The sequence below is a fragment of the Flammeovirga sp. SubArs3 genome (assembly GCF_947387565.1).
Classification (GTDB): Bacteria; Bacteroidota; Bacteroidia; order Cytophagales; family Flammeovirgaceae; genus Flammeovirga; species Flammeovirga agarivorans.
In genome coordinates, this window is the sequence record NZ_CANDOA010000004.1 from 173,015 (window position 1) to 288,357 (window position 115,343).

The 115,343-nt window shown below is 34.6% G+C and carries 101 protein-coding genes and 6 tRNA genes (2 of these 107 running past the window's edge); 60 read left to right on the top strand and 47 right to left on the bottom strand.

Annotation, left to right across the window (positions count from 1 at the left end):
• Positions 1-2,401, bottom strand: partial view of a TonB-dependent receptor gene (locus QL232_RS12985; RefSeq protein WP_281614439.1) — the 5' portion only. Its footprint begins 767 nt before the window's first position; the window shows 2,401 of its 3,168 coding nt (coding positions 1-2,401); its start codon is at positions 2,399-2,401; its stop codon lies off the left edge, out of view.
• Between the two features lie 471 nt (positions 2,402-2,872).
• Between QL232_RS12985 and QL232_RS12990 the strand changes: the two genes are divergently transcribed.
• The 5 genes from QL232_RS12990 (at position 2,873) to QL232_RS13010 (ending at position 10,565) form a co-directional block, all read left to right on the top strand.
• Positions 2,873-5,251 carry a glycoside hydrolase family 3 N-terminal domain-containing protein gene (locus QL232_RS12990; RefSeq protein WP_281614440.1) on the top strand — a complete coding sequence of 793 codons (2,379 nt, stop codon included), beginning with the start codon at positions 2,873-2,875 and terminating at the stop codon, positions 5,249-5,251.
• A 103-nt stretch (positions 5,252-5,354) separates the two neighbouring features.
• Entirely contained in the window at positions 5,355-6,278 is a 924-nt protein-coding gene (locus QL232_RS12995; protein ID WP_281614441.1) for an alpha/beta hydrolase, read from the top strand.
• Between the two features lie 3 nt (positions 6,279-6,281).
• Positions 6,282-7,691: a sulfatase gene (locus QL232_RS13000; RefSeq protein WP_281614442.1), complete on the top strand. Its 1,410-nt coding sequence runs from the start codon at positions 6,282-6,284 to the stop codon at positions 7,689-7,691.
• A gap of 31 nt (positions 7,692-7,722) precedes the next feature.
• Complete coding sequence (locus QL232_RS13005) at positions 7,723-9,141, top strand: sulfatase (protein WP_281614443.1); 1,419 nt, start codon at positions 7,723-7,725, stop codon at positions 9,139-9,141.
• 2 nt (positions 9,142-9,143) lie between these two features.
• Positions 9,144-10,565 carry a sulfatase gene (locus QL232_RS13010; protein ID WP_281614444.1) on the top strand — a complete coding sequence of 474 codons (1,422 nt, stop codon included), beginning with the start codon at positions 9,144-9,146 and terminating at the stop codon, positions 10,563-10,565.
• A 59-nt stretch (positions 10,566-10,624) separates the two neighbouring features.
• Here the strand turns inward: QL232_RS13010 and lgt are convergent, their stop codons facing one another.
• The 3 genes from lgt to tsaD all read right to left on the bottom strand — a co-directional run bounded on the left by lgt (position 10,625) and on the right by tsaD (position 12,924).
• Positions 10,625-11,476 (bottom strand): prolipoprotein diacylglyceryl transferase, encoded by an 852-nt coding sequence (gene lgt / locus QL232_RS13015; protein WP_168881803.1) that lies wholly within the window; start codon positions 11,474-11,476, stop codon positions 10,625-10,627.
• A 95-nt stretch (positions 11,477-11,571) separates the two neighbouring features.
• Entirely contained in the window at positions 11,572-11,898 is a 327-nt protein-coding gene (locus QL232_RS13020) for a hypothetical protein (protein WP_168881802.1), read from the bottom strand.
• Positions 11,899-11,904: 6 nt separating this feature from the next.
• On the bottom strand, positions 11,905-12,924 hold the full coding sequence (tsaD, locus tag QL232_RS13025; RefSeq protein ID WP_281614445.1) for a tRNA (adenosine(37)-N6)-threonylcarbamoyltransferase complex transferase subunit TsaD: 1,020 nt from the start codon (positions 12,922-12,924) through the stop codon (positions 11,905-11,907).
• 104 nt (positions 12,925-13,028) lie between these two features.
• On the opposite strand from tsaD, the gene QL232_RS13030 reads away from it, so the two are divergent.
• Positions 13,029-13,478, top strand: coding sequence for a hypothetical protein (locus QL232_RS13030; RefSeq protein WP_168881800.1), 450 nt, complete (start codon positions 13,029-13,031; stop codon positions 13,476-13,478).
• A 60-nt stretch (positions 13,479-13,538) separates the two neighbouring features.
• Here QL232_RS13030 and QL232_RS13035 read toward each other — a convergent pair whose 3' ends face one another.
• From QL232_RS13035 to QL232_RS13065, 7 genes are all read right to left on the bottom strand, one after another.
• Positions 13,539-15,719 carry a S46 family peptidase gene (locus tag QL232_RS13035; protein ID WP_281614446.1) on the bottom strand — a complete coding sequence of 727 codons (2,181 nt, stop codon included), beginning with the start codon at positions 15,717-15,719 and terminating at the stop codon, positions 13,539-13,541.
• Positions 15,720-15,810: 91 nt separating this feature from the next.
• The gene (gene lepB, locus QL232_RS13040; RefSeq protein ID WP_281614447.1) at positions 15,811-17,085 is read right to left on the bottom strand and encodes a signal peptidase I; all 1,275 of its coding nucleotides are present in this window, start codon (positions 17,083-17,085) and stop codon (positions 15,811-15,813) included.
• A gap of 10 nt (positions 17,086-17,095) precedes the next feature.
• Positions 17,096-17,821 (bottom strand): 4-hydroxy-tetrahydrodipicolinate reductase, encoded by a 726-nt coding sequence (dapB, locus tag QL232_RS13045; protein ID WP_281614448.1) that lies wholly within the window; start codon positions 17,819-17,821, stop codon positions 17,096-17,098.
• Positions 17,822-17,829: 8 nt separating this feature from the next.
• Positions 17,830-18,543 (bottom strand): DUF5683 domain-containing protein, encoded by a 714-nt coding sequence (locus tag QL232_RS13050; protein WP_168881796.1) that lies wholly within the window; start codon positions 18,541-18,543, stop codon positions 17,830-17,832.
• Entirely contained in the window at positions 18,543-19,490 is a 948-nt protein-coding gene (locus tag QL232_RS13055) for a ParB/RepB/Spo0J family partition protein (RefSeq protein ID WP_281614449.1), read from the bottom strand. Before QL232_RS13055 ends, QL232_RS13050 begins: the two co-directional genes overlap by 1 nt.
• A 78-nt stretch (positions 19,491-19,568) precedes the next feature.
• On the bottom strand, positions 19,569-20,348 hold the full coding sequence (locus QL232_RS13060; protein WP_168881794.1) for an AAA family ATPase: 780 nt from the start codon (positions 20,346-20,348) through the stop codon (positions 19,569-19,571).
• A 79-nt stretch (positions 20,349-20,427) separates the two neighbouring features.
• Positions 20,428-21,069: a polysaccharide deacetylase family protein gene (locus tag QL232_RS13065; protein ID WP_281614450.1), complete on the bottom strand. Its 642-nt coding sequence runs from the start codon at positions 21,067-21,069 to the stop codon at positions 20,428-20,430.
• Positions 21,070-21,505: 436 nt separating this feature from the next.
• Here QL232_RS13065 and ilvE point away from each other — a divergent pair, with 436 nt between their 5' ends.
• The 12 genes from ilvE (at position 21,506) to QL232_RS13125 (ending at position 29,735) form a co-directional block, all read left to right on the top strand.
• A complete protein-coding gene (ilvE, locus tag QL232_RS13070; RefSeq protein WP_168881792.1) occupies positions 21,506-22,399 on the top strand; it encodes a branched-chain-amino-acid transaminase in 894 nt (297 codons plus the stop codon).
• 37 nt (positions 22,400-22,436) lie between these two features.
• Positions 22,437-24,119, top strand: a complete 1,683-nt coding sequence (gene ilvD, locus QL232_RS13075; protein ID WP_168881791.1) for a dihydroxy-acid dehydratase — start codon at positions 22,437-22,439, stop codon at positions 24,117-24,119.
• Positions 24,120-24,157: 38 nt separating this feature from the next.
• Positions 24,158-25,897 carry a biosynthetic-type acetolactate synthase large subunit gene (gene ilvB / locus QL232_RS13080; RefSeq protein WP_281614451.1) on the top strand — a complete coding sequence of 580 codons (1,740 nt, stop codon included), beginning with the start codon at positions 24,158-24,160 and terminating at the stop codon, positions 25,895-25,897.
• Between the two features lie 12 nt (positions 25,898-25,909).
• Entirely contained in the window at positions 25,910-26,452 is a 543-nt protein-coding gene (ilvN, locus tag QL232_RS13085) for an acetolactate synthase small subunit (protein ID WP_168881789.1), read from the top strand.
• A 58-nt stretch (positions 26,453-26,510) separates the two neighbouring features.
• Positions 26,511-27,575, top strand: a complete 1,065-nt coding sequence (ilvC, locus tag QL232_RS13090) for a ketol-acid reductoisomerase (protein ID WP_168881788.1) — start codon at positions 26,511-26,513, stop codon at positions 27,573-27,575.
• Positions 27,576-27,675: 100 nt separating this feature from the next.
• On the top strand, positions 27,676-28,944 hold the full coding sequence (ilvA, locus tag QL232_RS13095) for a threonine ammonia-lyase (RefSeq protein ID WP_168881787.1): 1,269 nt from the start codon (positions 27,676-27,678) through the stop codon (positions 28,942-28,944).
• Between the two features lie 148 nt (positions 28,945-29,092).
• Positions 29,093-29,169 (top strand) — tRNA-Asp (locus QL232_RS13100).
• A gap of 37 nt (positions 29,170-29,206) precedes the next feature.
• A tRNA-Asp gene (locus QL232_RS13105) sits at positions 29,207-29,283 on the top strand.
• Between the two features lie 36 nt (positions 29,284-29,319).
• Positions 29,320-29,396 (top strand) — tRNA-Asp (locus QL232_RS13110).
• A 36-nt stretch (positions 29,397-29,432) separates the two neighbouring features.
• Positions 29,433-29,509: transfer RNA gene (locus tag QL232_RS13115), tRNA-Asp, on the top strand.
• 36 nt (positions 29,510-29,545) lie between these two features.
• A tRNA-Asp gene (locus QL232_RS13120) sits at positions 29,546-29,622 on the top strand.
• A 36-nt stretch (positions 29,623-29,658) separates the two neighbouring features.
• A tRNA-Asp gene (locus tag QL232_RS13125) sits at positions 29,659-29,735 on the top strand.
• Positions 29,736-29,774: 39 nt separating this feature from the next.
• Here QL232_RS13125 and QL232_RS13130 read toward each other — a convergent pair.
• A complete protein-coding gene (locus tag QL232_RS13130; protein ID WP_168881786.1) occupies positions 29,775-30,713 on the bottom strand; it encodes an RluA family pseudouridine synthase in 939 nt (312 codons plus the stop codon).
• A gap of 50 nt (positions 30,714-30,763) precedes the next feature.
• On the opposite strand from QL232_RS13130, the gene QL232_RS13135 reads away from it, so the two are divergent.
• The gene (locus tag QL232_RS13135) at positions 30,764-31,957 is read left to right on the top strand and encodes a site-2 protease family protein (protein WP_281614452.1); all 1,194 of its coding nucleotides are present in this window, start codon (positions 30,764-30,766) and stop codon (positions 31,955-31,957) included.
• Here the strand turns inward: QL232_RS13135 and cas6 are convergent.
• The 4 genes from cas6 to QL232_RS13155 form a co-directional block, all read right to left on the bottom strand.
• Positions 31,954-32,670 carry a CRISPR-associated endoribonuclease Cas6 gene (gene cas6 / locus QL232_RS13140; protein WP_281614453.1) on the bottom strand — a complete coding sequence of 239 codons (717 nt, stop codon included), beginning with the start codon at positions 32,668-32,670 and terminating at the stop codon, positions 31,954-31,956. The two genes, QL232_RS13135 and cas6, sit on opposite strands and share 4 nt — an antisense overlap.
• A gap of 328 nt (positions 32,671-32,998) precedes the next feature.
• Entirely contained in the window at positions 32,999-34,888 is a 1,890-nt protein-coding gene (gene asnB / locus QL232_RS13145; protein WP_281614454.1) for an asparagine synthase (glutamine-hydrolyzing), read from the bottom strand.
• A 119-nt stretch (positions 34,889-35,007) separates the two neighbouring features.
• Positions 35,008-36,135, bottom strand: coding sequence for a chromate efflux transporter (gene chrA, locus QL232_RS13150; protein WP_281614455.1), 1,128 nt, complete (start codon positions 36,133-36,135; stop codon positions 35,008-35,010).
• Between the two features lie 315 nt (positions 36,136-36,450).
• Positions 36,451-36,957, bottom strand: a complete 507-nt coding sequence (locus QL232_RS13155; RefSeq protein ID WP_281614456.1) for a metallophosphoesterase family protein — start codon at positions 36,955-36,957, stop codon at positions 36,451-36,453.
• Positions 36,958-37,086: 129 nt separating this feature from the next.
• Here QL232_RS13155 and QL232_RS13160 point away from each other — a divergent pair, with 129 nt between their 5' ends.
• Positions 37,087-37,701, top strand: coding sequence for a DUF4251 domain-containing protein (locus QL232_RS13160; protein ID WP_281614457.1), 615 nt, complete (start codon positions 37,087-37,089; stop codon positions 37,699-37,701).
• 278 nt (positions 37,702-37,979) lie between these two features.
• Positions 37,980-38,486 carry a DUF892 family protein gene (locus QL232_RS13165; RefSeq protein ID WP_281614458.1) on the top strand — a complete coding sequence of 169 codons (507 nt, stop codon included), beginning with the start codon at positions 37,980-37,982 and terminating at the stop codon, positions 38,484-38,486.
• Here the strand turns inward: QL232_RS13165 and QL232_RS13170 are convergent.
• Positions 38,483-39,847, bottom strand: a complete 1,365-nt coding sequence (locus QL232_RS13170) for an N-acetylmuramoyl-L-alanine amidase (RefSeq protein WP_281614459.1) — start codon at positions 39,845-39,847, stop codon at positions 38,483-38,485. The two genes, QL232_RS13165 and QL232_RS13170, sit on opposite strands and share 4 nt — an antisense overlap.
• 217 nt (positions 39,848-40,064) lie before the next feature.
• On the opposite strand from QL232_RS13170, the gene tatC reads away from it, so the two are divergent.
• The gene (gene tatC, locus QL232_RS13175) at positions 40,065-40,898 is read left to right on the top strand and encodes a twin-arginine translocase subunit TatC (protein WP_168881779.1); all 834 of its coding nucleotides are present in this window, start codon (positions 40,065-40,067) and stop codon (positions 40,896-40,898) included.
• Positions 40,899-40,954: 56 nt separating this feature from the next.
• Here the strand turns inward: tatC and recR are convergent, their stop codons facing one another.
• Together recR and QL232_RS13185 are read right to left on the bottom strand one after the other, a co-directional pair.
• Positions 40,955-41,560, bottom strand: a complete 606-nt coding sequence (gene recR, locus QL232_RS13180; RefSeq protein WP_281614460.1) for a recombination mediator RecR — start codon at positions 41,558-41,560, stop codon at positions 40,955-40,957.
• Positions 41,561-41,585: 25 nt separating this feature from the next.
• A complete protein-coding gene (locus QL232_RS13185; protein WP_168881777.1) occupies positions 41,586-41,876 on the bottom strand; it encodes an ATP-dependent Clp protease adaptor ClpS in 291 nt (96 codons plus the stop codon).
• A 136-nt stretch (positions 41,877-42,012) separates the two neighbouring features.
• Here QL232_RS13185 and QL232_RS13190 point away from each other — a divergent pair, with 136 nt between their 5' ends.
• The 3 genes from QL232_RS13190 to QL232_RS13200 all read left to right on the top strand — a co-directional run bounded on the left by QL232_RS13190 (position 42,013) and on the right by QL232_RS13200 (position 44,701).
• Complete coding sequence (locus tag QL232_RS13190) at positions 42,013-42,921, top strand: SDR family oxidoreductase (RefSeq protein WP_281614461.1); 909 nt, start codon at positions 42,013-42,015, stop codon at positions 42,919-42,921.
• Positions 42,922-43,142: 221 nt separating this feature from the next.
• The gene (locus tag QL232_RS13195) at positions 43,143-43,913 is read left to right on the top strand and encodes a DUF6089 family protein (RefSeq protein ID WP_281614462.1); all 771 of its coding nucleotides are present in this window, start codon (positions 43,143-43,145) and stop codon (positions 43,911-43,913) included.
• A gap of 83 nt (positions 43,914-43,996) precedes the next feature.
• Complete coding sequence (locus QL232_RS13200; RefSeq protein ID WP_168881774.1) at positions 43,997-44,701, top strand: DUF6089 family protein; 705 nt, start codon at positions 43,997-43,999, stop codon at positions 44,699-44,701.
• Between the two features lie 62 nt (positions 44,702-44,763).
• On the opposite strand, the gene QL232_RS13205 is transcribed toward QL232_RS13200, so the two are convergent.
• Complete coding sequence (locus tag QL232_RS13205; protein WP_168881773.1) at positions 44,764-45,363, bottom strand: outer membrane beta-barrel protein; 600 nt, start codon at positions 45,361-45,363, stop codon at positions 44,764-44,766.
• A gap of 172 nt (positions 45,364-45,535) precedes the next feature.
• On the opposite strand from QL232_RS13205, the gene QL232_RS13210 reads away from it, so the two are divergent.
• The 3 genes from QL232_RS13210 to QL232_RS13220 all read left to right on the top strand — a co-directional run bounded on the left by QL232_RS13210 (position 45,536) and on the right by QL232_RS13220 (position 48,293).
• On the top strand, positions 45,536-46,324 hold the full coding sequence (locus QL232_RS13210) for a S1/P1 nuclease (RefSeq protein WP_281614463.1): 789 nt from the start codon (positions 45,536-45,538) through the stop codon (positions 46,322-46,324).
• A gap of 116 nt (positions 46,325-46,440) precedes the next feature.
• Positions 46,441-47,625, top strand: a complete 1,185-nt coding sequence (locus tag QL232_RS13215; protein ID WP_281614464.1) for an MFS transporter — start codon at positions 46,441-46,443, stop codon at positions 47,623-47,625.
• Positions 47,625-48,293: an HAD-IA family hydrolase gene (locus QL232_RS13220; protein WP_281614465.1), complete on the top strand. Its 669-nt coding sequence runs from the start codon at positions 47,625-47,627 to the stop codon at positions 48,291-48,293. Before QL232_RS13215 ends, QL232_RS13220 begins: the two co-directional genes overlap by 1 nt.
• Here the strand turns inward: QL232_RS13220 and QL232_RS13225 are convergent.
• Entirely contained in the window at positions 48,283-48,945 is a 663-nt protein-coding gene (locus QL232_RS13225) for a histidine phosphatase family protein (protein WP_281614466.1), read from the bottom strand. The two genes, QL232_RS13220 and QL232_RS13225, sit on opposite strands and share 11 nt — an antisense overlap.
• Before the next feature lie 179 nt (positions 48,946-49,124).
• On the opposite strand from QL232_RS13225, the gene QL232_RS13230 reads away from it, so the two are divergent.
• The 5 genes from QL232_RS13230 to QL232_RS13250 all read left to right on the top strand — a co-directional run bounded on the left by QL232_RS13230 (position 49,125) and on the right by QL232_RS13250 (position 53,272).
• Positions 49,125-49,508: a hotdog fold thioesterase gene (locus QL232_RS13230; RefSeq protein ID WP_235958273.1), complete on the top strand. Its 384-nt coding sequence runs from the start codon at positions 49,125-49,127 to the stop codon at positions 49,506-49,508.
• Positions 49,509-49,634: 126 nt separating this feature from the next.
• Positions 49,635-50,168, top strand: a complete 534-nt coding sequence (locus tag QL232_RS13235) for a hypothetical protein (protein ID WP_281614467.1) — start codon at positions 49,635-49,637, stop codon at positions 50,166-50,168.
• Positions 50,169-50,172: 4 nt separating this feature from the next.
• Positions 50,173-51,363 (top strand): HAMP domain-containing sensor histidine kinase, encoded by a 1,191-nt coding sequence (locus QL232_RS13240; protein WP_281614468.1) that lies wholly within the window; start codon positions 50,173-50,175, stop codon positions 51,361-51,363.
• 495 nt (positions 51,364-51,858) lie between these two features.
• Entirely contained in the window at positions 51,859-52,716 is an 858-nt protein-coding gene (nadC, locus tag QL232_RS13245; RefSeq protein WP_168881767.1) for a carboxylating nicotinate-nucleotide diphosphorylase, read from the top strand.
• 13 nt (positions 52,717-52,729) lie between these two features.
• Positions 52,730-53,272 (top strand): hypothetical protein, encoded by a 543-nt coding sequence (locus tag QL232_RS13250; RefSeq protein ID WP_168881766.1) that lies wholly within the window; start codon positions 52,730-52,732, stop codon positions 53,270-53,272.
• Positions 53,273-53,322: 50 nt separating this feature from the next.
• Here QL232_RS13250 and QL232_RS13255 read toward each other — a convergent pair whose 3' ends face one another.
• On the bottom strand, positions 53,323-54,126 hold the full coding sequence (locus QL232_RS13255; RefSeq protein ID WP_281614469.1) for an alpha/beta fold hydrolase: 804 nt from the start codon (positions 54,124-54,126) through the stop codon (positions 53,323-53,325).
• A 63-nt stretch (positions 54,127-54,189) separates the two neighbouring features.
• Here QL232_RS13255 and QL232_RS13260 point away from each other — a divergent pair, with 63 nt between their 5' ends.
• Positions 54,190-55,095 carry a MerR family transcriptional regulator gene (locus tag QL232_RS13260; protein ID WP_168881764.1) on the top strand — a complete coding sequence of 302 codons (906 nt, stop codon included), beginning with the start codon at positions 54,190-54,192 and terminating at the stop codon, positions 55,093-55,095.
• On the opposite strand, the gene folB is transcribed toward QL232_RS13260, so the two are convergent.
• From folB to QL232_RS13285, 5 genes are read right to left on the bottom strand one after another with little or no spacing between them, the layout of a single operon-like run.
• Complete coding sequence (gene folB / locus QL232_RS13265) at positions 55,082-55,438, bottom strand: dihydroneopterin aldolase (RefSeq protein WP_281614470.1); 357 nt, start codon at positions 55,436-55,438, stop codon at positions 55,082-55,084. The two genes, QL232_RS13260 and folB, sit on opposite strands and share 14 nt — an antisense overlap.
• Positions 55,439-56,092, bottom strand: coding sequence for a DivIVA domain-containing protein (locus QL232_RS13270; protein ID WP_168881762.1), 654 nt, complete (start codon positions 56,090-56,092; stop codon positions 55,439-55,441).
• A 38-nt stretch (positions 56,093-56,130) separates the two neighbouring features.
• Positions 56,131-56,352 carry a hypothetical protein gene (locus QL232_RS13275; RefSeq protein WP_168881761.1) on the bottom strand — a complete coding sequence of 74 codons (222 nt, stop codon included), beginning with the start codon at positions 56,350-56,352 and terminating at the stop codon, positions 56,131-56,133.
• Between the two features lie 2 nt (positions 56,353-56,354).
• Positions 56,355-56,852 (bottom strand): hypothetical protein, encoded by a 498-nt coding sequence (locus QL232_RS13280; protein ID WP_281614471.1) that lies wholly within the window; start codon positions 56,850-56,852, stop codon positions 56,355-56,357.
• Between the two features lie 5 nt (positions 56,853-56,857).
• A complete protein-coding gene (locus QL232_RS13285) occupies positions 56,858-58,324 on the bottom strand; it encodes a hypothetical protein (RefSeq protein ID WP_168881759.1) in 1,467 nt (488 codons plus the stop codon).
• A 177-nt stretch (positions 58,325-58,501) separates the two neighbouring features.
• Between QL232_RS13285 and QL232_RS13290 the strand changes: the two genes are divergently transcribed.
• The gene (locus QL232_RS13290; protein WP_281614472.1) at positions 58,502-59,377 is read left to right on the top strand and encodes a hypothetical protein; all 876 of its coding nucleotides are present in this window, start codon (positions 58,502-58,504) and stop codon (positions 59,375-59,377) included.
• Positions 59,378-59,381: 4 nt separating this feature from the next.
• Positions 59,382-60,482 (top strand): S41 family peptidase, encoded by a 1,101-nt coding sequence (locus QL232_RS13295; RefSeq protein WP_281614473.1) that lies wholly within the window; start codon positions 59,382-59,384, stop codon positions 60,480-60,482.
• A gap of 223 nt (positions 60,483-60,705) precedes the next feature.
• Here the strand turns inward: QL232_RS13295 and QL232_RS13300 are convergent, their stop codons facing one another.
• A complete protein-coding gene (locus tag QL232_RS13300) occupies positions 60,706-62,370 on the bottom strand; it encodes a 2-oxo acid dehydrogenase subunit E2 (protein ID WP_168881756.1) in 1,665 nt (554 codons plus the stop codon).
• A 321-nt stretch (positions 62,371-62,691) separates the two neighbouring features.
• Between QL232_RS13300 and QL232_RS13305 the strand changes: the two genes are divergently transcribed.
• The 3 genes from QL232_RS13305 to QL232_RS13315 all read left to right on the top strand — a co-directional run bounded on the left by QL232_RS13305 (position 62,692) and on the right by QL232_RS13315 (position 67,439).
• Complete coding sequence (locus tag QL232_RS13305; RefSeq protein ID WP_281614474.1) at positions 62,692-66,255, top strand: LpqB family beta-propeller domain-containing protein; 3,564 nt, start codon at positions 62,692-62,694, stop codon at positions 66,253-66,255.
• Positions 66,256-66,273: 18 nt separating this feature from the next.
• Complete coding sequence (locus QL232_RS13310) at positions 66,274-66,660, top strand: Ig-like domain-containing protein (RefSeq protein WP_281614475.1); 387 nt, start codon at positions 66,274-66,276, stop codon at positions 66,658-66,660.
• Positions 66,661-66,755: 95 nt separating this feature from the next.
• The gene (locus QL232_RS13315; RefSeq protein ID WP_281614476.1) at positions 66,756-67,439 is read left to right on the top strand and encodes a VOC family protein; all 684 of its coding nucleotides are present in this window, start codon (positions 66,756-66,758) and stop codon (positions 67,437-67,439) included.
• Between the two features lie 30 nt (positions 67,440-67,469).
• On the opposite strand, the gene QL232_RS13320 is transcribed toward QL232_RS13315, so the two are convergent.
• Positions 67,470-68,546, bottom strand: coding sequence for a M42 family metallopeptidase (locus tag QL232_RS13320; RefSeq protein ID WP_281614477.1), 1,077 nt, complete (start codon positions 68,544-68,546; stop codon positions 67,470-67,472).
• Between the two features lie 156 nt (positions 68,547-68,702).
• Between QL232_RS13320 and pncA the strand changes: the two genes are divergently transcribed.
• Positions 68,703-69,335: a bifunctional nicotinamidase/pyrazinamidase gene (pncA, locus tag QL232_RS13325; RefSeq protein WP_168881751.1), complete on the top strand. Its 633-nt coding sequence runs from the start codon at positions 68,703-68,705 to the stop codon at positions 69,333-69,335.
• 39 nt (positions 69,336-69,374) lie between these two features.
• Here pncA and QL232_RS13330 read toward each other — a convergent pair whose 3' ends face one another.
• Entirely contained in the window at positions 69,375-69,935 is a 561-nt protein-coding gene (locus QL232_RS13330) for a ferritin (protein WP_168881750.1), read from the bottom strand.
• A gap of 246 nt (positions 69,936-70,181) precedes the next feature.
• Here QL232_RS13330 and QL232_RS13335 point away from each other — a divergent pair, with 246 nt between their 5' ends.
• Positions 70,182-70,913 (top strand): electron transfer flavoprotein subunit beta/FixA family protein, encoded by a 732-nt coding sequence (locus QL232_RS13335; protein ID WP_281614478.1) that lies wholly within the window; start codon positions 70,182-70,184, stop codon positions 70,911-70,913.
• A 43-nt stretch (positions 70,914-70,956) separates the two neighbouring features.
• Positions 70,957-71,910 (top strand): electron transfer flavoprotein subunit alpha/FixB family protein, encoded by a 954-nt coding sequence (locus QL232_RS13340; RefSeq protein WP_281614479.1) that lies wholly within the window; start codon positions 70,957-70,959, stop codon positions 71,908-71,910.
• Between the two features lie 236 nt (positions 71,911-72,146).
• Here QL232_RS13340 and QL232_RS13345 read toward each other — a convergent pair whose 3' ends face one another.
• From QL232_RS13345 to QL232_RS13355, 3 genes are all read right to left on the bottom strand, one after another.
• Positions 72,147-72,551: a tetratricopeptide repeat protein gene (locus QL232_RS13345; protein WP_281614480.1), complete on the bottom strand. Its 405-nt coding sequence runs from the start codon at positions 72,549-72,551 to the stop codon at positions 72,147-72,149.
• Positions 72,552-72,734: 183 nt separating this feature from the next.
• Positions 72,735-76,313 carry a chromosome segregation protein SMC gene (smc, locus tag QL232_RS13350; RefSeq protein ID WP_281614481.1) on the bottom strand — a complete coding sequence of 1,193 codons (3,579 nt, stop codon included), beginning with the start codon at positions 76,311-76,313 and terminating at the stop codon, positions 72,735-72,737.
• A 134-nt stretch (positions 76,314-76,447) separates the two neighbouring features.
• Positions 76,448-77,770 (bottom strand): tetratricopeptide repeat protein, encoded by a 1,323-nt coding sequence (locus QL232_RS13355; RefSeq protein ID WP_168881745.1) that lies wholly within the window; start codon positions 77,768-77,770, stop codon positions 76,448-76,450.
• A gap of 205 nt (positions 77,771-77,975) precedes the next feature.
• Between QL232_RS13355 and QL232_RS13360 the strand changes: the two genes are divergently transcribed.
• The 4 genes from QL232_RS13360 to QL232_RS13375 all read left to right on the top strand — a co-directional run bounded on the left by QL232_RS13360 (position 77,976) and on the right by QL232_RS13375 (position 81,383).
• Positions 77,976-78,389, top strand: a complete 414-nt coding sequence (locus QL232_RS13360; RefSeq protein WP_281614482.1) for a hypothetical protein — start codon at positions 77,976-77,978, stop codon at positions 78,387-78,389.
• A 61-nt stretch (positions 78,390-78,450) separates the two neighbouring features.
• A complete protein-coding gene (locus QL232_RS13365) occupies positions 78,451-79,944 on the top strand; it encodes an acetyl-CoA carboxylase biotin carboxylase subunit (protein WP_281614483.1) in 1,494 nt (497 codons plus the stop codon).
• Between the two features lie 6 nt (positions 79,945-79,950).
• A complete protein-coding gene (gene bamE, locus QL232_RS13370) occupies positions 79,951-80,340 on the top strand; it encodes an outer membrane protein assembly factor BamE (protein ID WP_168881742.1) in 390 nt (129 codons plus the stop codon).
• Between the two features lie 377 nt (positions 80,341-80,717).
• Entirely contained in the window at positions 80,718-81,383 is a 666-nt protein-coding gene (locus tag QL232_RS13375) for an ATP-binding protein (protein ID WP_281614484.1), read from the top strand.
• 33 nt (positions 81,384-81,416) lie between these two features.
• Here QL232_RS13375 and QL232_RS13380 read toward each other — a convergent pair whose 3' ends face one another.
• The gene (locus QL232_RS13380; protein WP_168881740.1) at positions 81,417-82,967 is read right to left on the bottom strand and encodes a bifunctional response regulator/alkaline phosphatase family protein; all 1,551 of its coding nucleotides are present in this window, start codon (positions 82,965-82,967) and stop codon (positions 81,417-81,419) included.
• A 263-nt stretch (positions 82,968-83,230) separates the two neighbouring features.
• Here QL232_RS13380 and QL232_RS13385 point away from each other — a divergent pair, with 263 nt between their 5' ends.
• Both QL232_RS13385 and QL232_RS13390 read left to right on the top strand, forming a co-directional pair.
• The gene (locus QL232_RS13385; RefSeq protein WP_168881739.1) at positions 83,231-84,448 is read left to right on the top strand and encodes a hypothetical protein; all 1,218 of its coding nucleotides are present in this window, start codon (positions 83,231-83,233) and stop codon (positions 84,446-84,448) included.
• Positions 84,449-84,517: 69 nt separating this feature from the next.
• A complete protein-coding gene (locus QL232_RS13390) occupies positions 84,518-84,811 on the top strand; it encodes a Dabb family protein (protein ID WP_168881738.1) in 294 nt (97 codons plus the stop codon).
• Positions 84,812-84,890: 79 nt separating this feature from the next.
• Here QL232_RS13390 and QL232_RS13395 read toward each other — a convergent pair whose 3' ends face one another.
• The 3 genes from QL232_RS13395 to QL232_RS13405 all read right to left on the bottom strand — a co-directional run bounded on the left by QL232_RS13395 (position 84,891) and on the right by QL232_RS13405 (position 87,815).
• Positions 84,891-85,538: a hypothetical protein gene (locus QL232_RS13395; protein WP_281614485.1), complete on the bottom strand. Its 648-nt coding sequence runs from the start codon at positions 85,536-85,538 to the stop codon at positions 84,891-84,893.
• A gap of 220 nt (positions 85,539-85,758) precedes the next feature.
• Positions 85,759-86,472 (bottom strand): phosphoadenylyl-sulfate reductase, encoded by a 714-nt coding sequence (locus QL232_RS13400; protein WP_168881736.1) that lies wholly within the window; start codon positions 86,470-86,472, stop codon positions 85,759-85,761.
• A gap of 155 nt (positions 86,473-86,627) precedes the next feature.
• Complete coding sequence (locus tag QL232_RS13405) at positions 86,628-87,815, bottom strand: hypothetical protein (protein ID WP_168881735.1); 1,188 nt, start codon at positions 87,813-87,815, stop codon at positions 86,628-86,630.
• A 300-nt stretch (positions 87,816-88,115) separates the two neighbouring features.
• On the opposite strand from QL232_RS13405, the gene QL232_RS13410 reads away from it, so the two are divergent.
• The 3 genes from QL232_RS13410 (at position 88,116) to QL232_RS13420 (ending at position 91,834) form a co-directional block, all read left to right on the top strand.
• The gene (locus tag QL232_RS13410) at positions 88,116-89,252 is read left to right on the top strand and encodes a hypothetical protein (RefSeq protein ID WP_281614486.1); all 1,137 of its coding nucleotides are present in this window, start codon (positions 88,116-88,118) and stop codon (positions 89,250-89,252) included.
• A gap of 119 nt (positions 89,253-89,371) precedes the next feature.
• The gene (locus QL232_RS13415; protein WP_168881733.1) at positions 89,372-90,712 is read left to right on the top strand and encodes a tetratricopeptide repeat protein; all 1,341 of its coding nucleotides are present in this window, start codon (positions 89,372-89,374) and stop codon (positions 90,710-90,712) included.
• Positions 90,713-91,363: 651 nt separating this feature from the next.
• Positions 91,364-91,834, top strand: coding sequence for a hypothetical protein (locus QL232_RS13420; protein ID WP_168881731.1), 471 nt, complete (start codon positions 91,364-91,366; stop codon positions 91,832-91,834).
• Between the two features lie 46 nt (positions 91,835-91,880).
• Here the strand turns inward: QL232_RS13420 and QL232_RS13425 are convergent, their stop codons facing one another.
• Both QL232_RS13425 and QL232_RS13430 read right to left on the bottom strand, forming a co-directional pair.
• Complete coding sequence (locus QL232_RS13425; protein WP_281614487.1) at positions 91,881-95,237, bottom strand: methylmalonyl-CoA mutase family protein; 3,357 nt, start codon at positions 95,235-95,237, stop codon at positions 91,881-91,883.
• A 37-nt stretch (positions 95,238-95,274) separates the two neighbouring features.
• Positions 95,275-96,408 carry a histidine kinase gene (locus QL232_RS13430; protein WP_281614488.1) on the bottom strand — a complete coding sequence of 378 codons (1,134 nt, stop codon included), beginning with the start codon at positions 96,406-96,408 and terminating at the stop codon, positions 95,275-95,277.
• A 309-nt stretch (positions 96,409-96,717) separates the two neighbouring features.
• On the opposite strand from QL232_RS13430, the gene QL232_RS13435 reads away from it, so the two are divergent.
• The 5 genes from QL232_RS13435 to QL232_RS13455 all read left to right on the top strand — a co-directional run bounded on the left by QL232_RS13435 (position 96,718) and on the right by QL232_RS13455 (position 101,548).
• Positions 96,718-98,937, top strand: a complete 2,220-nt coding sequence (locus QL232_RS13435) for an NADP-dependent isocitrate dehydrogenase (protein ID WP_281614489.1) — start codon at positions 96,718-96,720, stop codon at positions 98,935-98,937.
• 262 nt (positions 98,938-99,199) lie between these two features.
• On the top strand, positions 99,200-99,844 hold the full coding sequence (locus tag QL232_RS13440) for a class I SAM-dependent methyltransferase (RefSeq protein ID WP_168881728.1): 645 nt from the start codon (positions 99,200-99,202) through the stop codon (positions 99,842-99,844).
• Positions 99,845-99,884: 40 nt separating this feature from the next.
• Positions 99,885-100,418 carry an OmpH family outer membrane protein gene (locus QL232_RS13445; protein WP_281614490.1) on the top strand — a complete coding sequence of 178 codons (534 nt, stop codon included), beginning with the start codon at positions 99,885-99,887 and terminating at the stop codon, positions 100,416-100,418.
• Positions 100,419-100,489: 71 nt separating this feature from the next.
• On the top strand, positions 100,490-101,005 hold the full coding sequence (locus QL232_RS13450) for an OmpH family outer membrane protein (RefSeq protein WP_281614491.1): 516 nt from the start codon (positions 100,490-100,492) through the stop codon (positions 101,003-101,005).
• Between the two features lie 36 nt (positions 101,006-101,041).
• A complete protein-coding gene (locus QL232_RS13455) occupies positions 101,042-101,548 on the top strand; it encodes an OmpH family outer membrane protein (RefSeq protein ID WP_281614492.1) in 507 nt (168 codons plus the stop codon).
• A gap of 58 nt (positions 101,549-101,606) precedes the next feature.
• Here QL232_RS13455 and QL232_RS13460 read toward each other — a convergent pair whose 3' ends face one another.
• The gene (locus tag QL232_RS13460; protein ID WP_281614493.1) at positions 101,607-102,473 is read right to left on the bottom strand and encodes an SDR family oxidoreductase; all 867 of its coding nucleotides are present in this window, start codon (positions 102,471-102,473) and stop codon (positions 101,607-101,609) included.
• Positions 102,474-102,718: 245 nt separating this feature from the next.
• On the opposite strand from QL232_RS13460, the gene QL232_RS13465 reads away from it, so the two are divergent.
• Positions 102,719-105,130, top strand: a complete 2,412-nt coding sequence (locus QL232_RS13465) for a TonB-dependent receptor (RefSeq protein WP_281614494.1) — start codon at positions 102,719-102,721, stop codon at positions 105,128-105,130.
• A 49-nt stretch (positions 105,131-105,179) separates the two neighbouring features.
• Here QL232_RS13465 and rsmH read toward each other — a convergent pair whose 3' ends face one another.
• Positions 105,180-106,115 carry a 16S rRNA (cytosine(1402)-N(4))-methyltransferase RsmH gene (gene rsmH / locus QL232_RS13470; RefSeq protein WP_168881722.1) on the bottom strand — a complete coding sequence of 312 codons (936 nt, stop codon included), beginning with the start codon at positions 106,113-106,115 and terminating at the stop codon, positions 105,180-105,182.
• 5 nt (positions 106,116-106,120) lie between these two features.
• Positions 106,121-108,436, bottom strand: a complete 2,316-nt coding sequence (locus QL232_RS13475) for a cache domain-containing protein (protein ID WP_168881721.1) — start codon at positions 108,434-108,436, stop codon at positions 106,121-106,123.
• A gap of 307 nt (positions 108,437-108,743) precedes the next feature.
• Here QL232_RS13475 and rimO point away from each other — a divergent pair, with 307 nt between their 5' ends.
• Complete coding sequence (rimO, locus tag QL232_RS13480) at positions 108,744-110,060, top strand: 30S ribosomal protein S12 methylthiotransferase RimO (RefSeq protein WP_281614495.1); 1,317 nt, start codon at positions 108,744-108,746, stop codon at positions 110,058-110,060.
• Positions 110,061-110,197: 137 nt separating this feature from the next.
• The gene (locus tag QL232_RS13485; RefSeq protein WP_168881719.1) at positions 110,198-111,064 is read left to right on the top strand and encodes a hypothetical protein; all 867 of its coding nucleotides are present in this window, start codon (positions 110,198-110,200) and stop codon (positions 111,062-111,064) included.
• A gap of 39 nt (positions 111,065-111,103) precedes the next feature.
• Here QL232_RS13485 and QL232_RS13490 read toward each other — a convergent pair whose 3' ends face one another.
• The 5 genes from QL232_RS13490 to QL232_RS13510 form a co-directional block, all read right to left on the bottom strand.
• Positions 111,104-111,922: a hypothetical protein gene (locus tag QL232_RS13490; protein WP_281614496.1), complete on the bottom strand. Its 819-nt coding sequence runs from the start codon at positions 111,920-111,922 to the stop codon at positions 111,104-111,106.
• Positions 111,922-112,968 (bottom strand): Rieske 2Fe-2S domain-containing protein, encoded by a 1,047-nt coding sequence (locus tag QL232_RS13495; protein ID WP_281614497.1) that lies wholly within the window; start codon positions 112,966-112,968, stop codon positions 111,922-111,924. Before QL232_RS13495 ends, QL232_RS13490 begins: the two co-directional genes overlap by 1 nt.
• Before the next feature lies 1 nt (position 112,969).
• Entirely contained in the window at positions 112,970-113,335 is a 366-nt protein-coding gene (locus QL232_RS13500; protein WP_281614498.1) for a hypothetical protein, read from the bottom strand.
• 1 nt (position 113,336) lies between these two features.
• On the bottom strand, positions 113,337-113,540 hold the full coding sequence (locus tag QL232_RS13505) for a hypothetical protein (RefSeq protein ID WP_281614499.1): 204 nt from the start codon (positions 113,538-113,540) through the stop codon (positions 113,337-113,339).
• A 100-nt stretch (positions 113,541-113,640) separates the two neighbouring features.
• Entirely contained in the window at positions 113,641-114,900 is a 1,260-nt protein-coding gene (locus QL232_RS13510; RefSeq protein ID WP_168881714.1) for an asparagine synthetase B, read from the bottom strand.
• 244 nt (positions 114,901-115,144) lie between these two features.
• Here QL232_RS13510 and QL232_RS13515 point away from each other — a divergent pair, with 244 nt between their 5' ends.
• Positions 115,145-115,343, top strand: partial view of an ABC transporter permease gene (locus tag QL232_RS13515; RefSeq protein ID WP_168881713.1) — the start only. Its footprint extends 1,034 nt past the window's final position; only the first 199 of its 1,233 coding nucleotides appear in the window; it begins with the start codon at positions 115,145-115,147; its stop codon lies beyond the right edge, outside the window.

Here is a 115,343-nt window from a genome sequence, read left to right on the forward strand (position 1 = left end):
ATACAGGAGCTTCTGGAATACCTAAATCAAGTACTTTTGATCTAACTACAGAGATGTTACCACCTACCGTAATTGTTAAGTCTTTCTTAGAATAAGCAACTGTCTCTAGCATAAAGTCGATACCTTTATTTTCAATACTACCTCTGTTGGTTAAGTAACTAGTAAAACCTGTTGAAGTAGGAATCATAATCTCTTGAAGAAGGTCATCTGTTGTTTTATAGAAAGCATCAAATGAACCATAAATCTTTCCTTCAAATAAACCGAAATCAATACCTACGTTAGATTGCTGCGTTGTTTCCCATTTCAGAGTTTCATTACCGATGTTATTAGGTCCTGCACCAATGATAGTGTTGTTGTTGTAATCTGTGTAGTAAACAACACCGTAGTTATCGTAAGTTTGGTAAGGAGTGATAGCTTGGTTACCTGTAAGACCCCAAGATGCTCTAAGCTTTAGGTTAGAAACAACGTCTGAAGTTTTTAAGAAATTCTCTTCAGAAATATGCCACGCTGCGGCCGCTGATGGGAAGTAACCAAATTGGTTTTGTGATTTGAATTTTGACGACCCGTCCGCTCTCATTGTAGCAGTTAAGGTATACTTATTATCATATGTGTATGAGAATCTACCTAAACCTGATAACAATAGTTCTGAACTCGTCATTTCAGTGTAAGGAGTTACAATAGTTTGTCCTAATTGTGGGGCTCTTGCTTTTAATGTATGTACCGGGAAGTTTTCCGATTCTGAATTGGATTGAGTACTCGTTACACCGTCTACTACAAAACCAACTACTGCATCAATTCTATGTTTCTTATTGAAGTTCTTATTAAACATAAATAAGTTATCAACCACATAAGAATATCTGCTTAATCCAGAAATACCTAATGCACCGTTTGTCTGACTACCTTTTTGAGTATTGCTACCGTACCAAATAGATCTTTCTTTCGATCTATAGTTAGTACCCGCTCTCATTTGGTATTTGAAATTCTTATTGAATGAATAAGTAGCATTCATTGAAGCGAATAATTTTAACTCTTGCGTTAAATCTTCGTAGTCTTCAATAAATGATAGTGGAGATGATAAACCAATGTCTGAGATTTCAGCATCATGCTCATAGAATGGTTGGAAGTTGACTACCGATTTTGTGAATGAACGGCTACTACCACCTTTCGAACCACTTTGAGCAAACTGACCTTGTGAGTAATACATCGACATACGGCCATCTACTTTCAATTTATCCGTTACTTTAGTTTGTAGGTTCATTCTTAAGTCTCCAGACTTCATATTAGAATTTTCTACAATACCATTCATGTCATTAAAACCACCAGAGATATAGTACTTTGTGTTATCAGTACCACCTGAAGCGGAAAGTTGAGCATTGGTACTTACACCTGGTTGGTAAATTTCATCTTGCCAATTTACTTGTGTCAATGGAACATTGCTAATTGAACCGTTCCCATCTACACCATAAATCTGACCATTATTGATGTGGTATTTAGGAAGCTGTCCCTTCATCATAGATACCTCGTTGGTCATTTGTGCAAATGCTTGGGGATCTAATACATCAATCTTTTTAGAGATCATTGCTACTTCTGTATTTACAAAAGCATTGATTTTAGCTTTTCCTTTATTACCTTTTTTTGTCGTGATTAAAACTACACCATTGGCACCTCTTGAACCATAAATAGCTGTAGCGGAAGCATCTTTAAGTACTTCGATCGATTCAATATCTCTTGGGTTAATACCTGCAAGACCATTTTGAACTCCTTGGTCTTCGTTTCCATCAGAAAAAGCAGAATTAGTATCTTCACCTGCTGAACTGATAACGATACCATCAACAATATATAATGGTTCGTTGTTACCTCTTAATGAGTTTGTACCTCGGATCTTTACACTAATACCAGAACCTGGCTGACCACTGTTACTTGTTACTTGAACACCGGCCATACGTCCTTGTAGTACTTCGTCAACACTATTGTATTGTCTCACTACATCGTCAGACTCTTTTAATTGTGATACAGAACCGGTAAGGTCACTGGCATTTTGACTACCATATCCTACTACGACGATTTCGTCTAGTAATTCCATGTCCTCTTTAAGCACAATATCTAAATTTCTATTGGTTAAATCGAAAGGATTTACTTCGACTCTTTTCGTCTTCATACCTATGTAAGAGAAAACCAAAGTAGCGGTCTCTTCTAGGTTGATTGAAAATTTTCCATTGAAGTCGGTTTTGACTCCGTTCCTTGTTTCTCTAACGTATACATTCACTCCTGGTAGAGTGATTCCACTTTCATCTTTTACAATACCTTCTACAGTGTAAGTTTCTTGGTTTTGTGCAAAAGTGAAGTTATTGGATAGCGTTAGTAAAAACAGAATAAAGAGTAGATTTATACACTTCATCATACTATGTGTTATTCAACTGAAAAAAATCTGTTGAAGTTGATATCAATATTAACGTACTTATTTAATTCATTAAATTTTTTCTCGATTAGTTAGTAGTCTCGAAACTACTTGATTTAGCGATTTAATGAACTTGGCTGATTCTACATTACTGATGTTTCATTCCTTAAGGTAATAATTTTCCATGTGATTTCTTATTAATATTTTATAATTCATTTTGTTGGCCTTGATGTAACAAATGTATAAAGTGTAGATATCACAATAGATGAGTAATAGTTCTTGTAGGTTTGAAAAACGTTCAATGTTTAAAAAAAGTAATAAAACCTTTATTTTGACTATATTAAGAGGGTTGTAAGTACTATGAATACTTTTTTATTGAACCATTTTTATAAGTGTAAGATTAATAATTAAACTACATTTTTTTAGATCTTTTCGAGATTTGTGATATCAATAATTTAATTTTTTGATACGACAATGAGAAACATAATCAAAGGTGCTGTTGCTCTGGCATTAGCTGTTGGCATCATCGGATGTGAAACAAAAGCAAGCAACGATCAACCTATCTACAAAAACACAAACGTAGCGATTCAAGATCGTGTGGCAGACCTGATGTCTCAAATGACATTAGAAGAAAAAGTTGCCCAAATGGCCCAATATGTAGGCCTAGAACATATGAAAAAAGCAGAAGAAGATTTGTCTCCAGATGACCTGCATAATAATGATGCATTAGGTTTTTATCCTGGACTTCATTCTTCGGATATTGCAAAAATGACTGAGGAAGGGAAAATCGGTTCATTTTTACATGTTATCTCTGCTGAGGAAGCAAACCACTTACAAAAACTAGCTCAAAAATCTAGATTACAAATCCCACTATTAATAGGTATTGATGCCATTCATGGTAATGGTTTAAACTATGGAGCAACTATTTATCCTACTCCAATTGGTTTAGCAAGTACTTGGGAAGAGCAATTATCTAATAGAATTGGTGTAGAAACTGCCAAAGAAATGAGAGCTACTGGTTCGCATTGGGCATTTACGCCAAATATCGATATCGCTAGAGATGCCCGTTGGGGTAGAGTTGGCGAAACTTTCGGTGAAGACCCATACCTTGTAGGTAACATGGGTGTTGAAATGATTAAAGGTTTCCAAGGTGAAAACTTTACAGGAAATGAGAAAGTAATTGCTTGTGCAAAACACTTAATCGGTGGTGGAGAGCCTATGAATGGTACCAACGCTTCTCCATTAGATATCTCAATGAGAACAATTAGAGAAGTACATTTACCTCCTTACAGAAGAGCTGTACAAGAAGCGAATGTATTTTCTATTATGACAGCACATAACGAAGTGAATGGTATTCCATGTCATAACAGTAAGCTTTTAATGACAGATATTGTTAGAGAAGAATACGGCTTCCAAGGTTTCTATGTATCAGATTGGATGGATATTGAAAGAATTCATACACTTCACCACCAAGCTGAAACGATGGATGATGCCTTCAGAACTTCTGTAAATAATGGTATGGATATGCACATGCATGGTCCTAAGTTTACAGAATCTATCGTAGAAGCGGTTAAGAAAGGTATAGTTCCAGAAGAAAGAGTAAATGACGCTTGTGCTAAGATATTAGAAGTAAAATTCCGTCTTGGTTTATTTGAAAATCCTTTTGTTGATGAGAAAAAAGCAGAAGAAATTGTTTTCAACCAAGAGCATCAAGCAACAGCATTAGAAGTAGCAAGAAAGTCAATCGTTTTATTAAAGAATGATGGTATCCTTCCTTTAGCAGGAGGTAAGTATAAAAAAGTATTCCTAACAGGGCCTAACGCTAACAATGAAACAATCTTAGGAGATTGGCACTGGTACCAACCTGAAGACAGAGTTGTTACTGTAAAAGAAGGTTTAGAAGCTGTTTCAAAGCAAAAAGGATTTAAATTAGATTACTATAATAGCGGTGAAATTATTGGTCAAACTTCTGATAAGTCAATCAGAGAGGCGGCAGTAAGAGCATCTAAGTCTGATTTGGCAATTGTAGTTGTAGGAGAAAATTCATTAAGATACGATTGGAAAAACAAGACTTGTGGCGAAAATACAGATAGAGCTTATATCGATCTACCAGGGCGTCAGTTAGAGTTAATCAAAGCGATTAAAAAAACAGGTACACCAGTAGTAGCAGTATTAGTAAACGGTAGACCAATTGGTGAAGAGTGGTTAGAAGACAATATGAATGGTATTCTTGAAGCATGGGAGCCAGGTAGCTTTGGTGGTCAGGCGATCACAGAAATCTTATTTGGTGATGTGAACCCAACAGCAAAATTACCGATCACAGTACCAAGAACAGCAGGTCAAATCAAGTTATATTATAACCATAAGCCTTCACACTACTTCCATAAGTATAAGTTTACGGATAAAAATCCATTGTACTCATTTGGTTTTGGTCTTTCATACACTGAGTTCAAAACTTCAAATGTTGCCATTGATAAATCAACAATTAAAGGAGATGAATCATTTACTGTCTCTTGTGATGTTCAAAACATTGGTAAAAGAGATGGAGATGAAATTGTTCAGGTTTATATCAGAGATAATTACTCTTCAGTAACAAGACCAATCAAAGAATTAAAGGCATACAAAAAAGTATCTTTAGCTGCAGGTGAGAAAAAATCAATCTCATTTGAGTTGAATACTCAAGACTTAGCCTTCTTTGATCAAGAAATGCAATGGATCGTTGAAAAAGGCGATTTCACAATTATGGTTGGTTCTTCATCAAGAGATAAAGATCTAACAAAGGTTAAATTGGAGGTTTCTGAAACAAAAAAATTAGACCTTAACAGTTACAAGCCGAATTATCCGGCCATGTAATCTGTAAGTATAATAAAGTATCAAAAATTAAAATGATTGAGGGTCCATAACTGTGTGACTATTTTAAATAATGGACCCTCACATTTTTTAACCTCTTTATGAAATGAAAGCAAAATTATTACTACTAGTTATCTCTGTATTTATCCAATTTTCTGTAGTTGGACAAGCCATTCAACCTACAGAAAAGGAGGTATATAAAACAGTAGATGACCTACAACTATCATTACATATTTTTAAGCCAGAAAAGCAGGCCTCTTCCAAAGGAGCAATAATTTTTATCCATGGTGGTGGTTGGAACTCTGGAAGTCCCAAAGCTTTCTATAATCAGGCAAAACATTTTGCAGATAGAGGTCTTGTTGTGTTCTGCCCAGAATATAGGGTAAGGAAGAGAAACAATACAACAATCTACGAAGCTGTCGAAGATGCACAAGAAGCAGTAGCTTTTGTAAGAAAAAATGCAAAGAAATACGGAATTAAGAAAAACATGATCGCTATTGGAGGCGGTTCAGCAGGGGGACATCTAGCAGCAAGTACTGCATTTATTGATCCATTGAGTACTTCCATTACGAAAAAAGATTACCAACCGAATTTACTATTACTTTTTAATCCAGTATTGGATGTAAGTGATAAAGGTTATGGATTCCGTTTAGTAGAAAAAGAACTATCCGCAAAAGGTATTAAATGGGAAACATTTAGTCCAAGACCAAATGTGAGTAATGCTTTTCCTTCCACTTTAGTACAGTTAGGGGACTTAGATAAGGTTATACCATTAGATATCGCAAGAGATTTTGAGAAGAGAGCACAAGAGGCAGGTGTAGATATAAAAATGATAGTTTACACTGGAGCAGAACACTCTTTTTTCAATAAAGGATACGGGAAAAAACAAGGATACCCAGCAGGTACAGTGAGCAGATGGTATTATGATACACTACAAGCAACAGATGATTTCTTAGTGGAGCAGAACTACTTAAAAGAGAATTTTAAAGTAGAGATTCCGTCTGATGCTATTTATCCAATAAGACAATAAGTGATGAGAACATTATTACTTTTTATATTCAGCTTTACTATTTTATCTTCTGTTCTTGCTCAGAAGAAAAATGTAGTTGTCTTTGTAGTAGACGATTTGGGATTTTATGATATTAGCCTTCATGGTTCCAAGTTTTATGAAACGCCAAATATTGATGCATTAGCCAAAGAAGGTGTAGATTTTTCTAATGCTTATGTTTCACATCCTAGATGTGTTCCTTCAAGATACGGATTACAGACGGGTAAATATCCTGCAAGAGTAGGTGTTCCGGGTTTCCAAGGAAAAGATGAATGTAATTTATCGGATAACGAAATAACAATTGGTCAAGCATTTAAAAACAATGGCTATACTACATTCTTTGCTGGAAAATGGCATCTGGGTAAACTACCAGAAACATGGCCTAACAATAGAGGGTACGATGTTAATATAGCAGGTTGTAGTGCAGGAGCACCAAAATCGTATTTTTATCCTTATAACACCCCAAAAGATCCAAAGAGATCAGGAAATCATAAGGTGATTGTAGGTTTGGAAGAAGGAAATGAAGGAGAGTATTTAACTGATCGCTTGACAAAAGAAACAGTTCAATACATTAATGGAGAACACAAAGATCCTTTTTTCTTGATGCTGTGCCATTATGGTGTACATACTCCATTAGAAGCGAAAGAACAGCTAGTTCAGAAGTATAAAAATAAACTTAAGGGAATGTCTTTCGAAGGACCTGAGTTTATTCATAAGGATGGAGAAACAAAGCTACATCAAAATGATCCAGTTTATGCTGCAATGATAGAATCTGTAGATGAAAGTTTAGGTGCTATTGTGAAAGCGTTGAAAGATAAAAACTTATATGATAACACAATTATTGTCTTTACTTCAGATCATGGAGGTTTATCGAACAGAGGTGTAGGTAACAAAAGGAAAATCGCTACTTCGAATTTACCTTTAAGAGCCGGAAAAGGACATAATTATGAAGGTGGAACTAAAGTACCTTTAATTATCGCAGGTAATGTTCCGAATGCATCACAAAAGTCGGAGCAATTGACAACAAATACAGATCTTTATCCTACACTTCTTGATCTTTGTGATTTGCCATTGATTCCTTCTCAACACAAAGATGGGATGAGCATCAAAAAAGCGATCACAAAAAATAAGAAGATAAAAAGAACAATTTATTGGCATTCTCCAATGGCTAGACCTAGGTCTACGGGAGATACTAATTGTACTGTAGTGAGAGAAGGTAACTACAAGTTGTTTTATTTCTATGATGAGGAAAGATTCGAAATGTATCAAGTAGATGAAGATCCTTATGAAGAGAATAATATCTACCAAGAAGATCACAAGGTAGCGAAACGATTGAAGGAAAAAATTCTAGCTTGGCAGAAAGACGTCAATGCAGTAAGAATACCTTCAAATTAAATTAAGATTAACAACATCAATTATATTAATCATGAGATATTTGAACTTATTATTTAGTTTATTTTTATTCTGTGCTAGTAGTGTAATAGCTCAGGACAAAAAAAATGTATTGATATTTTTAGTAGATGATTTGGGATACTTTGATATTTCACATCATGATGCTGATTTTTATGAGACTCCTAACATTGATGCTTTAGCAGAAGAAGGAGTAGACTTTACGAATGCTTATGTAGCTCACCCTAGATGTTTACCATCAAGATATGCTTTACAGACGGGGCGTTATCCGGCAAGAGCAGGTATTCCAGCAAAAAATGAGAATACCATTAAAGGGAAAAAGTTTTATGATAATGAAAAGACAATTGGTCAAGCATTCAAAGATCAAGGGTACCATACTTTCTTTGCTGGTAAATGGCATTTAGGTCATGAGGAAGATGAGTGGCCACATAATAAAGGATATGATATCAATATCGCAGGTTGTGCAGCTGGAGCTCCTAAATCTTACTTCTTTCCATATAACACTTCAAAGAACCCTAAAAAGATCAACAAGAAAGGTCATGGAACAATCATTGGGTTGGATGAAGGTGAAGAAGGAGAGTACTTAACTGACCGTCTTACAGATGAAACAATTGATTTTATTACTGCTAATCATGATAAAAAGCCATTCTTTGCAATTTTAAGTCACTATGGAGTGCACACTCCTTTCCAAGCAAAGAAGGAAATGATTAAGAAATACAAGACGAAATTGGAAGGTATGACATTTGAAGGTCCTGAGTACACTCAGAAAGATGGACAAATGAAAATGCACCAAAATAATCCTGTATATGCAGCAATGGTAGAGTCTGTGGATGAGAGCTTAGGAAGAATAGTTAAAACCTTAAAAGAACAAGGTATCTATGATAATACGATCATTGTATTTACTTCTGATCATGGTGGTTTATCCAATAGAGGTTTAACAAGCAATAGAGATTTAGCCACTTCTAATTTACCATTAAGAGCAGGTAAAGGCCACTCTTATGAAGGTGGAACAAAAGTTCCTTTGATCTTCTCAGGAGCAAAGATTTCTAGACATAAAGTGATTGATCAGGTGACTACAAATACAGATTTATACCCTACTTTATTAGACTTATGTGATTTGAACTTATACCCAAGCGAACACCTTGATGGTGTGAGTATTAAAACTAATATCGAAAAAGGTAGATCTAAAGATCGTGTATTGTTCTGGCACTCTTCGAGAGCAAGACCAAACTCTACAGGCGATATTCATGTAACTGTAGCAAGAGACGGTGACCTTAAAATGATGTACTTCTATAAAGAAGAGCGTTATGAGTTATACGACTTAAGCAAGGATCCATATGAGGCAAATAATATTTTTAATGCCAACGATCCTAAAAATGCTGAGTTAATGAAAATGATTAAGAATTGGACTGCTGAAGTTAAAGCTGCTAGTTAATTATGTATAAAAAAATTAAAAGTTTGGTAGTAGGAGCAATGTTGCTACCTACTATCAGCTTCTCTCAAGAGAAGCCGAATGTTTTATTAATCACAGTCGATGATCTTCGACCTGAGCTGGGGTGTTATGATAATAAAACAATTCAAACACCATCCATAGATGCATTAAGTAAGCATGCGACAACCTTTTATAATGCGTTTTGTCAAGTGCCAGTTTGTGGAGCATCAAGAGCTTCTATGCATACAGGCGTAAGACCTACTGTAACTCGATTTGTAGATGCAGGAGCTAAAATTGATAAGGATTATCCTAATGCCGTTACCATTGGTCAACACTTTAAAGAAAACGGTTATTACACTTTTTCAGCAGGTAAAGTAATTCATGGTAAGAAAGATGCTGTAGAACGTTCTTGGACTGAGTTTCATCCTGCAGAGGATATGTTTGAGTGGCATGATCCAGCTTTGGTAGCTGATAAGGAAAATCCACAGAAACCTTATAAGAAGTCATTACCTTACGAAATCGTAGAGAACAGTAAGGATACCGACTTTTTGGATGGTAGAACTGTTGATCTAGCAAAAAAGAAACTTAAAGAGTTCAAGAAAAAAGATCAGCCTTTCTTTATGGCAGTTGGTTTGGCTAGACCTCATTTGCCTTTCGTTGCTCCAAAACGTTTCTGGGATTTATATAATGAAGAGGAAATTGCCATGGCAGAAAACCCATTCTTGCCAGAAGGAATGCCTAACATCGCAAAAACGACATGGGGTGAACTTAGAGCGTACAGAACAGTTCCGCGTAAAGGAAACGTGAGTGATGAAATGGCTAGAAAGCTAAAACATGGATATTATGCTTCAGTAAGTTTCTCAGATTACCTTTTAGGTGAACTTATTCAAGAACTTAAGGAGCAAGGTTTGTACGACAATACAATCATTGTGCTTTGGGGTGACCATGGATGGCAATTGGGTGAACATACCTTCTGGGCAAAACACTCAACATTTGATATAGCGTTAAACGTTCCATTAATTATCAAGCCACAGTCTTCTAAAAAAACAAAGAAGGCAAAAGTAGAAGGCTTTGCAGAGATTGTTGATATCTTCCCTACGTTATGTGAATTGGCAGAGATTAGCCAACCTCAACAATTACAAGGGCAATCTTTATTACCAATTTTAAAGAATCCAAAGGCATCGGTTAAAGACTATACTTTGAGTAGATGGAAACAAGGTGATTCTATTAGAACTAAAGGTTTTAGATATACATTATTCAAAAACAAACAAGGAGAAGTGATTGCTGAAATGATGTATGATTTAATCAAAGATCCTCAAGAGAATAAAAATATTGTGAAGGACCCTGCTTATGCAGATGAAGTAAATAAGCATAGAGATTTACTAGCTTCAGCTTTACAAGAATATAAACTAGAAGAGTCTAGATAATTTAAGTATTGGATCAAATAAAAAACTCCACTGAATGTATTTTCAGTGGAGTTTTTTATTTATTTCTTTTTTCCTTCATTAGGATTAACCTCAGGATATGGAGGAGGAGCAGCGGCAGGAGTTGTCGATCTCCAGATAAAGAATAAACCAGCTAATACAGCAGGAATACTCAACCATTGTCCCATGTTTAATTCCATATTTGCTTCAAAAGCAACTTGGTTTTCTTTAAAGAATTCCCAAACAAATCGCATACCGAAGACAAGTACTAGGAATAAACCGAATAACCTTCCTTGCGGTAATTTTGGACCTTCTTTTTTATAGATTGCACCTAAAATAAAGAAGATACATAAGTAAGTTAAAGATTCATACAATTGTGCTGGATGACGTGGAGTCATAGGATCTTCAACATATGCTCTTTCAAAGATAAATGCCCAAGGTACATCCGTTGCTTTACCGATAATCTCAGAGTTCATCAGGTTACCAAAACGAATAAAACAACCCGCTAATGCTACTGGAATTACAATTCTATCCAGTATCCATAACCAAGGTTGATCAGGTCGGTTTTTAGCATAAAAATACAATGCGACGATAATACCAATCGCACCACCATGACTGGCTAAACCACCTTTCCAGATTTGAATAATTTCTATAGGGTGGGTTAAATAATAATCAGGTTGATAGAAAAATACATGGCCAAGTCTTGCTCCGATTATTGTAGCGGCTACCATGTAAATTAAAATTGCGTCTGCATCAGACTCAGGTCTATTTTCTCTAACAAAAATTTTGGCCATAATCCATGTGCCAATGAAAAATCCTAGTGAGAAAAGTAAACCATACCATCTCACAGGTAAAATACCTGGGAGGATCTCAGGATTGACATCCCAGTTTATGTATGCTAGTAGTGATTCCATACTACAAATATGTAAAAGCATTTATAAACAAAAAAGCCTTTTGATATGTAATCAAAAGGCAATTTTAAAATCAGTGAAGATGTATCGTATTACATTTACTTTTTATCAAGCAAAGAGGTATCACTGATCATGTATTTTTCAGTTCCATTTTCTCCAATAGACAAATGTAAAATGCCCTCAGATCTCAGTTCTTCCAATTTTTTCTTTGCTGCTTTTGCAGAAGATTTGGTTTTAAGACAGAGTGCCGCAACACTTATCCCATCCTCATATTGGCTTGCTAAACTAATAACGTTGGCGTCGTTTAGTTCAGGTGTAGAAGTGTGGTCTGGAGAATTTAATTTATTCTTTTTTGCATTAATACTTAAATAAGAGCCTAGACCAATCGCTATAGCAAATGAAAATAGGACAATAAAAATGCTCATTAGTTCTTACTTTTCTGATCCTGTAAATTTTAATCGAGGATTAGGAGATGTATTTAAAGCTTCGAAATCTTTTCCTTCGTATTGATAGTGGGCAGCCATAGCAATCATAGCAGCATTATCAGTACAATGTTCAAATTCAGGGATAAAAACATTCCACCCTCTCTTTTTTCCTTCCTCTAATATAGTATTTCTTAGTGATGAATTTGCAGAAACACCACCGGCAATACCAATTTCTTTAATATTTAAATCCTTAGAAGCTTTAATCAATTTCTTCATAAGAATTTTAATAAGAGTGTATTGAATACTAGCACAAAGATCTGCCATATTATCCTTCACAAAGTTTTCATCCTTCTGAGATTCCTTTCTAAGGAAGTTCAAGAATGCCGTTTTAATTCCACTGAAAGAGAAATTATACTCTGGAATATTTACATTAGGGAATTCATATTTTAGCGGGTCACCCTCTTTCGCATATTTATCAATCAATGGACCACCAGGATAATCTAACCCCATAATTTTGGCTGTTTTATCAAAAGCCTCACCAACAGCATCATCTATTGTTTCACCTACAATTTCCATATTTAGAGGAGAGTGAACAACAACCAATTGAGTATGGCCCCCACTCACTGTTAAACATAAAAATGGGAAGTTCGGTTTAGGATCATCAATAAAATGAGCAAGAATGTGTGCTTGCATATGGTTTACTCCAATCAATGGAATATCAAGTGCCATAGCCATACCTTTAGCAAATGAAGTACCTACCAGTAATGCTCCAAGAAGACCAGGTCCTTTAGTAAAAGCAACAGCATCAAGGTCCTTTTTCTCAATTCCTGCTTCATCTAAAGCAGCACTGACAACAGGAAGAATATTTTTTTGATGTGCTCTAGAAGCCAATTCAGGAACCACACCACCATATTTTTGGTGTACTTCTTGTGTAGATACTATATTACTAAGTACAGTACCATTTTTGACTACTGATGCTGATGTTTCATCACAAGATGATTCTATAGCTAGGATTGTTCCGCTCATTCTATTTAACTTTGCTTTGAAAGGCAAAATTACTATTATAGTTTTGAACACCCTAACAATTTTCTCACACATTAACTGACATTGAAAACTATTTTGAAATAACTATGAGTGCACACAAAAAAACAGAAGAGCTCTACGCACAATATATAGCTACTAATAATGTTGACATTTCAAGAGAACATTTTCAGACACTATTTACTTATTTCCCATGTTTATTGATTGTTGCCTCTGATGGGGTAGTCGATGAAGAAGAATGGGTCTTTGTAAAGTATTTGTCAAAATTTATGGCTGATGCTTACAAAAGCTCTTTAACAAAACCTGAGTTGGATAGTCTCCAAAAAACATATTTTCAGGAGCTTGAATACTTAGTGAAATCTCTAGATAAGTGGAAAGAACCATTTTTGGATACTTTACACAGTTATCTGGAGGAAAATGATGATGAAAAAGAAGATATCTTGGATATCCTTCATTTGTTTGCTGAAGCTTCTGATGGAGTTTGTGATGATGAAGAAGAAGCAATTGAAGAATTGACAGAAAGATTAAATTTAGAATAAAAGAAAAAAGCCTTGATCGTAACACTAACGATCAAGGCTTTTATATAAATGAAAATTAGATTACTGTTTCACTAAAGTCATTTCTTCAATTAAACGAGGACAGTTACCAAATTTATCCACAACAAATAAAACATAGCGGATATCAACAATAATGTTTCTACATTTCACAGGGTCAAACATTAAGTCTGACATTGTAGATTCCCAAGTTCTATCAAAGTTGATACCGATGAGTTGTCCTTCCGCATTAATTACTGGAGAACCAGAGTTACCGCCAGTAGTATGGTTCGAACCTGTAATACAAACGATCATTTTTCCACCTTCTCCATACTGCCCATAGTCTTTTGACTTGTAAAGATCCATAAGCTTTTGAGGAACATAGAACTCATGTGTCATCGGTACATCAGTTAATCTTTTTTCCATAACACCCTCTAGAGTAGTGTAGTATTTAAATTCTACACCATCACGAGGTTCAGAGCCTTCGATCTTGCCATATGTAACTCTAAGAGTAGAATTGGCATCTGACCAATATTTTTTGCTGGCTCCCTTGTTGTTAGCTACATATTCTCTATTAGGGAAAACTTCTCTTAGTGCTTTTACATATGTACGCATAGATAAGTCAATCTCTTCTGTCAATCTACGGTAATCAGGAACAATTTGAGTCGCATAGATGTCATAAATCTCTTTTGCTAAAACAAAGGCAGGGTCTTTTTTAATTTTAGCATAAATAGAAGCTTCAGAACCATCTAGTAGTGCCATTAATTTCTCTTGATTAGCGAAAATACTCTTCTTATAAATAGATCCAGCTAGTTTATCAAACGACCCTTTTTCTTTAGCTTTTAAGAATTCAGCTGGTAAGAAACTGACATCAATTGCTCCAGAGTAAAGTGTAGAAGCAGAAACAAATATTTCTTGATCCGTTGCTTTATCATAGTTTTTATAAAAACCTTTTGCTTTATTCTTTAATGCGGCAATTGTTTTTGTCATTTCAGGGCTACCTGCTTGTAAAGATTTCAGTTCACTAAAACCTAGAGCAAAGCGTAAAACTTCTGGGCCATAATACATTTCTTCAATGTATAGGTCTCTGGCAAGTTGGTATTTTTCAACCTCAGCAAATTCTTTCTTGAAGCTTTCTAATAAAGAAGCATATTCTGGCTTATTCTTAACTGCTTCTTCGAACATTTTTTCTTGTTCTTCTTTCTTATTGATGGCATCAAGACGTTTTAGTCCCTTACTTTCACCAATCCATTTTTTATAAGCATTAGCTACTCTTGCTTTTTTCGCAGAATACTTGATTCTTACTTCGTCACTAGCAGCCATGTTTTTATCTAAAATCTCGATAGTTTTTTCACGCATCGCGATTTTAATAGGATTAGAAGTATTCACCACATAGGAAACGCCTTCCGATGGTAAGTACTGTTGCGTTCTTCCAGGGAAACCATAAACCATAGTAAAGTCATCAGGTTTAACACCATTCAATGAAATTGGGAAATGGTATTTAGGTTTGTATGGTACGTTATCCTTTGAATATTCTGCAGGCTTACCATCTTTATCAGCATAGATTCTAAAGATAGAGAAGTCGCCTGTATGACGTGGCCATACCCAGTTGTCGGTATCACCACCAAATTTACCAATTGAAGATGGAGGAGCAAACACTAAACGGATATCTTTGAAAGTTTCCATTGTAAACATGTAGTACTCGTTGCCATAAAAGAATGGCTTGATGATGTAGTTGTAATGTGTACCTTTTACAGCTGCATCACCTACTTTTTTAATGTTTTCGTCTATAATTCCTTGACGTTTGTCTTCTGGCATTCCGTCTTTAACCCCTGCAAGAACTTTAGATGTTACGTCATCAATTCGAACTACAAAAGAAACCGTTAACCCAGAGTTAGGAAGCTCTTCTCCAAAAGATTGAGCAGCGAAACCATTTGTAAGTAAATCATCTTTTACAGTGGAATGCGATTGGATTTGTCCATAACCACAGTGATGGTTGGTTAAAATTAGGCCTTGATCTGAGACTACTTCGCCTGTACAACCTCTACCAAACCAAACCACAGCATCTTTCATACTGGACTTGTTTACAGAGTAGATATCTTCAGCAGACAATTTAAAGCCATTAGCTTTCATGTCTTCCTCGTTAAGTTGTTGTAGGAGTGACGGTAGCCACATCCCTTCATGTGCAAATACCGATGAAGGTACGATCACACATGCAAATAGGAGAATGTGAAAGTATTTTTTCATTTCAAATATTGTTGGTTATATATGGTGGTGGTTGTGTAAAAAAGCCGAAGCTATTCTTCTAATAGCTTCGGCGTAAGTATAAAGTATTACCTTATAGGTTGTTGTTTTTCTTTCTATTATCTCTGATTGAGAAGAAGATAATCATTCCGAAGAATAAAGCTCCGATAATAAACTTCACTGCTACAGGAAGTTGGAAGTCACTATCAATGATGTGTAATAATCTATTCCAACGGATGCTTCCAGTTTGAGGATTTGGATCGTTTGACATCCAAACCATCACAGCTTTACCAATAATATGATCTTCAGGAACAAAACCCCAGAATCTAGAATCCAGTGAGTTGTGTCTGTTATCACCCATCATAAAATAGTAATCTTGTTGGATGGTATAGCTTTCTTGAACCTGACCACCAATATAAAGTTTACCATCTTTAAATTGAGGGTTTTCATTTTCCTCATATTTTTGGATGATATCCTTGTAATAAGGCCAGTTACCTTCATTAATGCTCACCGTTTCTCCTTCTTTTGGAATATGTAATGGACCAAAGTTATCAGTTGTCCATTCGTTTACAGCATTACCAAAGATTCTGAAACGTGAATTGTCAATCATTTTTTCAACAGCTACAACAAGTTCAGAGGCCTTAAGAGCAGCTACTTGTTCATCTGTTAAGTTCAAGTGATGATATGTATAAATACCATCTTTAGATTTAGTCAAGTTACCATAGAAGTTGGTAGCACCTTGACGAATCATATATTCTCTTAATGCTGCCTCGTTCTGAAGAGTAGGGAACCTAGCTATATTGTCGATGTTGTAATAAAGGTTGTTGTCCTCTAAAAACTTAAGACCTAGCGGTTGTTTGGTTTTTACCGTATAATCAGTTTGTAGTTTGATGTACTCAGGGTAGTCTACAACCTGACCATTGATAGAAACCACTTGATCTTTGATTTGAATATCATCACCAGCAATACCAATACATCTTTTGATATAATTGGTTTTTAAGTCTGATGGATAATCATTTTCTTCAGCAGGATAGTTGAATACAACTACATCATTGTTTTGTACTGAACTAAATCCAGGTAATCTAAATTGAGGTAATTGAATTAAATCAGAAAATGAATTAATGTCAGTTCCCCAGATTTTTTGATGTGTTAAAGGTACTTGAAGAGGAGTTTTTGGCGTTCTTGGTCCATAATGTAACTTACTTACAAATAAGTAATCACCAATGTAAAGAGACTTCTCCATTGATGAAGTAGGGATCGTAAACGCTTCAAAAGCAACCCAACGAATAAATGTGGCAGCAACTACAGCAAAAAGTAGTGCATCTCCCCATTCTTTTAAAAATCCTTTCTTAGTTTCTTTTTTACTCATTATCCCTTTATTATAAGTCAAGCATATCTTCCATTCCGAAAATACCTTCTTTTTGGTGTAACCATTCTCCAGCTAATACAGCTCCTAAAGCAAAACCTTTTCTTGAATGAGCAGTATGCTTAATATCGATACGGTCGATCTCAGATTCGTAAGTTACTTCATGTGTACCTGGTACCTCTGGTTCACGAACCGCTTCAATCTCAATACCATTGTCAACAGCAGCGTCTTCACCTTTTAATGTCCACTTGTCTACTCCAGCAAAGTTTTCAATTACACCTTCAGCTAAAGTAATTGCTGTTCCAGAAGGAGCATCTAACTTTTGCGTATGGTGAATTTCTACCATTGAAGATTTATATTCTTTATTGAATGCAGACATCATTTTTGCTAATTTTTTATTTAAAGCAAAGAAGATATTTACGCCTAAACTATAATTTGAAGCATAGAAAAATGCTGTCTTATTATTTTTAGTTGCTAATTCAATTTCATCTTTTTTATCTAACCAGCCTGTAGTTCCAGAGACTACACGGATTCCTTTATCAAGACAAGTTTTAATATTGCCATATGCAGAGCTAGGTTGAGTAAATTCAATCGCTACATCTACAGTTGCAGGATCTAATGTCTCTAAATCAGCACGATTATCCATATCGATAACCTTTACTACATGATGACCTCTTTCTTGTAATATACCCTCAATGGTTTTACCCATTTTACCGTAGCCGATTAATAAAAAATTCATTTGTTTTATTATTTAGTGTTCAATTGTAATGTTAACCTTGCGCCCAATGCAGGAAGTCCACTGTAAGGATCTTGAATAGCAGAAGGAGCAATTTTAAGTGATAAATCTTCACTTACATCATAGTATCTCATGTGTTGATCTACAGCAGCATCTAATGCTCCAAGTAGGTACCAACCACATGCTACAATAATCATGAAGTCTCTATCCCTACGAAAACGATCCCTTCTTGAGCTTAAGTTGTCTTCCGAAAGACCTCTATATTCTTCTGGAATAAGATCGTCGTTTGTCGGATCAGCATCCGATTTGTATGCCAACCAATGACTACTCTGTATATAGTTGGTATGGTTGAACTTGATAAAGTATCCAAAGACAGCAAAACCACCATATAAAATAGGGATTTTCCAGGCTTTGTCGTTATAAATCTGACCGAGTCCAGGAATTACAATCGTATAAAACGATGCTTTCGTAGGCTCGGTCAGAGATTTGTACTGAGTCTTTTTCTTTCGCTTCCTCTCATTTGGATCAATATGATTCGGAACCTGTTTAATAGAGGTCAAGGAATCAATTGATTTTTGATTTAATTCTCTTTTTTCTTCCGCAGTTAACTCTTTCTCTTCTACTGTTGTTGAATCGGTAACAGTTTGAGAATAAGAGGAGTTAATAGTTAAAAAGAATAGACTAAATAATGATAGAATAATATAATAAGTGCGATTGCTCGACATCAGTGAGTTTTTAGAATGTCTAAAATACGGTTAAGGTCTTCAACAGATTGGTATGGAATTTTAATTTCTCCTTTACCTTCTGATGAGTTTTTGATTTTAATTTGTGTTCCAAAATGTGTAGATAAGTCTCTTTGTAATCGACTAAACTCAAAGTCCAAAGGTTGATTCTTCTGAGCTGTCTTACTATTTACAAGATCTTTACCTTGAATGACATCACGTACTAGGTTTTCAGTTTTTCTTACAGAAAGCTCATTTTTTACGATCATATCAAAAAGTGCCAATTGCACTTCTATACTATTTACATTTACTAATGCTCTAGCATGCCCCATACTAATAGTACCTTTTCTTAATCCAGACTGGATTTCTGGAGGCAATTTCAATAAACGTAAGTAGTTGGCTACTGTAGATCTTTTCTTGCCTACTCTGTCGCCAAGTTCTTCTTGCTTTAGATCACATTCAGCGATGAGTCGTTGGTAGGAAATCGCAACTTCAATAGGGTTTAAATCCTCTCGCTGAATATTTTCAATCAATGCCATTTCTAGCATTTGTGTATCATTGGCACCTCTTACATAAGCAGGGATCTTTTCGAGTCCTGCCATTTTAGAAGCTCTCCAACGTCTTTCACCGGAAATAATCTGATATTGATTCTCCGTTAATTTTCTTACTGTGATAGGTTGAATTATGCCTTGAACTCGAATAGAATCGGCAAGTTCTCTTAATGCCTCATCTTGAAATTCAAGCCTTGGCTGAAATGGGTTTCTATCTATATGCTCAACAGCAATTTCATCTAGTTTCTCAACTATATTTACAGATACAGCTTCTGTTTCCTTTTCTGAAGTTGAAGAGGAAGTAGATTCTGCTTTGTTTGAATCTCCAAGCAATGCACCAAGTCCTTTGCCCAATGCATTTCTTCTTTTTAATGTTTTCTTTTCTGGTTTATCAGGCATAATAATTCAGCCGAATCAATAAGTTAATCAAATTGTGTAAATAATCGCTGTACTATTTCAGGATCATTTTGGGGTTATTTAAGCTTTTACTTCGATCTTGTTTTTTGAAAGGATTTCCTGTGCCAAATTCAAATAGCAAACAGCTCCTTTACTAACAGCATCGTGTGCAATTACAGGAACACCAAAACTAGGTGCCTCACTTAATTTAATATTTCTAGGAATAATAACATCAAACACCAAGTCACCTAAGTGCTTTTTCACTTCTTCAATAACCTGATTGGATAATCTTAAACGAGTATCATACATGGTCATTAAAATTCCTTCTATTAATAAATTAGGATTCAAACGAGATTGAATCAGCTTAATAGTATTAAGTAATTTGTCTAAGCCTTCAAGTGCATAAAACTCACATTGTACAGGAACAATAACAGAGTCTGCAGCTGTAAGGGCATTTACTGTAATAAGGTTAAGAGATGGCGAACAGTCAATAATGATAAAGTCATATTTATCTTTAATTTGCTCTAAAGCTCTTAGCATTCTGTTCTCTCTGTCTTCAATATCAATCATTTCAATCTCCGCACCTACCAAGTCGATATGTGAAGGGATAATGTCTAAATAATCAAACTCAGAGTTAACAATTATATCTTCTACATTGATGTCTTCCACCATGCAGTTATAAATACTTTTTCTTTCTTCTTTAGGATCAAGGTTTAATCCCGAAGTAGAGTTTGCTTGTGGATCGGCGTCTACCAATAATGCATTAAATTCCATGGCAGCAAAACTTGCTGCTAGATTAACTGCTGTTGTGGTTTTACCAACACCGCCTTTTTGATTAGCTACTGCTATGATCTTACCCATTGCGTATCCTTCTTAAATTCTTAGTAAACACAAATATAGTTTTTTTCACCATCTACTTTAAAAAATATATTCTCTTTATTTAAAGTGAGGCAAAATGATAACCTTTTTTAGAAAAATGAGCTAAAAATCGAGGTAAAACATACTTGAGATTCTTTTCTGCTTTAATACTATCATGAAAAACTACAATCGAACCGTCTTCAGTTAGCTTGATTGCAGTAGACAAACATTTCTCTTTTTTGAAGTTCTTATTATAGTCTCGCGTTAACACATGCCACATGATCATCTCATAGTTGGGTAGGATTTCTCGAATCATCTTTTTTCCAACTTGGCCATGTGGAGGTCTAAAAAGATTCTTTTGTGATTGACCTTTAAATAAGGTGTCACTTTCCAGCCATTTTTGACACTCCTCAATATTTTCTAAATATTTAGTTAGACCATTTTTCCAATATTGTAAATGGTTGAAAGTATGATTGCCAACGGTATGGCCTTCACTTAATACTTTCTGATATACTTCAGGGTGTTTCCTAATATTATCACCTACACAGAAAAATGTAGCCTTAGCATTGTAATTAGAAAGTTGTTCAAGCACCCAAGGTGTGATCTCTGGAATCGGTCCATCATCAAATGTAAGATAGATTGTAGGCTGATCTGTTTGCTCTTTCTTCCAAGTTAGACTCGGGAATAGTTTATCTCTAACGATACTACCGACTTTTTGAATCATTTTTATAGTTTTTCTAATACACCTACAAATATAAGATCTTTAATATTAAGCTTAGGAATGATATTTATTTTTTGTTTAAAATGCTGTATATCAGTATTTGTAGTGTAAAAAATATGATAAAATACCCTTAGACTTCGTAATTATTTATAAAAACGGAGCGATTCCTAATTTGATTATTTGCAAATAAAAAAATAAGATCTTTATATTTGAATCAAACAATGATTGAAAATGTTGAATAAAACGCAAAATATCGTCCTAGTTATTATTAATATTACGATTGTCGTCCTGATTAAGGAGAGATAATGGTCCAGGATCGTATTTTGTTTTAGAAAATATATAGAGGCCATTGTCAAAGTAAAACTATCTTGACAGTGGTTTTTTTATTATCAGCATTTATAATAGTCGGAATTAGTAAAGTTTTAAACTCTTCATGCGAATGAAATATTATGATAAAGACACAGTAATTTTCCATAACGGAGAATTTATCAAGGCTGAAGAGGCAAAGGCAGATTTATTTTCTCAGTCTTTGCACTATGGGAATGGTGTTTTTGATGCCATGAGAGCTTATGATACAGCTCTTGGTCCACATATCTTCAAAGCAAAAGAACATATTACTCGTTTTATCGAAGCAGCAAAAACAATGCACCTCGATATTGACTATAATGTGGATGAGCTCGTTGGAGTGTCTTATCAACTACTTGAAGAAAATGGCTTTACTGATGCTTATATCCGTCCATTAGTTTATGCTGATGAGAATATGGATTTAACACCAACTAAAAAGCATAACTTATTCATTGCTGCTTTCCGTTGGGATAAATTCTTAGGAAAAGACTTGTTGGATATCACTATCTCAGCATATACTCGTCCTAGTCCATATTCATTTAATGTAGAAGCTAAAATTTCAGGTCACTACATTAATTCAATTGTTTCTATCGCAGAAGCAAAAGAAAGAGGTTTTGATGATGCTTTATTATTGGATGTAGATGGTTTCATCTCTGAAGGTACAGGTGCTAACTTCTTTTTTGAAAAAGGTGGAAAACTTTATACTTCTCAAAGAGGACACATTTATCCAGGTATTACAAGAAATGTAGTATTTGATATTGCAAAATCTTTAGGAGTTGAAGTAGTAGAAGGACAATACAAACCAGAAGATCTTAATGATATTGATGGGGCCTTCTTCACCGGAACTGCTGCACAAATCACAGGAATTAATAGTATTGATAAAAAACCAATGAATAAAGATTGGGAAAATACTATCGGTTGTGAAGTGTTTGAAAAGTACAGACAGTTCGTTACACAGAGTGAGTATGACAATTACTCAATTATCTAATTACGGAATTATAACAGACAAACAATAATCAGGAATTATGGCAGAGATGTTAAATAAGCACAGCCGCACTATTACTCAAGATGATACACAGCCTGCAGCACAGGCCATGTTATACGGTATTGGTTTAACTGAAGAGGATATGGATAAGCCTCAAATCGGTATTGCCAGTACTGGTTATGAGGGAAATACATGTAATATGCACTTGAACGGTTTAGCTGCAGAAGTTAAAGTTGGTGTTCAAAAAGCAAATATGGTGGGGTTAGTATTTAATACAATTGGCGTAAGTGATGGTATTACTAACGGTACAATTGGAATGCGTTACTCTCTTCCTTCAAGAGATATTATTGCTGACTCTGTTGAAACAGTTACAAACGGACAATTCTACGATGGATTAATTACTGTTGTAGGTTGTGATAAAAATATGCCAGGTGCTATGATGGCAATGTGTCGTATTAACCGTCCAACTATCATGTTGTATGGTGGTACTATTGCATCAGGTTGCTGGAAAAAGAAAAAATTAAACATTGTATCTGCTTTTGAAGCACTAGGTGAAAAAATCGCTGGTACAATTTCAGATGAAGATTATAAAGGTGTAATTAAAAATGCTATTCCAGGCGCTGGTGCTTGTGGTGGTATGTACACAGCAAATACAATGGCTTCAGCTATTGAAGCAATGGGTATGAGTTTACCATATTCTTCATCGAACCCTGCAGTAAGTACTAATAAGAAAGATGAATGCCAGAAGTTAGGACCTGCTATTCGCAACTTATTAGAACTAGACTTAAAACCTTCTGACATCTTAACTAAAGCATCTTTCGAAAATGCATTAGCAGTAATTATGGCATTAGGTGGTTCTACAAATGCGACATTACACATGTTGGCAATTGCTAAAGCTGCAGACATCGAATTAACTTTAGATGATATTCAAAGAGTTTCAGATAAGGTGCCATTCTTTGCAGATCTTAAGCCTTCAGGTAAATACCTAATGGAAGATGTGTTTGCAGTGGGCGGTATCCCAGCAGTAATGAAAACTCTTCTTAACTGGGGATTATTAGATGGTTCTTGTATGACTGTAACAGGTAAAACAATTGCTGAAAACTTAGCAGATGTTGATCCTCTAGGTTCAGAACAAGACTTAATGAGACCTCAAGATAATCCTATTAAGAAAACAGGTCACTTACAAATTTTATATGGTAACCTTGCAACTGAAGGTTCTGTAGCAAAAATCACTGGTAAAGAAGGTGAGAAGTTTGTTGGCCCTGCGAAGGTATTTGATAACGAGTTTGCAGTTATCGATGGTATCTCAAACGGAGAAGTAGAGAAAGGTGATGTAGTTGTAATCCGTTATGAAGGACCAAAAGGCGGTCCTGGTATGCCAGAGATGCTGAAACCTACATCAGCAATTATGGGTGCAGGTCTTGGTAAAGAAGTAGCCCTAATTACAGATGGTAGATTCTCAGGTGGTACACACGGTTTTGTTGTAGGACACATTACTCCAGAAGCTGCAGTAGGTGGTAATATTGCACTTCTTAAAGATGGTGATATGATTACTATCGATGCGGTAACAAACAAAATCGAAGTAGATTTATCTGACGAGGAATTGGCAGAAAGAAGAGCAAAATGGGTTGCTCCAGAGCCAAAATTCAAGAAAGGAATCCTTTATAAGTATATAAAAACAGTTTCTTCTGCATCTGAAGGATGTGTAACTGATGAATTTTAATCAGTGATTAAGAAGTAGTACGAAAAATTGTTTCAATAATGAGTACAGCGACAAAAGAGTTCACACAAGAACAAGGCGCCAAGCAGAAAACACCAAAAGTAACTGGAGCTGAAGCTTTATTAATGGCTTTAGTAGAAGAAGGGGTAGATACTATTTTTGGTTACCCGGGTGGAGCAATCATGCCTGTGTATGATAAGCTTTATCACTATGATGACAAGTTAAAGCACATTCTAGTGCGTCACGAGCAAGGAGCTACACACGCAGCTCAAGGATATGCTCGAGTCAATCATAGAGTAGGGGTTTGTATGGCAACTTCTGGTCCTGGTGCAACAAACTTAATCACAGGTTTAGCGGATGCAATGATCGATTCTACTCCAATGGTAGCAATCACTGGTCAAGTAGCATCTCACTTATTAGGTACAGATGCATTCCAAGAAACTGATGTTGTAGGTATTTCAACTCCTGTAACAAAGTGGAATTATCAAGTAACAAAAGCATCTGAAATTCCTGAAGCGATTGCAAAAGCATTTTACATCGCAAAAAGTGGAAGACCAGGTCCTGTGTTAATTGATATCACTAAGGATGCTCAGTTTGAAGAGTGTGATTTTAATTACAAACCTTGTACTAAAATCAGAAGCTATCAACCTGTTCAAACAGCAAAAGAAGAAGCTATTGATGCTGCAGCTGCTTTGATCAATCAATCCAAAAAGCCATACATTTTAGTAGGTCACGGAGTGATGTTATCAAAAGCAGAAAAGGAATTGATTGCATTTGCAGAAAAAGCAGGCATTCCGATGGCATCAACTTTATTAGGTTTATCAGCTGTACCAACCGACCATCCTCTTTATGTAGGATATTTAGGTATGCATGGTAACTATGGTACAAATGTAAAAACCAACGAATGTGATGTTCTGATCGCTGTAGGTATGCGTTTTGATGACCGTGTAACTGGCGATTTGAGTAGATATGCAAAGCAGGCAAAAGTGATTCATATTGAAATCGATCCTTCTGAGATTGATAAAAATGTGAAAGCGGATGTAGCTTTAATTTCTGATGCAAAAGAAGCATTAGAACGATTGATTCCAAAAGTGAAAGAAGCAAAACACGACGAGTGGTTAGCAGAATTCCATGCTTGTGATGATATCGAAAAGAAAGAAGTATTAGACTATGCTTTGGGCGACAGTACTGAGAAAGTAAAAATGTCAGAAGTAATCAAAATGCTTTCAGATAAAACAAAAGGTGAGGCGATCATTGTAACAGATGTAGGACAACACCAAATGGAAGCATCTAGATATTATGAATTTAAAATTACTGACAGCATTGTAAGTTCTGGAGGTTTAGGAACAATGGGTTTTGCCCTTCCTGCAGCCATGGGTGCAGCAGTTGGAGCTCCCGATCGTTTGGTAGTATCTATCTCAGGTGATGGTGGTTACCAAATGACTGTTCAAGAATTGGGGACAATATTCCAATATAAAATTCCTGTGAAGATTCTTGTTTTAAATAACAGTTTCTTAGGAATGGTAAGACAATGGCAAGAGTTATTCTTCGATAGAAGATACTCATTTACAGAAATGGTAAACCCTGATTTTGTAAAAATGGCAGAGTCTTATTACATCAAAGCTGATAAGTCTGAATCAAGAGAAGACTTAAGTGCTAAGATGGATCAATGGTTAGCTACTGAAGGGCCTTGTTTCCTTGAAGTAGTTGTTGAAAAAGAATCAAATGTATTCCCAATGATCCCTACGGGAGAATCGGTTTCAAATGTTCGTTTGAAGTAAAATCATAAGATCATGGAGGAGAAACAAAGATTTACCTTATCAATATTTACAGAAAACGTAGTAGGTCTAACGAACCGTATTTCAATCATCTTCACTAGAAGAAAATTAAATATTGAAAGTTTAACTACATCAGCATCAGAAGTGGACCATGTCCATAGATTCACTATTGTGTTTAACACCGGTAAGGATCAGGCTGAAAAGGTAGCAAAACAAATAGAAAAACAAATAGATGTACTTCGTTGCTATCTGTATGAAGATAGTGATACCATCTATCAAGAAATAGCTTTATATAAAGTGGCTGTGGATAGCCTTACAAACTCTGATGCAGTAGAGGAAATTGTAAGAAAAAACCACGCAAGAATTTTAGCCGCTAAAGCTGACTTCATAGTGATCGAAAAGACAGGTCATGAAGAAGATACTCACGCTTTATATGAGGCGCTTAAACCTTTTGGGTTGATGCAGTTTGGACGTTCAGGAAGAATTGCATTGTCAAAGGAACGTCAAGAAATCAGTGCATTATTGGCAGAATTTGAACAAGAGGATGCGATTGTATAGATCCATAGGGTCTTAAAATAACTTTCAAACTAATAAAGAATCACAACTTTTAATTATTATGGCAGAGATCAATTTCGGAGGAGTAGTAGAGAACGTAGTAATGCGTGAGGAGTTTCCATTAGAGAAAGCTCAAGATGTACTTAAAAATGAAACTATTGCAGTTATCGGTTACGGTGTACAAGGACCAGGTCAAGCGCAAAACATGCGTGACAATGGTTTAAACGTTATCGTTGGTCAACGTAAAGGTGGTGCTTCATGGGACAAAGCTGTTGCTGACGGTTGGGTACCAGGTGAAACACTTTTTGAAATCGGTGAAGCTGCTGAGAAAGGTACAATTATTTGTTACTTACTTTCAGATGCTGCTCAAATTGCAGTATGGCCACAATTGAAAGAGAAATTAACTCCAGGTAAGGCACTTTATTTCTCTCATGGTTTTGGTGTTACTTACCATGAGCGTACAGGTATCGTACCTCCAAAAGATATTGACGTAATCTTAGTTGCTCCAAAAGGTTCAGGTACTTCATTAAGAACAATGTTCTTAGAAGGTCGTGGTTTGAACTCTTCGTATGCAATCTACCAAGATGCTTCAGGTAACGCTTACAACAGAACTATCGCTTTAGGTATTGGTGTTGGTGCTGGTTACTTATTCCCAACTGACTTCAAAAAAGAGGTTTACTCTGATTTGACTGGTGAGCGTGGTTCATTAATGGGTGCTATCCAAGGTTTATTCGAAGCACAATATGACGTACTTCGTGAGAACGGTCACTCTCCATCAGAGGCGTTCAACGAAACTGTTGAGGAGTTAACTCAATCATTAATGCCATTAGTTGCTAAGAACGGTATGGACTGGATGTATGCTAACTGTTCTACAACTGCTCAAAGAGGTGCATTAGATTGGAAAGATAAATTCCGTGATGCAGTTCGTCCAGTAGTTGAAGATTTATATGAGTCTGTAGCAACTGGTGAAGAAGCTCAACGTTCAATCGATACTAACTCTCAACCAGATTACCGTGAGAAGTTAGACGAAGAATTACGTGTATTACGTGAGTCTGAAATGTGGAGAGCAGGTGCAGCAGTAAGATCATTGCGTCCTGAAAACCAAGAAGTAGAACAAGAAGCTTAGGCTTTAATCATATTCATTGAAAAGGGGGATTGCTTCGGCTTTCCCCTTTTTCAATCTTTAAGTATTAGTCTTAACTAATGCTTTGTAAAATATAATCCTTATGTCAGAAGTAAAAGAAGCAGTGGCTTTACCCAGTGTAGAGTCAGTTGTAAAAGCACATAGAAAGCTCAAAGATGTAGTGACAAGAACTCCTTTGATGCGAAACATGAATTTATCCGAAAGATATCAAGCAGACATCTGGTTGAAGCGTGAGGACCTTCAAATTGTACGTTCTTACAAGCTTAGAGGTGCTTACAACAAAATCTCCTCATTATCTAAAGAAGAGAAAGAGAGAGGTATTGTATGTGCCAGTGCAGGTAACCATGCACAAGGTGTTGCTTATTCTTGTAAACAATTGGGTATTCATGGTGTGATTTACATGCCTGCTCCTACACCAAACCAAAAGGTAAATCAGGTAAGGATGTGGGGTAAGGACAAAGTAGAAGTTGTTCTTATAGGAGATACTTTTGATGATGCTTATGCAGCTGCAATGGAACGCTGTGAAAGCGAAGGACGTGTATTTATTCACCCTTTTGATGATCCAAAAGTAATCGAAGGTCAAGGTACTGTTGGCTTAGAGATATTGGAGGATGCTAAAGAAGAAATAGATTACTTAGTAATGCCTATTGGAGGTGGAGGCCTTTCTTCTGGTGTAGGTAGCTATTTTAAACAGATTAGTCCTAATACCAAGTTAATTGGAGTAGAACCTGAAGGAGCTCCAGCGATGAAAGCATCTATTGATAAGGGTGAGGTAGTAACGTTAGATAAAATAGAAAAGTTTGTTGATGGTGCTGCCGTTCAGAGAGTAGGAGATAACACTTTCCAAATCGCAAAGCAATTCTTAAAAGATGTAGTACTTGTTCCTGAAGGAAAGGTCTGCTCTACTATCTTAAGATTATACAACGAGGACGCTATTGTAGTGGAACCTGCGGGTGCTTTGTCAATCTCAGCATTAGATGCTATAAAAGACGAAATAAAGGGCAAAAAAGTAGTATGTGTAGTATCTGGTTCCAATAATGATATTGGACGTATGGAAGAGATTAAAGAACGCTCTTTATTATACGAAGGATATAAACATTATTTTATGGTAAGATTCCCTCAAAGAGCAGGAGCTCTAAGAGAATTCTTAGCAGAAGTACTTGGTCCAAATGATGACATTGTGCACTTCGAATACACAAAAAAGGTAAATAGAGAGAAAGCTCCTGCCATTGTTGGTATAGAAGTGAAGTACCCATCTGACTTTGATAGCTTAACTCAAAGGATGAAAAAAGGTGGTTACAAGTACGAATTACTAAATGAGAATCAAGATATGTTTAACTTTTTGATTTGATAAGTTACTGATTTAATATTGATCATCAGTATTTTATAATTTCATTAAGAATAGATTACATTTTTAATCTCTTTAATCCTTGTTTTATAAAAATCAAGGGTGCATATTTGCATCGCTTTTTAGGAAACCTCTCCTGTAAAAGCGAACTGGAGCAGTAGTTCAGTTGGTTAGAATACCTGCCTGTCACGCAGGGGGTCGCGGGTTCGAGTCCCGTCTGTTCCGCCAACAAGTCTTCATCAAGACTTTCAAAAACTAGATGACTGGAGCAGTAGTTCAGTTGGTTAGAATACCTGCCTGTCACGCAGGGGGTCGCGGGTTCGAGTCCCGTCTGTTCCGCCAACAAGTCTTCATCAAGACTTTCAAAACTAGATGACTGGAGCAGTAGTTCAGTTGGTTAGAATACCTGCCTGTCACGCAGGGGGTCGCGGGTTCGAGTCCCGTCTGTTCCGCCAACAAGTCTTCATCAAGACTTTCAAAAACAGATGACTGGAGCAGTAGTTCAGTTGGTTAGAATACCTGCCTGTCACGCAGGGGGTCGCGGGTTCGAGTCCCGTCTGTTCCGCCAACAAGTCTTCATCAAGACTTTCAAAAACAGATGACTGGAGCAGTAGTTCAGTTGGTTAGAATACCTGCCTGTCACGCAGGGGGTCGCGGGTTCGAGTCCCGTCTGTTCCGCCAACAAGTCTTCATCAAGACTTTCAAAAACAGATGACTGGAGCAGTAGTTCAGTTGGTTAGAATACCTGCCTGTCACGCAGGGGGTCGCGGGTTCGAGTCCCGTCTGTTCCGCCAACCAATTCAGAAAGGCAAGTTCATTTGAGCTTGCCTTTTTTATTTTATTAGATCTAACATTTCTTCAGGTAGGTCATTTTCAAATTTCAATAATTCTTTATTTGAGGGAGAAGTGAAATGTAATGTTTTAGCATGCAATAAATGTCTGCCTACCTTGTTTTGTAATGCATTGTCATACGTCAGCATGGGTACTTCATATCTTTTATCACCAACAAGAGGATGACCAATAAATTGCATATGTACTCTAATTTGATGTGTGCGTCCGGTTTCTAAACGACATTCCACCAATGAAAACTTCTTATGTTCCTTAATCACTCGATAATGTGTGATAGCTTCTTTTCCAAAAGATTTATCCTTTGATACTTCAATACTTCTCTCATTTGATGGATTGCGTCCAATGAATTCCTGTATCACCCCTTCTTTCTGCTTCAGTTGCCCCCAAACTATAGCTTGGTATATTCTGTAGGGTTTGAGTGATTTAAATTGCTCTGAGAGGAATTCTCTTGCTTCAATTGTTTTAGGAATAACAACTATACCGCTAGTATCTTTATCTAATCGTTGCACCAAGCAATCTTTAACCAGTGAATCTTTCTGATTAGATATTTGGTAATGGTGTAAAAGAGCGTTTTGTAACGTATGATCATAATGCCCCAATCCAGGGTGCATTGGCATTTGAGCAGGTTTATTGACTACGATAAAATCTTTTTCTTCATATATAATATCTAGAGGAAAGTCATAGGGTTCTAGTTCAACTCTTTTTCGGAAATATTCAAACCATTCAATTTTATCGCTAGGTTTTAATTGATAGCTTGATTTAGATTTTTTGCCATTAACTAAAACAAGTACATCTTTTATGTGTTTCTGAATTACATTTCTACTTTTGTTAGGAAGTTGTAAAGAGAGGAAGTGATCTAAACGCGTAGACTTTCCTCCGTCGGGAATAATAAACGATTCATGTAAATGTTTTACAGTAGGCATAACTTTATTTTAAAATGCTAACTTGCAAAGCTAATTTTTAGAATTGAAATATGGAGGAAAATAATAGATCTATTATCGATCAGAATAATAATATCAATAAGTCAAAAGCACCACAAAAGAAAAATGCAGTTGGAATGGTCTGGTGGAAACACCTATTGTTATTGATCTTAACAGTGATGGCAACTACTTTTGCAGGAGCTGAATGGATCTACGGTAAATCGGTGTTATTTTCTGAGTTAACACCCGAAGAATGGAAAGGGTCTTTAATGTACTCGATTCCATTTGTAGGTATACTCACGATCCATGAATTTGGACATTACTTTACAGCAAAGTATTACAAATTAAAAGTGACACTTCCTTATTTTCTTCCAGTATGGTTTTTTAGTTTAGGTCCTTCTTTAGGTACATTTGGTGCATTTATTAGTATCAAGAGTCGATTAAAATCAAGAAAGGAGTTTTTTGACGTTGGAGTATCTGGCCCTATTGCGGGCTTTCTTGCAGCTTTAGTCGTCTTATTTTATGGTTTTACTCATCTTCCTCCTCCAGAATATATCTTTCAGATTCATCCTGAGTATCAACAATGGGGATTAGACTATGCAAAATATGCCTACGAGAATTTAAATGAAGGAGAAAATTTAACTATTGGAACGAACCTGTTATTTCAGTTTTTCACTTATTATGTTGCTCCTGACCCAAGTTTGGTACCTAATGGACATGAATTAATGCATTACCCTTTTTTATTTTCAGGGTTACTTGCTTGTTTCTTTACTGCATTAAATCTAATGCCATTTGGTCAGTTAGATGGTGGGCATGCTTTATATAGTATCATAGGAAGAAAATGGTTCAATAAGATCTTGCCTTATACTTTTGCGGCATTGCTGTTTTGGGGAGGTTTAGGTTTATTTTCTGCGATAGATAGCAATGAAATATTAATTACCTATGCTCCTTTTTATGTGATTTATTTGTATTTGGTTTCGATGAAACTATTCAAAGATAAAGTAACAATAGCTCTGTATGCGATGTCAATATTTACATTGCAATTTGTAATCACTACGATTTATCCTGATGTAGTAGGCTATGAGGGATGGTTATTTTGGGTATTTATTCTTTCTAGATTCCTAGGCTTACATCATCCACCTGCGATAAATGAAAAAGGTGTTGATACCAAACGTAAATTTGTCGGCATCATCACCTTGATCATATTTATATTATGTTTTACTCCAACCCCTTTTATTATTAATTAGGGTTGTTGTGTTTCTTCATCAAAAATGTATGGTTGTTTACCTGGGTTGAAGTTAGGAATGTCTAACATACCAAAACCGTGGGTAGTTAATTCACCAAAACCATTGTTATAAATAAATTCTTGTACTTCTGGAGCAGCTAATACTTCAAAAGGAAGTGTGTAGCCTCTTGCTTCAAAGATTTCACCACCTTTAATAACAGAGTAAATACGGGCAAACTTCTTGTCCATACGATTAATTCTAGCCAAATATTGTTCATCAGGAATTACCTGAAAACGGAAAAATGAAGAAATCTGTTCTGCAGTATATTTTCCAGATTTTTCCATTCTAAACATTGTAGAATCGTAAAGCATATCAGAGAAATCATCACTCATTGGATTGACGAACATTTTATTGTTCAAGCCTTCTATTTGGTGAAAAGGTACAATGGGTGAAATACATAAATACTTCATAGATTCTTTGAATGTAGGGGCATCTTCAATTTCTACAGAATCTGCTTGGAGCATTAAATTGCCTAACAAAATATGTGATTCTTGAAAAAGACCTTGAACTACTCTATCTATGAAAGTTTTACTAGGACTCGTTAAAACGATGGTTGCTTTTTTTGAAAAATAATGTAATCCTTCACGACCTACTTTAGTCTGACCTTTAAGACCAGAAAAAGTGAAATTCGAGGACTCAAATAACTCATTGTCAGCACATACTATTCTGAGCATGTTTTGAACAAGTTTTTGGTGATGAAAGGGTAATATTGCACCCTTATTTCTGAGATTGAAGATTATTCTTATGCGCACCTTCTAAAAAATTTGTAGTTGGTAACAAAAAGGATAAATCCTAATTAGATTAAAAAATTAAACATTTAGAGCTAAAAGCGATCAAAATATTAGGCTCTAACTAGATACTTTGCATGTGCTTTTGATTAAGTGTACACTTGTTTAACGGGTAATTGTTAGAATAACAAAGTACGCTTGACCATTAATATCATTATATTAATCAAAAAAAAGTAATTTTTTCGATAAAAAGATAAAATAATTGCATTGAATGCTATGGATTATATTTTTTCCACCAATGTTGCAATACTAAAATACTCCAAACTTGGTTTTGGTCATAATTACTTGAATTGAAAATCATATTCTTTAATTGTTGAACGTAAATTGGATTAAAAATGTTCTGCTCCCTAACAAAATCATCATCCAACATTTCGTTCACCCAAGATCTCAAGGCAGTTTTATAACCTTTCATTAATGGTACTTCAAAGCCATGTTTAGGCCTTTTATAAAGTTCTTCAGGTAATAAATCCCTGAAGGAGTCTTGTAATATTCGCTTTTTCATTTGTCCGTTGATTTTGTATTCAGCTGGTAACTTCATTGCAAATTCAACGACATTGTGATCTAAGAAAGGAACTCTTACTTCAAGGCTATGATACATAGACATAGAGTCTACTTTATGTAACATATCGTTGACGAGTAGTCCTTGGATATCGGCTAATAAAACATCATTAATTCCATCTCCTGTGATTGATTGTGTAATAGCATTTTTTCTAGATAAAAAGGCTTCTTGATCTACAGAATTTAGAAAAGTATCAGAAAGAATTGAGTTTGTAGTAGGAGTATCTCTCCAGCAGCATTGAAACCAATACCTTTCTTGGGGTGATAACTTAAGTCCTTCACCAAATTTTATAGCTTGTCTTATTTTATTTCCTAAAACTGAATTCCTACTATTGGGAAGTTGTTTTAGAATAGGTAAAAGTGAAGATATTACAGTCGCTAGTGTTCCTCCTTGTCGAGATTTCCATTCTCCTAAATGTTTATTGTACCCGGCAAACATCTCGTCGGCACCATCACCAGACAATGCAACTGTAACGTTTTTCTTCGTTTCTCTACAAAGTATATTTACGGCTAATGCGGAGGCATCAGCAAAAGGTTCACCATAATGATCCAACATTCCAAACAAGTGATTATAGAAATCATCTTGAGTTAATTTGAAGGCAGTATGTTGAGTTTTGTATTTTTTTGCAACTATTTCTGCGTAATATGTCTCATCAAAAAGAGGTTCATCTTTATAGCCTATCGAAAAAGTTTGAAGCTGATCAGTATATTTTGATGCTAAAGCAACAACTGCAGAGGAGTCTATACCACCACTTAAAAATGCACCTAATGGAACATCTGACACCATTCGTTCTTGTATTGATTGATCCATAAGACGAAGCAACTCTTTTTGTGCAGCATCATATGAAATATTTAATGGTGTCGTTATTTTTTCCTCTATCGAATAGTATTGTTTTATTTCAACATTCTTATTCTTGATAAAGATATAATGCCCCTGTGGTAGCTTTTTAATCCCTTTGTAAATAGAATCGGGAGTAGGAATATAGGTCAATTGTAATAATTGATAGATAGATGTAGGATCGATCTCTTTTTCTATTCCAAATTGACGTAAGGCATTCATTTCACTGCCAAATACTACTTTATCTTCATCAACAGCATATAAAAGTGGTTTTATACCTAATCGGTCTCTAGCAATTAGTAAACTGTCGTTTTCATTATCGTAAATGGCGAATGCAAAAAATCCATGAAGCATATCCAAACATTTTACACCAAAATGAATGTATGCTTCTAATAGAACTTCTGTATCTGATGTAGTAGTGAACTGAACACCCTTTAATTCTAATTTTTGACGAATGCTTTTGTAATTATAGATTTCTCCATTGAATACAATAGAATACCTTTTTGAGGTACTGTGCATTGGCTGATTTGCTCCTTCAGATAAATCGATAATGGATAATCTTCTATGACCTAAATGTGCAAAATGACTATTGTATATCCCTGATGCATTTGGTCCTCGATGTGCAATGCTTTCATTGGCTTTGTGAAGGTGAATCGCTTGCATTCGACCTATTTCATTAAACGCATACAGTCCGGTAATTCCACACATAAACGATGAAAATCTATTGAGTATTTAGTTGAAAAAATTAGTTAGTTCGAAATTACAATAATTTATATTTAGATAATAAAAAAAGCACTTCTTTTGGAAAAGTGCTTCTCTATATCTTTTTATATAAGCTGAAGTAAATATCCTAAAACAGCCCCACCAAGTATCACATGCATTGCGTTTGCTTTTTTAACTTTGAAAGTGACAAATAAACTGAGACATGCTATAATTATACTTTGCCAATCTACCAATGAAGCTTTACACATGGAAAGTAATACACTGATCATTAAAGCAACAGCAGCAACATTTACGCTGTCCAAGAAATATCCTACCTTTTTATTATTTCTTAATTTAGGTATTAACGGATTTAAGGCAATCACTAAAATAAATGAAGGAGTAAAGATGCCTAAGGTTGCTAAAATAGCTCCCTGAAAACCTCCAAGTTGATACCCAATAAAAGTAGCAGTAGATAAAACAGGACCTGGAGTAAATTGTCCCATTGCAATAGCATCCATTAATTCTTGTTGACTTAAGAAGCCTTCTTGTACTAATTCGGCATCTAAATAAGCAAAAAGAACATACCCACTTCCGTAGAGAACTGTTCCTACTTTTAAAAACTTGAAGAAAATAGTTGAACTTGAAATAGTTTGTATTGTAGGAAGTGAAATTGATGAAAGTAATAAAGGGTGAAATGATTGTTTTATCGTCTTCTTTTCTTTTAATGAGAAATAGATGATGCCTAATAACCCTGTTCCCAACAAAGAAATAATTTCATCCACACCGAGTAAACTTAATATTAATGTGATTGCTCCAATGAACCCTAATTCTTTTGTCTTGATTGCTTTCTTTCCTAGTTTGAATATGGCAGCAATAATTACAGAAAGCACAGCAGGTTTAATGCCTAGTATAAATGGAGCGATATTAGGAGTTTGTCCATATTCGACATACAAAAACCCAAGAAAACCAGTAATTACTACTGCAGGGAATATAAAACATAAGCCAGCAACAATTAGCCCTAAGATACCAGCTCTTTCATGGCCAGCATGCATTACCATTTCAGTAGAATTAGGACCAGGAATAAGATTGGTTGCACCTATTAAATCTAAAAAATGTTTTTGGGTAATCCACTTTCTTTTTTCAACAATTTCTTCTTCTAACATGGCAATGTGAGCAGCAGGACCTCCAAATGCAAAACAGCCAAGTTTGAACATAACAGCAGCAACTTCACTGAGTTTATTTAATTGATTCATGATCGTTAATGAATTATCGTTAATTAGTTTGTAATGCAAAATTAGGATAAAGAGAATAAAGGAGTGTTGGACATTTGAAAAAAATCACTGAAGAAATATACGATATAAAAAAACAGGCATAGAACACTTTTCCCGTTCTATGCCTGTCTGTGTCACGCTTTTAGAAACTGATAATTTTATTTCAAAATTCGTTCAGTTTGCTAGCATTATCTCATCTCATAACTTTCAAGTACAAATTAAGCGTAAAATGCACACATGACTTGATGATGTAGATTTAGTTTTTGTTGATTATTGTCATTGCTTTATTAAATAACATTAATCAATTGAAGCTCTTTTACCTAGCTCAACAACTTTTAGGTCTTTGGGTTTTCCATCATCCAATACCATTTTAATAATTGTTCTTTGATGATGGAACCCATGCCTACCTGCAGCTCCAGGGTTAATATGCAGTAAATTTCTTTTTTGATCTGGTATAACCTTAAGAATGTGTGAATGCCCACAGATAAAAATATTAGGATTAACTTCGTCTAATCTCTTTTTTAACTTTGTAGTATATCGAGGTGGGTAACCTCCAATATGTATCATATAGATTTTTAAACCTTCTAGTGTGAATATTTGTTCCTCAGGATACTCCATTCGAAGTTTTCCGTTGTCAATATTCCCATATACAGCTCTTACTGGTGCAATTGCTTTTAATGCACTCATCACTTCTTCAGTACCTATATCACCTGCATGCCATATCTCATCACAATCTTTTAGATGTTCAATAATGCGGTCATCAATATAACTATGTGTATCAGATATTATTCCTACTTGTATCATTCAATCGATTAATAATAAATGTAAATATTGTCAACTTCGAAAGCTATTCGAACGTTCAGTTAATTATATTCGAAATAAAGTAATAACCTAGAGTTTGTTTTTTAGCAAGCTCGCAAAAATTGAATTACTATGAAAAATATAATCAAAATCTTCGTGGCAGTTTTTACTTTATTCTTTTCATTAGCAGTAACTGCACAAGATACTCTCGATATAAATAAAACGCTCACAAAGAAAGAAATTAGAGTTCAAAAAAAATTAGCAAGACAGAAAGCTAAAGAAGAAAAGAAAAGACAGGCTGAAATCTATGAAAGAATCTTACATGAACAAGCCGTATCAGGAATAGATAGCCAAGCTTTTGTATTAGAAGCTACTCAAGTGTATGATAGATATGGTCATACAGAAAATGTTTCTAGTAATATCAACTTTGTAAAAGTATCAGGTGATGTTGCCGTTTTCCAATTAGGCTTCGATGGCGTTGTAGGGTTGAATGGAGTAGGAGGTATTACCATGGAAGGTAAAATTTCAGATTATCAAGTCATTGAAGAAAAAAACGGTAGAAAGACAGTAAAATTCAACGTTATGGGACCACTTATGTTAGCAAATATGCAATTCAGTGTCGATGGAGCTGGTAATTATGCTAATGTTAAAGTCAGAGCTCAAACAGAAAATATTGAGTTAAACTTTAGAGGTGTTGTTAAGCCAACAAACCATTCTACAGTTTACGAAGGCATGAAATTGTTTTAAGTTTAAATTATGTGTAGTAGATGATGTAAAATAAAAGAGCGACTTCTTTGAGGTCGCTCTTTATATATAGTTACTTTTCTCTTTTCATATTTCTACAGCAAATTTCTTCATTCTGACCTTGAGAAAGTATGATAACTAGAGTTTTTTTACATGATTGTCGTCATTGATAGTGTTCTAGATATTGATGAATTTGACTTGTATAAAATACACTTGTATATTTATAATGAATTGTAAATAGGCGAGTTATGTAAATTTTTATACCCTTAAATGAAAATGTTATGAGACCATTAGAAGACTTAAGAGGTCTTTTCATACATCAAATGAAAGATCGCTATGATGCAGAAACTCAACAACTAGAAGTGTACCACCAGCTCAAGGATAAAGTACATTCGATTACTTTAAGAAGAGTGATTGAAACATGTGAAAACAGTGCCCAAAAACATTTAGAATTTTTAGACCAGCTTTTTGCTCAAATCGGAGAAAACCAAGTAGGAGATATTTGTGAGTGTAGCCTAGGATTGATCAAAGAAATGAATAAGGTGATTGATAGAGCAACCAACGAAAATGTTTCAGATATGGCCATTCTATCAACAATCAAACAATTACATTCCAACGACGTTGTAGGTTATCAAATTATATCCTCTTACGCACATCAAGTTCATGATGATGCTATTATGGATATTTTAGATGTTATGCTAAGAAATGAACAAGACTTAGATCTTTTGTTAGATGAAACAATAACATCATTAATCGATAAAGAAATTGAAGAATTATCTGTTGTTTAGTTATTCTTCGGAATATATTGATCTAAGGATTCTCTTGCCTCACTTTCTGGAACAGTAACGATAAAGGCATCAGGGAATCCTTTTTTTCTTACCTTCTCTTTTACTTTCTCTGCCTGAGACTTAACATAATACTTACCCACTAAAACTTGATATTTATATGGATTTTTAGAAGTGTCGTCATCATCATAGAATAGATAGACTGCTTCTTCTAATTGAGTGAATTCCCTTTTGTTAAGGTCCAATTTTCTATCGGAAGACATAATCTGAATTCTATAAAATACCAACGAGTCGTTGACTACTCTCAATGAATCTGTTTTTTTAGCGAGTATAGTTGCTGTAGAATCGCTGGCAGCAACAACAACTGGGGTAGCTTGCTCAACTACTTCTACTTTTTTGGGAGGAGTAGTTTTTGTTTTAGGCTTTGAAGTTGGAGCATTAAATGTTCTCACATAAGCATCTTTAAAACCTTTCTTTTTTACTTCATCAAGTAGTTTGGTTGTATACCTTTTTTCATATTCTCTACCTACCAATAAACTATATTTCCCATTTTCTTTTAATGGGTCAATTTTCATATTTAGACGTTTATACTTTTTATAGGTAATCTCTTTTTTATTCGTTGTGGTGCCTATTTGAACTCTGTAATAAGGATATCTCTTATCTGGAGCTGGTTTGTGTGGTGAGTTTTCAAAGTCTCTAATTGCTCTATATAAAGCTGATGCAATGTATGTTTGTCCTTTTCCAGAGTTAAGGAATAATTCTTCCTTAGGGTTGCTCATAAAACCACATTCAATTAAGACGCCAGGCATTTCTGTATACTGAATAACCTGTAAATTATGGCCTCTATCGTTTTGATCTTTTATACCTCTACTCGTTCTCCCTGCTCTTTTAAATTGATAATCAAAAGATTTAGCTAATCCATAGGAGGTAGGGAATTTCTTGCTTTGAATATGCACTTGAGTACCATGATAGCTTTTATTGTGGAGTGAGTTACAATGGATACTGATAAAGTAATCTGCATTAACACTATTAGCATAGTCAACTCTTTCATCTAAAGTTACTGTGCGGTCCGTTTTTCTAGTGTATAGGACTTCAACATTTTTGACCCTTTCTTCTAAATATCCTCCAAGTCGGAATGCGATATCTAAGTTTAGGTCAGCTTCGTTTTTTAGGTGTGTACTCTGACGGCTTTTGGGTTTTCCAACATCCTCACCACCATGTCCGGGGTCAAGTACAATCACTACTTTTCTTTTAAAAGAATGTTCTTTGTATTTCTCACTTTGTGCAAAAGAAGTGATTGTTGTCAGGATGATGACAAATGGTAATATAAAGTATGAGTTGATAAACGGTCTCAAAAAAATCATAATTTAAATGATGTGCTCTACATTCATTTCTATTTTCAGTGAGAAATAAGAATGTATTAATATCTTATGTTGAGTCTCTCAATATTGAAATTACGAAATTAGAAAGAATACTCTCTTATTTACAAGTATTCTAATATAGATATTTAGTAAAATTATGCGAATTGCCTCAAATTAACGACCTTTGCATCGTTTCACAAAAGTTGAAATAAACAAACAAATGGCAGAAAATAAAGAAGAACAAGAAATGTCGTTCTTAGATCATTTAGAAGAACTAAGATGGCATATTATGAGAGGGGTAGGGTCAATTTTCATCTTTTCAGTAATTGCCTTTCTTTCAAAATCATTTGTATTTAATGTAATTATATTAGGACCGTCTCGATTAGATTTTCCTACTTATCAATGGTTATGTGAATTGTCGCATTATATGAACACTGATGCTTTATGTATTCAGAGTTTGCCATTTACGATTCAGAGTAGAACAATGACCGGGCAGTTTGCTATGCATATAATGTCTTCGGTAGTGATTGGATTAATTTTCGCTTTCCCTTATACTTTCTGGGAGGTTTGGCGATTTGTAAAGCCAGCATTATATGATAATGAACAGAGTGCTACTACAGGAGCGACTTTCTTTGTAAGCTTCCTGTTTATTGTAGGGATCTTGTTTGGATATTATATCGTTTCGCCATTAGCTATTAACTTCCTTTCGAATTATCAAATTGATGAAACGGTCTTAAATGAATTTGATATATCCTCTTACATTTCCACATTATCTATGATCGTTCTATCAAGTGGAGTAATGTTTCAATTACCAATGGTCGTTTTTGTATTATCAAAATCAGATTTGGTAACACCAGAAAGTATGAAGGATTATAGGAGACATGCAATTGTGATCATTCTTATTATTTCAGCTATCATCACTCCTCCGGATCCTATCACACAGATATTAATTGCAGGTCCAATAATGTTATTGTATGAAATTAGTATTCATATTAGTGCAAGAGTGCTGAAAAGAAAAGAGAAGGCAGCAAAGAAAGCTTTAAGAAAAATCTAGAAATTAGAAATAAATAAAAAGCCGAACACGATATTAAAAGTGTTCGGCTTTTTACTTTATAGGTTTGTTCTTTCGGAGATCGACCTACCTAAGGTAAGCTCATCAGCAAATTCTAATGCTCCACCTACTGGAATACCTCTTGCGATGTTACTCATCTTCAAGATAGTAATAGGTTCTAATTGCTGACGAATAAAAAAGGCGGTGGTATCTCCATCTAAACTTGCGTTTAATGCAAAAATAACTTCATTAATGTCTTCATTATGTACTCGTTCAATGAGGTGTTCAATAGTTAAGTCAGCGGGTGTGATTCCTTGTAATGGAGATATTACACCATTTAATACATGGTATAAACCTTTGTAAGCACCGGTTGATTCTATTGCGAGGACATCAGACATATTTTCAACAACACACAAGGTATGGATATCCCTAGAGGGATTGCTACAAATTCCACAAATTTCATGATCAGAGATGTTGTGACATTTCTTACAGAACTTTACATTAAGCTTTAAGCCTGCAATTGATGTAGCTAAATCTTTAGCATATAATTCATCCTCTTTTAAAATGTGTAATGCCAATCTTAGAGCAGTTTTTTTACCTATACCCGGAAGTTTAGACAAATTTTCTACCGCTTGTTCTAACGATTTAGAAGGAAGGTTTAACACAATGGATGCAATTTATATGAAATAATTAAAGAATTTCGGCAGATATGCCACGATCAGACATAGATCTACGCATAGGAGCAAGTTCGTCGAAAGTACCGTTTTTAACAGCACATTTCCCATTATAGTGAATAATCCACGTACATTGTTCTGCTTGGTGTGTAGTGTGTTTACAAATTTGAATCAATGCATCAATAACATGATCAAAAGTATTCACATCATCATTAAAGACCACAAGTTCGCGGTTAAATTCTGAGTCAGTTTCTACCTCTTCTAACTCTTGAACTTCAGTATCACTTTGAGTTGCAAATTTTACCATAAGAAAGTAATAAGATTTGAAGTTGCAAATTTACAAATCATCATCATAAATTTCTAATTACACATACTATAACAATTATAATAATTGTATAGTTTGCGTTAATAGTACAAAATGATAAAAATTTAATCTACAATATATGGAAAATAGAGTACTTATCACAGGATCAAATGGTTTACTTGGTCAATCCTTACTGAAATTACTAAAATTAAGAGGAAATATAGAGGTATTTGCAACCGGAAGAGGAAAAGATAGATTTAATGAAAAAGGTTATAAATATCACAATGTAGACTTGGTTGATAAAGTACAGATTGATAATCTTATTTGTGAAGTGAAACCCGATGTGATAATTCATGGAGCTGCTATGTCTAGAGTTGAAGATTGTGAAGACAACCCAGAGTTAGCAATACAAGTAAATACAAAGGCAACCGAATTATTATTAAATGCTTCCCGCGATAACAATGTAAAACAATTTATTTTCCTTTCTACAGATTTTGTTTTTGAAGGAGATAAAGGCCCTTACAGTGAAGAGGATGATTGTAATCCACCCAATTTTTATGGTGAAACTAAATTAAAAGCCGAACAATTAATATTAGAGGATACCTCTTCGATCATTAAAACAATCATTCGGACATGTTTAGTTTATGGTCAAGTAAAAGATATGAGTCGTTCTAATATCATGCTATGGATTAAGGGGAAATTAGAAGCTAAAGAACCGATAAAAGTAGTGGAAGATCAATTGAGAACACCTACATTTGTAGATGATTTAGCAGAAGGCTGCATACTTTCTTATGAAAAAAAAGTAGGGGGAATTTTTCATATTTCAGGGAAAGATAAATTAACTCCCTTTGATATTTCTTTAAAAGTGGCAAGTTTCTTAAATTTAGACGATAATTTAATTGAACCTGTTAATGCAAGTGTGTTTAAAGAGCATGGACGACGTCCTCTGAAAACCGGTTTTGACATTAGTAAAGCAATTGAAGTATTAGGCTATGAACCAATAGGCTTTGACGAAGGGATGTCGAAAGTATTAGAAAATAAAGTGTGACATTTAAGAAAAAAATAACTACTGAAATAATATATTTGCACTATTATGTGCATTCATTTGGCTTTTATTTTCTTCATCATCAATAGTTTTTTTGGGTAAAAGAGAATTTTTTTGGCACAAAACGTGTGTTATAATATAAACGGTGAATAATATAATTACTGTTTAGTCTGATTAAGCGTCCTTGAAATAAGGATTTAGAATAAAAGTTTATCTGTTCTAAAATGAATATCAAGAACTGTTATAAAGTTGTATTGTTCTTCGCAATTTTATTTTTCGCCATGTCTGAAGTTTCAGCACAAGGTGTAAAAGGTAGAGCGAGATTTACAGCTAAGAAAAGGTATTGGAGTTATGGTGGTATGATTACGACAACCAGTTTTATGGGAGATCTATCACCAACACCAAGTAAAGGTAGTATCGATTGGAGTAACACTAGAGCCAATTTTGGCGGTTTTGTTCAAAAGAGATACGCACCGAGAATTACAGCAAGAGCATCACTAGGTAATAACTTTTTTGCCGGTAGTGATAAAGATGCTGGAAGAAATGAAAATAGAGGTTTAGAGTTTAACTCTTATGCCGCTCAGTTAAACCTACAAGGACTTATTGATTTGTTTCCCAATGCAGGTGTATACTATAGAAGACCAAAAGTTCCGATTCCATATATTGGTTTAGGTGTTGGTGCTCTGTTCGGTACGTCTACAGTGAAACAAAACCCTGACCCTAATTATCAAGGAGAGATACTTTCTGGAACACAAAAAGAATCTTTTGTTACTTATGTAATTCCAGTATCTCTTGGTATAAGATATAAATTATCAACACACATGGATATTGGTGTTGAGGCAGCGTTTAACTATTCTGGAAGTGATAAATTAGACGGAATTGATAACAGTATTAACGGTAGTACTTTTGAGGAACTTAATGACGTTTTTATGACATTAGGTGTGAATCTAAGTTACATCATGGGAGGTACGATTAAGATGCCTAAATTCCGTTAAACCTGAAAAATTTCAACACAAAAGTCCGTTCAGATGTTATCTGTACGGGCTTTTTTGTACATTTAAACTTTAAATGATTAAGTATGAAAAGAAGCTTTTTTAAATTATTACTATCAACTTTTTTACTTCTTCTTGGTTTTAATAATGTATCAAATGCTCAATATTGGGTTGTTGGAGGTGCGGTTGGTGCAACAGGATACTCTGGAGACGTTTCTCCGGTACCTCATCCCGCAGATTATAGAGTAGGAGTAAAAGCATTTGGAAAGTATAATATGAATAACTTTCTGCAGTGGAGAACAGACTTGAATGTTTCTTGGAATGCAGGAAGTGATATACATTTCGATAAACCTATACATCAAGGTAGACAAGCATCATTTCAGAATGTGATGATTAATGTTGCTACAGGTTTTGAATACAACTTTTTAGATTTCAGACAGGATAAAAGAAAGAAAGATAATTTTACTCCTTATTTCTTTATGGAATTAGGAGGTGGGGTATTCCCAGTTATTGAAACAACCTACAGTGGAGCTGAGTTGCCTTGGGCTATTACACTACCTCTAGGTATTGGTTTTAAAAAGAGAATATCAACTTATTGGGACTTCGGAATGGAGTTTAGTATCACAAAACCGTTATGGACAGATAATACTGATACAATCTATCGAGGAGGGCCAGATGCTCCAGTCGGAGAACAAACTGTCTACCCATCCTGGAGAGATAATTATTACTTCCTTGGCTTTACACTCAGTTATAACATACTCAATGTAAATTGTCCAGATACACCAAGATAAAAAAAGACCTTCTTGAAATAGATCTCAAGAAGGTCTTTTTTATTGTAATACTTTGTGGGTTTTTAGTCGTCTCCACCACCAAAGAACCAACCTAATGAAACAATCCATTGTGTTGACTTGATAGAAGGAGCACCAGTTTGTTCAGTAATTAAATCTGAACCTGCTTCATACTTAACGTCTACAGTTAATTTTCTGATATCTGCACCGATACCTGCTTGCCATCCCCAAACGAAGCTTTCAGTTTTGATGTCGCTTGAGATGTCACTAAAGTTGTCCGATAAGTTAGCTTGAGCTACTGCACCACCGAAAACTCTACCGCTAATTCCTAATAAACCAAATTTTAAACCTGCTACGATTGGCACATCAAATCTATTGATGTAAGTGTCTTGCTCAACACCACCAGCGATAGAGATTTTACCACCAACTCTTGAGTATAGTGCTTCTACCTGAGCATAAATTGGTAATACAGGAATGTTTGTTCTGAACATACCACCAACATGCCATGATGCTGTTCCTTCTGTAGAAACACCAGCAGCGTTGCTTAAGTCGTAGTTAGATGCACCAATACCACCTTTAACACCAAGGCTAATAAGACCTGATTGTGCATTGGCTGTCGCGCCGATTAAGAGTAATCCGCAAATAATTGCTAGAATTTTTTTCATGATTTTTAATAATAAATTGATAGAGTAATAATCTATACTAAGACAAATAGTTGTAACTATATGTCAATTTTACAAAGATTAATTGAATAATTCTAGGTTTTTTTTGATGGCCTATTACTACCCTTTATCTTGTGTTCGTTTTAAGAACAAAAATTTAACCAATCAATTTAAAATGTTCCGTATTAAATCTACATTAACCCTATTCTTTGCTTTTTTAATGATGTTAACAACAGATATGAAAGTATTTGCTTGGGGACAAAATGGGCATAGAGCAGTGGCTGAAATTGCAAATAATCACTTAAATAAAAAGGCAAAAAAAGCTTTACAAGAGATTTTAGGCGACTCAGCATATTTACCAATGGTAAGTACTTGGATGGACGATATTAAGTCCGATAAAAAATATGCATTTATGTCTCCATGGCATTATATCAATTTAGATGAAGGTGAAAAGTTTGAAGATATTGAGCGTAGTCCTAAAGGTGATATCATTAAAGCAATAGATGATATGGTGGCTATTTTAGAAAATGAAAATTCAACTAAAACACAAAAAGCTAGAGCAATAAAAGTACTTACTCATTTAGTTGGAGACCTTCACCAACCCTTTCATGTAGGTCATAAAAGTGACTTAGGAGGAAATAGAGTAAAGGTAACTTGGTTTGGTAAGCCTTCTAATATTCATAGAGTATGGGATTCAGAAATGATTACATCAAAAGAATTGAGTTTTACAGAGATTGCAAGATTTGCAGATCATGCTACTCCAGAACAAGTTGAAGAGCTACAAAAAGCAACAACAATTGATATGATGAATGAGTCCCATGCATTATGTACAAAGTTTTATGCTGAAGTAGGTGATGGAAAATTAGGATACAGATATATGTACGATCACTATAAAACTGTAGAAGAGAGAATAATGAAAGGAGGAATTCGATTAGCAGGTATACTTAATAAAGTACTTGGCTAAATAAGAAATACATCCTTTATTGGAAGAGGTAAGCAGCAATGTTTACCTCTTTTTTTATTAGTGTTTAAAATTATTTGTGCTAATATCTCAATTAATTTGTAGAGATTTGTGCCACTATGGAAAAACAAACAGTTCAGAATATCTACACATTACAATTCTGGTTACTTTGCACTAGTTCCCTATTATTTTTTACAAGCTTCAATATGATAATCCCTGAACTTCCGGATTATCTAACCTCATTGGGAGGAGAAGAATACAAGGGATTAATCATTTCATTATTTACAGTAACGGCAGGGCTATCAAGACCTTTTAGTGGTAAACTGACAGATAGAGTTGGTAGAGTGCCTGTAATGGTTTTTGGTGTATTAGTTAGTTGTGTCTGTACATTGTTTTATCCATTTGTAGGATCAGCGTTTGCATTTTTATTAATCCGTTTTTTACATGGATTCTCTACAGGGTTTAAACCAACGGGGACATCGGCATATTTAGCAGATATAGTACCTTTTGATAGAAGAGGAGAAGCCTTAGGAATTCTAGGTTTTTGTTCGTCAACAGGTATTGGGTTAGGGCCTATTATTGGTAGTTGGCTGGCAATGGAAACAAGCTTGGATATGATGTTTTATGCTTCCTCAGTAATATCATTAGTTTCTATTCTAATTTTATTTGGGATGAAAGAAACCTTGGAGAATCCAGAGCGATTAAAATTGGATCATTTTATTATTCGAAGAAATGAGGTGATCGATAAAAATGCCTTGCCACCTGCCATTGTAATGCTATTATGTACCACTTCTTATGGAGTGATTCTAACATTGATTCCAGACCTTTCAAAACAATTAGGTATAGAAAATAAAGGGACCTTTTTTATGTTTTTTACTGGAGCATCTATGTTAGTGAGAGTTTTCGCAGGAAGGCTATCCGATAAATATGGAAGGGTACCCGTACTTAAGTTTTCTACAATCTTACTAGTATTTGCATTAAGTTGGATTGGAGTAGCTTCTTCTGCAACAGAATTATTTGCAGCAGCCATACTACTTGGATTAGGTATCGGAACGAACTCACCGACGGTTTATGCGTGGACCATTGATCGTAGTGACCCTTTACATAGAGGTAGAGCTATTGCAACCATGTATATCGCTTTAGAAATAGGTATTGGTGTAGGTGCATTCCTTTCAGCTGAAATTTATAATAATATAGAAGAACAAATAGGTTGGTCATTTATAGCTTCTGCTGTAGCCTGTATGTTCGCCTTTTTATATGTTGTAATGGCACCATTAAATGAAAAATCAATAAAAGATAAATAATGAAGTTTAGCTATTTTTTCTCCGATTGTGATGGAGTAATTATCGATAGTGAGATTATTGCGGCCAATGTAATGGTTAAATATATCAATGACTTTGGCGTTGAGATTGACCTTGATACCTATCTGAGAACTTGCTCGGGCAAGACCTTTAGTGGTATTATGACAAACTTATCTAAAGAACATGGACTAGTATTAAGTGATAATTACTTAGATGAAATTACGTCACTTTATATGGAGGCTGCAAAAACTCAAGAAAAAGCAATTGAAGGAGCGAAAAAAGCTTTTGAAGAAATAGAGCTTCCTAAAGCAATTATTTCAAATGGCTTCAAAGCACAGATTAATCATGCAGTTGATTTAGTGGGCTTAAGAAACGAGTTTGAAGATCGAGTTTTTTCAGGAGTTGAAGATGTTGAAAACCCAAAGCCAGCACCAGATATATATCTTTTTGCGGCAAAAAAAATAGGGATAGACCCTAAAGAAATAATTGTAATCGAAGATAGTAAAAGTGGAGCAAAGGCTGCTGTGGATGCAGGCATGTATGTAATTGGTTTTACTGGAGCATCTCATATTTTGGAGGGTCACGAACAAGTTTTGAATGATGTTGGCGTAAAACATGTTATTCAAAACATGTCCGAGTTACCTCCTCTGATCAAAAAGATCAATGGTTAATGATATTACTTTTAAGTGCATGCTCTTTTTTAGTGATATGTGCTAAATGTCTAGTATCGTTACCTTGAATTATTCTGAACTTACCATTATTGTATGCTAAATGATACAATGCCAAGTTAGAGTGTTCATATTGATCCATATTTTTTAATGGCTCTTTCATTAGTAATGATACTAATATTTTCATGGCTCTACCATGAGTGACAATCAATACATTCTTTTCATCAGTATTGGAAAGAATGTGTTGCATTGTTTTATTTTGGCGATCTGCAACTTCGTTTGGTGATTCTGCATCATCCAATTTATAATCATAATTACCATTATTCCATTCAGAAAGTAATTTTGCATGATTTAAATTGTCTTGATCTGTTAGCGGTCTTCCTTCTTTTTCTCCCCAGCTAATTTCATTCAAACCTGCGTGGCTTTCAAATGGTATACCGGTATTGATAAATGGAAGAGCACTTTGATGTGTTCTTTTTAATGAAGAAGTATATATCTTATCAAACGAGATATGTTTATATTTTTCGAAAAATGCATTCGCCTGCTCTTTACCTAAATCATTTAAGTTAGAGTCGATACTGTTTCCTTGAACGTATCCTTTTTTGTTGAAATCAGTCTCGCCATGCCTGATTATGTAAATGTGTTTTGTAGCCATAACTTTTCTTTTTAATCTTTAATAAAATCATCCTTTTGTAATGATTTAAAGGTGAAACAATTGTAAAATTGCAGACAAGAAGTCCACACTATAATTTTACGTAAAAACTTCTTGTTTAGTATATAAATTTAATTGAAGCATGTATGTTTAATCACAAATTTACAATAAAATCCCTTAATATGCTCAGAAACAATATGCTTGGACATGTTGGAATAGAATTTTTAGAAGTAAAAGATGGATTTATTAGTGCCAAAATGCCTGTTGATAATAGAACGAAACAACCTATGGGTTTGTTGCATGGAGGAGCGTCTGTAGTGTTAGCTGAAACCCTTGGAAGTGTAGGAGCTTTAGCTCATATTGATTCGGAAACACAAGTTCCAGTAGGACAGGAAATCAATGCCAATCATATAAAAAGTGCAAAAGAAGGAGAGGTTGTTGGAGAGGCGACACCTATTCATATGGGAAAAAAATCTCATGTATGGGAGATTAAAATATATGATGAACAAAGAGATTTAGTTTGTATTTCTCGAATGACAGTGGCTATAATTACTAAGAAAAAGTGAAATTAGGTAGCATTTTTTTGTGATCATGTGATTTTTTTTATCACATTAAAGAAAGAATTTGGAACCATATAGAGAAATTATAATCTCCATTAAATAATTCAATTAAATTTTTAACTAATCAATAGTATGTCTACAGGGTTTGGAAACCAAAAATGGTTATTTATTCTTTTAGGATTTATCAGTTTTGGTATTGTTGCAATCTTATCAGGAGTATTTGCAGATGTAGTTGTAAAAGAACAGAAGTCGGAGGGATGGACAATCATCGGAATTGAATATAACGGGGACTTAAACTCTAAAAATTTTATTCATTTATACGATTCAATCATTCAAGAAAAAGAAGAAGGGAAGCTAAAGGGTGAATTAGCAGTTTTGTTTTTTAGTCACCCAAAAGATGAAAAAAAGGGAAAAGCTTTGGTTGGTGTAATTGATAAAGGAACTGATAAAGAGATTAAAAAGTCTTTTGTAAATTACCAACAAGGTCCATATAAAGAAGTGTACTCTGAAATTAATTTAGGAGAGCTATTTACTCCTAACCCTAATAATGTAATTGAAGAAATTGATTCATATATTTTAAAAAACTATGAAACAACTTCGGAAAAATACCTTGAATATTATCCTAAAAATGGAGTAGTTATACAATCTGCTATTCTTCAAAATTAACACATTGAAAGCTAGAATATATTCCAACCGAACAACATTAAAAGTTTTAGTAGTCGTAACAGGACTTGTTATTGGTGTCATCTCAATAATTTATACTGAATTATTGGTCGGAGAACTAAGACAAAGAGAGTACGATCAAATAGATTTCTTTGCCAAAGTACAAGCTAAAATGGCTACGATGTCAGGTCAAGACAATGCTGATGTTACTTTCCTACTAATGGAAGTGATAAAAGGCAATGACCTGATTCCTGTGATTCTCGCAGACGAGCATCAAAATCCTATTAGCTCGAAAAATATTGAGATACCCAAGCGGTTTTCGCAAGAAGAGCAGTTGGCCTTTCTTCGAAAACAAATCATTGAGATGGAAAAAAATTACAAACCCATCAAGATAGATTTTTCAAATGGTGAAGAACAATACATTTATTATGCAGATTCTCATTTGGTGAAAAACCTTAGGTATGCTCCATTGGTTCAGATATCACTTTTCGGAATTCTAGCCATTGCTGCTTACTTGGTCTTCTCAACCTCTCGTAGAGCAGAACAAAACCAAGTATGGGCAGGGTTGGCTAAAGAAACAGCTCACCAATTAGGCACACCGATTTCTTCTTTAGTAGCTTGGATAGAATACTTCAAAACTGATGATGATTTTGACCATAGTATTATTGAAGAACTCGAAAAGGATGTTCATAGATTAGAAATGATTACGGCGAGGTTCTCTAATATTGGATCTGAACCCGTATTGAAACCTAAAAATCTTGAGCCTTCTGTAAGAGGTGCAGTCGACTATATGTCGAAAAGGATTTCGAATAAGGTGAAAATGTCTGTCGAATACGATATTGATAGCCAAGTGCAAATAAATATCAGTAGACCATTATTTGAATGGGTAATAGAGAATTTATGTAGAAATGCTGTAGATGCCATGAACGGGGTAGGAAGTATTGATATTAAAATGTCACTTACTCAGCATAAGAATACAGCTGTTATCGATGTAAAAGATTCGGGTAAAGGAATCCCTAAAAATAAAATTAAGAAAGTATTCTCCCCTGGGTTTACAACCAAAAAACGTGGTTGGGGCTTAGGATTGACACTGGTAAAAAGGATTGTAGAAGAATATCATGGAGGAAAAATATTTATTTTAGAGTCAATACCTGGAGAAGGAACAACTTTCCGAATTATGATGCCTATAGTTGTCTAGTAGAGACTTGAATTGTTTCAAGTTAAGGCAGAGAAATACGACTAATGCAATACGGTAATTATATATAACGAATTACTTATTTTAATAGAGTAGACGTGTTTTTTTAACACATTTAGTGTGAATATTTCTTGAATCAATAATTGTAATTCATCAACAATTTTATGACATTTGTGATGGGTCGGTCACATATTGGATTTTTCAACGTGAACTAATATAAGGTGTACCGAGTTTTGAAGAGCAGGCCTCAACTTTACTTTGTAAAGTCATTCTTTTGAATGTTAACAGTGGAAGGTCGACATAATGAGGGAAGCCTAAACCTGTTATAAAAGGAGAAATTCCAACCGGCCCTTTTTACTTTGAAAGCGATGCATTGCATGGCTTTTTTTATTGTTCGACAATTTTGTCGGTATTAACAAACATGAATTGAAGATATTTTTTGTTTTAACTCACCTGATAGTTACTGAACAATTAATTCAATTCATTACTTTTGTGTCCGTGAAACCAAAATACTTAACAGAACAGGCAATCGACGCCTTCATTCAGAGTGGATTGAAGGAAGATATCGGAGATGGAGATCATTCAACATTATCTGCAGTACCAAAAGATGCTGTAGAATCTGCTCAAATGATTTTCAAAGATGAAGGAGTGATCGCAGGAATCGAGGTCGCTAAACGTATTTTTTTATCGATCGATCCCAACATGGAGATCGAGACTTTTGTAGAAGAAGGCGATACCTTGAAATATGGAGATATCGTGATGAAAATTAAAGGTAATGCTCAAGCCATATTAATGGGAGAACGCCTTGCTTTAAACTGTGCTCAAAGAATGAGTGGTATCGCAACTCATACCAATAGAGTCGTTAATTTAATCAAAGAAACGAATACTAAGATTTTAGATACACGTAAAACTACACCAAACTTCCGTCTAATGGAGAAGTGGGCAGTTCATATCGGTGGAGGACAAAATCATAGGTTTGGATTATATGATATGGTCATGCTAAAAGATAATCATATTGATTATGCAGGTAGCATTGAAAAAGCCGTTAGTGGTACAAAAGAATATTTAGCAGAAAAAAATAAAGATTTGAGAATTGAAGTAGAAACAAGAAATCTACAAGAAGTTCAAGAAGCAATTTCTGCAAATGTTGATGTTATCATGTTAGACAACATGGACTTGGAAACTATGTCGAAAGCAGTAAATATGGTTAACGGTCAGTGTCAAACAGAAGCATCTGGAGGTATTACTGAAGATGTTGTGCTCGATGTCGCAAAAACGGGAGTAGATTTTATCTCTCTTGGAGCATTAACACACTCAAGTTTAAGTAAAGATATCAGCTTAAAAGCTGTGAAATAAGAATTACAAAAAAATGACAATCAAAACAAAGAAGTATCAACTGGAAGCCAACACATATGTTAAACTAGGTTTAATGGGTGTAATGAAAGAATTATGGTGGTTCTGGTTAATTCCTGGTGCTATTGCAATTGCAGGTGCAGCATGGGAGCCAGGTCGTTGGTGGTTAATTGGAGGAGCAATTTTTCTATCTGTATTATATGTTTTATTCTGGTGGGCTCAATTTATGGGAGCTACACAAATGGAACAATCTAAAGTGTTTTTCGAGAAATTATCATATGAAATCGATAGTAGATTTATCATGATGAAGAAAAATGCAAAAGAAGGAATGCCATTAAAATGGGAAATGGTAAAAAGCGTAAAAGTTGAAAAAGATGCTTTTGTATTGATTTTAGGTAACGACAATATTGAGGCTTCAAAGATTCAAAAATTCTTTGCTTCAAAGTTAGGAATGCCATTATACCTTCCGTTCTCTATCTTTAATAATGGACAAGAGAAGTTTATGATGAAATTATTAGAGCGTAAAGGATTTGTAGCAGCTACAAGTACTGAGGCTTAATAAATAAGAATATATAAGAGAACCGTCCTTTGTAAGAAGTGACGGTTTTTTTAATCTTCATTTTTTAGGCGTTTTTCTTTAAACCACTGAAAGAATGAAGTGAGGACAGATACATGATTAGCAGGTAAGGCTATCACCCTATATACAGGTACTTTTTTTGTGAATCTTCTTAGCTTTTTTGCTGTTATGATTTTATCAAATTTCCCTCTTACTAGAAAGTAGGGGGTATTGTATTCTTCGAGGTAGTACAATAATTTTGAATTAGAAATTTTAGCTTTTCTAAGAGCAATCCATGTATTTGCTACTTTCTGTGATTGTTCTTTTGATCCTATATTTTGTTGGGCAAACGAAGACAAGGATGCTGAAATTACTCTAGTTTTACGGATGAGTTGAATACTTTTAATTAATAAGTCGCTTCGTTTCATCACTTTCTTAAATAAAGGATTAAACAAACGATGTGTTACAGTAGAGAAAAAGTAATTTTGACCTACTCCATCTGGAGCTACTAAATATAAGGCATCACACTTTTTGGGATTTTGTGTGTAACAAAATTGTGCTAATCTAGCTCCAATTGAATAGCCACAAATCTCCCAGCTGTTGAATTGATGTTTCTTAGCGAAATATAAAATGAAATGATAAATCCCTAACGGGTAATTGACACTAAGCTTTCTATCCAAAGCATAATTATCACTATGATAGGGTAGAGCAATAGATAACAGAGTGTACTTATCTTGCATCTTAGAAAGAGGGGAAAAAACATCTACTGTTTGACCATACCCATGAAAACAAATTAATAGTCTTGGACCTGTGCCCATTACACGGAATCCTTGAAAATTTGTTTGAATATTTTTCAATAAATAAAACAATTGATCGATTCTAGTTGTTTAGAGGTTATCAATTTTTAGTAATATAATAATATGAGTAACTATTCAATAAAAGACTTAGAACATTTAACAGGAGTGAAAGCTCATACTATCAGAATATGGGAACAAAGATACAAAATTATAACCCCGAAACGATCAGAAACAAACATTAGATATTACAATGATGACGATTTAAAATTGATGTTGAATGTGTCATTACTTAATAATAACGGATTCAAAATTTCAAAGATCGCTAAACTCACCGAAGCAGAAATTCATGAGGAAGTGTTGAAGGTTGTTGATGTTAATGACAACTATTTTGATCAGATCAGTGCTTTAACAATGGCTATGCTTGAGTTCAATGAATCTCATTTCGAAAAGATTATTGCGAGCAATATTCTTAAAAGAGGATTTGAAGAAAGTATGATACACATTATCATGCCTTTTATGCATAGAGTTGGTGTATTATGGTTAACAGGTTCAGTGTCCCCCGCTCAAGAACATTTCATATCACACCTGATACGTCAAAAAATAATAGTCGCAATTGATGCTCAAGTAGTCGATCCTGATCCTCAAAAATCGGAATTTATGCTTTTTCTACCTGATGGAGAATTGCATGAAATATCACTTTTATTTGCTGCCTATATGATTAGGGCAAGAGGCTTTAAGGTAATTTATCTTGGTCAGTCTCTTCCAATGGTAGAGTTGAAACAAGTGTACGACAGTAAAAAGGCTGATTTCTTGTTAACTGTATCTACTTCAATTGCACAAATCGGTGATATGCAAAAGTATATTGATGACTTAGGTGATACATTCCCAGAATCGAAAATACTTCTTACAGGTAGACAAATTGTAGGCAATGACTACAAAATGAAAGATAATATGGAAGTCCTTCCTTCACTACAATACTTTAGAGAATTACTTGAAAGTATCAGTGAAGTAGGAGTTACTGTTCGATAGTAATCACAGACGCAGTGCACACACCTCCGATAGGAGGGTTGAATTTTTTAATTTTTACTACTACTTTAAATACGTTGCTACTCCACTTTTCATACACATCATCTACAACATTCTGAGCAATGTTTTCTAATAGTTTTGTAGAAACACTCATATGCTTTTTAATAATCTCATATAGATCCATATAGTTAATAGTTCCATCAAGATCATCCTCTTGGGCTGCTTTTTTAAAGTCAGTATCTACGAAGATATCAACTCCATATTTGTTGCCTATTTTCCTTTCTTCTTTAAAGAAGCCATGATATGCAAAAAACTCTAATCCTTCTAGAGCAATAGTATGTTTCATCTATGATTGTTTTGCTAAATTCAAATCTTCGAAAAAGCTTGTTTCAGTAGACTCATCTACTATCACTTTTTCTAACATTGTTTTTGTACGCTCTTTCTGAATTTTCACTGCAGCTTGGTTGTTGTGAGCCATATCTTTAATAGCTTGTAATCTACGAGCTTCAGATAAAGTCTTTTCAGCCATGTCGCTAAGTGCATTTAATAGTTTATCAGAATAATTATCGATAGCCTGATAATCTCTTTTCATTATAGTTGTGTCTTTACGGAGTTTATCCATTTCACTTCTATAACGTTTTTGGACTTCATTCATCGCATGATCTGCTCTTTCTTCAGCCTCTTTAAGTATAAAATCAGCTCTTTGTTGTGCAGTTTTAATGATAGTATCTGCATGTTTTTCAACATCTCTTAAAGCTTTTTTCTTAGCTACTTCTGCAGAGTTGATAGAGTCTATCATTTTCTCCTCAAGTTTTTCAAACTGCCCTAGACGTTTTTTGTGATCATCTAGGTCCATCAATAGTCTATCGTTTTGTTCTCTTAAACCTTCGATTTCTTTTGCAACAGTATGTAACATGCGTGTTACATCTTTAGCGTCGTAGCCACCGAAAATTTTCTTTTTGAAGCTTTGATTTATTAGATCATTTGGTTCAATACTCATGGTTTTATTGTCTAGTAGTAATAGAAAGTACCTGTAATTTAACTGTCTTCATTACATTTCTCCAAATTTTTCTCCAGATCTTCCCAATAAGAAGTATCTGATTCTGGAACTGCAATTGCTTCGTTTCCTGTTTGGATTCTCCAGTAATTAGAATTGTACAGACACTTTTTCTGGTAGTCAGAAAGTTTATTGTATTGGGCAAAGTTTTTAGAATTACCTTTTTCAGATAAAAGCTTTAAATATATTTCTTTTGGTTTCATGATTAAATCAATCTATTTTTCAAGGTTAAGCGTTCAAATCCGACTTCAAATATACCTTCTTCAATCCAAAAACCTTCTAAAGTTTCATCATCAATACTTTTGTAGATCACTACTCCTTTGTAAGTCTGTTGGTTGTCTTTGTAGTCAAAATTCACAACAAAGAAATTTTTAATCCATTGGCCAGTACCTTTTTGATAATAGTCACTAAAACCTACAGTCCAATCAATATGAAACTTATTTTTATCCAATTCCTGAATAGAAACATTGCCCGTATACTCACTTGTACTATCCCAAGGATTATGCCCAAAAACAGCATAGTTTCCAATGATGTTTGTTGGTTTACTGTTTCGTTTTAGAAACTCCTTTTTGTCGTGAAGTAAATTATAAGAGGTTTGAAGTTCTTCAAAACGATGTCGAACATTATTTTCATCAAATTTTCCGTCCCAATAATTTACATCTTCTTTTTTGAAGAAACGAATAAACCTTTCCCAGATTTTCATACTATTTATTTCTCCTGACCAATATTATAAGTAAATCCAAGAAACAAGCTGAGTGTATTTTCTCTCATATTCATGCTATTATTTCTATGACCTTGCAAAACTATTCGATCGGAAGGAGAAAATTCAACAGGTTCACTAAAATTAGCAACCTGTCTTAGGTTTTTACCTTGGGCAAATGACCATTGAATCCCTGTAATGATATCAGTTTTTAGAATTGTAAACTGTCCACCAATTGTAGTGTGATATTGGTCAACAGAGAATGTTGTAATTTTCGAGGGGTATTGATTGTCATATCCACCATCATATTTATCGTATGAAAAATCGGTTCGAAAACCAGCCATAAGCTCTATTTTATCTGTTAGAATATTCCTGTACCCAAAAGCAAAGTTGGTGACCTGATTATTTTGAGCATAATAATCCAACCAGTTGTCAGTCCTAATACTTAACTGATTGTTAGAAACGAAAGGACCAGGAGCCATATCTTTGATATTTAAGTAGCTATCTAATTTTCCGAAATATTCTCCAGTGAAATAATAAGACGAAGTTTTATGTGAGAAAGTAGCTCCAAATGAGATACTGAATGGATCTTTAAAGTTAGTGACTAAATCTTCTTGATATTCACTGACTAACATATTTGGAATTAGTTCATTGTTTTGGTTGTGGACATTCTGTAGTGAAACTTCTCTGTAAACGTTAGACTCACCGGCGTATTTAATAGAAGGAGACTGTATCGCTAGACCAAAGTTCCATTTGTTCCATTCATACTTCAAACCCAGTTTAAACAAGAGTCTTGAGGTATATCCTGTGATACTTTGTGAGTTTTTGAATTGAGCTACGTAAAATTCATCAGTATTTTGGTTATCTAAATTGTAGGCATTGGCTTCGATGATATAATCATATTTAATGGAGATATAAGAGTGATAACCACTTAGTCCAATACTGAAATTATTGGAAAACTTTTTTGCAATACCAATACTTAACCAATAATCTTCGTAATCCATTCGATAATAATAATCTCCCAAATATTCTTCAGGCCCTGGGGTAATATCTATAAAATCTAATTGTTTGTTGGTTCTGCTTCGTAGTTCAGTATTTACATTGTCTCTGGTAAAACTAGCTAATTCAATACTAGTGTTTGTCCAGTTTTTAGGACGTAATAAGAAAGCTACAAATCTTGGTTGTACCTGAAAATTCCAATCCCCATAATGGTTGCCTCCTCCCAATCCATTTTCATATCGGAAAATGTACATACTGAAGATATTGGCAGAAATAGAGAACTTTTGATAATCAATATCTGCGATTTGAGCAGGATTATAAAAAATGGCTGCAATACCACTACCACCACCAACAACAGCCCCCGACAAAAGACTTGCATCAGTATTAAAGCTATTGGACCAATAACGTCCTGTTTGTGATTTTGATGTGAATGCTATTGATAATAGTAAGATGAATAAGATTTGTTTTTTAGGCATTAGATAGAGAGCTGTTAAGTAAAAGTCTTTCAAGAAAATTATTAAAAGAGATCAGAACATTCTTTTCATTTATCAAAACGTTCGTTATTTTAAATATATATTCTCTCAATTACAATAGAAAAAATCAGCTGAACTTTTCCAGTGATTTATTTTATTCAAACTATTATCAATACACTGATGAATAAATTATCAGGCTTTTGGCCTATAATATTACTACTCTTTTTGACCTGTTCCTCAAATCTATTCGCTCAAGAAGAGAGTACTACAAGACCTAAAAAGACACATTATATTCTTCTAGGGGTAAATACAAATCCTAGCACTACTTCAAAGGATCAAGCTTTTTCACCATTAACCTACAAAGGTTTTGGTATAGGAGGTACGACCGGGTATTTAGCGACTTCAGATGATTTTGAATTTTTAATGGATGGAGGTTTTGATTTGGGACGTATGTTCACAGACCTTTCAGGAACCACAGATACAGGCGGTAACATATTTTATTATGTCCCTGTTCATATTCATGCATTATGGAAAGTGAACCCAGTATTTAAGAATACAGATAATGCATTTTTAAAAGTTGGTGGAGCAATAGACTTCTCTGGTAATTACAGAGGGAATTTCTCATATACAAACTCAGCTTTAAACTTTGAATATGTAAGTGGTTATGGTATATCAGGTCAGTTAGGATGGGATGTTTCTTTGAAACAGAATGGAAAGTTCTTTAGGAAGCGCGATAGAGATATGACGTTTCAATGGACAATATCGCTTCCGCTATTTGGTACATATATGCGCCCTAGTTACAATACGATTAGTGATTTTACTACAGGAGCTAATTTTATCTCTGGAGGAGGAAAACATGAATTCGCTTTTATTGGTGAACTAGTGCAATTTGATTCCCGATTAGACTTCTATTATCATTTACATAATAAAAATGCCTTCCGTTTACAGTATGAGTGGAAATATTGGGCGGTTAATGAAGGCAGTAGTGGTAATACTCAAGGAGCTTATCATAGACTCGGATTAGCATTTATGTTTAATGTAACAGGAAAGAAATAGAAACATGAAAAAGTTTAAAATATTAAGTATTTCATTATTTGCTCTCCTTATTACAAGTAGCTGTGAGAGTTTATTTATTGAAAAAGATCCATCCTCGGGTCATAGAGCATCTTTTGAGTATTTATGGCAAAAGACAAAAGACCAATATTCATATTTTGATTTAAAGAACATTGACTGGGATAGTGTGTATACAGTTTATAATCGTAGAGTTTCTGACGATATGTATGCAGAAGAATTTTTCCATGAAATGTTTAACATGATGAAAACATTGGAGGATGGTCATGTTAATTTATATTCTCCGTTCAGTGTATCAAGATATCCTGAATTAGCTGTTCCTGATTCTAATTATGATACAAGAACAATCAGAGCCAATTATTTAAGTGATCAATACTATCAGACAGGCCCTTTGACTAATGATCTTATCCATGTTATAGATACAGCAGATAATGAAAAGAAAATCTTAGTTAAAGAGATAAATGGTGAAAATAAAGGTATAGCATATGTGAGATATAGTAGTTTTTCTTCTATGATTTCTAGTTATGATATAGACTACGTTATCTCAAGGTATGGTTCTGTGACAGAAGGGATGATATTTGATGTGAGAAGTAATGGAGGAGGATCTCCTTTGAATATTTTTAAATTATGTAGCAGGTTTATTCCTAAAGATGCCGGTACTACTACTTTATACTATAGTAGAAATAAGGTGGGTCCAGGACCTAATGATTTTGATGATTGGATTCCTGCTGATATTGATCCTGAAGGCTTATATTACCCTGGTAAAATTGTGGTATTGACTGATCGTGGGTGTTATAGTGCAACATCGTACTTTGCGACTGCATTACAAGCTGTAAAGAAATTAAGACCAGTAAAAATCATTGGAGTTCCTACTGGAGGTGGTTTGGGAGCTCCAAGAGGAGGACAGTTACCAAACGGATGGTATTACCGAATGTCTGTGACACAAACCCGTTCAGTAGATGGAGATTTAGATTTTGAATTGGGAGTTCCTCCAGATATTTATGTTACACAGCAACCTTCTGATACTGAGAGAGGTAAAGATACTTTGGTGGAAGCGGCAATTCTAGAGATTTTCGAAGGGCAGTGGTAAATGTAATTTTTATCATTTTTTTCGTAACTTTTTCTTTGTAATACACGTTACTATAAATGCGAATAATACTATAAATTCTTACCGTCTAACGGACAGAACGATAATCCATTTCTAATAAGAGGCGCAACGTATGAAAATACGTTGCGTTTTTTCTTTGTCCATAAAAAAAACCGATCCCTTTTCAGGAATCGGTTTATATGTAGAAGTCTAAAGACTAATTTTCTTATACTAAGATTCTTACAGGATCTTCAAGTAACCCTTTTAATGTATGTAAGAACGCAGCACCGATAGCACCATCAACTGATCTATGGTCACAAGTTAAAGTAATCTTCATTACATTACCTGGAACAAGTTCACCATTCTTCACTACTGGCACTTGTTTGATACCACCAACAGCTAAGATACATGATGCAGGAGCATTGATGATTGATGTGAACTGCTCGATACCAAACATACCCAAGTTAGAGATAGTGAATGTAGCACCTTGCATTTCATCTAAACCAAGCTTCTTGTTTTTTGCTTTACCAGCCATATCCTTCACTGCTGAAGAAATTTGTGATAATGACATCATATCAGTGTGCTTGATTACAGGAACAACCAAGCCGTCAGGAATTGCAACTGCAACACCAACGTTTACATGGTTTGCTACTCTGATTACATCACCTTCTACAGTTGAGTTCACCATAGGATGTTGCTTTAATGAAGCTGCAACAGCCTTAACAACGATATCGTTGAATGAAATTTTAACGTCAGGAAGTTCGTTCATAGATTTTCTTGCTTTCATAGCATTCTCCATGTCGATATCCATCGTTAAGTAGAAGTGAGGAGCACCAAATTGAGATGCGTTAAGGTTTCTAGTGATAGCCTTACGCATGTTGTTCATTGGTTGATCATCGAAGCTTTCAACACCTGCAGGAGCAGCAGCAACTGGAGCAGCGGCAGCAGTTTGCGTAGGAGCTGGAACATAAGCTTCAACGTCTCTCTTAATTACTCTACCATGCTCACCAGAACCAGGAATCATAGCGATGTTAAATCCTTTGTCTTCAGCCATTTTCTTAGCTAAAGGCGAAGCAAATACACGCTTACCGTCATGTTCAGGAGCAGGAGCCGCATCTCTAGATTGAGCTACAGCTGGAGCAGCAGGAGCTGCCTTTGGAGCTGGTGCAGCAGCTTTAGGAGCAGGAGCCGCAGCTTTTGGAGCTTCAGCAGCTGGAGCAGGAGCCGCAGCTGGTGCTTCAGATTTTTGAGCCTCAGCTTTTAATAAAGTTTCGAAGTCAGCACCTGATTCACCGATGATAGCAATTACACCGTCTACAGGAACAGAACCTCCATCCTCAACAGCAACATAAAGAAGAGTACCTTCGTCATATGATTCAAGTTCCATTGTTGCTTTGTCCGTTTGAACTTCAGCAAGGATGTCACCTGCATTAACTTCGTCACCAACTTTCATTAACCATTGTGAGATAGTACCATCAGTCATTGTATCTGACATTTTTGGCATTTTTACTACAGTTGCATTGATACCTGAAACATCAATTGCTTCTGCAGCAGGAGCTGGAGCAGCAGCAGGGGCCTCAGCTTCAGCAGCTGGAGCCGCTTCTGCAGGTGCAGCAGCATTATTTCCATCAAGAAGAGATTGATAATCTTCTCCCTCTTCTCCAACAATTGCAATAATTCCGTCAATTGGAACAGCTTGTTTTTCTTCTACGGCGATGTACAATAAAGTACCATCCTCGTAGTTTTCTAATTCCATTGTTGCTTTGTCTGTTTCAACTTCAGCAATGACGTCACCAGATGAGATCTGGTCGCCTACTTTAACTAACCAAGATGCGATGACACCTTCTGTCATAGTGTCGGACATCTTAGGCATTCTGATTACTTCTGCCATAATCTTATTAAGACTTCTTTTTTATTTGTCTCTACATTTTTCGTTTTCGTGCCAAAAATAAACAGAATAATTTAATAATAAGTAATTAAAATGGATTTAGTCTCCAATAAATAATGATGTTAATCTGTTTCTGTGCGAACTTTTTAAAAAAACTATACCTTAGCATCGTTTTTTTTATTAATTTGAAATAGGCTTCAATGAAATTTTTTTGTAAATTTTTATTGATCACCTTATAGACTATGACTTATTAACTCTTGTGATCGTCAAGTACAGAACTATTGTACTTTTTTGATTAGCTATTTAATCTGACATCCTCTTTAGATGAGGCTTAATAATATGCACCAACAATACAAATTATTACTCTCTATTCTGTTCTTCTTTACGTTTATAGAAGCTCAGGCACAACATTTCTTTCATTTAGACAAATTTGGAAAGAACCGTGTTCAGTATGAAGTCTTCGATTGGAGCTATATTGAAACCGAACATTTCGAATTGTACTATTATGGTTATGGAATCACCATTGCAAAAATGGCAGGGGAGATTGCTGAGCGTGAATACCAAAGTATTACAGAGACTATTGGATACGCTCCTTTCTATAAAACCAAAGTACTTGTGTATAATTCTGTTCAGGATTTAAGACAAAGTAATATTGGCCTATTTCAGCAGGGTTATAAAATCACTGGACAGACCAGTTTTATTCGTTCTGAGGTAGAAGTAGCATTTAGTGGTTCAAAACATCTTTATGAAGAGGACGTAAAAAGAGCAATTTCTGATGCATTAATTTTTGAAATGATGTATGGTGGGTCATTAAAAGATATGATCAAATCATCTTACTTAATGAATCTGCCCAATTGGTTTGTTGTAGGTGCTTCAGATTATATAGCAAGAGGCTGGTCTAGAGAAATGGACGATAAAGTAAGAGATTTCTTTTCAAGACACCCTAAAAAATTTCCCAATATCAGATATATAGAAGGAGAGAATGCAAAGATTGTTGGTCAGTCGATATGGAATTACCTTGTAGAGAAATATGGTAGAAGTAATATGGCCAGTATTCTTAATCTTACAAGGATTGTTAGAGATGAAAAGGTGGCGATCCAAAATACTTTAGGGATTTCTTATGAAGAGTTTATCCAAGGTTGGAAAGATTTCTATCTAAATGAGCAAGAAACACTAAATGCAAGCTATAAAGAGATTGATCGTAAAGAGGCCATCAAGAAAAATAGAAAATCTAGAGTTTACAATAAAATTAATGTAAGTCCTGACGGTACCCGATTGGCGTATACTGAAAATGAGAAAGGAAAATATAAAATCAATATTTATAACCTAGAAAAGAAAAAAGTACAAACAGTTTTTAAGAGTGGTTATAAAGTAGTCAATCAACAAATTGATTATGATGTGCCATTAGTTGATTGGATTAGCCAAGATGAATTAGTCGTGTTCTCTCAGAGTAAAGGACAGAATCATATGTGGATTTATAACTTATCCAGAGGTGGTTTTAATACGTTCTTTAGGTACTTAAAGCGTAAAATTGAATTCAAATTTGATCATATCAATGATATAGCGGTGTCTCCTGACGGAAAAAGGATCGTGATGAGTGCAGAACGAAGAGGACAAACAGATATCTATGAGCATAACATTGCAAGAAGACGTACAAGACAAATCACAAAAGACTATTTCGATGATTTAAGTCCGTCATATATGAACAATAGTACTGATATCATCTTTAGTTCTAACCGAACAGTAGATTCTACTAAAACTAGAAAGGGAGACATTGAGGATATTACTGCTACTTTCAACCTTTTCCAATACAGTAAAAGTAAGCCTGCAGAACTTAAAAGACTAACTAATAATCTTGGTCAGGATTTTAAGCCAAGAATGTTGAATGATTCTACAATACTATTTTTAAGTGATAGAAAAGGTATTACGAATTTCTTTGTTTATGATCTTGCAGATTCTTTAACAAGACAAGTATCTAACTTTAAATATTCAATTAAAGATTTTACCACCTATAAGAATCAAGTGGCATATGTTGCTTATAGTGATGAAAAGGAACATATATATACAGGAAGGATCAATGCAACCAAAAACGTTTTTACACCGAAAACAAAAAGACAACAAATCATGGACCTTAGGGAACTAAGGGAAATCAAACGTAAGAAAGAACTTCAAGAAAAACGTAGAAAAGAAGAAGAGGCAAGAATGGCTCTATTTAGAGAGCAACAAAAGCAAAAAGAACTGAAGAGAATTCAAGATTCTATCTATCAAGCCAAATTGGACGAAGAACAAGAGCGTTTATTATCTATGAGTGATAGTGTTCAAGAGGTTGATGGTTCTGATATTATGTGGGATGATTCTGAGGCGTCAGCTGTGCAAGATACAACTGTAATTCAAGTAGAAGAAAAAGTAGATCCATCAATTATTCAAGAAGAAGAGTTGGCTAAACTTGACGACAATAAAGATCCAATGGATGAAGAAATCGACATTGATAACTTTACTTTCGCAAGTGTGGAGGCAAAAAGTAATTCAGGAGCACCAGATTCTGGCTTATTACCTCAGAAACCTACTTATTCCGAAAGCGAAAATGGAGAAACAGCGAATACAGATAATTATAAGTTTTTCTCTTACAGTAAAACCAAACGAGATGCCTTTTGGGATAAATACAATAACAGGTTAAAAGCGAAAGAAGAAGCATCTTCTTCTAAATCAATGTTCTCCAAATCAAAAGATTATGAAACAAGGTTCTCTGTTGATGGTTTTAATACGAATATGAGATTTGATCCATTATACGGTTCAGGCCTTCAGTTTGAAGTGATGTTGACGGATCAAATGGAAAACCATAAAATCAATGCAGGTCTATTTGGTACATTCTCTTTAAACAATGGTAACTTCTTTGCTGAATATTTGTATTTACAAAGACGATTGGATTTTAGTTTAAGATTTGAAAGAAACACACTAGAAGTAGAACAACTTTTACACAAATACAGCAAAACATACTACGAAGGTGGTGTGTCATTACCAGTAAGTATCAGAAGTAGAATTGAGGTACAACCTTTCTTAGCCTTCACAAGGTTTACAGATACATCAATCAACCCTGGTTTAAGTACACCGGATGTTAAAAGAGCATGGACAGGTTTCAATTTGGAATATGTATTTGATAATAGTCTGGAGCGAGGAAAAAACATGTTGATCGGTACTAGAGCAAAGGTGCGCTATGAAAATTATGTGGGTCTTTCTAGTATTTCAGAAAGCTTCCAAAATATATCTTTTGATATAAGACATTACCAAAAAGTACTTCGCTCGATGACCTTAGCATTAAGAGGTTCGGCTGGTAAATTCTGGGGACAAAATCCTCAGACATATAGAATGGGTGGTATGGATAACTGGGCATTCGGCCAGATGGATAATGACCCAAGAGGCGTACCAGTGGAAAATGTAAATGATATTCCAGACCTAACAGATTTAATGTTTACTCAATTTGTAATGCCAGTTAGAGGTTTCAACTGGAACAAATGGGAAGGTGAAAACTATATGGTAGCTAATGCAGAATTAAGAATGCCGGTGATGAAGTTCTTAACGAAGAAGCCTGTGAAATCTAAATTACTAAGAGATTTACAGTTTACAGTTTTCTTTGATATCGGATCAGCATGGACAGGAGTAAATCCATTCGAGGAAGATAATGCATTAAATACTGAAGAGATTGGACCGGTCGGTTCATTTGATGCAACAGTGAAAAACTTTAGATATCCATTCTTAATGGGACATGGTGTAGGTGCTCGAACTACTTTATTGGGCTACTATTTAAAATTGGATGTTGCATGGGGAATCGAAGATGGATTTAGACAATCAAAACCAAAGTATTATGTATCTTTAGGTCATGATTTCTAATCGAAAAAAAGTATTTTAATGAAAACAACTAACAAAACCACCTTATTCTTACTATTCGCAATAGTAATGATAGGATCATCATTTTCGATGATAGACAACAACACAGTGACTAAGCTTCTAGTAAATCCAATGCTTCAAGTAACCGTTCTTGATGCTAAAGGAAATGTTGTACAAGGAGCAGAAGTAACCCTTTATGCAAATGAAGATGATGCTTGGGATGAAGAGAATGGTATTCCAGGAAAAAGTAAAAGTAACCAGAATGGTAGAGTGAAATTTACTAAAGGTTTAAAAGAGCAAACTTATTATATCATCGCAAAAAAAGGAAATTTGGTTTCAGAAGATGGATTGAAGTCTTCTAAGCTACAGAAAAATAAATTGAACAAGGTCAATGTAATAATTAAATAGTACGCGAAATACTAGATGATTTTATCATTGATTTATCATACAAAGGATGTTTTTGCTTAATGTAGAAACATCCTTTTTTATTAAATGAACTTACTATGGAAATAAAGAGATTGGAATTGTTTTCAAGAGACATTAATGCTCAGAAAGAGTTTTATACCAAAATTCTTGAGTTACCATTAATTGAAGAATACTCTAAAAGCTTTACTGTGAAAATAGGTCACTCTGAATTACAGCTTTCAATGAATAAAAATGCTACTCCTTATCATTTTGCTATTAATATTCCGACCAATAAAGTTTTAGAAGCAGTAGCATGGTTAGAGGAAAGAGTAGTTTTATTAAAAGATGGTGATGATAAAATTATTGACTTTAGGGCATGGAATGCAGAAGCTTTATATTTCTTTGATAAGGATGAAAATATTGTGGAATTTATTAGTCGACATCGTTTGGAAAATCAGATAGAAAGCCATTTTTCATCAAAAGCATTATTAGAAATATCAGAGATAGGGATGCCTTTGAAAGATATTGAAAGTGGGTATAAGCAATTAAATGAAAAAGTAGCACTTCCAATATTTGATGGTAGTTTTGATCGTTTTTGTGCTATTGGAGATGAAAATGGTTTATTTATATCGATTAATCCTGAAAAGAAAAAAGATTGGTATCCTACCAATAAAACTCCAGAACAATCAAGTTTTAATATCACCTTTAAGCAGGGGACAGATTTGTATGCTATGTCTTTTAATGAAGGGGAAATTGAAATAAAAAAAAGTAGTAACATTTAAGCTACTACTTTTTTCTTATCAAAAATGACTCTATTTGATATATCTAAAGTCGTGGTTATTTTCTAATTGCTTGATAAACTCATGCATTAATTTAATTGTATTCTCAATATCATCAGCATGTGCAGTTTCTACAGTAGTATGCATATACTTTAAAGGTAATGAGATTAATGCTGATGGTACACCTCCATTAGAGTAAGCAAAAGCATCTGTGTCTGTTCCAGTTACTCTAGATGAGGCTGCTCTTTGGAAAGGAATTTCTTTCTCATTGGCAGTGTTGATCAACATCTTTAATAAATTGTTTTGAACTGCAGGAGCAAATGTTAAAACAGGACCTCTTCCTCCTTTAGTATCACCTTCCAGTTGCTTATTATACATTGGTGCAGAGGAATCATGACATACGTCTGTAACGATGGCCACGTTAGGCTTAATAGTCTGAGTAATCATCTCAGCACCTCTTAGGCCTACTTCTTCTTGAACAGCATTGACGATATATAGACCAAATGGAGGAGTGTAATCTTTTTCCTCTTTGATTCTTCTTGCCACTTCAGCAATCATAAATCCACCAATACGGTTATCTAAAGCTCTACCAGAGTAGTAACGACCGTTGAAGAGTTCATGTAATTGATCTTCATAAGTAATTACTGTCCCAACATGGATTCCAAGTTCTTCAACCTCTTCTTTACTTTCTGCTCCAACATCAATAAAGATATTTTCTAAAGTAGGGTTTGCTTCTTTACCAGGTTTACGAGTATGGATTGCAGGCCAGCCAAAGATACCTTCTACAATACCTTTTTCACCATGTAAAAGCACTCTTTTAGAAGGAGCGATCTGATGGTCAGAGCCACCATTTCTGATCACATAAATATAGCCTTCAGGAGAGATGTAATTGACGAACCAAGAAATTTCATCAGCATGAGCTTCGATGACCACTTTATATGGAGCATCTGGGTTGACTACACCTACTGCGGTGCCATAGTTATCAACAAAAAATTCGTCTACATAGGGTTTGATATAATCCAACCAGATTTTCTGCCCTTCCGCTTCGTAACCTGTTGGTGAGTGATTATTAAGGTATTTATATAAAAAGTCTTTACTGTGTTGATCCATATTAATTCTATTAAAAATCTAAAAAAATAAAACTTTGAACTTATTCTTTTACGTTAAGTTACATAGATCAATTTATTCTTATATCATCTTTATGAATTTTTTTGATGATATATTAAATTGAGCAACTGTGGAAATACATTAGACTAATATAAAGATATGCGTGCGTTATTGATTGTTGATGTCCAAAATGATTTTATACCAGGAGGTGCATTGGAAGTTCCAGAGGGAGATCAGATCATTCCGGTCATTAATAGTATAATTCCAAAGTTCGATCTCGTAGTAGCTAGTCAGGATTGGCATCCTGCAGACCATAAAAGTTTTGCTATAAGTCATTCAGATCGAGATATTGGAGAAATTGTAGATTTAAACGGACTTCCTCAGATTCTATGGCCTGTTCATTGTGTAGAAGGATCTAACGGAGCAGAATTTGTCGATGCCTTAGATCAATCTTCAATTAAAAAGGTATTTAAGAAAGGGACAGATAAAGAGGTAGATAGTTATAGTAGTTTTTATGATAATGATAAAAGACATGATACAGGTCTAAATCAATATTTAAAAGACAACAACGTTGAAGAAGTATTTATTGTAGGTTTAGCAACAGATTATTGTGTTAAGTATACCGCTTTAGACGCTAAGTCTTCTGATTTTAAGACATATGTAATCGAAGATGCCACAAGAGGGGTTAACTTAAGAGAAAACGATGTAGAAAATGCCTTTACTGATTTAAGGGTATCCGGAATCAAAGTAATTCAAAGCACAGCATTAGAAAGTGTTTTTGAAGGAGAATAAAAAAAAGCATTGAGATTACTTTCTCAATGCTTTTTTTATTTATTGGTTAATGTCTCCCATATCAGAATCAACACCTTCGGCACCAATTCTACCAATTTCTTGGTCGATTAACCATAACCCTTGAGGTGAATCTTCACCAATTAAATCAAAGGCATCTAATATAGTACGAGCTGTTTCTTCTTCTTCTCTTTGCTCTGCAACAAACCACTGTAAGAATTGGAATGTACTGAAGTCTTTAGATTGGAAGCAGCAATCTACGATTTCATTAATCGCTTTAGTTACTTTCACTTCATGCTCTAACACCAATTCAAAAACTTGACGTAATGAATCAAATTCATGTGGAACAGCTGTGATTTCAGCAGCCAATGCATGTCCACCTACAGCATTAATATATTTGAAGAATTTCAACATATGCTGACGTTCTTCTTCAGCATGTTCATATAAAAATTCCGCAGCTTTTACATATCCTTCTCTCTCACACCATGAAGCAAAAGATAAGTAATACTGTGATGACTGATCTTCTAATTGTACTTGTTGGTTTAACATTCTTTCGACTTCAGAGTTCAGCGAAGTCTGTAAACGTTTTCTTTCGTTTCCCATGTTATAAATTTTAAGTATCGGGTGTTTTTATCTTACCTCTTGTAAAATAAAGGTTTTTAGACCGATTTTGTTTTATTGATGTTCAGAAATATCTTTTCTAGAAGTTTTTTAATATTAATCTAAATAAAGTTTGGAATTTATTATGCTTGCATACTATTTTAGCTAAACCAATAAAACAGAAAGATTAAATATTACTTGTTTCTATACTTAAATTAGGCAAGTGATCACCAATTAACAACATAACACATGAAAATTTTAGTTTGCATTAGTCACGTACCTGACACAACTACTAAAATCAAGTTTGCAGATAATAAACTTGATACAAACGGAGTTCAATTTATCATCGGACCTTATGATGATTTCGCATTGGCTCGTGCCGTAGAAATCAAAGAAAAAGAAGGTGGTACTGTTACGGTTCTAAATGTAGGACTTGCAGACACAGAACCATCTATCAGAAAAGCATTGGCAATTGGAGCAGATGATGCAGTACGTATCAATGCTGAGCCAGTAGACTCATTATTTGTTGCTAAACAAATTGTAGAGTATGCTAAATCACAAGATTATGATATGATCTTAATGGGTCGTGAATCTTCAGATTATAACTCTGGATTGGTACACGGTTTAGTAGGAGAACTAATGGATTGGCCATCGATTGCACCAACAATGCGTCTTGATATCGATGGATCAACAGCAAAACTGCACAGAGAGATTGAAGGTGGTCATGAAGAAGTTGAAGTGGCTATGCCATTTGTTGCAGGTTGTCAAGAACCTATTGCAGAGTGGAAAATTCCAAATATGAGAGGAATTATGATGGCTCGTAAGAAACCACTTCAAGTTATTGAGCCAGTAGCGGTAGAAGGTGTCACTACATACCAATCATTTGAGTTACCAGAAGAGAAAGGTGACTGTAAAATGGTAGATGCAGGACAGATGGATGAGCTTGTTGGTTTATTGAAAAACGAAGCACGCGTACTATAATCCTTCTTATCTAAACTTAAACACACATAAAATTAAATTAGACATGTCAGTATTAGTATTTATAGAAGCAGATAATGGAGTGATTAAAAAGTCTTCATTAGAAGCAGTTACATATGGTTCAAAAGTAGGAGATGTTGTTGCTGTGGCAATGGGAAGTATAGATGCTTCTGAATTGGCTTCAGTGGGAAAATATGGAGCATCTAAAGTGCTACATTGCTCTGATGAACGCTTAAATGATGGAGTAATTTCTGCAACAGCAAAACTTATTGCAGAGGCAGTAAACCAATCTAGAGCAGATTTAGTCGTGATGTCAAGATCATCTCTTGTTGATGCAGTTGCAGCTAGAGTAGCAATAAAAGTAGGAGCTTCTGTTGTTGCCAACGTTCAAGATTTACCAGACACTTCAAATGGTTTTGTTGTAAAAAGAGGTGTATTTACAGGTAAAGCTTTTGCTAACGTATCTATTCCAGAAGGTAAGAAAGTACTAACGGTTTCAAAAAATGTTGTTCCATTAGAAGAAACAGGAATTGATGCTGCAGTTGAGGAATTATCAGTTGCATTTGCAGACAGCGACTTTGGAGTGAAAAGAATATCTGTACATAAGCAAGATGGAGATATTTTACTTCCAGAAGCTGATCGTGTAGTTTCTGCTGGTAGAGGTATGAAAGGACCAGAAAATTGGCAGATGATCGAAGATTTAGCTTCTACACTAGGAGCAGCTACAGCTTGCTCTAAACCAGTTTCTGATATGGATTGGAGACCACACCACGAGCATGTTGGACAAACAGGTATTAAGGTAGCTCCGCAACTTTATATTGCAGTAGGTATCTCAGGTGCTATTCAGCATTTGGCAGGGGTAAACTCCTCTAAAGTAATCGTTGCGATTAATAAAGACCCTGAGGCTCCTTTCTTCAAAGCTGCTGATTATGGGGTCGTAGGGGATGCTTTTGAAGTTGTTCCTAAATTGATAGAGGCTATAAAAAACAATCAGAATTAACTATTCTGTGAATAGATGTAAATAAATTTTAAAGTTTATTTGTTAATATTTAACGAATTTATTGATATTTATTAATAGTTCCCTATATTTGTAATACTTCGGAGATATTATTGTCTTATTCGAAGATTTTTTAAACTTAGTCGGATACTTTTTCCTTTTCTGGCGAACTACTGATGAAAATCGTATAAAGAACCTCAACATGAAAGTGTTGAGGTTCAGTTTTTTATAAAGTTTTTTTATTTCAAGCGATTTCTAATCCTCGTTAATTTCTTTTGGACTCTTTTCTTGTCTTTCTCCTCATCGTATTCTTCTTTATCAAATAATATCGCTTTTTGATAATGAATTATAGCTTCTTGAAGATCTCCAATTTTAACATAATAATCGCCTTTGATTTCTAAATTCAGATGGTTGATTTCTATATCCAAGCTGTGGTCTATCCACTCTAATGCTTCTTGTATCTTATTTTTATCATCAAGGCATTCTTTAGCATTATTCGCAAAAAAGTACCACTTACCATGATGAATAAGCTTAGATTTTCTTTCTCGTTTACTATTGTCCTTCAATGTATCATCTTGAAAATCAAAGGAACATAACAAAGGAAGCACACTTATTAATAGTAAGTAAAGGGACCGATAGTTCATCGCGTTAAATTTTGAGAGTAATTGTATAACATGAGTTTTAATACAATATCTAACTCAAAATCTATATGAAAATAATTTAATATACTGATAATCAGTGTTTTGTTTATTATCAATGATTGGTGTTAATGTACGTAAATGGACGTTGTTGTCAATTTAGTACACTTACTGTACGCTAACTTTCAGTTATTTAGAAGTGAATGCATCCAATTGAGGTGTATTTCTGATGTCTACAGGAACTACAGTAGTAACTCCTTGTTCGATCATAGTAACACCATAGATAACATCGGTAGAAGCCATAGTTCTCTTATTATGAGTAACCATAATAAATTGGGAATTTGATGAGAACTTATTAATAATTCTACAGAACTTATCAACATTGGCATCATCTAAAGGAGCATCTACCTCATCAAAAATACAGAATGGAGCAGGCTTTAATAGGTAAATAGAGAACAATAATGCCGTAGCTGTTAGTGTTTTCTCACCACCTGATAATTGATTGATTGTTAAAGGACGTTTACCTTTTGGTTGTGCAAGGATCTCAATTTTTGAGTTAAGTGGATCATTGTCATCTGCCAATCTTAAATCACAGTTATCTTCTTCTGTAAATAGAGATCGGAATACCTCCATAAAGTTGTCTCTAATTTGGGTAAAAGCAGTCATGAACTTTTCTTGAGCGATATTATCTATATCTTCAATTGTTTTCATGAGTTGTTCCTTCGCTTTATTGAGGTCTTCTCTTTGTCCTAATATAAATGCATTTCTTTCTTTGATCTCATTAAATGCATCAATAGCAGTATGGTTAATTGCACCTAATGAATTTAGCTTTCTTTTTGACTCCTCACTGATATGTTCTAATTCATGTATTGGAATGTCTTTATATTCATTTTCCTCTTCCTGTTCTTCTTCAGAAGGTTTGATCAATAGTAATTGCTCAAGATCTACCTCAAACTCAACCGCAATTTTTTCTTTTACAGACGTCAATGAAAGTCTTAAAGCATTGATGCGTTCATTTGCTCCCATCAATTCCTGGTCAATACTTTCTTTTCTAGTCTGTTGCTGCTTAATCTCGATTTCTGTGTCTTCGATTAAAGCTTTGGTGCCTTTGTAGTTTTCTTCTGCTTCTAATACGCCTTGTTCAATATTCTGGCGTTCAACCTCCATCTTTTCAAGAGCTTCAGCACCTTCTTCATCAATAGAATCAGATTGAAGTAAATCTCTATCGACATTTTCAATTTCTTCTATATTCTGATCAATTCTATTCTGTGCCTTGACTAGCTCTTCATCTTTGAAGTCAATTTCTTTCCTAAGTGAATTGTATTGATTCTCTTGCTGTAAAAAATTGATATGAAGTTGATTGTACTTACTAGATAATTCGACTTTCTTCTCCTTTTCAATGGTCAAATTATCTTTCATTTCATCCAGTTGTTCCTCCATATACTCTAAAGAATAAGTTTCATCTTCGAGTAGAGGTTTACTTTCTGAAATAGTAATTTCGGCTTCTCCAATTCGCTCAAGTATTTCTTCTTTCTTGTTACTGCTTTGTTCCAAGAATTTCGCAAATTCCTCTTTTTGAGTTTTAATTTTGATTAACTCCTGAGTAACAACTTGAGCATTATGTTGAGCACTTTCAAGTTCATGCTGTAGGTTGATTTGTAATAGCGATTTATGTTCCGCCTGTTTCTCAACCTTTGTGATATGTATGTCTTCTGCTTCCTTTTCTAAAGCATTAATTTCTTCAGTCAGCTGTTCTAAGTGTCGGATTCTACCTAAAGATTTTCCTTCAAAAGATCCTGTAGAGCCACCTGTAATTGCCGATTTCCTTCGGATAGCTCTACCATTTTTAGTGACTAGAATAACACTATCATTCTTTGGAAGGTTATTTTGATTCCTATGCACAATATAGACCCCATCTAATAAATACATGATAAGGTGTGCATACTTGTCATCATAGTCTACTAATTCAAGTGCAGGAACAGCATCATCCACAGACTTTCTTGGAGAAGGTGAGTATCCTTCGAATTTATCTAAAAGAAGGAAATTGGCCTTTCCTTTTTTCATCTCTTCTAATAGGTTGACTGCTCTCCAAGCTTCCTCTTCATTTTCTAATACGAAATAATTAAGATAGGGAGATAAATACCCTTCAATTGCTGCTCTATATTCATCTTCGCAATGAAGAGTATCTGAAAGCATCGGAGCTTCTTTAGCCCATTCAGTATTTTGTTTTAAATACTTAATCGCTTCAGGATAGCCTTCTAAATTGTCGACTAATGACTTTGTGAGTTTATGTTCGTTTTTCTTGGCATCAAGAATTCTATAGATCTCAGATGAGCGATCTTTTATATTCTCAAGGTCTTCTCTACAAAGTTTAAGTTTTTCCTGATGTGCATTATATTTTTCTTTTACCTCTTCATATTCCGTAGTGGCACTTAAACGCTCACTTTCTAAAGAGGCAAACTGAGTATCAAATTCAGCAAGGCTTGAGGCTTTGTCAGATGATTCTTCATGTGCTCTTTCTAACTCTTGCTTCAGAGCTGAAAGTTGTACCTCGTTGATTTCAATTTTCTGTTTTAATTGGAAAATTGTAGCCTGTTTGCTTTTTACCTGTTGTTCAAACTCATTCGTCTGAACTTCTAGTTCATCGGACTTTTGTGTTTGACTATCTCTTTGATGTTGGGTAGTAGTTAATTCATTTTCTACTTCCATCACCATTTTCTCAATAGAGTTGAGTTGAATTTGCAAACCTTCAATCCCTTGTTGAGCTAATGCAATAGCTTCTCTATCAATAGTGGATTGATTTTGTAGGGTTGCTTTCTTTTCTTCCAAAAACTTGCGACGTTCTCCTTTAATACGCTTTTCAGATTCTATCTGACGCATTTTAAGGATATGTTCATTTAATGTCTTTTGCCTTGAGGCTAGAAGTTGCTCTTTATCAATAGACTCCTTTTTTTCTTTTGATATTGAAGCTTCTAATTCTTCAATTCTTTTAAGAGTGCTGTTTCTTTCTTCATTACCATTCGTCATAGTATCAGCGAGCTTGTGCATTTCGTCAGCTTGTGTTGATACTTTTTTTATGGCTAATTGAATACTGGATTCTCTATATGTTTTCTTTAGTTTAAGATATCTCTGGGCTTGCTTGGCTTGTCGTTCGAGTGAACGCATATTTTTTTCAACCTCAAACAATAAGTCATCAACACGTTCTAAATCAGCATCGGTATCTTTTAGTTTTTTTAGCGTCTCTTTCTTACTCTTTTTAAACTTTGAAATACCTGCAGCCTCTTCAAAGAGTGTTCTACGGGCATTTTGAGTGTCATTAAGTAACTCATCAATCATTTTTAACTCAATGATTGCATAACTATCAGAACCAATACCTGTATCTAGAAATAAGCTATGAATATCTTTCAGACGACAAGGAACACCGTTGAGAGAATATTCACCTTCACCAGAACGATAGAATCTACGACCAATTGTTACTTCTGTGTATTCTGTCGGTAAAAGGTTTTTGTTGTTTATAAAAGTAAGGTAAACTTCTGCCATTTGTAATGGACGTCTAGACTTAGTACCATTAAAAATGATATTGTCCATTTTTTCAGATCGAAGAGCTTTAGTACTTTGCTCTCCCAATACCCATCGTATAGCATCAACAACATTGGATTTACCACTACCGTTAGGTCCAACTACAGCAGTAATACCTTTGTCAAAGTTTAGCGTAACTTTATCGCCAAAACTTTTAAAGCCTTTTATTTCTAGTTTCTTTAGTAACATTTGGTCTATTTAGTAACTACCAAATGTAACTAATCTTAGTTTTTATTGCACAACAAAGCCTCCCAAAATTGAGAGGCTTTTCTATAATATTTAACTTAAGTAAGTATTATTAGGGATGTCTATGTGAATAGAATTTACTTCTTAGTAGTAGTGGCTCCACTATTTTCATATTTTGTGATAAATTTTATTTGCTCTCTTGCGGCAACATTAAATTCACCAGGATAATTCTGAGAGAAAGTCATTTTAGCTTCTTTCCATTGTCCTTCTTTGATCTGAACTAAGCCTAGTAAGAAATTAGCTTTATAGCTCGTTTTCGATACTTTGTTGTTTCTCAAGTCAGTTAAGATCTCTGTAGACTTTTCATACTCATGGGCTTTCATGGCTGCAACGCCTTCCATTAAGCGTACATCTGGTAATGGAATCCCACATTGTTCAAATTCCTTAATGTGTTTATTGGCTCCATTGAGATCACCAAACTTTAATTCAAGATCAATAAGGTCAGCTAAGATTTTTACCTTTTGAGTGTTTTCAGGTTGAATGGAAACTTTGTGCTCTAATAGAACAACTATATCATGTCTATTTAAACTGTTTTCTTTAATCTCAATTAGTAAATCATAAGCGGGTTCAAAGTTAGGATCCATCTTAATGACATTGGTTAAGATCTCTTCTGACTTTTGAATATCATACAATTGGTAATGAGCCCATGCGATCTGATATTGATATTCGGGAGTCATCGTATTCACCTTACTTTTTAACTTACCATCTGTTACTTCTTTAAAAGCAATATTCGCATTTTTATAATCTTCTAAAGAATGGTGTGCTACACCTAATTCATAGTAATAATGATCATGTGCCTTACCTTTTTCCTTCTCCATTTGAGCAATAGCTTGTTGCATACTGGCTTTTGCTAGTTCATGGTTTTTAGTGATGTAATTATTGTACTTTGCATCCATGTATAGGATGTAATCATCTTGTGGATTAATGTTTTTGGCGTCGGCGATGTGTGGTCCAGCTTTTTCAAATTGTTTAGTTTTATCAAGGATATTGATAATTCTTGTTTTGTACTTTAACTTTTTGTCTGAATCAGTGACAATAGAATATGCAGCATCTAAGTGCTCTACAGTTTTGTTATAATCTTTTTTCTCTTTGTAGAGTAATGCAAGTTTAAGATGTGCATCTAAATAGTTGGGGTCTACCTTCGTTGCTTTTTCAAAAGCCTTTAATGCATCTTTTGTCTTTTTCGTTTTTAGGTAGACGATACCAAGTTGATATTGGTATTTCGGGTTATCAACATCTTTAGCAATAGCGACCTCATAAGCCATAATTGCTTCGTTGAATTTTCCCATCTCCGCATAAACTTCTCCTTTGACAAAATAATCTTCAGCACTGGTATCTTGAGCATAAGAGAAATTAATTAGAATTAAAGATGCAAAAAGAAAAGAGTAAAGTTTTTTCATTTCGTGCTATTTTAGTGGATAGTATTGGATTATTTAAATATTAAAGTCTTTATAATTATAACGTTTTTGGGTGTTATATCTTTCAGAATTTAATAAGAATTTTAGACTAAAGTATGATTTTAAGATAAAAGTTACTTTTTTAAGTAATTGACTATTAATATTTTATGAAATAGTATCACTTGAGGAATATACTGAAGAAGAAGTTATGAGTTGGAAGGAAAGGTTTAATGAATTAGAAATTAAGACATATGATAAAAAAGCATTAGTAGACCTATTAGAACAGGTAGATCTTTATTTATCAAATCAACAAATTTCAGAAGAAAATATTGTTGCAGGAACATGGGCTTCATTGATGTTGAAACCACCATTTTTTGGATTGATGCTACTTACTGATAGCTCACTATATTTTGTTGGTGTTGATCAAAAAACAAAAAAGTTGGAGAGTTTTGAATGGATGTTCTCTGAAACGGAAAAAATAGAAAAATTAGAAGATTCTAAATTGGGAATCACTAAAGCTATCGATATATTTTTCGATGGAAAGCAAATTAGATGGGCTGGTATGAAAGGATTTATACCTTCATCTTTTATATTGAAACTAGAAAAGGTTTGGCATACTTAAAAAGTAAAATCCAAATCGAAAACTACCAAAACATAACAACACATATACTTTACACACAAACATGAAGAAAATTAAAAGGTTGCTTATTGCTAACCGTGGTGAAATCGCGTTAAGAATTATCAGGTCTGCAAGAGAAGAGGGAATCTACACTTTAGCGGTATACAGTGAGGCAGATATTGATGCTCCACATGTACTTGCAGCAGATCAGGCTGTTTGTATTGGTCCACCTGCGTCTTCACAGTCTTATCTGGATATGGAGAAAATTTTAAAGGTTTGCCATGAATACAAAATTGATGCGATACATCCAGGATATGGCTTTTTATCAGAGAATGCCACGTTTGCAAAAAGGGTAGAAGAAGAAGGAATCACATTTATTGGACCATCACCAAAAGCTATTGAAGTGATGGGGAGTAAGCTGGAAGCCAAGGCCACCGTACAAAAGTTTAATGTACCATTGGTTCCAGGAGGAGATGAAGCCATAGATGATATAGAAAAAGCCGAGAAGATGGCTTTAGAGGTAGGTTATCCGATCTTAATAAAAGCCAGTGCTGGAGGAGGAGGAAAAGGAATGAGAGTGGTGGAAGATCCTAAAGATTTTACATCACAAATGGATAGAGCGGTGAGTGAAGCAATGTCTTCTTTTGGCGATGGAGCTGTTTTTATCGAGAAATATATCCAAAAGCCAAGGCACATAGAAATTCAGATTTTAGCAGATAAACATGGAAATGTCGTTCATTTATTTGAAAGAGATTGTTCAATTCAACGTCGACATCAAAAAGTAATTGAAGAGGCTCCATCAGCGGTGTTATCGGATCAGCTTAGAGCAGAAATGGGAGCATGTGCAGTGAGGGTCGCACAATCTTGCGATTATGTTGGAGCAGGTACAGTAGAATTTATTTTAGATGTAGACAATTCTTTCTACTTCCTTGAAATGAATACTCGTTTGCAGGTAGAACATACTGTAACGGAAGAAATTACTCAGCTTGATTTAGTAAAAGAACAAATTAGAATTGCTGAAGGAGAGGAGTTGGGTTATGCACAAGAAGACCTCAAAATTCAAGGGCATGCTATTGAAGTGAGAGTTTATGCAGAGGACCCTTATCAGAATTTCCTACCCGATACAGGTAAATTAATTCGATACCAAGAGCCTGCTGGTATGAGAGTAAGAGTAGACAGCGGTTATAGAGAAGGAATGGAAGTAAGCATGCACTATGACCCAATGATGAGTAAACTGATTGTTTGGGGCAAGGATAGAACTGAAGCAATTGCAAGAATGTTAAGAGCAATTGATGAATATAAGATCACAGGCCTTGAAACTACACTTCCTTTCTGTAAGTTTGTATTCCAACACGAGGCCTTTATAAGTGGAAACTTTGGGACTAACTTTGTGGGGGAATATTTTAAACCTGAATTTTTAGAAGAATCGTTATCAGAAGAAGAGGAGTTAGTAGCAATCGCTACAATTGCAGAACTTTTTTATAAAAAGAAAAAGTCAGAGGAAACATCTGAACTGACAAATTTGTTAACTCCATGGAAACTGAGAAGGTTGACATAGATAATAATGAAATATTTAAAACAGATTACTTTTTTAGGCTTAATTGCTTGCAACTCATTAATGTTTTCTTGTGCAAAACCATCTGGAATAACACAAGATGAGTTTGATATGAAAACATGGAAAAATGATCCAAATGCTTGTCATGGTGATAGAGAAAAATTAGAAAAAGACTTTATCTCTGTGAAAGATAAATTATTAGGATCAGGTATCTCTGAAGTAAGATCTGTTTTAGGAAAGCCTGATAGAGTAGATTTAGACAAACGTTCTACTAAACAATATGTCTATTATGTGACATCAGGTTCGCAGTGTGGATCAACGGGTAATGTAGAGGGGAAAAGGTATAAAATTTATTTTGATGCACTTGAAACTGTACGTGAAGTAGCTCCAATACTGTAAAAACTATTCACTCTCAATACTTGGTTTGAATGAAATATGGTATTATAGAACGATAGAGAGTGAATAGTTTACTAACTAAATTGAGTGAAGTTATTAATCATCAAATTTACTTTCAGGACGTGTGATTTTTCTTTTTCGATGTTTGTCATACATCCAACAAATTGTAAGCTGACAGCTAATGAGAATTGATTTTAGCAGTGATACATAGTAAGTTGTTAAAGTATCTGTACGATTTCACATAAAAAATATGTGATGTTTAAAGTTCGATAAAAAAAATTAAACAATAAAGTCTTAATTAATATTATAATTGCTTTTTTGTTTATACATGAAATGTTACTTCGAAATGTATAATTAGTTGTTTTATTAATTATATCACAATGGATCTCAAGTTTTTAAAACAGTTGGTCAATCAAGGAGAGGGGTTTAAGATTGAGTTTAAGAAGAAAGCGGCCGACCCTTTAAAAATAATGAAAGAGGTAGTTGCCTTTGCCAATAAGTATGGTGGATACTTGATAGTTGGTGTTGCAGACGATGGTAGAATAGATGGTTTTACTGATGTAGATGGAGAATTGTTTGTGTTAGAAAAAGCCATTAAATCAAGGTTGTCTGTAAAAATCGATTACACAGTTTATAAGGTGCAAGTCTCTGCAATGCGTCAGGTATTGGTAATCGAAATCCCGCCAAGTACTAAGCAGCCTGTATTCTTACTGTATAACCTAAAAAGAAGAATAGGTAAACCTTATATTAGAGTAGAAGATAAAAGTGTTCAGATGAGTAAAGTGATTCGAAGATTACTAAAAGAAAGAAGTAAATCGGAGGAACATGTTGTCTCATTTGGAGAAATTGAAAGGAAGGTACTCCAATTAATAGATCAGAAAGGGTATGTGACTGTTGATGAACTAGTAAAATTGGATATGGATGAAAGTGAAGTCGTTGAGGCCATCATTCGTATGTGCTTAGCAAATATATTACAGGAAGTTCCTAGGGAAGTAAATGATAGGTTTATTATACATCCATCATCTAAACTTGCCTGGAATACATAAAAAAAGGAGTAGCTTTTAAACCACTCCTTTTTTTTATTTCTTACCTAATTCAATAAATGGTATAATCATTTCATCAATAGAAATGCCTCCATGTTGGAATGTATCCTTGTAATAACTAACATAATAGTTATAGTTATTTGGGTAAGCAAAGAAATAATCTTCTGTTGCAAAAACATATGAGGTAGATACTTCAGTTTTTGGCAATCCAAAGTCTTCTGGATGTCTGGCCACTAAAACATTCTTTTTATTGTAAGAAAGGTTTTTACCTTGCTTGTACCTCAAGTTGGTATTGGTTTCTCTGTCACCAACAATTTTGTAAGGTTTACGCGTTCTTACAGTACCATGATCAGTAGTGATAAAGACCTTACAATCTTTTTCTGAAAGCATTTTTAGCATTTCATAAAGTGTGGAGTGCTCGAACCATGATTTTGTGATAGAGCGGTAGGCAGCTTCATCTGGAGCAAGTTCACGAACCATATTGGTGTCTGTTCTTGCATGCGATAACATATCAACAAAGTTATACACTACAGCATTGAACTTCTTATGCATTAAGGCATTGATTTGATCATTTACCTGCTTACCTTGTGAAGCTCTAATAATCTTGTTGTAAGAGTATTTATCTTTGATACCATGACGAAGCAGTTGTTCTCCTAAAAGTTCTTCCTCATAGTTGTTTTTACTTTCTTCATCGTTATCATTTACCCACCATTCAGGATATGTAGCTTCAATTTCTGATGGCATTAAACCAGAGAAAATAGCATTTCTGGCATACGCTGTGGTTGTTGGTAGAATTGGACAATAAACATCTTCTTTTATTGAGAATAAGTCTGCAACTAATGGCTCAATTACTTTCCATTGATCATAGCGAAGGTTATCTATCAGGATAAAGAAAGTACTATTGTCATTTTCTTTTACATATGGGAATACTTTTTCGGCAAGTAACTCATGAGACAATATAGGTCTTTCATCTGGCTCTTCCATCCAGTCGATATAATTGTCTTTGATAAACCTACAGAAGTTATGATTCGCTTCATTTTTCTGCATTTCAAAGACCTCACTCATACTTTTATTTTCTGTCTGATTGATGGCAAGGTCCCAGTATACAATCTTTTTATAAGTTTCTACCCAATCTTCCCAATCCATATCATTCATGAAAGACATCATGATGCTTTGGAAATCTTGTTGATAGGCAGAATTGGTTTTTTCGTCGACTAATTTTTTCTTATCCAGTAGTTTTTTTACAGATAATAGTATCTGTTTTGGATTGATAGGTTTGATAAGGTAGTCTGCGATTTTTGCACCAATAGCATCTTCCATAATGTATTCTTCCTCACTTTTAGTGATCATTACAACAGGAAGGCTAGGTTTAATTCGTTTAATCTGCTCTAAGGCTTCAAGGCCTGTCATACCAGGCATGTTTTCATCCAAGAAAATGATATCAAATTCTTCTTCCTCACATTTTTCGATTGCGTCGAGACCACTTAAAACAGGAGTTACATCATACCCTTTTTTAGTTAAGAAAAGAATATGCGGTTTTAATAATTCAATCTCGTCATCGGCCCATAAAATACGTTGTTGACTCATTCTTTTGGGATGGTTTATCTATAATTATTTTTTAATTATTACTTAAGACACGAACATAAAGTTTCGGTTGTAATATAAAAATATGGATTTATAACAAAATAAGAAATCTCTTAACTAATCCACTTAAAGATATTCGTAAAACGAAAATATTATTATCTTCTTAAAATTATTAGTAGAATATTGCGTTAGAAAAGAGAAGTGCTCGTCACTTGGTCAAAAACTAAGATAGAAAACCTACTTAAACCAAGAATAATAAAAATGTTATGGAGGAAAACTCAACAACCCCAAAGAAAAACTTACTCATCATCTTAGGTTCAGTTTTCGGTGGAATTCTCCTGATTACAACAATCGCTTTCTTTGTCTTTAGCGGAGACGATGATGAAATCCATCCGGATTTAGTGGTTATTGATGAATATATTAAAGACAATACAGTTTGGAACCTAAATGGAGATGCTGTAGAAGGTAGTGCGGTAGCTATATCTATGCGTTTACCCAATATGAACATTCAAGAAGTGGAAGAAGCTGTAGAGAGAGCTGATCAGAATGTTCGACAGGTAGATGCAGATATCAAACAGTTAAAAGGTAACTTTGGCGATGATACAGGACAGTTGGAAGAAAGTTTAAGAAACCTTCAAGCAGAGCTGTCTAATATGTCTGACATTTACCATTATACTGAAATTTTATCCGATAATATATCACAAAGTGATGCAAGTGGTCAGAGTGGAGCAGTACAAGCTGCATTAACTAGATTACTAGCTACAAGAGATGGATATATTAGAGATATCAATATCATGCAGGAAAATATCGATAAGGTTTTATCTGCAATGGAAAGTATGAGAAACCAAAGTGGGACGATTGGAGGAACAAAAGAAGCTATAGAAGAGCTAGAAGTGGCTAATAAAAGACTTTTTGAAGAAGGTCGATCACTATTAAGAACACTTTTTTCTTTTGAATATATCTATAACCAACACCGAAAGGCAGGGGCCTCTGGGGAAAGTATTGATGTATTTTATATCGCCTTACAAGATTATCTTTATGATAGAATCATTGTAGAGAAATCACAAAAGAGCTTTTATGCTAAGAAAGGGAAGTTTGATCGCGTAGTAGAAGAAACTAAAAATAGATTAGGTTCACTTGATGAAATTGTTGCTTTACAGCAAAAGCGAGAAGTGAAATTAAGTGAATATAATAAGCTTTCGGAGCACTTGGGAGCATTAAATGAACTGTATTCAGATGCAGGCATTACCTTAACAAGTAGTGGTTATAATGAAATGGAGTTTGTTACTGATGAAGATTGGGAGTTTTCTGTTTCAGATGATGGAGATAATTCTCCATTGGTGGTCGTTTACAGAGTAGAAGGAACTCCACTGACTTCAGGACTAGTTGTTGCCAAGGCAAAATATAATTTATCATTTGAGAATGAAGACGGAGATGAACTTCTTTTAAATGGTAAACTAGAAAATGAAATAAGTGCACAGTAAAAAGCGAAGATTTATTGCTAGATTTGGGCTTATCGTTTGTAAATTCGCACAAACTAAAAGAACAATCATATGATAAATCACACGGTTTTATTTAAAATTAAAGATGAAGCAACTTCATCTCAAGTTACAGCAATGATTAATGCATTAAACGCATTGGGTAACAAAATTGAAGAAATTAAGGAAATCCACGTTAAAGAAAATTTCTCTGATAGAGCAAAAGGTTTTAGCGTAGTACTTTATTCAATTTTTGAAACTGAGGAAGCATTGAATAAATATCAAGTGCACCCTGCTCATGTTGAAGTTGTTACTGACCATGTAAAACCTATTCTTGAGGATATTTTAGTGGCAGATATTGATTACTAATAACTGCACAAATGATAAGGTTCCTGTTGCAAAATGTAACAGGAACCTTTCTATTTAAATAATGAACTAATCTAACTATTTATTTTCTTTTTCCACCTCTATGGTGTCCTTGTCTACCTGCTTGGCGTTGTTCCATTTCTGCTGCTAATTCATCAACAGATTTAGTTGGATCCATTAGCAAGAACATAGGAGCTTTATTTTGGTCCATCATCATACCCATTTTACCATGACGGCCTCCTTTGCCTCCTCTTTTACCTTCAGCTCCTTCAGGTTTGTATTTGTCAAAAATAGCCTTCATATCTGCTTTCCACTTTTCCGCATTTTCTTTGTTATCTTCTTTTAATGCTTCGAAGTCCGCTTCATGATTGTCTACAATTGCCCAAGCATCTGTCATGATTAAACGCATTTCTTTTTTAGCAGCTTCAAATGCTTTACGTTGTTCTTCAGTAGGTTCTTGTGAACGATCTCTTTTAGGCATATTTTCTTTTTGTGCCTTTAGGGTGTTGATTCTTGCTCTTAAAGATTCAATTTCTTTTTTCTCAGAAGATGAAAGCTTCTTATCCAACTCTTTACGTTGTTCTATCATAACTGGAAGTACATTAGCTTTCATATATGCATTGATTTCCTTTTTTGCTTCCTCTCTCTTTTTAGGATCTCCTTTACCTTGACAAAATGCGAAGAATGATACTGACACTAGAGCTAATACGATTAATGATATCTTTTTCATGGTATTTAATTTTTTAAGCAAAGAACCTTCTGTTTGTTCTTGCTGATTGAATGATTTAATTATTGATACTTCAAAGGTGGAGGAAAGGATGCAGTATTTATAAATCTTTCAACGAACGATAAGTTTTTTTCAACGAACGAACCCATTCAGAAATAAAAAGGTAAAAAAAGAGGTCATCCTATTAAAGATGACCTCGATTGTTCCTTAAGTATTACGGTAGTTATTTTCCTAATGTAGTATGTAAACCACATTCTGTTTTACCTTGTCCTGACCAACGACCAGATCTGTCGTCAGACCATAAAGGTTTTGTAGGGTCTGCTTTTGCTGTACATGGCAAACATCCTACGCTAAAATACCCTTTAGCAACTAATGAGTGTAGCGGTAGTTTTCTTTCATTGATATATTGGAATATCATTTTAGAATCCCAATCTAAAATTGGGTGATAACGTAACACACCGTGCTTACCTTCTTCTTCCTTCTGCATTTGTGCTCTAACTGCAGATTGACCTTTTCTAATGCCATTGATCCAAACATCATGTTCTTTTAAAACATCTTCAATTGGTTCAACTTTATTAATGTGACAACATCTGTCAGGTTGGTTTTTATATAAAGGCTCACCATTCTCGTCTACTTGTTCTGAGACAGGAATGTTCGATTTAATATCAATTACGTTTATCCCTAGTTGTTCTGCTAGTTGATCTCTGAATTCTATTGTTTCTGGAAAATGATAATTTGTATCCAGAAAATAGACAGGAATAGACTTATCTATTCTACTGATAATGTCTAACAGAACTACGCTTTGTGGCTGAAAAGAAGAGCTGGCAAAAATACGTTTGCCCTCCGCTTTGTATTTCGCCAATTGCTCCGCAATCTCATCAATGCGTTCATCAAAAGATGTTGCAGAAGCTTGTGATATGATACTTTGCGATGACATAGCTGTTAACTTTTATTTAATCTACTAATTATATAGGATAAATGCGAAATAATGAAAAGTTCCTCTTTTTTCAAAATATTAGCACAAAAAAAAAGGATTCAACTGCAAATTATGTTGAATCCTTTTTTGGTATTTTTTAGCTGTATATCAAAAGATTAAAAACCTCTTTTAAGTTCAATACTTGCTCTAATAGGCCTAGAAACATTGCCTGCGTTGTCTTTAAAGCGAATGTAGACATGTTTCATTCCATCAGTTTCTCCTTTTAAAACCCAATTTTCAAATTTTGTTGATGCTTGCTGCCATTTTCCTCCGCTAAACGAAGAACTGTTGCTAATCATCATAAATTTTGCACCATCAGGTTGTATATCTAAAGTCACTTGCTTATTGATATCAGTGGTAGATTTTTCTCCATGGTTAATGCTCAAGCTGATATTTTGTGGTGCTTGAGTATCAATATCAATAGAAGCAGAATATGTCTGTGTCTGATTACCGGCTAAATCTTTATATCTAACATAGATCATTTTTTTACCATCACCATCTGTCAGTTTAATGGTTTTCTTTCCGTTGAACAATTCCCATTTACTATCAATAAATTTTGGATCTTGAGCAACGATCATAGAATCTACCTGACGACAAGTGAAGCTGACATTTACAGTACGATCTTGTCTGTTGGTGATTTTTGCACCGTCATTTATTTTTATGCCTCCAGCAAATGGAGCCGTTCTATCAACGGTAATTTCATCAGAAACAACTGGGGAAACATTACCTGCTTGATCTCTATATCTAGCATATATTTTTCTGATCCCATCATCGCCAGCAGTTAGTTCCCATTCTACGTAGTCATCTTGAATAAGACGCCACTTATTACCGTGGAAAGATGTTGTATTCCCTAATTGGTAATATTTTGCTCCTTTTGCAGAAAGAATCACACCTACTTTTAGACTGTTTTGGTCTGTTAAGTAGTTAGACGGAACATCCATCTTTACTCCAATGTCTGTAGGAGGTTCTGTATCTAAAATGATTTTTTTCATTAACGTTTTAGATTCGTTTCCATCTACATCCTTGAATTTGTAGTAAACGCTTTTCGTCCCGTCACCAGCAGACAATGTATAATTGAAAGGTGTTTGAAAACGGATCCATCTTGAACCTTCAAAAGATGGGCTGCCACTAGCCATCATTTGGGTAATTCCAGTTCCATGAATCTCAACAATAATTTTTGTTGAATTTGTATATTTTCCGGACTTATAAATTATTCTAGTTCTATCCAAAGGTGTTTGGGCAAAACTAATTTGACTACAAAGAATAAAGAATGAGAGAAAAATAATTCTCGTTAGAGTACTCATTTTAAGTATTTTTTATCAAATAAATGATGTAATTTTTCTAATTAACGTTTCAATAGCAAAAATAGTACTCAATTAAAACGCATTAACGGAACAAGATTTGTTAGTAATAGAAAAGAACAGAGGTTTACGCGGTTACACTATTATCATTATATCAATTTAACTAGCAGAAATTGACAGTAATGAGTAAATTTTAGAACTATTTTAAGTAAAGTACCGTATAAGTCTTATTAGTTTAGATAACAATTGTTAATTTATCAAGAGTTAGGTTATAACTAGTACTCTATTATTGGGATCATTAATATGATGAACAAAGAAAATATATTAAATATTTCATTAAGGTATTTAATAGTCTTTTTTACTGCAGTTTTCTTCTTTTTTGATTTAGAATCTCATGCACAGGAAGTGGTCGAAGGAGCGACATATTCACCGAGTTCACTTTCTCAGGAAGCAGTTTCAGTTAAAAGCGAATTATTTCCAACTAGCTCTGCAGAAGTAGGAGATACAACATTTACGATTTATGGAGATGCTTCTATTCCTTTTAAAATTTATTTTGTGAATGGAGCAGAGTATGACAACATCTTCAACCCCAATCCAACGGGGATAATATTGAATGGCAGAGAATTTAATTTCTTCTGTTCAATGGAAAAATCTATTAGACAAAATTACTCTAACGTTTTAGAGGCAAAAGAATTCGATTATTTAGGTAAATCTTATTTAATGCTTATTTCTTTTAGAGAAGATTGTTTAGGAGAAAATTGTAGATATCGTTGTTACAACGTTTTTGACATTACAGATAGAAATTCAATCCGTCAGACATCGTTCTCGAGTTTATTCCAAGGAACTGATAGTTTTGGTGACTTTAATAATGATGGTAAGCTAGATTTTGTTCGTGTGGCTCCTAAGCCTCCGAAAGATCATGTAGCTGGAGAGCCAGTAATTAATTATTTAGTTACAGCTTATACCATGAGAAGAGGTTTACCAAAACAACTTACGGATCAAGGAAATACATATTACCTATATGTAAAAGGAGATGAAGAAGCTACTTCATTTTCTGTATTACAGGCATATTGGTTCTTCAATATCAAAGACATTGAAGGAAAAGATGCTGAACCTACTACGTATTTTGCCGAGTACATCTCATTTGACCCAATGTACCGTTATTTATATAATCCTAACGGTGTGCGTATTGAGAAAAATAGATGGTCTGTCTTAATTACAGATGTGGGTGATTTAGAATCTGCTCAGGAGCAATGTCAAATTGTGAGGGAGTACGATATCGAGGATGTATATATCATGATTGATCAATACAGTGGAGATATCACTTATCAAGTATTTGCTGGAAATTTTGTAAGTAAGGAAGCTGCTGAAGCCTACCAAAGAAAATTAAATCAATATGGGGTAGATGGACAGCTTACTGATTTCTTAAATTCATATTAGTCTGGTAAATAACTGTACCGCTTATACTATTTTTTTATTTATTCAGTTGTATCATAAAAGGCATAAATTTTTCAAGCTTTTTATACAATAGAAAAAGAGTTCTTCAACATTAGAAATCTATGAAACTATCTAAATTTCATATCATCTTAAAGTTAGTTTGCTCCTTGTTAGTAGTGAGTCCTGCATTTTCACAAAGTGCTGCAGACTATTTAGAGAAAGCAGATTTTTTATTAGCAAACAACCGTTACAACGAGGCTTTGGATATGTTGGATCAAGCAATTAATGCTAGTCCAAATGATGGGAGTATTTACTTCAAAAAGGCAAACACATATTTAGCAGTTACAAAGTTTGGTGATGCGATCCAAACACTTGAAGCTTGTGTGAAAGCAGATCCAGGATTCTTTAGAGCTTATGAGATGTTGGGTGATTTATATTCTCAACGTAAGCAGCCAATTAAAGCTGTAGAGTTCTATGATTTAGCTTATCAAAAAGATGGAGCAATTGAGCAAAAATATCTATACAAATTGAAAATATTAGATATTCTTGATCAAGCAAATAGACACAGGTTCTCCAAAAAACATATTGATGACGTAAGAAAATTAAACCTTACAGAATCATTTGACTTAGACTATTATGAGTCGATGTATTGGAATGAAATGGGTCACCCTGAGAAAGCGGAAGAACTAATGGCTAATATCATTGGTGATATTGAACCTTTATCAGGTAACGAAAGATACTATTATCAGTACGTTTGGGCATTGTTTGAGCAAGCTAAGTATGCTGAAGCAAAAGAGTGGATGGACAAGATTACTACAAGTGAGGCAGAATCTATGTTTATGATCTTCCAAGAGGATTACTACTTTAATTTAGCACAAACATACTTTACTGTTATGGATTATGAGAAGTCGCAACATATGATTGACGTGACTTTAGGAATTAATTCATCTTATATAGAGGCCTTCGATTTACAAAAGCAGTTGGCAGCTATCAGAACTGATAAAACAAAAGTAATTGCTGCTCAAGATAGAGCTTTAATGGCTGAGAAAGATGTTAAAAAGCGTTCTGCTAAGTTGTTAGATTTAGCGACACTGAACTATCAAGCAATGGACTATGCAACAGCATATATTCATATGGAAGAGTTCCAAAAAGCATTGCCTCAAAATGAAAGAAACATTAATGTGATTTTCATGAAGACAATGTGTGAAAAGAACCTTAGTGAAATCGGAGTAGCTACAGAGAAATTAAAGAAGGTAATTCATAATCCTACTATTAATCCTCCAACAAAAGCGAAATACAATTTTGCAATTGCATTAGTTTACAAAGAAATTGGAGATTATAAAACTTCAGAGAGTTTCTTAAAAGCGGCATATGGCGGTTCATTTAAGAATGCAGTTCGATATGAGTTTGCAGATATTCAGAAGTTAAAAGATATCAAGGAGTTGGAAGCTTTAAATAAATAAAGTTCCTGACTTTTAAGAAAGGCCATCTCAATTTAATGAGGTGGCCTTTTTTTGTAGTGATATTTCTTATGGATTGATATTAAAATATAGATCATATGCTCTTCAATTTTAATCAATTCATCTATTATGTTAGAACTTCAATTAAAACAATTTGGTAGCTTACTAAGAAAATCAAAATTATCACTAATAGGGCTGTCAATTTTAAATATACTGATGATTTCTCTTGAGAATGGAGACTTATCAGAGAAGGTTATTTCTACTCTTTTAAGCATTTTATACATAGTAGTTGCTTTACGGATGGGAAATCATCCGAAAGCATCATTGGTATTTTTGGTGATAGTACATCTACTATTTAATTCTTTTCTATTAAGTGTAGATGTTAGTTACTTTATTCAACAATGTGTTGGAACAGTGGTAGAGTTATTCGTCATCATTTATTTCATTAAAAAAATTAACGCAATTGAACTGTCAATTGTGTCCTTGGAGAAAATTTAATCTTATATATAAATTCGAAATATTGAAAGAGTCACTTCCCTAAAGAAGTGGCTCTTTTATTTTTTTTGAAAAAAAATGAATTTATCAGGTGACATTTTAATGATTAGGAAATAAGTAAGTGAAAATAAAAACTCAATCATTAAAAAGTTTACAACAATGAAAAAAGCTTTATATCTATTCATCACTTTAATTACATTAAGCTTCTCAAATCTTTACGCTCAAGCTCCTGCAAATGGGGGGGGAAACTTTAAAGGTCCTGGTACTTTAAATATTGGTTTAACCACTGGTTTCTCAAATAATACCATAGGTTTTATGGCCGATTATGAAATTGCTCAGTTAGGGAGGGATTTTACAGTAGGTGCATTTGTTGATTATCAATCTTGGTCTGGAGACGGAAGTACTTTTGGTGCTGGTGCTAGATTTAGATGGTATGCAGATAGAGTATTAAATATTACGAATCCAAAATGGGATGTATATGCTGTGGGTGATATTGGATTTGATTTTGGTCATGCCAATCAATTACACTGGGGTATTGGTGTAGGTGCTAAGTATCATATCTCAGATAAAATCGGTATTCAAGGTAATATTGGATCTGGAGCACAGATCGGTATTAGTTTAGGTTTGTAATAAATAAAAAGGCCTCTGAAATTACTCAGAGGCCTTTTTGTATCTATTACATATTTCTTCTGTATTGCCCACCAACTTCAAATAAAGCGGAGGTGATTTGCCCAAGAGAACAATATTTAGTGGCTTCCATTAAGGCTGCAAAAGTATTATTCTGATTTAAGGCATCTTCGCAGAGCTTCCCAAGTGCTTTTTTACCATTACTTTCTAAAACTTGATGTAATTGTTCGAGCGCATGGATTTGCCCATCTTTTTCTTCTTTAGTAGATCTAATTACTTCCTCAGGGATCACTGTTGGTGATCCATTTTTTGATAAGAAAGTATTTACACCAATGATAGGGAAATCTCCATTATGCTTCAATGTTTCATAGTATAGAGATTCCTCTTGTATTTTAGAGCGTTGGTACATTGTTTCCATAGCTCCAAGTACACCACCTCTTTCAGTAATTCTATCAAATTCAGCCATTACCGCTTCTTCAACTAAGTCAGTAAGCTCTTCAATGATGAAAGCACCTTGAATAGGATTTTCATTTTTGGTTAATCCCAACTCCTTATTGATGATCAACTGAATAGCAACGGCTCTTCTAACGGATTCTTCTGTTGGTGTGGTAATCGCTTCATCATATGCATTTGTATGTAGTGAATTACAGTTGTCATAAATAGCATATAATGCCTGAAGAGTGGTTCTGATATCATTAAAAGCAATTTCTTGAGCATGTAATGATCTACCAGAAGTTTGAATGTGGTACTTTAACTTCTGTGATCGATCACTTGCTTTGTATTTGTACTTTAATGCTTTTGCCCAAATTTTCCTGGCTACTCTACCTATTACAGCATATTCTGGATCGACTCCATTCGAGAAGAAGAATGAGAAGTTTGGAGCGAAATCATCAATCTTCATTCCTCTATTTAAATAGTACTCTATAAAGGTGAATCCATTTGCTAAGGTAAATGCCAATTGAGATATTGGGTTGGCTCCAGCTTCAGCAATATGATACCCTGAGATCGATACAGAATAGAAGTTTTTAATACTTTGATTTGTGAAATACTCTTGCATATCACCCATCAAACGTAAAGAAAACTCCGTTGAGAAAATACAAGTGTTTTGTGCTTGATCTTCTTTTAAAATGTCTGCTTGAACTGTACCTCTTACTTTCTGGATAGTGGCTTTCTTTATTTCTTCATAGACATCAGTTGGAAGTACTTGATCTCCAGTGACACCTAAAAGCATTAATCCTAATCCATTGTGATTTTTTGGAAGTTCACCTCTATATTTTGGAGCTGTTGATCCTTGGTAGATTTCGTCAATTTTATTCTGAACATCTTTCTCAAGACCTTTTTCCTTAATATATAGCTCACATTGTTGATCAATGGCAGCATTCATAAAGAAAGCTGTCATAGCTGCTGCAGGCCCATTGATCGTCATAGATACAGATGTAGAAGGAGCACAAAGGTCAAAACCTGAATATAACCTTTTTGCATCATCTAAACTAGAGACGTTAACACCTGAATTGCCAATTTTTCCATAAATGTCAGGTCTGAATGCAGGATCTTCACCGTATAAAGTGACGGAATCGAATGCTGTTGATAGTCGAGCAGCAGGTTGCCCTTCAGATAAATAATGGAATCTTCTGTTGGTACGTTCTGGGTTTCCTTCTCCTGCAAACATTCTAGTAGGATCTTCACCTTTTCTTTTGAAAGGGAATACACCGGCAGTATAAGGAAATTCTCCAGGTACATTTTCCTGCATTGACCATTTTACAATATCACCCCACCCTTTATACTTTGGTAAAGTCACTTTCGATATTTTATTACCAGACAATGTAGTTGATTTTGTATCTACATGGATATCTTTTCCTCTTACCTGATAAGTGAAAACATCACTAGCATAATTGTCAACTTTTTCTTTCCAACCTTCAATAATATCTAAAACTTCATGGTTGGTCTGCTTTTTAATATCTTCAAAAGCTTTTTGAAGTACACCTTTAGTTTGGTTTTCATGATCTACAACTTCAATCGCTTTTTGAAGTCCATAGAGCTTATCTGCTAATTCAGCTTGTTCGTCTACTGAAGCATTATAATTTCTGATTACCTCAGAGATTTCAGACAAGTACCTTACTCTTGAAGGAGGGATAATGTGAATTCTATTTCCTTCAATGTTATTTTCAACTTTTGATAAAGCAAGATCTTTCTTCTTTGCGTTAATTAGCTCAATTAATTTGTTGTAGAGCTGATTGACTCCTGTATCATTAAATTGAGAGGCCATTGTACCAAATACCGGTGTATCATCATCAGGTAATTCAAATAAGTTGTGGTTTCTACGGTATTGTTTTGCAACATCTCTCAGTGCATCTTGTGCACCTTTCTTATCAAACTTATTTAAAGCAATAACATCGGCATAATCCAGCATGTCAATCTTTTCTAGTTGAGTTGCTGCACCATATTCGGGAGTCATCACATATAATGAGACATCACTAAAGTCGATAATTTCAGTGCCCGACTGACCGATACCTGATGTTTCTAGAATAATCAAGTCGAACCCAGCGACCTTTACAAGGTTCAATACTTCTTGAATATGTTGTGATAAAGCGATATGTGCCTGTCTTGTTGCTAAAGAACGCATATACACTCTACCATTGGAAATAGCATTCATACGAATTCTATCACCTAGTAGTGCTCCTCCAGTTTTTCTTTTGGAAGGGTCGACAGATATAATCGCAACTTGTCGGTCTTCAGATGAAAGGAGAAATCTTCTAATTAACTCATCTACTAATGAAGATTTACCAGCACCGCCTGTCCCAGTAATACCAAGGACTGGAGTAGTAATATTTTCTGCTTTTTTAGCTAGATCACTTAAAAACTCTTGATGATTACTTTTGAAGTTTTCAATAGCAGAAATAACTCTACCAAGGTTTTTATGAGACTTCTTGTCAATATTTAGAGACTCCTTCTGTATATTTTTTCCAGTAGGAAAATCACATTGTATTAAAATGTCATTGATCATTCCCTGAAGTCCTAGTTTTCTTCCGTCATCAGGTGAATATATTCTATTGATACCGTATTGGTGGAGTTCTTCAATTTCAGTAGGTAAAATAGTTCCTCCACCACCTCCGTAGATACCAATGGTGTCAGCTCCTCTTTCTTTCAGTAAATCATAGATATATTTGAAATACTCTAAGTGCCCGCCTTGGTAGGAAGTGATTGCGATACCTTGTACGTCTTCTTGAATAGCACAATCTACGATCTCTTGAGCAGATCGGTTGTGACCAAGGTGAATGATTTCAGCGCCAGTTGACTGCATGATTCGACGCATGATGTTAATAGACGCATCATGTCCGTCGAATAAAGAACCAGCCGTTACTAACCTTATTTTATGTTTAGGTTGATACGGTTGACTCGAATTCATTTGTGAAGTCATTTTAGTGTGTTTAATGTTTAAGTGTTTATGATGTGTGTAATTCTAATGTAACCGAGAACCTATCATGGGTCTCATTGATGGTTAATATGTGTTTGTTTTTATACTGCAAGGTGAGACGTTTTTTTACATTCTCCAAACCAATACCGCCTTCTTTGTCTTTGCTTATTTTTCTTGAAGGTTTTGAATTGGAAACATTGAACAGTATAGTATTGTTTTTTTCGGTTTCTAATGAAATACTGATCCACCCATTTTGCTCATCTTCGATATGACTATGTTTGAAAGCATTTTCTATGAAAGGAGCGAAGAGTAGTGGAGCTATTTGTAAATGATGTGATGAAATATTGATATCATATTTAACTCTTTCATGTAGAGTGTCATCTTTCAATAAATGCAATGATATGAAGTTTTGCAAATACTCAACTTCTTGTGATAAAGGAACAGTTTCAGTCCCAGTATGGTACAACATGTACCGTAACATGTCTGATAGTTGGAGTACTACATCAGGTGTTTTGTCAGATTTTAAGAAGGATAATGAATAGATATTATTGAGTACATTAAATAAGAAATGAGGATTGACTTGAGATTTTAGAAAACTCATTTCGGATTTTACCTTTTCCTCTCTTAATAATGTTGCTTCATTTTCTTTTTTTAAACTATATACTGTCATTCTATAGGCAGTACTTAATAATGCAACTACACTAAATAAGATGAAGTTGTAGAGTGATTCGAAAATTTTTGGAGGTGTAAAGAATCTTTTTGCTCTGTTTTCACCTCTCATTCGATTTCTATTGTATTGATTCTGTTCTTCTTCGGGAGCATCAAATGGAAACAACCTTTCAGATTTCGCTTCAACTCTCCAAGAATCCATTACTCTTTTTTCGCTTCTATTGTATAAGGTGGCAATGCTTAAAGTGATTATGAATAATGCTGCCCCATAAAATAGGTACTTCTTTTTCAGTAAAAGTGATGGTATTAAGAATTTTAAATTAACCTGCCAAAGTATGATTTGAGCTCCAATTAGAAGACCTGCTTTGATGAGTGCATAGGTGTGTCCGAACCTCTGATCAAAAAAGTTGAAGGTTAAAAAAAAGTAGGCTATCACTAAAAGGAATTGCCATACTTGGTCTTGTTTGATGTTATACTTCGACAAAAAACTCATACTGTAATAATCCTAATTATCTATAAAGATATAATTATTTATTCAATGAAAATCTAGTAAAGTGATAGTGAAAATGGTAAATGTTGCTATATATTAATAATCGCATAAACGAATTAAGAGGTTTATTAAAAATGAAACTTAAGTCATTTTTTCATTCCAAAATTGCAAACATTTATTAAATTCGCACATTGGAACAAAAAAATGCTCAATTGAGAGTTAATTACTTTATATAATTAGCTAGCGTAACAACAAATTTCAGCAATAGGTAGCATTACGTGTGTTTCCTTATCATCACATAAGTTAAAAGACATGACAAAAGCGAAAATTATCTACACCAAAACAGACGAGGCTCCAGCTTTAGCCACTTACTCTTTCTTGCCAATCGTAAAAGCATTTACAGGCGTTGCAGGAGTTGAAGTAGAAACTAAAGACATTTCCTTGACTGGACGTATTTTAGCGAATTTCCCAGAACAATTAACTGATGAGCAAAAAATCGGTGATGCTTTAACAGAGCTTGGAGAATTAGCAAAAACTCCAGAAGCTAACATCATCAAGCTTCCAAATATTTCTGCTTCTATTCCTCAATTACAAGCGGCAATCAACGAATTACAAGCACAAGGTTACAATGTGCCTGATTTCCCAGCTGAGCCACAAAATGCAGAGGAAGAAGAGATCAAAGCACGTTATGCAAAAGTATTAGGATCTGCTGTAAACCCTGTTTTACGTGAAGGTAACTCAGATCGTAGAGCTCCTAAAGCTGTGAAGAACTATGCTCGTAAACATCCACATTCTATGGGTGCATGGACTTCTTCATCAAAATCACATGTTGCAAGTATGCCTGCAAATGATTTCTACGGTTCAGAGAAATCAGTTACAGTTGATAAAGCAACAGATGTGAAAATCGAATTTGTAGGTGCAGATGGATCTACAAAAGTATTGAAAGAAAAAGTAGCCTTATTAGACGGTGAAATTATAGATGCAGCTGTAATGAACATGAAAGCTTTAAAAGCGTTTATTGCAGAGCAAGTAAAAGATGCTAAAGATAGCGGTGTATTGTTCTCATTACACATGAAAGCGACAATGATGAAGGTTTCTGACCCTATCATTTTTGGTGCTGCTGTTGAAGTATTCTACAAAGATGTATTCGAAAAGTATGCTACTTTATTCGAAGAGTTAGGTATTACTGCTACTAACGGTATTGGTGATGTTTATGCTAAAATTAAAGGTCATGATAAGCAAGCTGAAGTAGAAGCTGCTCTTGCTGCAGTTTATACAGATGCTCCTGATTTAGCAATGGTTGATTCTGACAAAGGAATTACTAACCTACATGTTCCTTCAGATGTGATTATTGATGCTTCTATGCCAGCAATGATCCGTACTTCAGGTCAAATGTGGAACAAAGCCGGTCAACAACAAGATACTAAAGCTGTTATTCCAGATAGATCATATGCAGGTGTTTACCAAGCTACAATCGACTTCTGTAAAGAAAACGGTGCATTAGACCCAACAACTATGGGTTCTGTTGCTAACGTTGGTCTTATGGCTAAAAAAGCAGAAGAGTATGGTTCTCATGATAAAACTTTCCAAATGTCAGCAGCAGGTACTGTTAAAGTTGTAGACGCAGCAGGTACAGTATTGATTGAGCAGGCAGTAGAAGAAGGTGATATCTTCAGAATGTGTCAAGTGAAAGATCTTCCAATTCAAGATTGGGTGAAGTTAGCTGTGAAGAGAGCAAGAGCAACACAAACTCCAGCTGTTTTCTGGTTAGATGAAAATAGAGCACATGATGCTGAGTTAATCAAAAAAGTAAATACTTACTTAAAAGATTATGATACTGAAGGTTTAGAAATCCTTATCAAAGCACCAGTAGATGCGACTAAATTCTCACTTGAGCGTATCGTAAAAGGATTAGATACAATTTCAGTAACAGGTAACGTATTACGTGATTACCTAACAGATTTATTCCCAATTTTAGAATTAGGTACTTCTGCTAAAATGTTATCTATCGTACCATTAATGAATGGTGGTGGATTATTTGAAACAGGTGCAGGTGGATCAGCTCCTAAGCACGTTCAACAATTTGTGAAAGAAGGTTACTTAAGATGGGATTCATTAGGTGAGTTCTTAGCATTAGCCGTTTCATTAGAGCACTTAGGTGATACATTTGACAACCCTAAAGCGAAAGTTTTAGCGGAAACTTTAGATGCTGCAACGTCTAAGTTCTTAGATAATGATAAATCTCCTGCTCGTAAGATTGGTAGCATTGATAACAGAGGTTCTCACTTCTATTTAGCGTTATACTGGGCACAAGAATTAGCAGCTCAAGATAAAGATGCTGAACTTAAAGCGAAGTTTGCTGAGTTAGCAGAAACGTTAACAAGCAATGAAGCGAAAATCAATGATGAATTGATCGGTGCTCAAGGTAAAGCACAAGAGATTGGTGGTTACTACCATCCTGAGTTTGGTGCAGCTTCTAAAGCTATGCGTCCAAGCTTTACTTTAAATGATGCTTTAAATCAATTGGTATAATTACCAAGTAGATATAATTAAAACAAAACCTCATCTCTACAGATGGGGTTTTGCCCTTTTATACGATTTGCTTTTTGAGAAAGAAAACTGCTCTTTTTTGAACTTATTCAAGAAATAACGGTATTGATAGATACTTTCGATATGATTATTTCGTTCTAGACAAGATAATCGAATTGAAGTAGTAAGCTTGCATAGTTTTTGACGTCAATTTGGGTGGAAAAATTTCCTGTCTGTACGTACTAAATTTTTTAAATCTCGAAATATGAAAGAGGGTAATGTTGCTTTCTATCAAAAGATGCCTCTAGATATCTTTAAAGGTTTTGCCGATCAAATAGGTTTAGCTGGTGGAGAAGATCTGCAACAAGTATACGCTACGATCCAAGAAGATGCTGTGATCATGGAGTTGGGTTCGGGTTACGGCCGAATCATTAATTCACTTAAAGCAAATAACTTTAAAGGTAAAATTATTGCGGTAGAGATCGTTGATACATTGGTCGACATCTTAAAGCAAAATTCCTCTGATGATATTCAAGTGGTGCAAGCTGATGTTTGTGCCCTAGATTGGGAAGAAGAAAGTGTAGACATCATACTTTGGATGTGGTCAGGTATTCTAGAACTTTCTGCTGATGACCAGAAATTAGCTATTGAGAAAGCTTATAAATGGTTAAAAAAAGGTGGAAGAATGATCATTGAATGTCCTTATAACGATTCGATTTCCAAGGTAGGAATGTTATCAAATGATAAAAAAATTGTCGTAGAAGAGGAGTGGGGTGTCTTAAATGCAACACTTGTAGAAGAACAAGATGTGGCTTTTTATTCATCTAAAGCGGGTTTTAAGGAGTATTCATTAGATACTTATGAAACAACAACTCAACTTACACGCGCTATCTACACTTTGATAAAGTGAATAATATAAACATCTTTAAGGTGTATTAAACTAAGGAATAATGAAGAAAATACTCTTTGTAGGTCTGTGCTTTCTCATTAGTTTATCAAATTCATATGCCCAGCGATTTGGTTATATAGATTCTCAGGTCATTATTGAACAGCTTCCTGAATATAATGAGGCTGAACAAAAACTAAAGAAACTTACAGACAAATGGTTGACGCAATTGGATGGTATGAAAGCTGAGATTGCTGATTTGGAAAGAGCTTACGCTCATGAAGAAATCCTTTTAACTCCGGAAATGAAAAAGGAGAAATTGGATAAGATTGCAGACCTTAAAAAGGAAATGCGAGAGTTCCAAACCAATCATTTTGGTTACGAAGGATTGCTTTATTCGAAACGTATGGAATATATGAAACCCCTTCAAGATAAAATCTCTCAAGCTTGCCAAACTGTGGCTCGTCAGAAAAAGCTAAATTTTATCTTTGATAAGGCTTCAGATATTACATTAATCTATTCAGATCCTAAATATAATTATACTGATTTCGTTTTAGACGAACTTGGTGAGGGAGATCCTGAGGATTCTCCAAGATAATTTATATTTTTGCATCGAAACTTTCCTTAGAGTATAGTTTTACATATAAACGAAGAAATTTTTAGTAAAAAATGAAGAAAATCTTATTTGCGATTTGGTCGTTGATGATGCTGTCTTCTGTAGCTATGGCCCAACAAAAAGTGGCTTATATTAACGAGGATAGTGTGATCACCTCAATGCAAGAGTTCAAGACGCAGCAAAAGATTATCGAATCTTATGCTAAGCAGTTTCAAACTCAAATTGAGATGAAACAGAAGTCTATGCAGGAGAAGTACCAAACGCTAATGCAGGGACAACAAACAATGTCTCCTCAGCAGTTGGAAGAAGGACAGAAGGAGTTACAAGAACTTCAATTAGAAGTACAACAACTTCAGCAAAGAGCTCAAGAAGGGATTGCTAAAAAGCAAAATGAAGCTATGGCACCTCTTATGAAAAAACTTGAAGAGCATGTTGCTGCTGTCGCTAAAGAAGGAGGGTACTCTGTGGTAATTGCAGAAGGCATCATGGCAAGAGTGGGAGCATTCTTGATCGATGCTAATGGTGAAGATATCACAGGTAAGGTGATTGCTAAAGTGAATGGTCAATAATCTAAGTTAATATAAAAGACTTACAAACAAGAAATTATGAAATTAAGAGTTTTATTCGCATCACTTTTCGCTGTGATGTTAATGGGTTTATCTACTGAGGGTACTGCTCAAACAAAAATATTTGCTTACGCTGACCTTGATAGCGTAGTACGTTCAATTCCTGAATTTGAAACAAAAATGAAAGAATTGGAAAGCTACCAAAATCAGTTGTATGCTTCAATGCAACAACAACAGCAAGAGTTCCAAACAAAATATGCTGATTTCCAACAAAACCAACAAAACTGGTTACCAGAAATTATTCAGCAAAAAGCACAAGAGTTAGAGTTGTTACAAAGAAACTTACAAGAGTTTCAACAAAACGCTCAGCAAAACTTACAGAAGCGTCAATTCGAAGCTTTCACTCCACTTCAAGACAGAGCTAGAGCAGCTCTTGCAGAAGTAGCAAAAGCTAAAGGTTACCAATATGTAATTCCATTAGATATGTTATTATATAACGATGGTGCTGACGATATTACTGCTTCAGTAATTGAAAAAGTAAAATAGTAGGATAACTACTAAAAAAGCCGTTGATCATTTTATTGATCAACGGCTTTTTTATTTCTTATACTTTAATATCCCATTCTAGGTAATCGGAAAGTTCCTTTTGAGCTGATAAACACTCCTTGTTGATAGCTATTGTTCCAATACCTTTTAATAATGGATCAACTGTTGTTCTCAAGGGTCTTTTGCCTTTTTCCATTTCAATCAAATCCATAATCGCCTCTGGGATAGGTTGTGGACTTGGTAAAAAGTCTTTCTCTTCACCTGGATTTCCCCAGATATCGTTGGGAGCATTTTTTAGTTCTCCATATTCTAAAAGGCGGTCTTTATCATAGGGACCACTTTGTTTTGATTCGAAACTGGTTTTAAATCCTCCAGGTTGTAATAGGATAATATCGATACCTAAAGGAGCCAATTCATAATGATAGCTTTCTGTTAATCCTTCAAGGGCAAACTTAGAAGCAGTGTAAATTCCTGAATAAGGGAACACAACTCGTCCTTGAATACTAGAAATATTGATAATCAACCCTTCTTTTCTTTTTCTCATACTGGGGAGTATGCCTCTCATCATTCTCTGTACACCAAATACATTTACATCAAAAATTTGTTTGTATTGTTCTTCAGGAAAAGCCTCAGTCCATCCTGTACCACCAATTCCTGCGTTATTTATCAATACATCAATTTGACCTACCTCACTTTCAATTTGGGAAATTGCAAGATTGACAGAAGTAGTGCTAGTAACATCTAATTCAATAATAAATAAAGTACCTTTTGTCTGTCTGGAAAATGCCTCTAGTTCTTTAACTATCTGAATTCCTTTTGATTTGGAGTCTCTCATCGAAGCAATCACATTGTAACCACTCTTTAAAAGAGCCTCTGTAGTAACTCTACCTAAACCACTTCCTGCTCCAGTTATTAAAATATTCATATCATTTCTCATCATGTGTTTTTCAAATATAGCTTTAAGCAAAAGCAGAAATGTTTGTTTATATCGTTTGAAGTAAGGATGACGTAGTAAGGTGTAGGAATGTGATATTGTATTTCCAATTCAATCAGTTTTATCATTTGATAATGATCAATATTATTTAATGACAATGATCAATCATTTGTGAAGATATCTTAAATACATTTGCAGTTATTAATAATTAATCTAAATAATAATAAGCTAATACTTTGAAAACTATCTTAATATTCAATCTGTTACTACTATTTGTAAGCACTTCTGTATTTAGTAATACCATTAAGGTAAAAGGGCATATTACATGTGGAAATGAGCATATACCTTTTGCCAATGTTTCTATTAATGATGGACAGAAAGGTGTTTATTCAGATGATCATGGACATTTCCTTATTGAGCTAGAGGAAGGAAAAACGTATACTTTTTTAGTCTCTGTAGTAGGGTATAAAGACATGATTAAGGAGTTTAAACCCACTCGAAGCAATCATGATATCCATTTTAATCTATCCAAAGACTATTTAGAACTTAATGAAGTGATCGTATCGAGTAGTAGAAGATCACAAAGCAGACAAGAAACCTCTAGTGTTGTAAATGTTGTTGGAAGTGATTTTCTCATTAAAAATAACTTTAAAGTTGTAGCAGAAGGACTAAACTACATTCCAGGTACAAGAGTAGAAAGTACTTGTGGAAATTGTGGCTCATCTCAACTTAGACTAAATGGTTTAGAAGGCCCTTATACCCAAATCCTTATTGACAGTAGACCATTATTTAATGGTTTAGTAGGTGTTTATGGTTTAGAACAGATACCTGTAGCAATGATCGATCAAATAGAAGTTGTTCGTGGTGGGGGATCCGTACTTTATGGAGCTAACGCAATAGGTGGTACCGTTAATATTATCACAAAATATCCTCAATTTAATTCTTATGAGGTGGGGACAAATTTTGGGACAATAGATGGTAAATCACATGATTATAGTGCTTATTTCAACACTTCGTTAGTCTCTAAGAATGATAAAACATCTAGCTATATCTATGGATCATATAGAAATAGGTACGCTTGGAATGCTAACCCGAATGATATTTATTATCGATTAGATGAGGATGGAAATACAATGGGGGATCCGATAAAGGATGACTTTTCAGAATTAACAGCAATGAAAACACTTTCATTAGGGACAAAAGTATATCATCAATTTTCAGAGTATAACAAAGTATCCATGGATGTAAAATATACTCATGATAATAGAAGAGGAGGTAATAAGTTAGATCAACCAAAAGAAGAGGCTGATATTACTGAAGCTATCGACATGCATATTGGTACTGCGATGCTAAATCATGATTGGTATAGTAGGTCAAATAAACTTCATCTGAATAACTATTTTAGTGGGCAATATGTACACAGAGATAGCTATTATGGTGCACATCAGCAAAAAGATGGATTTGGTTTGACAACTGGAAAGACGATAGTAGCAGGATCTCAGTTGAATATTAATCTTGGTAATGTCTTGAATGGGAAATCCTATTTTGTAACAGGAGTTGAGTACATCAATGACCAAATTAATGATAAGAAGCTGTCTTATTTTGATGAAGAATTAGGGAAGGTAACGGATGATGCTACAGTTTCGGATCAGATATCAAATACTTATGCTGTGTTTGCACAAAATGAATGGATGAGCAACCAATGGTCTGTATTGATAGGTGCTCGTTGGGACTTTGTTGATATAGTTGATAATCAAAATCAACAAAATAATAAAAGTGTAAATTCTATTAATCCAAGGATAAATTTAAAATACAAACTGAATGATAATATGCAGTTGAGAGGAGGATTTGCTACAGGGTTTAGAGCACCTCAAATGTTCTCTGAAGACTTGCATATTGAAGTAACAAGTGGTCAGGGAGTACGAACACAGTTGGATCCTAACCTGAAACCAGAGTCTTCTATTTCATATAACTTAGCTTGGGATTTTGATAAGTCTTTTGGTCATGTTCAGACTTACTTTTTGGTAGAAGGTTTTTACACAAAAATAAAAGATCGATTTGATAACCAATATGATTATTTGGAAGATGGAACACTGATTCTCTTCAAAAGAAATTCAACATCAGACGCAGTGGTTCAAGGGGTAAACCTTGAAGGTAGAATTGCTCCTAATGAAAAATTATCTTTTCAAGCAGCTTATACTGTTCAAACCTCTATGTATGAAGAGGAGAATCAATGGGGTGATGAAGAAACTAGTACTTCAAAACATATTTTGAGAACACCGAATCAATATGGGTCACTAAGTGCAGATTATAATATTACAAGTCAATGGTCAGTTTCAATGACTGGTGTTTATACAGGTAGTATGTACGTACCTTATCTTCCTGGCGGGTTTATCGATGGGGAGTTGACAACTGATGAAGAACTTATAGATACTGAACAATTTTTCGATATGGGGATAAAGGTTTCTTATTTAACAAAGTTATCGAAATCAGCTAATATACAGATTGGAGCTGGAGTAAAGAATATATTTAATCAAATGCAGTCTACATTTGTAAGTGGTATCGATAAGGATGCTGCATTTGTATATGGCCCAATTACTCCAAGAATGTTTTACGTTGATTTAAGAATTGGAAACTTATTAAATTAAGAGACCAAACAAAAAAGCCTTTCTGTTATCGAGAAAGGCTTTTTTGTTTTTATATATCGCTTTTAGGATTATTATTTTCTGCGAGTTTTACTCCAATCCTTAATTTTGCACTTCTAGCTCTTCTATTCTGAGCAATTTCAGCGTTAGAAGCAGTGATAGGTTTACTTTTTAAAGGTTTTAATGGACGAAGGATATTGCCATAAAAATCTTTTTCATGTTTACCTTCAAAGTTACCAGCTTTAAAAAAGTTCTTAACAAGGCGGTCTTCTAAAGAATGATACGATTCAATAACAAAATGACCTCCTTCTTCTAATACTTCAGCCCCTTGTTCTAACATCTCTCTGAGTGTTTCTAGCTCTTCGTTTACTTCGATACGAATCGCTTGAAATACTTGAGCAAAGAAACGGTTTTCTTTTCCTCTTGGAGCCATCGGTCGAAGAGCATTCATTAAGTCAAGTGTAGTTTCTATTGTTCCTGCACTTCTTGCATGGATGATTAAACTTGCTGCTTTTCCTGCATGTGTAATCTCTCCATACAACTTAAATATCTCTTTCAACTTTCCTTCGTCATATTCATTGATGACTTCTTTGGCTGAAATAGAGCCAGACTGTGCCATTCTCATATCTAAAGGAGCTTCACCTCGAGTGGAGAATCCTCTAGATGTTTCATCAATTTGATGTGATGAAATACCTAAATCACCCAAAATACCTGCAACACTTTTAATGCCGTGAAGTCTTAAATAGCGTTTTAAGTATCTGAAGTTAGCAGCACAGAATATTAAGCGATCATCGTTGATAGCTTCTGCGTTTTTCTTAGCATCAGGGTCTTGATCGAATACAACCAATTTTCCTGTTGTTAAGTGTTTTAATATTTCTCTTGAGTGACCACCACCGCCAAAAGTTACATCAACGTAGGTTTTGGTAGGGTCGATATTCAGTCCTTCAACACATTCGTGAAGCATTACAGGAACATGATAATCGCTCATAGTATTTATCTCTGTTTTTCTAATTCGTTATTACCTTTAATAGGAAGTGTAATGGTGAACTCAGTAAACGATGAAGTATCTTCTTCATTGTCTTTTGGCTTACTTGAAACCATAATGCGACCACCATGTTTCTCGATAATACCATAAGATATTGAAAGACCAAGACCGGTACCTTCTCCTACTTCTTTTGTTGTGAAGAAAGGATCAAATATCTTGTCAATCACTGCTTGGTGCATTCCTTTACCATTATCTTTTATAGAAATACTGATATGGTCGTCACCTTGTGTGAATCTTGTCTTCACCTCAATGATCCCTTTATCTTCATCGACAGCTTGAATTGCATTGTTGATGATATTCATAAAGACTTGATTTACTCTACCTGGTAAACATTCGATTTCCGGTAGGTCATCTTGTAAATCAACATTGATGGTTACATCTTTCTTTTTCGCTTTATTATTAAGAATCGTCAAAGTAGACTGCATGCCGTCGTTAATATTGGCATGTTTGAATGTATCCTCGTCTAATCTTGAGAAAGTTCTTAATCCTAAAACTATTTCCTTTGTTCTTTGTGCACCTTCTTCTATACCATTGATTAATTGCTTGATCTCATCGGTAAGAATATCCACTTCAATTTCTTCTGCCAAGACATTGATCTCTTTTACTTTATCTTTAATATCTTCACCCTTTTCATACATATTGATTAGGTGATTACATTGATGTAGTAAAGTGATGATATCGTCGATATCGTCTTTCAATGGTTGAACATTAGAAGACACAAAGTTAATGGGATTATTGATCTCGTGAGCGATTCCCGCTGTTAATTGACCTAAAGAGGCCATTTTTTCTGAATTAATCAGTTGAACTTGGGTCGCCTTCACTTCTTTCATGGCTTCTTCCAACTTCTGATTAGTATAAAGGAGGCTTTCCGACTGTTGTCTTAGCTCTTCTTCAGAAGTTTGAATTTCATGATAAGCTTCAATAATTTTCTTCTTATCGTTTTCTCTCTCGTCTAGCATTTTATTGGCTAGATTGGCCAACTGATCAAATTCAGCATAGGCTAAACGATCTTTATTGATCTTTACATGCTCTTTAGATGCTGTATCAAAGAAAGAAGCAAATTCATGAATATTATTTGTGATGCCTGTCGCTACTTTTCTTAACCTCCACCATAAAATAGCAATCAATAGTGTAGATAAAGATAGAATTCTAAACAACTCTGTGGTTAGCTCATTAATTAATAGAGTTCTTTTAGCTGCAATTTGTTCGTCTAATTCATCTAAATAAACACCAGCACCAATAGTCCAGTCCCATTCTTTGAAATAGAGGATATAGGAGAACTTTTTGGTGACCTCCTGACTGTTTGGTTTTCTATAGTTATAATAATAAAACCCTCCATTCTTTTTCTTATTCATCATTTCGAATGGGATATCTTTGAAATAAGTGGTATCGCCATTTTCGTCTGTGATAGGTAAAGAATTGAGTTGCTTTGGTGTGATGGTCTTAGCCTTTTCATAGTACTTCCATCTTTGAAGTAATGGATGTCCTCTTTTATTGACAAACAGGTAGCCATCTTTTCCAAAATGTACTGAAGACATACGTTCTAAAGCTTGCTTTTGCATGTCTTTAGTAACATTGTCCATATATTCTCCAGTACCTATGACTAAGCCTAAGGGCTTGAAATATCTTATATATGATGTTTTAGGATACTGTTCCTCGTCTTTTTGATCTGGTTTTTTCCAGTAGTAATTGAAATAGCCACTACCTTTTGTCTTGGCAATTTCCATTTGTTCCCTAATAAAATAGTTTCCTTTAGCATCTTGGTAGTCGAGAATGTACTCACCGGCTGCATCTGGTTCTGAGGCATTCATTACAGAGTAACCACTAATGTGATCAATAAAATAATAACCTCTTTTATTGTTGAATCGGATAGGGTAAAGCGAGTCTTTTATCAATTCAACAATTACCTTTTTAGGGAGTTTGTTTTTATTTCTTTCGTAGATGTTGGTCATTATAAGGTAGGCCTCATCTACTCTATTTTTTAATGTTTTCCTTAAATGCTTTTCAGTATTTTTTTCTAGGTAACGAATGTATTTGGCAGAGTTTTCAACCTCATTTCTAGTAACACGCTTTTGATTTTCTGTAAATTCGGTTTCAAGCCGCTCTACATCAGCTTTATAGTCACTTAATTCTTTAATAGACCATATGCCGACAAGGAAGGTAATTGCAATTACTGAAAGGGTCATTACAGGAATAAAGGTCGCTTCTGAAATGTGCTCTTTATTGTCCTGACTATTTATATTGTTTTGCTCAAAGAGCTTCATAAATTTATTTCAATGATTTCGTGATAGGCTAAAAAAATATTCCGATGTCTTAGAATAATCTAGTCGTTACAAAAATATCGCTTTTTTATAATATTGGATAACAAATAAGCTTAAAATCAACGTTTTTTAAGAATTATATAACTGGGCTAATTTAGTGAAGTCCGATAATTCTGATCAATTCCTTATTTTTTTTCTTAATTGAAGTAAATGATTTACATCTCTTTGACAAATAGGTTGTTAAGCACCTAATAATCTAATACTTTTGCAAATCGTAAATCGGAATTAGAATTCGTAAATAAGTAATCTCTTGAAAACCAGAACACTTAAAGAAAATAAAGTCAATATAATTACACTTGGATGTTCAAAAAACATTGTTGACTCGGAGGTAATTATGACACAATTGAAAGGAAATGGCATTGCCGTAGAACATGAGATGGAAGATGATAAATTTAATATTGTCTTAATCAATACTTGTGGTTTTATCGGTCATGCGAAAACTGAATCTATTGAAACAATTCTTCGTTATGCTGAAGCAAAGAAGGAAGGTTTAGTAGATAAGGTGTATGTTTCTGGCTGTTTATCTGAAAGATATAAGGAAGATCTAGTTCAAGAAATTCCTGAGGTAGATGCATTTTTTGGAACAAGGGAAGTGCCTAATTTATTGAAAGCGTTAAAAGCTGACTATAAAAAGGAACTTCTAGGCGAAAGATTGCTGACTACAGATAAGCATTACGGCTACCTTAAAATTGCAGAAGGTTGTGACCGTCCTTGTTCTTTCTGTGCAATTCCATTGATGCGTGGTAAGCATGTGTCTACACCTATCGAAGACTTGGTGAAACAAGCAGAAGATATGGTAGCAAAAGGAGTAAAAGAAATTTTATTAATCGCTCAAGACTTAACTTACTATGGTCTTGATATTTATAAGAAACGTCGTTTAGCTGATTTACTAAGAGCACTTTCAGATGTGGAAGGATTAGATTGGATCCGTTTGCACTATGCTTACCCAACAGGCTTCCCTATGGATGTTATCGATGTAATGAAAGAAAGAGATAATATTGCTAACTATCTTGATATTCCTTTACAACATGGTTCAACAGAAATGTTGAAGAGAATGCGTAGAGGTACTACTAGAGAAAAGCAAGAGGAATTGATTAATGAAATCCGTCAGCGTATTCCAGACATTGCTATCCGTACTACTTTAATTACTGGTCACCCTGGTGAAACAGAAGAAGAGTTCGAAGAAATGTTAGACTTTGTTGAAAGAATGAAGTTTGAAAGAGTAGGTGTATTTGCTTACTCTCATGAAGAAGATACGCATGCTGGAGACACTATGGAAGACACAATTCCTGATGATGTTAAACAAGATCGTGCAGATGAGATCATGGCCATTCAGGAAGATATCTCACTTACTTTGAATCAAGAAAAGATCGGTAAAACTTACAAAGTATTATTTGATAAGATTGAAGGAGGTTACTTCGTAGGTCGTACTGAATATGATTCTCCTGAGGTTGATAATGAAGTTTTAGTTCCGGTTTCTGAAGAAAATCACGTTCGTTTAGGTGATTTCGCAAATGTGAAAATCACGAACGTTGAACCATTTGATTTATACGGTGAAATCGTATAATACTTGAAAAAGTGATCAGAAAATCTTACAATAGATAATTATATAAGAAAGACGTGAAAAATGAGATATTCTCTCCCATTTTCACGTCTTTCCTTATCTATAAAATGATCTATAAGATTTTTTAACAATAAAGAGTTATGCACGCGATTCTTTCGTTACTCATCGTTTTAACTTTATTTTCTGACAATAACGGGATTTCAAGGATTGCTACTGTCAATAAACACAAGTCAGCAGCCGAATCAGCGTTTAAGTCGAAAGACTATAAGACAGCTATTTCAGAATATAGTATGCTTTTGGACTCTCTTGGTGAGAAAGATGATGCAGCTATGTTGGATTTAGCTCATGCTTATTTTATGTCCGAAGATTACGAAAATGCTACAAAACGCTATGCTAATATTCAGAATGCTGCAGACAAGAAAATAGCTTCTATCGCCAATCAGCAATTGGGGGTCATTAAGTCGCAGGAGCAAAAGCTTGAAGAGGCATTAGAGTTTACTAAGGCAGCGATGAAGAAAGATCCATCAAATCTTCAGGCTCGTTACAATTATGAGTTGTTGCTCAAACAAAAACAGCAGCAAGACGAGCAAAACCAAGATCAGAATCAGGATCAAAATCAAGACCAGCAAGATCAAAACCAGGATAAGCAGGATCAGGAAGATCAACAACAAGATCAGAATCAGGATCAGCAAGACCAAGAAGATCAGCAGGATCAAGAGAATAAAGATCAACAACAGGAAAACGAGGATCAGCAGCAAAAAGATCAAGGAGAAAATAAACAGCAAGATGAGCAACCTCAAGATGAACCTCAAGAAACAGAAGAGGAGAGGGAGCAAAAAGAAAAAGAGCAGCAGCAAGAAATGTTTAATCAGCGTATGCAAGAAATAAATATGCCGAAAGAACAAGCTGAAATGATCCTTGATGCCTTAAAAAATAATGAAGTACAATACTTCCAACAACAGAAGAAACGATCTGGTAAAAAGTCAGAATCTGATCAAGATTGGTAGTTAGAAAAAAGGGATGTATAGAAAATATACATCCCTTCTTTATTTTGCTGTAATACAAAGGTGTTGTTCCTTTGGAGGAGAAGAGTTCTCTTGATAATAGGAGAAAGCTTGTTCTTTGATGATAAGCGGATGCATGGCCTCAGAATACTGTAATAAATGCCAATTTCTTCCTTTTCTTACTTTACCTTTTAGTCGAACAGTTTTTCCAATTAATTTTAAAATAGGAGTGTTGTCTATTTTTAGATTTGGATAGGTAATCACAAAATAAGATTCAAACCCATTTTCATTCCGGTGAACTAAAACAGCAGGTATATTCCCCGATAGGCAACGAATAGCACAAGATCTATGTATTTTCCCAAAACCAGGTTTCATAACTCCGAAATAGCACTTTGGATCTACAATTTCTCCTGTAACTTCCAAGACTCCTTGATTAATAAAGGTTGGTGGTTTAATATTAATCACTTTATCTGATGATTGAATATCGGTAACTTCCAATACATTTTGTCCATTAAAATAGATAAGGTGCCCGGTAATATCGACGGCACTGTTATTAAGATTTTTGATATCCATATCATCTTCAGAAATACCAAATTTTCCTTGCTTAACAAGCATAATATCTTTGAAGTATCCCTTCTCAATTTCTACTCGAATAAAAGGAAATGGCTGCATATATAGTTTTCCTGTAAAAGTAGTTTCTCTATTTATTTCGAAAACCCCATTAGTAAAATGCTCTTGGAAAAAGCCAAATGAAAAGCAACTAATAAATAAAAGTATAAGAAATGATGCCGCACCAATGAGAGTGAATTTTCTATATTTTCCTTTTAATTGATTGATGTAACCAATGTAAAATCCTTTCATTATCGTATTGTTTTTGGGTTGGATGGTACTCCTTCGCCAAGTGGAACAGGGTGTACAAAAACTTCTTTACCTTTTAATTTTACATCATAGGTATTTATGGTTTCAGTAAAAGGAGGTGGAGACTGTCCATTTTCTGGGTTGTATTGGTAACCATGCCATGGACAAGTAATACAGCCGTCAATTATTTTACCTTCACCTAATGGACCATTTTGATGCTTACAAACATTTGACACCGCAGAAACTTTATTGTCATACTTGAAAATAGCAATTCTTTCATTTCCCAGTTGAACGACCTTTGCACAGTTTTCATCAATATCATCGATAAGGCAAATATAGATGTAGCCGTTTTTATCTACTCGATTATGTGACCTTAGAAACTCTCTATCACTAGTCCATTCAGTAATACCTGTAATGAGATGTAAAGTGATCAATATTCCACTTCCAATGCCGACCTGAAGTATTAAATACAATTGGTGGTCTTGTTGATAAGCTCCTAACAATACATGAAAAACTACCAAGGTATAAGCGATATAGACAAACATATGAAGCCTCTTCCATAATATAGCTCCTAGATGTTTGTTCCAAAAATCATGACTTGTTGAAGCCATTAGGAATAATATAACAAGAGCAAAAAAGCCTAATGTCTGAAAAGGGAAATCACTAGAATGATCATAGTCTAAATTGGAAGTGAAAAGGGAGTTGATAATACCTTCATTGCCTAAAGCATGGAATTGAATTAATGAAAACACACCATGAGTCAATGCCATAAAGAACATCGCAACACCCAAATGTCTTCTATTGTAGAGAAGGGGTAAGAAATAATGGGATAGTCTGCATAAAGGCCCAATGCACAATATTAGTTGAAGCATTGTTATACTTAGTGAACCAAAACTTCTTATGATCAGCGTTTCTATGGTACAATCTTTTTGTGTGATTGCTGTAAACCCTGCAAAACTTAATATATATATAATGATGCCCAATGAAATCCATGAATCATATCTCTTTTTTTGAGGATTCCACAAGACAGATTTATATTCAAGAGACATATTACCTTTTTAATGACAGTTGAATGAGAGATATTTTATTGTGTTGATCAAATACTTTTAATGAAATAGTATTACTCGGTATCTTGAAGTGAAAATTTCCTTTTGCTGTAACATCACCCAAAAAATGCTCTTTGTTGTTATCTTCAATAGCATATAAAAACACAGTAGGAGCTTTAAATGGGTGAAAGACTTGAAAAGTGAGATGATTTCCTTCCACATAATAATTAACGTCTGAAGTAGCTTTTGAATTGTCAAAGTTCGAAAGATATGAGGAAGGAATTTCTGTGGAAATAAGAAGCCCTGTAGGTAGAATAATAGCAATAATTAGCCATAAAAAAATATGTTGATTCCTTAATTGGGTGTTCATTTTATTTTCGAATTATTTTTGGAAGTAAGTAAACCCATAATAATATCGTTGCAGGTATCCATATGATCTTTGCAACAATAGGAGCATTGCTATACTTGGTATCTAAGTTTTTTCCTCCTCTTAGGATAAAAAAGATAGCAAAGAGAGTTCCTATAAATAGATAGAATTGAGAAACCTGAATAGTTATTTTAATGAGTTGTTCCATTGACTATCAAAATACTACTTTTTCTGTAAACATTAAAATAAAGAAAAAGCACTTGTCGATTTCCAACAAGTGCTTCGTATAGATAGTAGTAAAAGTAGTATCAGGTTTTTTGTTTCTTTTTCTTCGCGGCAGGGAATAGAATGTTATTCAAGATTAATCGATAACCAGGAGAATTAGGATGAAGATTTAGATCTGTTGGCTCCTCACCAACAAAATGACGGTAATCTTCTGGATCATGTCCCCCGAAGAAAGTCCAAGTTCCTTTGCCATAAGTACCATGAATATATCTGGCTTCTTTGGCTGCTTCACATTCTCCTAAAATAATAACATCACTTTTTATTAAATGCTTTTTGAAAGCCGTTGTCTGTCCCATAAAACCTTTAACTTGTTTCTCATGGTTCTGAGTTAACATCGTAGGAACAGGATCCCATTTTGCAGAGAAAGTGAATAACTCAAAGTAATCATTTTCTTCTCTTAAGCCTCTTTCATAAGATTGGTTATCTATCTGTGAGTACTCGTATTGATAGGGGTCGAGTTTTATTTTAAAGTCTTTAAATGCGAAAGTGTTCTTATAATTTAATTTGTCATGAACATTTTCATCTACACCATCGCCATCATACATGTAATCACAGATATCAACATTATCTGCTGCTAAAGCGATGTCATAAGTGTCTGTAGCAGAGCACATGGCAAATAAGAATCCTCCTCCAGCACAGAAATCTCTAATTTTCTTTACTACAGCACTTTTAAGGTGAGAAACTTTCTCAAATCCATGTCTTTTTGCTGATTCTTCAAATTGATTTTGTGCTTCAATGTACCAGGCTTCTCGTCCATAAGTAGCATAGAACTTACCATATTGACCCGTAAAATCTTCATGGTGAAGGTGAAGCCAATCATATTTAGGTAAGAGATCTGCCATGACTTCATCGTCGAAGATGACATCATAAGGAATCTCTGCATATGTAAGTACCAAGGTGACGGCATCGTCCCAAGGTTGTTTAGAGGGCGGAGAGTAAACAGCAATACTAGGTACAGCGTCTAATCTCATTAGATCCATATTGGATTCTGGGTGTGCAATTTCTTCTTTAATTTGAATAGCTTGAGCATCAGAAATCACATCATAACTTACACCCCTAATCACAAGTTCTTGTTCAAATAAGGGTAGATTTTTAAACATAAAACTACCACCTCTGTAATTGAGGAGCCAATCGGCTTCCACTTCTTGTCCAAGAACCCAAAAAGTGACTCCATAAGCCTTTAGGTGGTTAGTTTGTTCTTGATCCATTGGCACAAGTATATGAGATCCGAAAGTATGTAGTTGTGCCAATAGCAGAAAGCAAAGTGAGATAATGGTCTTCATGCATTATTGTTTAGTAGGGTTTTATAGTGTTAATTGGGGCTAAATAGACTAATAGATTAACAGGAAAGTTAAACTGATTCTTTTTCAACTTTTTAACTATCTTTAAGTTACAATTGTTTTTTCTCTGATGACTTTTAAAAAAGTCACTTTTTGATGAAAATATTACATTGTACTTTTTGTTTGAAAATTCAAAAAAAGTGAAGGGAAATAAATTGTACTTAACTAAGAAAACCTGATTTATTCGATGAATATTTTAATTTATATATTTGAAGCTTTCAGTTCTGTAAAGGCAAATAAACTTCGTTCATTCTTGACATCTACAATGATTGCTATCGGTATTATGGCCTTAGTCGGAATAATGACAGCAATTGATGCCGTTAATGAATCTATAAATTCTGGTATGGCAGACTTGGGTGTAAATAATTTTGAAATCTCAGATGTAA

What these genes read in the sequence shown, in the direction of transcription:
- QL232_RS13490 (WP_281614496.1), bottom strand. Translation starts at nt 111,922, where the DNA reads ATGAAAGGATTTTACATTGGTTACATCAATCAATTAAAAGGAAAATAT.
- QL232_RS13010 (WP_281614444.1), top strand. Translation starts at nt 9,144, where the DNA reads ATGTATAAAAAAATTAAAAGTTTGGTAGTAGGAGCAATGTTGCTACCT.
- QL232_RS13270 (WP_168881762.1), bottom strand. Translation starts at nt 56,092, where the DNA reads ATGAGTATTGAACCAAATGATCTAATAAATCAAAGCTTCAAAAAGAAA.
- dapB (WP_281614448.1), bottom strand. Translation starts at nt 17,821, where the DNA reads ATGAATTTTTTATTAATCGGCTACGGTAAAATGGGTAAAACCATTGAG.
- rsmH (WP_168881722.1), bottom strand. Translation starts at nt 106,115, where the DNA reads ATGAGCGATTATCATGTTCCTGTAATGCTTCACGAATGTGTTGAAGGA.
- tsaD (WP_281614445.1), bottom strand. Translation starts at nt 12,924, where the DNA reads ATGAGCGGAACAATCCTAGCTATAGAATCATCTTGTGATGAAACATCA.
- QL232_RS13250 (WP_168881766.1), top strand. Translation starts at nt 52,730, where the DNA reads ATGACAATCAAAACAAAGAAGTATCAACTGGAAGCCAACACATATGTT.
- QL232_RS12995 (WP_281614441.1), top strand. Translation starts at nt 5,355, where the DNA reads ATGAAAGCAAAATTATTACTACTAGTTATCTCTGTATTTATCCAATTT.
- cas6 (WP_281614453.1), bottom strand. Translation starts at nt 32,670, where the DNA reads ATGCTCAGAATAGTATGTGCTGACAATGAGTTATTTGAGTCCTCGAAT.
- ilvB (WP_281614451.1), top strand. Translation starts at nt 24,158, where the DNA reads ATGAGTACAGCGACAAAAGAGTTCACACAAGAACAAGGCGCCAAGCAG.
- QL232_RS13215 (WP_281614464.1), top strand. Translation starts at nt 46,441, where the DNA reads ATGGAAAAACAAACAGTTCAGAATATCTACACATTACAATTCTGGTTA.
- QL232_RS13300 (WP_168881756.1), bottom strand. Translation starts at nt 62,370, where the DNA reads ATGGCAGAAGTAATCAGAATGCCTAAGATGTCCGACACTATGACAGAA.
- QL232_RS13160 (WP_281614457.1), top strand. Translation starts at nt 37,087, where the DNA reads ATGAAAAATATAATCAAAATCTTCGTGGCAGTTTTTACTTTATTCTTT.
- QL232_RS13130 (WP_168881786.1), bottom strand. Translation starts at nt 30,713, where the DNA reads ATGCCTACTGTAAAACATTTACATGAATCGTTTATTATTCCCGACGGA.
- QL232_RS13455 (WP_281614492.1), top strand. Translation starts at nt 101,042, where the DNA reads ATGAAATTAAGAGTTTTATTCGCATCACTTTTCGCTGTGATGTTAATG.
- QL232_RS13410 (WP_281614486.1), top strand. Translation starts at nt 88,116, where the DNA reads ATGATGAACAAAGAAAATATATTAAATATTTCATTAAGGTATTTAATA.
- QL232_RS13435 (WP_281614489.1), top strand. Translation starts at nt 96,718, where the DNA reads ATGACAAAAGCGAAAATTATCTACACCAAAACAGACGAGGCTCCAGCT.
- QL232_RS13450 (WP_281614491.1), top strand. Translation starts at nt 100,490, where the DNA reads ATGAAGAAAATCTTATTTGCGATTTGGTCGTTGATGATGCTGTCTTCT.
- QL232_RS13360 (WP_281614482.1), top strand. Translation starts at nt 77,976, where the DNA reads ATGAGTTGGAAGGAAAGGTTTAATGAATTAGAAATTAAGACATATGAT.
- ilvA (WP_168881787.1), top strand. Translation starts at nt 27,676, where the DNA reads ATGTCAGAAGTAAAAGAAGCAGTGGCTTTACCCAGTGTAGAGTCAGTT.
- QL232_RS13225 (WP_281614466.1), bottom strand. Translation starts at nt 48,945, where the DNA reads ATGGCTACAAAACACATTTACATAATCAGGCATGGCGAGACTGATTTC.
- QL232_RS13420 (WP_168881731.1), top strand. Translation starts at nt 91,364, where the DNA reads ATGAAAAAAGCTTTATATCTATTCATCACTTTAATTACATTAAGCTTC.
- lepB (WP_281614447.1), bottom strand. Translation starts at nt 17,085, where the DNA reads ATGAGTAAAAAAGAAACTAAGAAAGGATTTTTAAAAGAATGGGGAGAT.
- QL232_RS13185 (WP_168881777.1), bottom strand. Translation starts at nt 41,876, where the DNA reads ATGGTAAAATTTGCAACTCAAAGTGATACTGAAGTTCAAGAGTTAGAA.
- QL232_RS13400 (WP_168881736.1), bottom strand. Translation starts at nt 86,472, where the DNA reads ATGTCATCGCAAAGTATCATATCACAAGCTTCTGCAACATCTTTTGAT.
- QL232_RS13445 (WP_281614490.1), top strand. Translation starts at nt 99,885, where the DNA reads ATGAAGAAAATACTCTTTGTAGGTCTGTGCTTTCTCATTAGTTTATCA.
- QL232_RS13355 (WP_168881745.1), bottom strand. Translation starts at nt 77,770, where the DNA reads ATGAAAAAACTTTACTCTTTTCTTTTTGCATCTTTAATTCTAATTAAT.
- QL232_RS13375 (WP_281614484.1), top strand. Translation starts at nt 80,718, where the DNA reads ATGGATCTCAAGTTTTTAAAACAGTTGGTCAATCAAGGAGAGGGGTTT.
- QL232_RS13340 (WP_281614479.1), top strand. Translation starts at nt 70,957, where the DNA reads ATGTCAGTATTAGTATTTATAGAAGCAGATAATGGAGTGATTAAAAAG.
- QL232_RS13135 (WP_281614452.1), top strand. Translation starts at nt 30,764, where the DNA reads ATGGAGGAAAATAATAGATCTATTATCGATCAGAATAATAATATCAAT.
- QL232_RS13395 (WP_281614485.1), bottom strand. Translation starts at nt 85,538, where the DNA reads ATGAAAAAGATATCATTAATCGTATTAGCTCTAGTGTCAGTATCATTC.
- chrA (WP_281614455.1), bottom strand. Translation starts at nt 36,135, where the DNA reads ATGAATCAATTAAATAAACTCAGTGAAGTTGCTGCTGTTATGTTCAAA.
- tatC (WP_168881779.1), top strand. Translation starts at nt 40,065, where the DNA reads ATGGCAGAAAATAAAGAAGAACAAGAAATGTCGTTCTTAGATCATTTA.
- QL232_RS13005 (WP_281614443.1), top strand. Translation starts at nt 7,723, where the DNA reads ATGAGATATTTGAACTTATTATTTAGTTTATTTTTATTCTGTGCTAGT.
- QL232_RS13335 (WP_281614478.1), top strand. Translation starts at nt 70,182, where the DNA reads ATGAAAATTTTAGTTTGCATTAGTCACGTACCTGACACAACTACTAAA.
- QL232_RS13230 (WP_235958273.1), top strand. Translation starts at nt 49,125, where the DNA reads ATGCTCAGAAACAATATGCTTGGACATGTTGGAATAGAATTTTTAGAA.
- QL232_RS13035 (WP_281614446.1), bottom strand. Translation starts at nt 15,719, where the DNA reads ATGAAAAAATACTTTCACATTCTCCTATTTGCATGTGTGATCGTACCT.
- QL232_RS13500 (WP_281614498.1), bottom strand. Translation starts at nt 113,335, where the DNA reads ATGAACACCCAATTAAGGAATCAACATATTTTTTTATGGCTAATTATT.
- QL232_RS13060 (WP_168881794.1), bottom strand. Translation starts at nt 20,348, where the DNA reads ATGGGTAAGATCATAGCAGTAGCTAATCAAAAAGGCGGTGTTGGTAAA.
- lgt (WP_168881803.1), bottom strand. Translation starts at nt 11,476, where the DNA reads ATGGAATCACTACTAGCATACATAAACTGGGATGTCAATCCTGAGATC.
- QL232_RS13415 (WP_168881733.1), top strand. Translation starts at nt 89,372, where the DNA reads ATGAAACTATCTAAATTTCATATCATCTTAAAGTTAGTTTGCTCCTTG.
- smc (WP_281614481.1), bottom strand. Translation starts at nt 76,313, where the DNA reads ATGTTACTAAAGAAACTAGAAATAAAAGGCTTTAAAAGTTTTGGCGAT.
- ilvE (WP_168881792.1), top strand. Translation starts at nt 21,506, where the DNA reads ATGAAATATTATGATAAAGACACAGTAATTTTCCATAACGGAGAATTT.
- ilvC (WP_168881788.1), top strand. Translation starts at nt 26,511, where the DNA reads ATGGCAGAGATCAATTTCGGAGGAGTAGTAGAGAACGTAGTAATGCGT.
- QL232_RS13205 (WP_168881773.1), bottom strand. Translation starts at nt 45,363, where the DNA reads ATGAAAAAAATTCTAGCAATTATTTGCGGATTACTCTTAATCGGCGCG.
- QL232_RS13315 (WP_281614476.1), top strand. Translation starts at nt 66,756, where the DNA reads ATGGAAATAAAGAGATTGGAATTGTTTTCAAGAGACATTAATGCTCAG.
- QL232_RS13460 (WP_281614493.1), bottom strand. Translation starts at nt 102,473, where the DNA reads ATGAATATTTTAATAACTGGAGCAGGAAGTGGTTTAGGTAGAGTTACT.
- QL232_RS13000 (WP_281614442.1), top strand. Translation starts at nt 6,282, where the DNA reads ATGAGAACATTATTACTTTTTATATTCAGCTTTACTATTTTATCTTCT.
- QL232_RS13390 (WP_168881738.1), top strand. Translation starts at nt 84,518, where the DNA reads ATGATAAATCACACGGTTTTATTTAAAATTAAAGATGAAGCAACTTCA.
- asnB (WP_281614454.1), bottom strand. Translation starts at nt 34,888, where the DNA reads ATGTGTGGAATTACCGGACTGTATGCGTTTAATGAAATAGGTCGAATG.
- QL232_RS13310 (WP_281614475.1), top strand. Translation starts at nt 66,274, where the DNA reads ATGAAAACAACTAACAAAACCACCTTATTCTTACTATTCGCAATAGTA.
- QL232_RS13295 (WP_281614473.1), top strand. Translation starts at nt 59,382, where the DNA reads ATGAAAAAGTTTAAAATATTAAGTATTTCATTATTTGCTCTCCTTATT.
- QL232_RS13195 (WP_281614462.1), top strand. Translation starts at nt 43,143, where the DNA reads ATGAATATCAAGAACTGTTATAAAGTTGTATTGTTCTTCGCAATTTTA.
- QL232_RS13385 (WP_168881739.1), top strand. Translation starts at nt 83,231, where the DNA reads ATGGAGGAAAACTCAACAACCCCAAAGAAAAACTTACTCATCATCTTA.
- QL232_RS13330 (WP_168881750.1), bottom strand. Translation starts at nt 69,935, where the DNA reads ATGGGAAACGAAAGAAAACGTTTACAGACTTCGCTGAACTCTGAAGTC.
- QL232_RS13285 (WP_168881759.1), bottom strand. Translation starts at nt 58,324, where the DNA reads ATGCCTAAAAAACAAATCTTATTCATCTTACTATTATCAATAGCATTC.
- QL232_RS13260 (WP_168881764.1), top strand. Translation starts at nt 54,190, where the DNA reads ATGAGTAACTATTCAATAAAAGACTTAGAACATTTAACAGGAGTGAAA.
- ilvN (WP_168881789.1), top strand. Translation starts at nt 25,910, where the DNA reads ATGGAGGAGAAACAAAGATTTACCTTATCAATATTTACAGAAAACGTA.
- QL232_RS13055 (WP_281614449.1), bottom strand. Translation starts at nt 19,490, where the DNA reads ATGCCTGATAAACCAGAAAAGAAAACATTAAAAAGAAGAAATGCATTG.
- QL232_RS13275 (WP_168881761.1), bottom strand. Translation starts at nt 56,352, where the DNA reads ATGAAACCAAAAGAAATATATTTAAAGCTTTTATCTGAAAAAGGTAAT.
- QL232_RS13440 (WP_168881728.1), top strand. Translation starts at nt 99,200, where the DNA reads ATGAAAGAGGGTAATGTTGCTTTCTATCAAAAGATGCCTCTAGATATC.
- pncA (WP_168881751.1), top strand. Translation starts at nt 68,703, where the DNA reads ATGCGTGCGTTATTGATTGTTGATGTCCAAAATGATTTTATACCAGGA.
- folB (WP_281614470.1), bottom strand. Translation starts at nt 55,438, where the DNA reads ATGAAACATACTATTGCTCTAGAAGGATTAGAGTTTTTTGCATATCAT.
- QL232_RS13235 (WP_281614467.1), top strand. Translation starts at nt 49,635, where the DNA reads ATGTCTACAGGGTTTGGAAACCAAAAATGGTTATTTATTCTTTTAGGA.
- QL232_RS13430 (WP_281614488.1), bottom strand. Translation starts at nt 96,408, where the DNA reads ATGAGTTTTTTGTCGAAGTATAACATCAAACAAGACCAAGTATGGCAA.
- QL232_RS13200 (WP_168881774.1), top strand. Translation starts at nt 43,997, where the DNA reads ATGAAAAGAAGCTTTTTTAAATTATTACTATCAACTTTTTTACTTCTT.
- QL232_RS13290 (WP_281614472.1), top strand. Translation starts at nt 58,502, where the DNA reads ATGAATAAATTATCAGGCTTTTGGCCTATAATATTACTACTCTTTTTG.
- QL232_RS13050 (WP_168881796.1), bottom strand. Translation starts at nt 18,543, where the DNA reads ATGTCGAGCAATCGCACTTATTATATTATTCTATCATTATTTAGTCTA.
- ilvD (WP_168881791.1), top strand. Translation starts at nt 22,437, where the DNA reads ATGGCAGAGATGTTAAATAAGCACAGCCGCACTATTACTCAAGATGAT.
- QL232_RS13305 (WP_281614474.1), top strand. Translation starts at nt 62,692, where the DNA reads ATGAGGCTTAATAATATGCACCAACAATACAAATTATTACTCTCTATT.
- QL232_RS13510 (WP_168881714.1), bottom strand. Translation starts at nt 114,900, where the DNA reads ATGAAGACCATTATCTCACTTTGCTTTCTGCTATTGGCACAACTACAT.
- QL232_RS13065 (WP_281614450.1), bottom strand. Translation starts at nt 21,069, where the DNA reads ATGATTCAAAAAGTCGGTAGTATCGTTAGAGATAAACTATTCCCGAGT.
- QL232_RS13380 (WP_168881740.1), bottom strand. Translation starts at nt 82,967, where the DNA reads ATGAGTCAACAACGTATTTTATGGGCCGATGACGAGATTGAATTATTA.
- QL232_RS13495 (WP_281614497.1), bottom strand. Translation starts at nt 112,968, where the DNA reads ATGTCTCTTGAATATAAATCTGTCTTGTGGAATCCTCAAAAAAAGAGA.
- QL232_RS13155 (WP_281614456.1), bottom strand. Translation starts at nt 36,957, where the DNA reads ATGATACAAGTAGGAATAATATCTGATACACATAGTTATATTGATGAC.
- QL232_RS13165 (WP_281614458.1), top strand. Translation starts at nt 37,980, where the DNA reads ATGAGACCATTAGAAGACTTAAGAGGTCTTTTCATACATCAAATGAAA.
- QL232_RS13210 (WP_281614463.1), top strand. Translation starts at nt 45,536, where the DNA reads ATGTTCCGTATTAAATCTACATTAACCCTATTCTTTGCTTTTTTAATG.
- QL232_RS13485 (WP_168881719.1), top strand. Translation starts at nt 110,198, where the DNA reads ATGCACGCGATTCTTTCGTTACTCATCGTTTTAACTTTATTTTCTGAC.
- bamE (WP_168881742.1), top strand. Translation starts at nt 79,951, where the DNA reads ATGAAATATTTAAAACAGATTACTTTTTTAGGCTTAATTGCTTGCAAC.
- QL232_RS13405 (WP_168881735.1), bottom strand. Translation starts at nt 87,815, where the DNA reads ATGAGTACTCTAACGAGAATTATTTTTCTCTCATTCTTTATTCTTTGT.
- QL232_RS13030 (WP_168881800.1), top strand. Translation starts at nt 13,029, where the DNA reads ATGAGTGCACACAAAAAAACAGAAGAGCTCTACGCACAATATATAGCT.
- QL232_RS13345 (WP_281614480.1), bottom strand. Translation starts at nt 72,551, where the DNA reads ATGAACTATCGGTCCCTTTACTTACTATTAATAAGTGTGCTTCCTTTG.
- QL232_RS12990 (WP_281614440.1), top strand. Translation starts at nt 2,873, where the DNA reads ATGAGAAACATAATCAAAGGTGCTGTTGCTCTGGCATTAGCTGTTGGC.
- QL232_RS13280 (WP_281614471.1), bottom strand. Translation starts at nt 56,852, where the DNA reads ATGAAAATCTGGGAAAGGTTTATTCGTTTCTTCAAAAAAGAAGATGTA.
- QL232_RS13505 (WP_281614499.1), bottom strand. Translation starts at nt 113,540, where the DNA reads ATGGAACAACTCATTAAAATAACTATTCAGGTTTCTCAATTCTATCTA.
- QL232_RS13020 (WP_168881802.1), bottom strand. Translation starts at nt 11,898, where the DNA reads ATGAGCATTTTTATTGTCCTATTTTCATTTGCTATAGCGATTGGTCTA.
- QL232_RS13220 (WP_281614465.1), top strand. Translation starts at nt 47,625, where the DNA reads ATGAAGTTTAGCTATTTTTTCTCCGATTGTGATGGAGTAATTATCGAT.
- QL232_RS13365 (WP_281614483.1), top strand. Translation starts at nt 78,451, where the DNA reads ATGAAGAAAATTAAAAGGTTGCTTATTGCTAACCGTGGTGAAATCGCG.
- QL232_RS13170 (WP_281614459.1), bottom strand. Translation starts at nt 39,847, where the DNA reads ATGATTTTTTTGAGACCGTTTATCAACTCATACTTTATATTACCATTT.
- QL232_RS13320 (WP_281614477.1), bottom strand. Translation starts at nt 68,546, where the DNA reads ATGGATCAACACAGTAAAGACTTTTTATATAAATACCTTAATAATCAC.
- QL232_RS13475 (WP_168881721.1), bottom strand. Translation starts at nt 108,436, where the DNA reads ATGAAGCTCTTTGAGCAAAACAATATAAATAGTCAGGACAATAAAGAG.
- QL232_RS13190 (WP_281614461.1), top strand. Translation starts at nt 42,013, where the DNA reads ATGGAAAATAGAGTACTTATCACAGGATCAAATGGTTTACTTGGTCAA.
- QL232_RS13425 (WP_281614487.1), bottom strand. Translation starts at nt 95,237, where the DNA reads ATGAATTCGAGTCAACCGTATCAACCTAAACATAAAATAAGGTTAGTA.